The organism is Ruegeria sp. YKSF57 (assembly GCF_059612585.1).
The window spans coordinates 1-86,771 of sequence record NZ_JBXWQW010000019.1 but is presented as its reverse complement, the minus strand read 5'-3'; the positions used below and the strand labels follow the sequence as shown (position 1 = coordinate 86,771).

Genomic DNA, 86,771 nt, shown 5'->3' with positions numbered 1-86,771 from the left:
TGCTGGGGATTGAAGATATCGTCTATTGGGCGCGAGAGATCGGCGGCACAAAGACCTCAAAATTCACCCAGTACCCCCACGGCGACTGGCGAATGTGGTACTTCCTGTTCCTGCTGGTCTTCTATCTCGGTATGACCCGGGTCTCTGAGATCGGCCTCGAAAAGCTGATGCGCAAACTGTCCCACGGGCAGGCGACATCCGGCGGTGAGCTGCTGCGCAAGGAGACCACCGCATGAGTTGCCTGCAAACCATCCACGACTATGGCCTGCGGTCGATCGGTATCGGTGAACGGCTTTTGCCCAAAAGTGATTTTACGCTGTGTGAGCATTTCACTTTGATCGGCTCGGGCATGATCTGGAACATCTATTTCGGCCTTATGGCGTTGACCACCGGCTTTTTCCTCGCGACCGCTCTGGCAGTCGGAAAAAGCTCGGTCAACCGCTGGGTGCGCAAACCGTCGGAATGGTTCATATTCGTGTTCCGCGGCTCGCCGCTCTTTATCCAATTCTTCTTTGCCTATTTCTTCTTCCTGTCGCTGAAGAAAAGCTATCCGATGTTTGACGACTTCACTTCGGCTTGGTTGGGGGCGCTGATCGTTCTGTTTCTGAACACCGCAGCTTATTCGGGCGAAATCTTCTACGGCGCTTTGCGCTCGATTCCCAAAGGCGATCTGGAAGCCGCCGATGCCTATGGCATGTCCGGTTGGCCGCGCTTCCGCCGCATCGTGTGGCCGACTATGCTGCGGCTGGCTTGGCCCGCCTACACCAACGAGGCGATCTTTTTGTTCCACGCCACCACACTTGTTTTTTTCTCGGCCTTCCCAGCCTGGCAGCAGCGCGGCGACGCGCTTTACTACGCCAGCTATTTTGCCGACAAAACTTTCAACCCCTTCGTGGCCTACCCGATCCTGGCTTTCTATTTCATCTTGCTGACGCTGTTGATATCGTGGGCATTCAGTCTGGTGAACAAGCGCCTGAACCGGCACCTCCCGAACGGGCAACGCGCCAAGATGCGGTTCCGTCTGAACCTCGCGCGATAGGAGTGCTCTAAGGCCGTCAAATAGGGTAACGGTCTTCTGGGCGAACGGCTTCAGACATGCAGTGACGTCAAGAGGCGATCTTTTTCCCCTACGTCCTCAGGTGTCGAAATTGCGGTTGCGAGGTCTTCCAGCGACGCTATGGAATGCCCGGCCCGGAAACTGTCCACATGCGGCAGCATCGCTGCGACGCCGCGAGCTTTGGGCGCGAAACCGTCCCAGCGCAAAAGCGGGTTGAGCCAGATAAAGCGGCGCGAAGAGAGGTGGAGGCGCTCCATCTCGTGCGCCAGACGCTCCGGATCACCGCGGTCAAGGCCGTCGGTTATCAATAGAACAACCGCACCCTGTCCCATGACCCGGCGCGACCAGTCGCGATTGAATATGTGCAGGCATTCTCCGATCCGAGTTCCCCCTTCCCAATCCTGCGCCTCTGCGCCCGCTGCCATCAAAGCCGCGTCTACGTCGCGTTGATGCAGGTGACGAGTGATATTGGTCAGCCGCGTTCCGAATGTGAAGGCGTGTACGCGCGCCCAACCCGCGCCACGCGTGTTCGAAACAGCATGCAGAAAGTGCAGGATCATGCGGCTGTATTGGCTCATCGATCCGGAAATATCGCAGAGGGCGACGAGGTTGGGCCAACGCGGACGTGGTTTGAGGCGTGCAATATCACGCAACTCACCGCCCTGACGCATGGCTGTGCGCAGAGTGCGGGCACGGTCGATGCGATTGCCCGAATGGCTGGCCCGCCCCCGTCGTGACAAGATGGGTTTGACCGGAAGTGAAAGCCGCGCCAGCATGCGCTTGGCCAGAGCGATTTCCTCGGTGCTCATCTGTTCGAAATCCAATGTGCGAAGACGTTCCTCTCTGGAAGCCGTGCGCGAGGCGTCAACTTCTATCTCGGTCGCCTCTTCCTCTTGTTGAGATTCGGGCAGGTCGCGCTGCACACCTTCCAGCAAGGCCTCGGCAGCGCGTTTCGCGCCCGCATCCGCCTTGCGTTCCTCCTGCACGCCGCGTAGCGCTGGCAGCATCATTGCCATCATGTGTTCAAGGTATCGCGGATCGCGCCAATAAAGCCGGAACACCTGCGCAAACACGGCCCGGTGTTCCGGTCGGTTTACGAAGCAGGCGTGCAGCGTCCAGAAGAAATCTTCCTTTTCCGAAAATCCCGCCGCTTCGACCGCACGAATGGCATCAACCACTCGGCCTGGTCCTATGGGCAGCCCGGCCTTGCGCAGAGCACGGGCGAAATGCGTGATGTTCTGCGCCAGCTTCGGCTTGTCGGGAATATCCAGCGGAAGTTGTTCGGCCATCAGCGTTCAGCAATGCCTTGCGGGATATGTTTTGACCGGTCGGGCATCAGACCGGTTCCAGCGATGCCTTGGCCTGATCGAGAATGCGCTTGGCTTCGGATCCCTGCAGTTTCTGGATATCGTCCTGATATTTCAATATTGCCCCAACGGTGTCACCGATCACTTCGGGACTCAGATCAAGGACATCCAGCGCCAAAAGGCATTTGGCCCAGTCAATCGTTTCCGCAACGCCGGGTTTCTTGAACAGGTCTTCGGTGCGCAACTGCTGGACGTAGGCGACGATCTGACGACTCAGGTTTTCCGCAGCCTCCGGCGCGCGGGCATGCAAAATCTCGACTTCGCGTTCAAAACTCGGGTAGTCCACCCAGTGATATAGGCATCGGCGCTTCAGCGCGTCATGAACTTCGCGGGTGCGGTTCGATGTCAGGATAACGATAGGCGATTCAGGAGCCTTGACGGTTCCAAGTTCCGGAATCGTCACCTGGAAATCGCTCAGTGCTTCCAGCAGGAAAGCCTCGAACGGTTCGTCTGTGCGGTCCAATTCGTCGATTAGCAACACCGGAGAACCGAGTTCATCCGGACGCATGGCTTGCAGAAGGGGACGTTCGATCAGAAACTCGTCCGAAAACAACTCGGTTTGCAAGGCCGTTCGGTCGGCCCCTCCCGAAGCCTCGGCAGTTCGGATTGCGACCATTTGGGCGGGGAAGTTCCACTCATAGACTGCTGACGAAGCGTCCAACCCTTCGTAACATTGCAGCCGGATCAGGCGGCGGTTCAGCCCTGCGGCGAGCGCCTTGGCAATCTCGGTCTTGCCGACGCCAGCCTCGCCCTCCAAAAACAAGGGGCGGCCCAGCTTGAGCGCCAGGAAAACGACCGTAGCCAACGGCCGCCCACAGACATATCCTTGAGCAGCCAGCAATTCCTGCACCGCACCGATTGTTTCTGGCTTGTTCATCCACTCTCCCCCGATTGTGCCCAACAGGTCACGACAGGTCCGGCGCGTCAAGTCGCGCGTTTTTCAGGACATATGTCAACTTCGCTGATCGGCAATCGGGGCGCACTCATTTCGAACTCCTTACAAGCCGCATGCGAATGTGGTGCCTCCAGTGATGTGTCAAACACAACCAGAGCGTCACAATGGGGGCTGCCCATCCGCTTTCCACCTCGATAATGTCCACAAGCTCCGCGCCTTGGGCGCAGGGATGCACTTCGAGCCGGTGCACAAGATGCGTTCCCATCCCGGTTTCGTCCGATGTCATCTGATGCCCGGCATCCGTGCACTTGGTGACCACCATCCTATAGGGCCGAGCAGGCAGAAGGCCAAACAGCGACAGGTCGACATCGATCACCTGCCCTTCGTGCACTGGCCCCGATGGCAAATGATCGAAGCGCATCCACGGCCGGGTCACTGCCTCGAGCGTGTCGAGGTCGGTGACCAGTTCGAACAACCGATCCGGGTCGGTCGGATAGACATGTCTGAACGTCAACGTCTTTTTCATGATGACTCCCGATGCCTTAGCCTGCATGGGCTACAGCGGTCTGAGAAGCGCGCAAATTGCCTCGCCCCTCACCGCTGGGGCTTTCCCGACCGCCCCGCCTGTGCTAGCGGGTGCGCCATGACACAAAGCCTCACGATCCGCCGCCCCGACGATTGGCATCTCCACCTGCGCGATGGCGCGATGTTGCGGGCCGTACTGCCGGAAACCGCCCGCCATTTCGCCCGTGCGATCATCATGCCCAACCTTGTGCCACCGGTGGTAACTGGTAATCAGGCAGCCGCTTATCGCGACCGAATCCTGGCGGCCCTACCCGAGGGGATCTCGTTCGAGCCTCTGATGACGCTCTATCTGACCGAGGATACCAACCCAGAGGACGTGACCAGCGCTTATGCCAACGGATTGATCAAGGCCGTCAAACTGTATCCTGCCGGGGCGACAACGAACTCGGCTTCGGGCGTGCGCGACTTTGACAAGGTCCGCAATGTGCTGGAGAGGATGGCCGAGATCGGCTTGCCATTATGCGTCCATGGCGAAGTCACGGACACACAGATCGATATTTTCGACCGAGAGGCGGTGTTCATCGAAAACGTTCTTGACCCGATTCGTAGGGCAACGCCCGGACTACGCGTGGTGATGGAGCATATCACAACGTCAAATGGCGTGGACTACGTCAAGGCAAACGCAAAGGATCTGGGCGCAACAATCACGGCCCACCACTTGATCATCAACCGCAACCATATTCTCGTGGGTGGCATCAAGCCGCACTACTATTGCCTGCCGGTCGCAAAGCGCGAGGAGCACCGCGTTGCGCTGCTCGCCGCCGCCACATCTGGCGATGAGAGGTTTTTTCTGGGTACCGACAGCGCGCCGCATACCGATGCAAGCAAAGAAATGGCCTGCGGTTGCGCGGGATGCTTCACCGCCACCAACACGATGTCACTGGTGGCCGAGATGTTCGATCGCGAAGGCGCATTGGACAAGCTGGAGGCGTTCACCTCGTTGAATGGGCCTGCCTTCTATCGGTTGCCGGTGAACACAGGAACGATCACCCTGATCAAGGGGAAGCCGGTGGCCTATCCCACAAAGATCGAAACCGGTGAAGGGCCAGTGACGGTGTTTGATCCCGGGTTTCCTTTGCATTGGCACGTTCACTGACTGCATCTTTTCCCAAATGCTCCCGCCGGAGGCGGACAGCCTCTCTGACCAGATCCAAGGATTGAACAGTATGATCCCGTCTAGCTTTCCCGACGCCACCGAAATCGCCCGTCTGACCGCACGGATGCTTTTGGAGATCAAGGCCGTGCATTTCAATGCGCGCGAACCGTTCACGCTGGCCAGTGGCCTGCCAAGTCCGACCTACATCGATTGCCGCAAGCTGATCTCGTACCCGCGCATTCGATCTACGCTGATGGATTTTCTGACCGTTACCGTGATGCGCAACGCGGGATTCGAGGCCTTTGACAACATCGCGGGCGGTGAAACCGCAGGCATTCCCTTTTCAGCCATGGTGGCTGAGCGTATGGCGCTGCCGATGACCTATGTTCGCAAAAAACCCAAAGGATACGGTCGCAATGCCCGGATAGAAGGTGTGATGAGCGAGGGCCAGCGAGTGTTGCTGGTCGAAGATCTGACCACCGATGGCGGATCAAAACTCAGCTTTGTCGACGCGATCCGCGCAACCGGAGCCACCTGCGGCCACACGGCGGTTATTTTCTATTACGGCATCTTCCCCGAAACGGAGGAGACACTGGGCGAACATGGCGTTAAGTTGCATCACCTTTGCACTTGGTGGGATGTGCTGGCTGAAGCCAAGGTGCAAGGCGCGTTTGATTCCGAAACTCTGGACGGAGTTGAAGCGTTTCTGAATGACCCGCGCGGCTGGCAGGAGGCCAACAAACCGACGTAACTCGGTGGAACCGAATGTGGATAATTAAAGCCGAATCGTACTACCTCGGACAAAATATTGTGGTACTTTCTTTAATGCGCCACATGATGTACCATCCCAATAACAACCAAGCCCTGCTGTACGAAGTTATCCCACGGTCTCCCGGTGAGTTAACCACAGGGATTTCCAGATGGCGCAGTCCTCGCGCATACGTGTAGACAGGGCGGTAAGGCGACGGGGACAAGAATGAACGAGATCAGCAGTATCGGGCAGGCAACGGCACAGATTCAGAATGCCGAAACCATGCCGCATTCGATCGAAGCCGAGCAGCAGTTGCTGGGCGCGATCCTGACAAACAACGACCTATATGACCGCATCGCCTCGATCATCGGGGCCGAGCATTTCTTTGATCCGGTGCACACACGCATCTATGAAGTGGCCGCAGCACGTATAGCCAAGAACGCGCTCGCCTCTCCGGTGACACTGAAATCCTTTATGGCCGAGGATGAGGGCCTCAAGGAACTGGGCGGACCAGCCTATCTGGTCAAGCTGGCCGGTGCCTCGATCAGCGCCTTTGCTGTGCGCGACTATGCGCAGATGATCTATGATCTGGCTATCCGGCGTGAGTTGATCCGGCTGGGGCGGGACATCTCGGATAAGGCGGCGCGGGTCGACGTGGCGAGCGAGCCGAAAGAACAGATCGTCGAAGCCGAGCAGGCGCTTTACCAGCTTTCGGAACAGGGGCAGACGGAACAGGGGTTCCAGTCCTTTCTCAAGGCCGTGACCGAAGCAGTCAACGTCACCAACGAGGCCTATCAGCGCGGTGGCGGAATGGCAGGAATTTCGACCGGCCTGGTCGATCTGGACAAGCAGTTGGGCGGGTTGCATCCGTCGGACCTGATCATTCTTGCCGGACGCCCCTCGATGGGCAAGACCTCGTTGGCAACCAATATCGCGTTCAATGTGGCAAAGGCCTATCGGCGCGGAACCAGGTCGGACGGCTCCCAAGGCGCGGTCGATGGCGGCGTCGTCGGGTTCTTTTCGCTGGAAATGAGCGCCGAGCAATTGGCGGGCCGGGTTCTGGCCGAGGCCTCCGAGATCTCGTCGCACAAGATACGTCAGGGCGATATGACCGAGGCCGAATTCCGCCGGTTCGTGGATGCCGCCAAAGAGCTGGAAGCCTGCCCACTTTTCATCGATGACACACCTGCATTGCCAATTTCCCAGTTGGCGGCGCGCGCGCGTCGCCTCAAGCGGACACACGGACTGGACTTGCTGGTCATCGACTATCTGCAATTATGCCGGGGCATGTCGGACAACCGCGTGAACGAGATTGCAGAAATCTCAATGGGCATGAAAGCGATTGCCAAAGAGTTGAACATTCCCGTCATCGCGCTGTCCCAGCTTTCGCGTCAGGTGGAAAACCGGGACGACAAACGCCCGCAACTGTCCGACCTGCGGGAATCGGGCTCGATCGAGCAGGATGCCGATGTCGTGATGTTCGTTTTCCGCGAAGAGTACTACAAAGAACGCGAAAAGCCCGGCGATCACGAGTTGGACAAGATGGAAGAGTGGAAAAACGCCATGGAGCGGCTGCACGGAAAGGCCGAGTTGATCGTTGGCAAACAGCGCCATGGCCCAATTGGCACAGTCGAGCTGTCATTCGAAGCACAATTCACCCGCTTCGGCAATCTGGTCAAACCCTGGCAGCAGGGCGGAGAGATCGAAGGGTACTGAGTCAACCCACAATGTGGTAGTCGGTTCCAATGCAGTTTTCCGACGACGGAGCGCCTGTTCCAAGCTCAGGTGACGTCGCGATAATCTTGGGCGCAATATGGAACCAGAACTTCTTTGAGCGGTGCGAATAAACCGGTTTTCCTCAACGGATCATGGCCCAGATCGTTCAAGAGTTCATCATGGTAGTGGGCCATATGCAAAAGCAAGGTTGCCGAGCGTGCAGGCCCGTCGGGCATCCATGATTGCTTCCAGCGCCGCAGGCCGTCGATCGCGCCCTGCATCGCTTCGGACGAAGGAAGTTCGACATTGCCAACGGCGACCTCGGCCAGCCAACGGGCCTGCAGCGCAAATGTGGTTACACTCATGAACGACGAGGCGCGACCGACGAAGGCCAAGTTTGGAACTTCGGGATGCAGGATATGCCGGTACAGATAAATGCCATCCGTCCCTTCCCCAAGTCTCGTGCGAAGATCATCCGGCAATTGGTCCAGCCCTGTTCGCCACCCTGTACCGAACACCACGCAATCGACGTCAAGCGCCTCGCCATCTGCAAGCACGAGTTTATTGCTGTCAAACCGAGCTATCGCGCTGCGGTGAGCCGAAATCCCGCCACTGCGAATTTTTTTCAGAAGGCCGGGTCGCGGGACCATCGTGACTTCGCTGAACGCATCCAGTTCCACCGGGTGATCCGGCACCAGGTTTTTGCCGTTTGAAATCCGCATACCCAAACCCTGCTGTGTCCGCAGCAGAACCTCGACCACGCGCCAGAACAGCCAGGGCAGCGGGTAGCCCACATTATGCAAGGCCCGTACCATTGGCGTCGGTCGAACATAGGGTGGGATCAGGGCCGCAACCAGCCGCGTCAGCATTCCCCATTTGAATGGCAGCAACCCCAGCAGATTTCTGGGCACCGGCCAATGTGCTGTGCGAAAAACCAGATGCACCTTGTCAGCAACGTCGGTGGCCGATCCTGCGATATCGGTTGCGCTTTTGCCATATCCAACCACGGCCACGCGTTTGCCTTTGAGCACGTCGAGTGTCTTGACCTGGCTACTATGAAGAATTTCCCCACTGAACCCGTCCTGCCCTTCGATCACCGGCATGTGCGGTTGTTCGGAATAGAGGCCGGTGGCGATGACCAAAAGATCTGCCGTCCTGGTCTTTGACAGACCATTCTGGTCGGTGTCGACCTCCCACACCTCGCCAGACTGGCGTACAGACGTAACTCGCGTGCCCAGCCGCAGGCGGTCCGTGATGTCGTAATGCGCGCAATAGTCTCTCAGGTATTTCTGAAATTCCGGACCGGGCGTGAACGGAGAGGCGGACTCGGACAAGGGAAAATCCGGAAACTCATAGAGGTCCTTTTGGACCTGTACTCCGAAATCGTAGTACCCATCAGCCCACACACCGCCCAACTCCGGGTTTCGATCAAGGATCGTGCATTTAATACCCTTTTCCTGTAGGCATTTGGCCGTTGCCAGACCCGAAACTCCGGCCCCGATGATCAGCGCTTCTTTGATGTTGCCCGGGTTCATCGCTCGGCCCGCCCTATACCGAATATGCGTGATCCAAGAAGAAGGAGCGCACCCAACACCCAAAGCGCAAGAATATACGCGCCGAATATCGTCCACAGCGCCCAGACCCAAAGCCCCTGCCAGACAGATTTCAGCGGCTGAGGATCAGCCAACCTTGACCGGGCTGAGACGATGATGAACAGGTGAAAAAAACCGATGACGGCCCCCAAAAAGGTTCCCGCCCAAAAAAACGCAGACATGGTGCCCCCCATGATGTCCTACCAGCAATATAACATAAAACCTATTTCTGATGTGCAGACGAGTTGCGGACGACACGACGCTTGACCTCAGGGCCGAGAATGGTTCACAGATTGGCGCATGACCAAGGTATTCCTCAACCTGCCGCGCCGTGAGATCTTGGCGCGCCATTTCGGCCACCGCCGTAAACGCTTTGCCGGATAGATCGGGGGCACTGCTGCCCCTGTTTTCACCCAAACTCAAAGCGAGAACACCATGACAGAATTTACTGAAATCCCCGTCATTCGGCTGGGCGACCGACCCGATTCAGAGATCGCCGCCGATTTTCGTGCCGCCTATGGCGTCACCGGCTTCGGTTATGTCGAAGAGCACGGAGTCGACCCGGCTCTGGTTGAAGCAGTCTTTGAAGCATCGCGCCAATTTCACGCGCTGCCGATCGAAGCCAAGATGGCCATTGCGGTCGACCAGAGCCACCGCGGTTATATCCCGATCAATACGTCGACGGACGTCAATTCGACGCTGGCCGTCGTGACCAAGCCGAATCAATCCGCGAGTTTCATGATGATGCGCGAGGATATGGCTGCCGACCCCGATGTTTATTTATCCGGCCCGAACCGTTGGCCGGATTTGCCAGGATTCCGCGAAACCTTGAATTCTTATGCCAACACCATGTCCACCCTTGGGGGGCGACTGATGAAGATCGCACTACAAGCATCTGGTGTGACAGACACCTCAATACTTGACGCGTTTTCAACCCCGACCATCTGGTTGCGCCTGTTGCACTATCCACCGCAACCTAACGCCAGCCCTGATGACCTTTTCGGCTCGGCTCCACATACGGATTTTGGCTGTCTAACCCTTCTGGCGCAGGACAACGTGGGCGGCCTGCAAGTCATGACTCCCGCAGGAAACTGGGTGGATGTGCCAACACGGCCCGGCACGTTTGTGGTCAACGTCGGTGACATGCTGCACCGGATGAGTAATGGGCGACTGCTCTCGACACCGCACCGGGTGATCAACCGCTCGGGTCGCGAACGGTACAGCTGCCCGTTTTTCTTCGACCCGCATGTCAATACCGTGATCGAACCCCTGCCGGGGACCGGTACCCCCCGGTACAAACCGCTTCTTTTTGCGGATTTTCTGCGCGGGGAACTGGAAGCGGCCTATGACGCCCACAAACCAGCACAAAGTTAGATCTTTTCCCTCTTGACCTGCGGGCGTCCGATGTCATGAACGGAGCCCATGAGTACTGCACGTCTGACCATTGACCTGTCCGCGCTCGCCGATAATTGGCGGGCGCTTGACGCAAGAAACACCGTTGAGACCGCGGCTGTGGTCAAGGCGGATGCCTACGGCCTGGGTGTTCGGCGTGTTGCACCCGCGCTGGCCAAGGCGGGTGCTCGAAAGTTCTTTGTCGCCGTCGCAGGTGAAGGCGTGGCGGTGCGTGAGGCACTTGGACCGGGACCGCTGATTGCCGTGTTTTCGGGACATATGCTGGGCGATACTGATATCCTGCGCGACTATGATCTTGTGCCGATGCTCAACTCTGCCGAACAATTCCAGCGTCACATGGAAACGTTGTCGGGTCACCCCTTTGGCATCCAACTGGACAGCGGCATGAACCGGCTGGGTCTTGAGCCTGCCGATTGGGCTGAGTTGCGCGAAACGGCACTGTCCAGAAACCCCGTTCTGATCATGTCGCATCTGGCCTGTGCAGATGAGCCAGATCATCCGATGAACACGCAGCAATTACACGTTTTCAGAGAGATGACGGAAGGAATTAATGTTCCCAAGTCGCTTGCGGCGACGGGCGGATTGCTATTGGGGTCAGACTATCATTTCGATTTCTGCCGACCCGGCGTCGGTCTTTATGGTGGCCAGCCCTTTGCCGAGGCAAAACCAGTCGTCACCGTCGATCTTCCAATCGTGCAGGTTCGGCACGTACAGCCCGGTGAGACCGTGGGCTATGCCAACGCCTGGACAGCCACGCGTCCGTCGCGGATCGCAACTGTCGCTGCCGGGTATGCTGACGGCCTGCATCGGGCCACAGGCGGGGGGATCAAGGCCTATGCCTGCGGAACGCCTTGTCCGGTCGTCGGGCGCATCTCGATGGACCTGATTACAATCGACGTCACCGACGCAGGCCACGTCCCCGAGGCTCTGCAGATATTGAATGCGCAGCAGACCGTGGATGATCTGGCAAAAATCGCCGGAACAATCGGTTACGAAATCCTCACCTCGCTTGGCGCGCGATATGCACGGAAATACGTGGAATGAACCCTCTCGCTCTTCTGGCCGGACTTGGTCGAACAGTTTTGACCGTCCTTGCTGCATTCGGGCGGGTCGGCCTGTTCGCGTTTGATGCGATATCGCATATTTTCCGCCCGCCCTATTATCTGCGCGAATTTGGTGTGGCTCTGCTGAATATCGGCTGGCTGTCGCTGCCAGTCGTCGGCCTGACCGCGATTTTCACCGGTGGCGCGCTGGCGTTGCAGATCTATGCAGGCGGTGCACGTTTCAACGCCGAGGCCGTGGTACCCCAGATCGTCGCAATCGGCATGGTGCGAGAGCTTGGACCGGTTCTGGTCGGCCTGATGATCGCGGCTCGCGTGACGTCGTCGATTGCCGCCGAAATCGCCACGATGAAAGTGACCGAGCAGATCGATGCGCTGGTCACCCTGTCGACGCATCCGATGAAGTACCTGACCGCCCCACGCGTGTTGGCCGCGCTGATTACAGTGCCAGTTCTGGTCGGCGTCGGAGACATCATTGGAATCGCTGGTGGTTATGTTGTGGCGACGCAAAATCTGGGCTTCAATGCCGCCGCCTATTTGCAGAATACCGTGGATTTTCTTGAAACCCGCGACATTGTTTCGTCATTGGTCAAGGGGGCGGCCTTTGGCGTCATCGCGGCGCTGATGGGATGCTACTACGGCATGAACTCGGGCCGTGGGGCGCAGGGCGTGGGCCGCGCCACCAAGGGGTCGGTCGAGGCCGCTGCCGTGCTGATCCTTGCCGCCAACTTCGTTCTGACAGGGGTGTTTTTCTCGATATGATCCGGATGGAGAACGTTCATAAGGCCTTTGGCGACAATCGGGTTCTACAAGGAATGAACCTTGAGATTCCAAAGGGCACCTCAATGGTGATCATCGGCGGATCGGGCACCGGAAAATCCGTGGCGCTGAAATGCATTCTAGGGCTGATTGCGCCCGACAGCGGCAAGATCTTCGTCGATGGGCGCGATGCGACCGAAGGCGACCGTGATGCGTTTCTGGCAAGGTTTGGCATGCTGTTTCAGGGCGGCGCTTTGTTCGATTCTCTGCCCGTCTGGCAGAACGTGGCCTTTCGCCTGCTGCGCGGGTCGCTGAAACGCCCGGCGGACGAGGCGCGCGAAATCGCTATCGAAAAGCTGCGCCGAGTGGGCCTGAAATCCGACGTCGCCGACCGGCTTCCGGCGGAACTGTCAGGCGGCATGCAGAAACGCGTGGGGCTGGCCCGCGCCATCGCCGCCGAGCCCGAGATCATCTTTTTTGACGAACCCACCACCGGCCTCGACCCGATCATGTCCGGCGTCATCAACGACCTGATCCGCGAAATCGTGACCGAGATGGGCGCCACCGCGATGACCATCACCCACGACATGAGTTCCGTCCGCGCGATTGCCGACAACGTGGCGATGCTGCATGACGGGCTGATCCAGTGGACCGGGCCTGTGAGCGAGATGGACACGAGCGGCGATCCCTATCTGGATCAGTTCATTTACGGGCGGGCGGAAGGGCCGATTGAGGCGGTGCGTTGATAGGACCGTTGGAAGGTTCTATCGCGCTGTTTCTATTGGCTTCACCCTTTGTGGCTGCAGCCGTAACAGTGTGGCTGGGCATGAAATTGCAACTCGAGCCGGACAGTCGAAAAGCAGGAGTATTGTTGGCTACACTGCCATCCATGACATTCCTTTGGCTTGCTCTGCTGATCTTCGTAAATGCCAGCGGTTCCGATCTGCGACGGCACATGTCGTGGCATCTTCACTTGGTGACACTAGGCGCATTTATTGCTGTCGAGGTTCTAATTTTCCAAGCATTTATCCAAAGCTCGTTTCGCCTACACGCAGCTATTTCAGCGCTGCTTTGTGCTGTTGCGGGGTATGTCATGTTTGCAGTCATCTTTCTTTGATCAATCCGTATTGGGCGAGTCCAAAAGGGCCGCTAGCCCATTTCTTTTTGCCAATACTCCTACCGGGTGCAAAACACGATTCACCCTGCGACCGACTGATGCGCTCAAGTTACCTTTCCCTCTTTCAAATTTGATAGGAAACGCGCAAGTCTAGGCGAACCAACAAAAACAAGCCGCCATGCTCATCCGCCTCGCCACCCTTTCGCTCCTGCTCCTCTACCCCATCGCGTGGTTCGCTCCACTGATGCGCGCAGGGCTACTGCCGATCTTCGGCCTCAGCGAGATCAGCGTGATCACCGGGCTGCAATCGCTGTGGACATCCGACATTTTTCTGGCCCTCGTCGTTACCGTCTTCGCTCTCTTAGCCCCCTACATCAAAACCATCGGCACCGCGCTGATCCAGTGGAACCTGCTGGACCCTCGCCTACAGCCCGCGCTGAACATCCTCGGCAAGCTGGCGATGGCCGATATCTTCCTCATCGCGCTTTACATAACGCTGGCCAAGGGAATCTCCTACGCCACCATAGAAACGGCCTGGGGGCTTTACCTGTTCACTGGCTGCATCCTGGCGTCGATGGTGCTAGGCTTTCTGACCGAGCGCCGCGCAACCTGAGGGCTTGATGCGGCGCGCGTCCTCGGGCACCAAGGGCGGCATGGCAAAGACGAAAACCTTCACCTGTACAAGTTGCGGCGCGGCCCATTCGCGGTGGTCGGGCCGTTGTGACGCCTGCGGCGAGTGGAACACCATCGCGCAGGAGGTACCGCTGTCCGCCGGTCCCGCGTCGAAATCGTTGGGCGGCAAACGTGGGCGGGCCATCACGCTGAGCGATCTGGCGGCAGAGGAAACGCCGCCGCCCCGCACCATCTGTGGCGTCGATGAGCTGGACCGCGTTCTGGGTGGTGGATTGGTCCCCGCCTCGGCCATATTGGTGGGGGGTGATCCAGGAATAGGCAAATCCACCCTGCTTTTGCAGGCGGCGGCACGATTCGCCCGAACGGGTTTGAAAACCATCTATGTCTCGGGGGAGGAAGCCAGCGCACAGGTGCGCATGCGTGCACGCCGGCTTGGCCTTGCCGATGCGCCGGTGCAACTGGCCGCTGAGACCAATCTGCGCGACATCCTGACAACGCTCGAGGCGGAAAAACCCGGCCTTGCCATCATCGATTCGATCCAGACCATGTGGGCCGACAACGTCGACAGCGCCCCCGGTTCGGTCAGCCAGGTCCGCGCGGCAGCGCATGAGTTGACCTCTTTCGCCAAGCGGCACGGCGTATCGATCATCATGGTGGGTCACGTCACCAAGGAAGGCCAGATCGCCGGCCCCCGCGTGGTCGAACACATGGTCGATACGGTTTTGTATTTTGAAGGCGAGCGCGGGCATCAGTTCCGTATCCTGCGTGCGGTCAAGAACCGGTTTGGTCCAGCGGACGAGATTGGGGTTTTCGAGATGACAGGCAGGGGGCTGGCCGAGGTCAGAAACCCATCGGCCCTGTTTTTGTCCGAACGCGGCAAACCCAGCCCCGGCTCGGCAGTATTTGCCGGGATCGAAGGCACACGCCCCGTATTGGTCGAGTTGCAGGCGCTGGTCGCCCCTTCGCCCCATTCTCAGCCTCGTCGCACGGTTGTTGGATGGGACAGCGGGCGTTTGGCGATGATTCTGGCCGTGCTTGAGGCGCGTTGCGGCATCCCCTTTGCAGGGCTCGATGTCTATCTTAACGTCGCGGGCGGGCTGAAGATTTCCGAACCCGCCGCCGATCTGGCGGTTGCCGCAGCGCTGATGAGTGCGCGCGAAGACGCTGCCCTGCCAGCCGACACCGTCGTTTTTGGCGAAATTTCTTTGTCAGGTGCACTAAGACCGGCCCCGCAAACCGAAAACAGGTTGAAAGAAGCGCAAAAACTTGGTTTCACGTCAGCAATTGCTCCGGCAGGTGGCAAAACGGCCACTGTGGCAGGACTGACACTCACCCGACCATCTGATCTGGTGGGGTTTGTTGGCGAAACCTTCGGAGCAGGCTAGTATCGCGCCCGAGGCAGAAAAGAGCAGGCTAACACCATGGAAGGTTTCACCATCATCGACGGGGTCGTTGCCCTGATCATCGTGCTGTCAGCGCTGCTGGCCTATTCCCGGGGATTGGTGCGCGAAACGCTCGCCATCGTCGGCTGGGTCGCAGCTGCTGTTCTGGCTTTCCTGTTTGCGCCAAAGGCGATGCCGCTGATCAAAGAAGTGCCCGTTTTGGGCGAATTCCTGCGGGACAGTTGCGAGTTGTCCGTCATTACCGCTTTCGCAGCGGTTTTTGCCGTAGCCCTGATCGTGGTCAGCGTATTCACACCACTCTTTTCCTCGCTGGTTCAACGTTCGGCTCTGGGCGGGCTGGATCAGGCGTTGGGGTTCTTCTTTGGCGTGGCGCGGGGCATCGTCCTGGTGGCCATCGCGTTCTTTGTCTACGACACTGTAATGACCGGTCAGAACTTCACCATTGTCGATGAAAGCCGCTCGGCCGAGGTTTTTGCGCAGTTCAGCGCCAAGATCGAAGAACAAAACCCCGAACAGGCGCTCGGATGGGTCACCCAGCAATATGAAGACCTGGTCGGGGCCTGCAGCAACCCGCAGCAGTAATTCATCCGCCATTCCTGAAAATGCCCGGGCAAGTCCCGGGTTTTTTTGTTTTGGCCGCTCATTTCTTCACCTGCGGCAAATCGCGGACGTGATCCTTTGGTGACACAGGGCGTCTGAGGCATTATGTGAAGGCCAACTCGGAACAGGAATCGGAGCTGCCCGCCTTGCAAAGCCCGCAGATGCCCCCCGCCCACCCATTTGACGATGACAAGCTCCGCGAGGAATGCGGGATATTCGGCGTCGTCGGTGTTCAGGATGCTGCCAACTTCATAGCTCTCGGTCTGCACGCCCTGCAGCATCGCGGTCAGGAGGCGGGCGGCATTGTCACCCACGATCCTGAACAGGGCTTCAACTCGGTCCGCCGATTCGGGTATGTCCGCGACAACTTCACATCCGCCGACATCATGGAAGCCCTGCCCGGACCACTGGGGATCGGCCACGTGCGCTATTCGACGGCCGGGTCCAAGGGGCAGACCGCGATCCGCGACGTGCAGCCGTTTTTTGGTGAGTTTTCCATGGGCGGTGCTGCGATTGCCCATAATGGTAACATCACCAACGCCAACGCATTGCGCCGCGAACTGATTGAACGCGGTTCTATCTTTCAATCTTCGTCCGACAGTGAATGCATCATTCACCTGATGGCGCGTTCCCTGCAGCGCAACATTCCCGAGCGGATGGAAGACGCCCTGCGCCGGGTCGAAGGTGCATTTTCAGTGGTGGCAATGACACGGACCAAGCTGATCGGCGTGCGCGATCCGATGGGCGTTCGGCCGTTGGTGCTGGGCAAGATCGGTGACGGCTGGTGCCTGGCATCGGAAACCTGTGCACTGGACATCATCGGCGCGGAATTCATTCGTGAGATCGAACCGGGCGAGATGGTTGTGATCACCGCCGAAAAGGGTGTCCAAAGCAACTTTCCATTCCGGCGACAACCGCCAAAGTTCTGCATTTTCGAGCACGTCTATTTCTCGCGCCCTGATTCCATTCTTGGTGGCCGGTCGGTCTATGAAACCCGCGAAGCCATCGGTCGGGAATTGGCAAAGGAAAGTCCGGTCGAAGCCGATCTGGTTTGCCCGGTGCCCGACAGTGGCACGCCTGCCGCAATCGGCTTTTCGCTGGAATCGGGCATCCCCTATGCAATGGGAATCATTCGCAACCAATATATGGGTCGCACCTTTATTGAGCCGACCGAGCAGATCCGAAATATGGGCGTGCGGCTCAAGCTGAACGTCAATCGCGCGCTGATCGAGGGCAAACGGGTGATTCTGGTGGACGACTCGGTGGTTCGTGGCACGACCAGCCGCAAGATCAAGGAAATGATCCTGGATGCGGGCGCCAAGGAAGTGCATTTCCGGATCGCCAGCCCGCCAACAGCCTGGCCTTGTTTTTACGGTGTCGACACACCACAGCGTGAAAAGCTGCTGGCAGCGACCATGACCGAAGAGGAAATGACCAAGCATCTGGCGGTCGACAGCCTCAAGTTCATTTCACTGGACGGTCTTTACCGAGCCGTTGGGCAGTCGGGTGGACGCGACAAGGCATGCCCGCAGTATTGCGACGCCTGTTTCTCTGGCGAGTACCCTGTGAGCCCCGCGGACATGATCGAACAGGGGTTCAAGATGCAACCCGCAGCGGAATGATCTTGTCTGGGATAGAAACATAAAGGAGCGCTTGCGCTCCTTTCTTTTCATGCTCACGCGAGTAGCATTTTTTTGCTAGTCCGCACGCTTGGCTCTTTCGCTTTGGTGGCCAAATCACTACCCAGCCCCGGTCACTCACTGACCGGGCCGACTCCATGAGCAACAAGGTAGACAGCGCCGCAACGCAGAAAGGTGCGTTAACACGGAATGATATTTCCGTGCTGGGAGTATTCGGCCCCGCCAATAACCTGCACGCCCTGGTTCGCCTTTCGACAGGCCGCACCAAGGAAGTCAAACCCGGCAGCCGGATTGGAACCGGCACGGTCATCGCCATTGACAACTCTGGGCTGGTACTGCGGCAAAGCGGCCAGACCCGCAGGATCGACATCCCCGGAAGCTAATCCTGACTTGACGATACCCGCATGGAGGTTCAAACCGCCCACATGACCGATAAGACCAAAATCGCCCTTGTCACCGGGGCTTCGCGCGGACTGGGAGCCGCACTTGCCGAAGCGCTCAGCGAGGACTATCACATAGTCGCCGTAGCCCGCACCACAGGCGGGTTGGAAGAGCTGGACGATCGAATTCAAGCCAAAGGCGGTGCGGCGACACTTGCGCCGATGGATATCGCTGATCCGAATGCGATGGCGACCTTGTGCCGGGGGATATACGACCGTTGGGGCAAGCTGGATTTGTGGCTGCACACAGCGATCCATGCAGCGCCGCTGACGCCTGCCCCCTTCGTCGATCCCAAGGACTGGACCAAATCCGTTTCAATCAACGCCACGGCCACTTCGGTTCTGATCCCTTATATTGCGCCGCTATTGGGCGAGACAGGACAGGCAGTATTCTTTGACGATCGCCGTGCAGGCGAGAAGTTTTTTGGCAGCTATGGGGCAACCAAGGCGGCGCAAATTGCCCTGGCGCGCAGCTGGGCCGCAGAAACCGTCAATACCGGACCACAAGTGACGATCTTGGAACCGGCACCGATGGCCACTGCTTTACGGGCGCGTTTTTTTCCCGGAGAAGATCGTTCGGTCTTGGCATCGCCCTCCGACGAAGCCACTCGGTTGTTGGCTCTGCTCTAAGTGTGGCTCGTTCCGGGTCACATTCCCGGCTGTTGCCGGAGTAGACTTGTGAGGACCAAGACGACCTGTCATGCGATGTGGACGCCCTGACGTCCCGCCAGATCGACGAAGAACTGCCACGCAACTCGGCCCGAACGGGCACCGCGTGTGGCTTGCCACTCAATAGCTTCGGCCCGAAGTGTTTCCGCCCCGACACTGACACCATAGGCGCTGCAATAGCGGTCGATCATGGCAAGGTATTCGTCCTGACTGCATGGATGGAAGCCCAGCCAAAGGCCGAAACGATCCGAGAGCGACACCTTTTCCTCGACTGCCTCTGACGGGTTGATGGCGCTGGAGCGTTCGTTTTCGATCATGTCGCGCGGCATTAGGTGGCGGCGGTTCGATGTAGCATAGAACACGACATTCTCCGGGCGCCCCTCGATACCACCATCCAGCACGGCCTTGAGGGATTTATAGTGCTGGTCGTCATGACTGAATGACAAGTCATCGCAAAACAGAATGAACCGGTGCGGCGCGGCGCGCAGGTGGTTGAGCAGGCGTGCGACCGAACCCATGTCTTCCCTTTGGAGTTCGACCAGTTTCAAATCTGGATGATCGTCTTGCAAAGTGCCGTGTACGGCCTTGACCAGGCTCGATTTGCCCATACCGCGCGCGCCCCATAAAAGCGCGTTGTTCGCCTTGAAACCTTTTGCGAACCGCCGCGTGTTGTCGAGCAGCGTATCGCGTGAGCGGTTTATGCCAACAAGCAGGTCGAGATCCACTCTGTTGACATGCGGTACAGGTTCCAGCCGATCGGGATCAACATGCCAGACAAATGCCGATGCCGCATTGAAGTCCGGTGCGGCGAGCGGTGCGGGTGCCATCCGTTCCAGGGCTTCGGCAATGCGGTTCAGGGCTTGGCTGTCCATATGGTCCTCCGGTCTGATCAGGCGCTTCAAACATGTTCCGGCAAGTGCGACAAGCCATCTGAACCGAAAAAGGCGCGCGGGTTGCCCCGCACGCCATTCCAGTCGAGTGAGCGAGGCTTACTTGCCGTCCTCTTCAAACTCGGCCATCAGGGGATCGTCCTCTTCCTCGTCGTCGTAATAGCCGTCCGCACGCAGCTGCGCCTCGCGCTTCTTTTCGACACGCGCGACAAGGAAAATCGAGACTTCGTACAGGCCGTAAACCACCGTGAACAGGATCAGTTGGGTAATCACATCTGGAGGCGTGACCAAGGCCGCAAGGATCAGAATACCAATCATCGCGTATTTCCGGACGGCACCCAGTCCCTCGGCGCTGACAAGACCTGCTTTACCCATTAACGTCAAAAGGACCGGCAGTTGAAAGCAAAGCCCGAAGGCGAGGATAAACTTCAGCGTGATGTCGAGGGATTCATTGACCTTGCCAAAGAACGTGATTTTCACGCCGTCTGATGTCTCGGGTACCACGGCGACTTCGGTCGGCACTTCACCCGTCGCCGAAGACAGCAAGTTGGCAAAGATCGAACTGACATCGGCAAAGCCGAGGAAGAACTGCATCGCCAGTGGTGTCACCACGAATTGGGCAAAGGCTGCCCCGAGCAGGAACATGAAAGGTGACGCGACAAGGAAGGGAAGGAATGCGCCTTTTTCCGATCGGTACAACCCTGGCGCCACGAACCGCCACATCTGGTAGGAGATCACCGGGAATGCCAGGGCGAACCCGAATACCATGGATATTCTAAACAGGGTGAACAGGTATTCCTGTGGCGACGTGTACTGCAACGTCGGGGAAGGATCGCCAAGTTCGCGAAGGGTCGCCTCGATCGGCTGCAACAGAAACTGCAGGATCGGCTCGGCCACCGCAAAGGCGACGATAATGCCGACCACAAAGGCCAGAACGGAACGTATCAGCCGCGTGCGCAGTTCGGTCAGGTGTTCGATCAGCGGCGCGGAGGTGTCGTCGATCTCGTCGGATTTGCTCATGTCTTGTCTGTCTCGGTGTTGAGCGCCGCCTCGGCTTCTTCGGCCTTGGCCAGTGCATCGGCGGCCTCGCGCGCCTTGCGATCGGCTGCGGCACGGGCGGTCGCGGCCTGAATCTTCTTGGCCTGCTCGGCCCGCTCGGCGGCCAGCTTTCCGGTCTCGCTGTCAGGATCGAACTTGGTCGGATCAATGCCCGAGGTAATATCCGAGGCCATGTCCTGCGCCGCCTTCTTGACCCCGTCCATCGCCGTGTTCACGGGGTTGGTCGCAGCCTTGATCCCCTTGGATATCTCACTCACGCCAGCCTCGTCGGCCGCCTCGTTCATTGCACGGCTGAACTCACGCGCCATGCCTCGAGCCTTACCAACCCACTGCCCCACATTGCGGAACAGGACAGGCAGGTCTTTGGGCCCTACTACGATCAGCGCCACGATGCCGATAACCAGAAGCTCGGTCCAGCCCAGATCAAACATGGTTGCTTATGCCTTGTCTTTGTCGGTCTCGGGCGTGACATCCTTGGCAGCGGTGGCGGCGTCCTGTTCGATCTCTTCGGTACCGTCCTTGACCCCTTTCTTGAAGGCGGTGATCCCTTTACCGACTTCGCCCATCAGCGAGCTGATCTTGCCACGGCCAAACAGCACCAGCACCACAACCGCGATCAGCAGAAGGCCGGGAAGGCCGATATTGTTAAGCATAGTCTTACTCCTCTTTCACCGGTTTCCAGAGCACCGGTCGTCATGATTTCGATTGGTGTTTTACGCCTGTGTCCGACGCACAGAAAGCACAGACAGCCTTGGTGACACGCCTTTTCACGAAAAAAATGACTGTTTCGTTCAGGTCTGGAAATCTACTGACAGGTTTATGTCAGTTGCCTGATGCTAGGCCCACCTTACCGACAGTAACAAATAGGAGATTAACATGACCCATGTCGCTGAAATTGTCACCTTCACGCTGGCCAATGGGGTTAGCGAAGAGGCGTTCATAAACCTTAGCAAATCTTCAGAAGCCTTTGTCCGGGCGTCAGCCGGATTCAAGCATCGTCAATTGAGCCAGGGCGAGGATGGGCGCTGGACCGACTATGTGGTCTGGCAGGACATTCAATCGGCCCAAACTGCGGCCAGGAGATTCCCCCAGCAGGATTTCGCCGTCGCACTAATGGCCGCCATTCGTCCAGATACCATCGAGATGCGGCACGAAACGGTGCTTTGGGACATGAGCGCTTGACGATCTAGGTCATGGCGCGCCAAGGGTAAGTTCATGCGCCGCACTGATCGTCTTTTCGATATCATCCAAATCTTGCGCGACGGAAAACTGTACCGCGCCCAGGATATCGCGGACCGACTGGAAGTGTCGGTCCGCACGATCTATCGCGACATGGACACGCTGGCCGCCTCGGGTATCCCGGTCGAAGGCGAGCGCGGAGTCGGTTACATAGTGCGCGAACAGATTACCCTGCCACCGCTCAACCTGACCCCTGCAGAATTGGAAGCATTGAATCTGGGGATGGCAATCGTCGCCGAGGCCGCCGATGCCGACTTGAAAGCTGCGGCAGAATCACTGGCCGAGAAAATCGACGCGGTTTTGCCAACCCAGACCATTGCCGAGGCAGATGCCTGGAAATTTGCAGTCTATCCTTTTGCCGATGCGGCAAGGGGGCTGGCGCAAATGACTCCGATCCGGGCTGCCATCAAGGCGCGGCAAAAACTGCGTCTGTCTTATCGCCGTATCGACGACACCCTGACAGACCGGGTCATCCGGCCCCTGCACATGGAGTACTGGGGACGCGTCTGGACGCTGACCGCATGGTGCGAGATGCGCTCGGCTTTCCGTGTCTTTCGCGTCGACCTGATCGAAAGCGTCACCCCGTTGCCGGAGCTCTTCTCGGACGAACCGGGGAAACGGTTGAGCGATTTTCAACCGTAAGCAGCTCGGTTACTTAAAGTATGGGTCCGGATCGACCGAGTCGAAACCTTTGCGCACCTCGAAATGCACATAGGCATCGTCTCCGCCGCGCAGAGCGGCGATTTTCTGACCACGTTTTACCTGGTCACCCTTCTTGACGCTGATCCCTTCGACATTGGCGTAAACAGTCAGCAAATCCCCTTGGTGTCGGATCACGATAATTGGAACCTGATCAGCATCTGCGGTGATCGCAGCCACGGTGCCGGCCTCTGCGGCAGTCACTGCCGTGCCCGGCGTCGCAGCGATGTCGATGCCTTCGTTCTTGCCCTTGCTATAGGGGCGTATGATCTTCCCGGTCACCGGCAAAGCCAGCGCCGAGTTGCTTGCGGCACTTGGTGCCGGTGTCTGAACCGCAGGTTCGGCAGGTGTCTTTGGCGCCACGACTTCGTCCGGCAATGGCTTAGTCGCACTGGGCGGTGTCGGCGTTGGCGAGCCCTGCCCCGGTTGCGTCACTGCAGTCGTCGAGGTTTCTGCTGCCCGTTTCGGCACAGGTTGATCCTTGACCGGGATCAGAAGGAACTGTCCTTCACGCACCACAAAATCGGGGCCAAGCCCGTTCCATTCGGCCAAGGCCTCGACCGGCACCTGATAGAGCCGTGAGATGGTATAGGCTGTCTCGCCTCGCTTCACTTTGTGGCGCACGGGCTCAGGGCCTGATGCAACCGGTGCAGCGGGTGCGGGTTTGGCCGGGGCAAGCGTGGTGGTTTCGACCGTGTCACTGCCTGGCGCGGAGTCGATGGCACTGCCGGCGATGCTTTCGATATCAACACCGGCGCCCGGTGCAGCACCAACCGCTCGGGGCAGCGCGATCACTTCGCCCTCTCTCAGCGTATCACCAGGTTGAAGCCCGTTGAACCGGGCCAGTTCCTCAGCAGGCAAGCCTACCCGCGACGCGATTTCGCTGACACTGTCACCACGCTGAGCAACTGCAACCTGATAAGTCGGATAGGTGATGACCCCGCGCGCATCAGGCGCCGGCCGGTTGGCAGTGCCGACGGATTGGGCGGCCGGTGTGGTACTAAACCCGCCGACCTGGCCTCTCAGGTCATAGTCCAGCGGACCTTCACAACCCGCCAGTACTGCCATGGCCGCTGCTGCCGCCAAATGACGCCCGGTGACCGATCGAAATACTGCACTCATCTTGCCATCCTCAATGCCGCCCCCTGTTGGCCGGGGGTCTGGCGTTTTGTCAAATCTCTTTTTCACACCCCATCCCTGCCAAGCCCCTCAAGCAGAGGTACAAATCGGACGGGCCGCAATTCGTCATATTCCATACCGGTTTCGGTGCGGGTCACCTTGATCAGCGTTTGAACCGTATCCGACTGTCCCACCGGCACCACCATGATACCGCCGATCTTGAGCTGCGCCAAGAGCGGGCCGGGCGGGTCTTCCGCCGCAGCGGTTACTATAATGCGATCGAACGGTCCCTGTTCGGGCAAACCGAATGATCCATCCGACAGGATGGCGGTAATATTGGACAGGCCCATGTCCCGAAAAAGATCAACCGCCTCTGCCACAAGGCGTTTGTGACGCTCCACCGTGTACACCCGGCGCGCCAACCTGGCGAGAATAGCCGCCTGGTAGCCAGAGCCAGTGCCGACTTCGAGAACCGTGTCGCGTGGGCGCACCTGCAGGGCCTGCGTCATCAGGCCTACGACCGAGGGCTGGCTGATAGTCTGCCCACAGGTAATCGGCAGCGGTGTGTCGTCGTAAGCGCGTTCCGCGAACAGCCCTTTGACAAACAACCCTCGATCCACCGATTCCATGGCATTCAGAACGCGTGCATCCGTCACGCCCTTGGAACGCAGGGCGAAAAGAAACTGCATCTTTGTTTCTGGATCAGGGCCGCTCATTCGATTGCCTTCAGCGCCTCCAGAGCGTCGTGCGCAGTCAGATCCGCTCGCATGGGTGTGATCGAAACATAACCTTCCAGATTGACCGCCGCATCGGTATCGGGGGTTGTCGGGTTGTGCTGATACCCGCCCTTGATCCACAAAAACCGCCTGCCTGACGGGGAACTGTGGGGTTCAACGCTGAAGTTCGTTCCCTTGCGAAATCCTTGCCGAACTACGCGATACCCCAAAACCTCGCTCGCCGGCACCGGCGGGAAGTTTACGTTGTAGAAAAGTCGGTAGTCGTCATCCTCGTCCGGCGAGGCATCCAGAATACGGCGAACGATATCGGCACCAAAACGTTCGGCGACTTCAAAGGTGTTTTCCAACCCCAGATTGCGGGGGCCGAAGTATTGCGACAGGGCAATTGCGGGAAGTCCCTGCAAAGCCGCCTCCATCGCACCGCCCAAAGTCCCGGAATACAGCACGTTTTCAGCCGAATTATTTCCTCTGTTCACACCCGACAGAACCAGATCTGGCGGGCTATCCTTCATCACGTCATGCAGGCCTGCCAGCACGCAATCTGCCGGAGACCCCTCTGCCGCAAAGCGTCGTTCACCCATTTTGGCAATCATCATCGGATGGGTATAGCTGATGCAATGGGCTACACCGGATTGTTCGAACGCCGGTGCGACGACCCAAACCTCGCCCGAAGCCCCGGCCAAGTCCGCAGCGATCGCTTCGAGCACCCTCAGCCCCGGCGCGTTGATGCCGTCGTCGTTTGTAAGAAGAATACGCATCCTGCCATCTCTTAACCGATTTCGCCCTTGATAGACGCGGTGCCAGATTGCGGCAAGCAATCCCAGGTCGCAATCTGCGGCATTAGCGCACCACTTGGACGGAAACTAGTGGTTTCAAAACAGGCTATTGGGTTGGCCCGGCGTCAGGCGGGGAAAACAAAACAACGGTCACGCCGGATCGTTAGCCACATCACACGTCCGATTTGCGGTACAAACACGTTCGGAACCGTCGCCTTGAGGATAGACCCGCTATAATCCATCCGAAACTCGACAAGGCTTTCGTTGCCCAGAAACCGCGCACGTTCTACTACACCTCGCGCGGCCACACCGTCGCTGGGGGTCGGAACCGGCCCTTTACCCCCACGATCAAAGTCAAGCTTGACGTGCTGGGGCCTGAAAACGATCTCGACATTGGTGCCGTCCGGGATGCCGGGGGCAAGGAACTGACCGAAAGGCGTTTGCGCTAAAGCACCATTAACTTGCGCCCTCAGAACATTGATATCGCTGAAAAAAGATACAGCAGCTTTGTCAATCGGGCGAGTATAGACGTTGTACGGGGCGCCTTGCTGAACAATCTTTCCACCGCGCATAAGCGCAATTTCATCGGCCATGCGCATCGCCTCTTCCGGTTCGTGCGTGACCAGCAGCACTGCTGCGTCCTCGTCCTTCAGAATGGCGAGTGTTTCGTCTCGAATGCCATCGCGCAACCGGTTGTCGAGGCCGGAAAACGGCTCGTCCATCAACATGATCCGAGGCCGCGGCGCCAAAGCCCGTGCAAGCGCGACGCGTTGCTGTTCTCCTCCTGACAGTTGATGAGGAAAGCCATCGATAAACCGCAGCAGATCGACCTTCGCCAGCAATTCCTCAACCCGGGCGCGTTTTCTCTCTTTTGTCCCTTTTAGGCCAAAGGCAACATTTTCAGCGACACTCAAATGTGGGAACAGAGCAAAATCCTGAAACATCAGGCCAATCTCGCGCCGCTCGGGTGGAACACGGAACACGGTGTCACAGATTAGCTTGCCATCGACGTAGATCTCGCCCGAATCCTGCATCTCGACCCCGGCGATCATGCGCAATGTCGTGGACTTGCCGCATCCCGAAGGCCCGAGGAGACAGGTCACCTGCCCCGCATTGATACGTAACGAGACGTCATCCACCACCATACGCCCGCCGAAGGCACGCTTGATATTGCGGATTTCCAGACGTGGAGGAACTGCCTTGACCGTCACCGATGGACCCCATTGCCTTTCCCGATCAATTTCATCGGGCTCGGGCGGGGATAACAACCCCGCCCTTCAGGTGCAAGAGATCAGCAGCACCCGGTTGAGGCCGGTTGCCCTTCGGTCACGAACGGGCTGTCGCCGCCGCATCCTGCAAAGATGCCGTAGTGGGTCGAGAAATCTCCGATAAAGGTGAAGTGGCGGGCAAAACGGGTGTCTTGCAACATCTTCCAAGTGTTGCCGCACACGGGAAAGACCTTACCCGTTTCAATCAGGTGATGATCGTCGAGTGCAAACTCATGCGGCGCATCCGGGATCGTTCCCTTATAGATGACGGCCTGCCCATAATCCTCGCAGGCCGGTTCCAGATCCGGCAGTTTGAACAGGCGATAAGTGGCAGAGATGAATTTCAATGGAGCCACCCGAGCCTCGAGCGCTAAATTTTCAATCGCGAGCGGGCGATGAGTGACACGGCGCGGATCGTCAAAGCCCGCATCCTTTGCCATCGACAGAAAATCGTTCCAATAAAGCGCGCCTGACAGGCACTCGCCATAAAGGACTTCGTCTTCTACCATCGACTTTGGAACACGGCGGTCTGCATAGACATCCGAGAAATACATCTCGCCCCCGTTTTTCAACAACCGGTGCGCTCCGCGCAGAACCGCTGCCTTGTCGGTCGCAAGATTGATCACGCAATTTGAAACGATGATGTCAAAAGACCCGGGAGCCAGATCGAGATCGTCCAGTTTTTCGATATATCCGTGATGAAATTCGACATTGCTGGCTGAATAACCAAAGGCCTCGGCATGATAATCCTGATGTGCCCGGGCCACCTCCAACTGTGCGGGCGTCATATCCACACCAACCACGCGCCCGGTTTCACCAACCATTGCGGACAACGCATAGACATCGCGCCCCGCCCCGCATCCCAGATCCAGGATGCGCATGCCGTCAAGGTCCAGCGGCGCAATCAGGCCGCAGCCATAGTACCGCGCCAAAACTTCGTCATGGATCTTCGACAGTATTGGCTTGAGATGTGCAGGCACAATGTCAGGCGTACAACAGGCGTTTGTCTGAAGGTCAGCGCTTCCTTTCAGGACATCGCCGTAATAGTTCTGAACCGCCTCGTGCTTCATCGTTGCCTCCCAATGGTGATTTCAGCACTCAGCTAGTTCAGTGACGGTAAAGGTTCAATCCGACCAACGGCCCGCTGACGCAACCGTGAGAATGACTCTGGTGCATCATGCCATCAGGGCGAACTCGACCTCGTCGCATATCCTGCCATTGACCTGCACTTGCAGCACGTGCAGTCCAGGCATCAACTTGAAGGTCGTCGCATCCCGCTTGAGTTTATGCGACTTGCTCAAATGCAGAGTTCCGGAGCCAATTTCTGCCTGTTTCAACTTAAAAACCTTGGAGGAGCGTTTCCCTGAAGGCCTGAGAAAATGAATGACATAGTCGACCAGAACCGGCTGGTTTTCGGGGCCATCAATCAGCACCGAAAAATCAAGGCTTCCCCCGATCTTCGCTGCGGTCGGAGCCTTGATCGTGACATCGAGAGGTATTTCCGGATCAAAACCCAGTTGCATCATCGCGCCGCGATGCCCCGCTTTGATCAGACTGCGCAAGGCATGGGAGGTCATCCAACGCAGTTCTTCGGGTGTTTGCCGCTCTTCGGAGCTCCATTGTTCCAATCTCGCGATCGCCAGATCCGGGTGGGTGCGGGCGATGTCGTTGAGATGGTTGGCCACCGACCGAGTGACATAGCGCGTGCTGTCGAAGTGCAAGCGGTCAAGCAAGGGCAAGGTATCCCGTGGGTTCAGCGGTATACCCGCTCCCCACGGCAGTCGCGGACGCGTACCTTCGCTGGCCAGTCGGCGCACGTGATAGCTGTAATGATCACACCAATCTGACGCCCGATCCAGAACAAGGTCCGGCCAGCGATTCAGGAATGGTCGGATTGCCCACTCCATCGAAAACCGTTGTGTCACCTCTTCCAGAACATCGAGCGCCTGTTCCGGGTATTCCATCCCGATCATGGCCACCCACTCGCCCAAGGGCGCGAAAATGAAATCGCCGAAATCGTCGTCTACCAAGGCCGGATCAAGCGGCGCCGGCAAGGCGCGCAGAATTGTCGGTGCGACCGCCGGCAGTTTCCCGGGAATCGAATGCCGCAAGCAGTCTGCAATCCAGTGCATACGATCCTTGAGTTCGAGTTCGCGCAATCGCTCCATGACCCGCGCCTCGAACGCGTAGGCGTCAAAATCCGGATCCGCTTGGGCGAAAAGGCCCGCCAGATAGCGGGTCTTTTCCAGATTGAAAAGCTGATCCTTGAGCGAAAATCCCTGCGCCATCTTCACATTGTCAGATTGGTGGCGCCACCATCCAGCAGGATATTCTGCCCCACGATAAACCCGGCATGCTGCGAACACAAAAACGCGCAGGCCGCGCCGAACTCTGACCGCGTACCATAACGGCGGGCAGGGATGGTCGCAGCGCGTTCGGCTCGGGCTTCTTCGACGCTGATCCCTTTCTGGCTCGCGACGCCGCCATCTAAAGAGTCCGCACGATCTGTCGCGTGAATGCCGGGCAACAGATTGTTGATGGTTACTCCATGTGGCGCAACTTGCCGGGATGTACCGGCCACGTAACCAGTCAGGCCGGTCCGGGCCGCGTTCGACAGTCCGAGAACCGCGATGGGTGCGCGCACAGATTGCGATGTGATGTTGACCACTCTACCCCATCCGTTTTCGATCATCCCCGGCAAAAGCGCCTTCATGAAGGCAACCGGAGCCAGCATGTTGGCATCCAACGCCTTGATAAAATCGTCGCGATCCCAATCCGACCAAAGGCCAGGCGGCGGGCCACCCGCATTGGTGACAAGAATATCAACACCGCGCGCCAATTCGATGACCTGTTTCTGACCTTCTGGTCTGGTCACGTCGCAGGCAATGGTCCGCACTTGCACTCCAAACTCGGCACGGACGCGCGCAGCAGAAGCCTCTAGCGCCTCGGCGCCGCGCGCGTTCATGACCAGTTCGACGCCTGCTGCGGCAAGCGCCTCGGCGCAACCCAGACCCAAGCCTTTGCTACTGGCGCAGACCAGCGCCCGTTTACCGCGAATTCCCAGATCCATGAGGTTCTCCCTATCAGCCATTTCCGCATGTCTAGCACCGGCCAGCAAGAGAAGACCAGAAACGGTTCAATGATCAGTAAAAGAACTCTTCGCGAACGATCTTCCCGTTGGCGACGTGATAGATACCAACCTCTTTCATATCAAAGCTCTCGCCAGTTTCTTTCACTTTGCCTTGCACCTCGAAGATCACGGCAAAGCGGTCGTCGCCGTGCACAAACGGGTCGCTGACCGAAGCGCCCGAAACTTCATGCGCGCCTTCCCACCATTCATGCTTGCCTCGGATCGCGTCACGCCCCTTTATTTCGCGCCCCATGCCTGAGTAATCGACCGCTTCAACAGAAACTGCGTCCGGCGTATACAATTTCTCAAGATTTTCCTTGGCGCGGTTCTCACGGCAGCCGGCCACCAATTCATTGGCAATCTCTTTCAAATCCATCGAAATACTCCGTCATTTGTTCACTATATGTTCTTATAGCCACAAGCCAGTGATTCGAACCAGCCCCTTTGTCTTGCTTCGGCAGGATTCCCCGCCTATACGCGCGGTCATGCTTGATACCTCGAACCAACCTGCCCTGCCGCCCGAGATTGCCCGTCGCCGGACATTCGCCATCATCTCGCACCCGGATGCGGGCAAGACGACGCTGACTGAAAAGTTCCTGCTTTACGGGGGTGCCATTCAGATGGCCGGTCAGGTGCGCGCCAAGGGCGAGGCACGGCGGACACGCTCGGACTTCATGCAGATGGAGAAGGATCGCGGAATCTCGGTTTCCGCGTCTGCAATGTCGTTCGACTATGGCAATTTCCGGTTCAATCTTGTTGACACGCCCGGCCACAGCGATTTTTCGGAAGATACCTACCGCACGCTGACGGCTGTGGACGCGGCCGTGATGGTGATCGACGGCGCGAAGGGGGTCGAAAGCCAGACGCAAAAGCTGTTCGAGGTCTGCCGCCTGCGCGATCTGCCGATTCTGACCTTCTGTAACAAGATGGACCGCGAAAGCCGCGATACGTTCGAGATCATCGACGAAATTCAAGAGATGCTGGCCATCGACGTCACCCCCGCCGCGTGGCCGATTGGCGTGGGTCGTGATTTCATCGGCTGTTACGACATGCTGCGTGACCGGCTGGAGTTGATGGACCGCGCCGACCGCAACAAGGTGGCCGAGAGCATTGAAATTAACGGGCTTGATGACCCGAAACTGTCGGAACATGTTCCTGCACATCTGCTGGAAAAGCTGCTGGAAGAGGTTGAGATGGCGCGCGAGTTGCTGCCCGCGCTGAACCCGCAGGCGGTGCTTGAAGGGCATATGACCCCGATTTGGTTCGGCTCGGCCATCAATTCTTTCGGCGTCAAGGAACTGATGGAAGGCATCGGCGCTTATGGCCCACAGCCGCAGGTTCAGTCTGCCGAACCCCGCCAGATTTCGCCGGATGAAAAGAAGGTCGCGGGCTTTGTTTTCAAGGTGCAGGCGAATATGGACCCCAAGCACCGCGACCGGGTCGCATTTGTGCGCATGGCTTCGGGCCATTTCAAGCGCGGCATGAAGCTGACCCATGTGCGCACAAAGAAGCCGATGGCGGTGTCAAATCCCGTTCTGTTCCTGGCCTCAGACCGGGAGCTCGCCGAGGAGGCCTGGGCAGGCGACATCATCGGAATCCCGAACCACGGCCAGCTGCGTATTGGAGACACGCTGACCGAGGGCGAGGCGATCCGGGTGACAGGCATCCCCTCTTTCGCGCCGGAACTGCTGCAAGGCGTGCGGGCGGGTGACCCTATGAAGGCCAAGCATTTGGAAAAGGCGCTGATGCAATTTGCCGAAGAAGGTGCCGCCAAGGTGTTCAAGCCCTCCATCGGGTCCGGGTTCATCGTTGGCGTCGTCGGTGCGCTGCAGTTCGAGGTCCTGGCCAGCCGGATTGAGTTGGAATACGGCCTGCCGGTCCGTTTCGAAGTATCGCAGTTCACCTCGGCGCGCTGGGTGTCGGGTGAAAAGGCTGCCGTCGAAAAGCTGGTCGCCGCGAACAAGCAGCACATCGCGCATGACCATGACGGCGACATTGTTTATCTTACGCGTCTGCAATGGGACATCGACCGGGTTGTGCGCGACTATCCAGGGGTCAAACTGACGGCCACCAAAGAAATGATGACCTGAGTCCGCCCCTGTCCTAACCTGCCATTGATGAGCAGCATCATCAGATTCTTTAGGAGCCGGTATGCCTCGGGATGAAATCACTTGGGGCATTGTTTCCACGATCAAAGCCGATGAGGAAGACATCCTGCGCTTTGCTGCGCACCATCTGGAGTTGGGCGCTCATCGGCTGTTCATCTATCTGGATTCACCCGAATCCGCAGTCTTTTCTCGCCTCAAAGCACATCCAAAGGTGCGCGTTACCTCTTGCGGCGACAAGCACTGGTCCAAGTTCAAACACCGCCGACCGAAGAAGCATCAGGTGCGCCAGACGGTGAACGCTACTCACGCTTATCGTCGCGCTGATGTGGATTGGCTGGCACATATCGACGTGGATGAGTTTCTTTGGGCCGAAAACAGGATCAACGATCTGTTGGACGCGCTGCCTTCGGGAACACAATGCGCGCGCGTGCGTCCGGTTGAGGCACTGGCAGGTGGCGGAGATTTGTACAAGGCCTTCATTCCGCCGGGACCGGATCGTGAGAGGCTCGTCGACGAGATCTATCCCGAATTCGGTGCCTTTGTGAAAGGCGGGTTCATGAGCCATGTTGCAGGAAAGATTTTTGCCCGCACCGGTCTGGAGGACATCGAATTCAGAATTCACAACCTTCTGCAAAACGGCGAGCGTGTGGTATGCCCGGCAGAACTGGGCGGTATAGACCTCTGCCACCAACACGCCTGGTCTTGGGAAAAATGGATTGCTCGGTATCCGTACCGGCTCGCTAGCGGTGCTTACAGGCCGGAACTGTCCCCAAATGTTCCCAGATCACAAGGTGGTATGAGCATGCATGATCTTCTGTCTTCCGTCGAAAACACAAGTGGAGAGCCAGGCTTGCGCGCGTTTTTCGATGAATTGAGCGGTGCTGATCCAACCGTCCGTGAGCGGCTGAAAGCCCGCGGACTTTTGAAGTACCGCCCATTGGATTTGGAAAAAAAGGTCACGAAACACTTTTCTTCCAACTGCTAAATTGTTGAATGAAAAACGCGTTCCATACGACAAAACCCAATTAACTTCGTCTTCATTTGACCCTGCCCCACGTTTTTGTTATGTCCCCGCGCATGCCGAAACGCGCATGGGGCGCATGGCCATCCGGGCCCGGCTGTATTCAGACGCGCGGGCCAGGTCAGTGTCCGCATGAACCGGACATATATGACAAAATTCAACGAACTAAACCTGAACCCGAAGGTCCTCAAAGCTGTTGAGGAAGCCGGATACGAAACTCCCACCCCGATTCAAGCCGGTGCAATTCCGGCGGCCCTCGAAGGGCGCGACGTGTTGGGGATTGCGCAGACGGGAACCGGCAAGACCGCCGGGTTCGTGTTGCCAATGATAACGCTTTTGGCGCGGGGGCGCGCACGGGCGCGAATGCCGCGCTCGCTGGTACTTTGCCCGACGCGTGAATTGGCGGCACAGGTGGCCGAAAACTTCGACACCTACGCCAAGCACCTGAAGTTGACCAAGGCGCTGCTGATCGGCGGCGTCAGCTTCAAGGAACAGGATGCGCTCATCGACCGTGGTGTCGATGTGCTGATCGCCACGCCAGGCCGACTGCTCGATCATTTCGAGCGCGGCAAACTGCTTTTGACCGGCGTCCAGATCATGGTGGTGGACGAGGCCGACCGGATGCTCGACATGGGCTTCATCCCGGACATCGAGCGTATCTTTTCGCTAACCCCTTTTACCCGCCAGACATTGTTCTTCTCTGCCACCATGGCGCCCGAGATTGAGCGGATCACCGATACCTTCCTGTCGGCCCCGACCCGAGTTGAGGTTGCCCGGCAGGCTACGGCGTCGGAGACTATCGAACAGAGCGTGGTGATGTTCAAAGGCAGTCGCCGTGACCGCGAAGCAAGTGAAAAACGCAAGGTTCTGCGCAAATTGATCGATGCCGAGGGCGACAAGTGCACCAACGCCATCATCTTCTGCAACCGCAAGACTGATGTCGACATCTGCGCGAAATCGCTCAAGAAATACGGTTATGACGCCGCTGCAATCCACGGCGACCTGGATCAATCCCAGCGTACCAAAACACTGGATGGGTTCAGGGATGGTTCGCTACGATTGCTCGTCGCATCGGATGTGGCAGCACGCGGGCTTGATATTCCGTCTGTCAGTCATGTGTTCAATTTCGACGTGCCGGGACATGCCGAAGATTACGTCCATCGTATCGGCCGCACCGGCCGCGCGGGCCGCGCGGGCAAGGCGGTAACGATTTGTGGGCCACGGGACGCGAAAGCTTTGGATGCGGTCGAAAGGTTAATCCAGAAGGAAATTCCGCGCCTGGAGAACCCGCTGAAGGACGAACCCAAGCCGGAACCCGCCAAATCCGAACCGAAAAAGGCGAAAGCTGACAAACCCACCGAGCCCAAGAAGGGAAAAGAACCCAAGGGACGTGGCCGGGATCGCGGCGAAGGCGGCGATCGGGCGGTCGTCGGGATGGGCGATCACCTGCCCAGCTTTATCGCACTGAGCTTTGAGGAACGCCGCGCAGGGTGAGATCATTTGTAACAAGGCGTTTTGTGAACGCCTTGCAATTGATTGAACCGCTTGCAAGCTGCTTTTCCCTGGCAATCAGATAACCAGCACAAGCACCAGGATCGACAGGCAAAGCAATACGATGCCTGCGATCTCTCTGAACGTGATTGATTCCCGAAAGAAAAGACTTGAGGCCAAGAGGCTGAATATCAACTCCACCTGCCCCAGCGCCTTAACATAGGCGGCATTCTGCAAGGTGAAGGCCAGAAACCAGCAAAACGACCCGCCCAGACTCGTCAAGCCTACAAAAACCGCGGTCCGGCGGGTTTGCCAGACGGCCAACAAGTCCCCCCGATTGCGCCAAAACAACCAAGCCCCCATCGACACCATCTGAAACGACGTCACGGCTGCCAAGGTCACCAGTGCGCGAAACCACGGATCAATATCGCCCAACTGCAAAGAAGCCCCACGATAGCTGACTGCGGAGAAGGCAAACAGCACCCCGGAGCCTAGCCCAAGTTGCGAGGCCCGATTGGTCAGATGACGCCACCACGCACCATCGCCGCCAGGCGTCTTGGACAGCAGCAGAACAGCTGCCAATCCAAGCGCAATCGCACCAAGCGCACCGACCGAGACACCTTCTCCTAGAATGATGAAGCCGACAATTGCCGTCTGGATCACCTCGGTCTTTTTGAAGGTGATTCCGACCGCGAAATTGCGCTGCTTGAACAGGGCCACGACACAGATCGTAGCCAGAATTTGCGCCGTCCCTCCAATCGCAACGAACATCCAGAACCGCACCGCGAGGGGTGGCAGTTCCGCCGGAGTGTTGAGAAGAACCAATATCAAAGCCAGCACCGCCAAAGGCGCCGAATAGGCGAACCGGGCAAAGGTTGCGCCTGCCACCGAGAGCCGGACTGTACTTAACGATTTTTGCAGCATGAACCGCACTGTTTGGAACAGCGCGGCTGCGATCGTGACGGGAACCCACAAACTCATGGCTTCCCTTGTGGAACGAAATCAGTGCTTTGGCCAGAGAGGATGTGGCACCGGGTCTTTTGCGTGCCAGAAATAACGCCGAAATACCTCGCCGTACGACCGATAGACATAGCTGTCGTTGCACGCGAGATAACGTTCTTTTCCCTCGTGATACAGGGCAGGTAACCGATACCAGGCCGCGTTCGGGTTCATGTGATGTACGACGTGCAGGTTGTTGTTCAGGAACAGAAATGACAGCGGCCCACGATCTTCGATGACGACTGTACGGCCACGAACCTTTTCATAGGCCCTGTGTTCCAGAAATGTCCGTATCTTCAGCAAGCCAAGCCCGATATAGGCCGATATCAGATAGGCCCACACCGGCATGGGCGACAGGAGCGCGATCCAAAGCACTGCAACGGCTCCGGGAAGATGTAGCCCCCAGGCAATCCAGATCGCCCGGTTGCCTCCTATGGCCCCACGCCATTCCTCCGCAAAAAACGCGGCCTGGCCGATGGCCGGCCCCAGAACCATTCTGCCCAAAAGAGTGTTGTTTGCCGAATAAAGAGTCCGCTTCCAAGTCGGCAGCGTGTTCCAGACTTTTGGGTCAAGATAGTTGGATTCCGGATCGTCGTAGGGATCGGTCAGGTTTGAATCACGGTGATGCGCCAAGTGCAAGTCACGAAACCGGTTGTAGGGAATACAAAGCGTCAGTGGCAAAGCCATCAATGCCTCGTTCAACCACTTAGAACGGAAAGGATGTCCGTGAAGGACTTCATGGGTCAGCGACGAATGCAGCGCCGCGACCAACCCCATAACCGGAATCGCAATCCCAAGACTGATATTCGCCAGCCAAAAGACTGCAGCCAACCATGCCGCATAGCAGGCAACGATCAACAAGAACGTTCCCCATTCTGGTGCGTCGTTCGAGGATCGCAAATCAGACATTGCGCCCCCACCCGATGCCTGCCCAGACACGCTCGTACAGGATATACATAGTCAGGCCGATTGCGGTATTCACCACTGCCAAAGTGCCGCCGACCGCTGCCGAACCCGTTGCGGCCAATCCGACCAATGTCATGGTCGCCAAGCCCATCACATTCCAGATCACGGCCTTTACGACCGATCTCTTTCGCGTCTCCATTTCATACCCCAATTTTTTCTTCACAGAATTGTTACTTACAGATGGGCATGATGAGAATTCGGAATATGATTAACAAAATTCAGCAACTATGATATTTCTCAACACATGTATGACAAAATGGACAAACGGGACCGCGCCTCGCAATTTCGGGTGAGGCTGGCCAAGGCCATGGAAGAAAGACAGGTCACGCAAAGCGGATTGGCCCGACGCATCGGCGTAGATCGATCAACAGTCTCTCAGCTTTTGACGGATGACGGCGCACGCCTGCCGAATGCGCATGTCATCGGCAGTTGCGCAGAAACACTGGGCGTTTCAGCAGACTGGCTGCTCAGCTTGTCGGACCGTCCTGAAAGCGCTGCCGAGTTGCTGGCTAGCTCACTATCAATGACCGAAGCGCCACGCGCGCTGGTCGACGAACGGATATTCGAATGGCATCAACAGGCGGCGGGTTACAAAATTCGGTATGTCCCCGCCACATTGCCCGACATGCTGAAAACGCGTGCCGTGCTGGAATGGGAATATGCCCCGCATTTGGGGCGAACGGCCGATCAGGCGATCGGAGCTTCTGCTGACCGTCTTACCTGGATGCGCAGCGCGCAGTCGGACTATGAAATCGCGATGCCGCTGTTTGAAATTGACAGTTTTGCCCGGGCCACCGGGTACTATCGCGGATTGCCGGCGGATGTCAGACTGGAACAGATTGACCACCTTTTGGATTTGTGCGAGCAGCTTTACCCGCGACTGCGCATCTATCTCTTTGACGCCAAACGCCTATATTCGGCACCAGTCACGATTTTCGGGCCGTTATTATGCGTTTTTTATGCAGGAAGTCACTATATGGCGTTTCGTGACCGAGATCGGATCGAGCTTTTTACCCGGCATTTCGACACATTAGTGCGTGAGGCAGATCTCACCGCCCGTGACCTTCCGGCACATTTACTGCGGTTGCGACAGGCCGCCTCGGCCTCCCAATAACGCCTCAGATCTCCTGCTGGGTGCAAAATGCTCTGGTCTCGCTTATACTTGCTTGGCGCGAACCTGATGGAAATCCCACCGGTCGATAAAAAAGCGGAGGATTCGACGAATGGACGCAATACAAACTGCCGAATACGCACGGGCGCTGTACGCGGCGCATGGCGACAAGGCCGAAGCCGAAGCGGCACAAAAGATGCGCGCCTGTGAGCAAGCAGGAAAAACGGGCGAGGCCAAGGATTGGGAGGCCGTCCGACAGGCCATCCGGCAGATCCGGGGACCAAATCAGAGCTGACCACCCAAGTTGTCAAGCAAGGACCGTCCCGCTCCGCGGGCCGGTCGAGCATGTCGCCCTACAATTTGGGATCGGGGTTAACGGTGTGCCCGTCAACCGCGATCACCTGCCCAGACACCAGACGAGCCGCGTCCGAAGCCAGGAATACAGCCATATTGGCGACATCAAGCCCTTCGACGAAACGGCCCATTGAGGTACCCGAGGCGTAGCCACGATAAACCTGATCACGTGTCATTCCCTTGGCCATCGCCTCGCGCTCCAGAACGCTTTCCATGCGCGGCCCCTCAACAGCGCCCGGGCAGATCACGTTACATCTTGCCCCATATGGCCCCAGTTCCATTGCAAGTGTCTTGCCAAGCCCTATGACGCCCCATTTTGCCGCCGCATACGGCGCGCGATTGGGGTAACCGTATTGTCCGGCTGTCGAAGAGGTGATCAGAATGACACCGTTGCCTTGCCGCTTCAGGATGGGAGCCGCATATTTGGCGCAAAGGAACGCGCCCTCTAGATTGACGGCCATGCAGTCCCGCCACTCCTCCAGCCGCACATCTTCAATCAAGGCCGTTGGTCCGGCGATGCCCGCATTGGCGCAGAGCACGTCCAGCCCACCCCATTTTGTGTCGATTGCTCGAAACAAGGCGGCTACTTCCGCCTCGTCCGAAACATCGACCCGTGTACGCCGCCAGGTTTCGGGACATTTCGCAAGCGCCGATTCATCCACGTCCGCCACCCAAACTTCTGCGCCCGAGCCAGCAAAGGCGTCCGCCATCGCGCGCCCAACTCCCGATGCGCCGGCAGTGATCAGGACACGTTGGTTCATACAGGTTTTCGGATTGCGGCCCCCGCCCCTTCCGGAAAGGGCAGCCCGGCTTGCGCCTGCGCGATGCGCGCCATTGCCGCCTCGATCTCGGTCGAAGGCGCACAGGGCCTCCGGGTTTCGAGACTAACATGCAGCAGGAAGGTTTCACCCGTGGCCAGCAACATGTCGCCCTCATACATGCTGTGGAACAGGTGCAGCTTCTTGCCCGCTCCCAGCAGCATTTGCGTGCGCACCTTGATTTTTGAACCGGCATGGGCCTCGCCCAGATAACGGACGTGGCTCTCAGCTGTGAAATAGCTACCACCTGAAGAGATGTAGTCGGCATCGCACCCGATGATCTCCATGAACCGGTCCGAGGCCGCGCTGAACGCATCCAGGTATCGTGCTTCGTTCATGTGCCCGTTGTAGTCGGTCCAGTCCAGCGGCACCGCGCGCGCCAATGTCAGGATCGGCTGGCTGATATCTGCCTGATCCAGTGTCGGCAATGCGCCCGGCTTTAGTGCCGCGTCATGTTGGTTCAGCACCGCGCCCGCGCCCCAGTTCTGCGCCTTGAGCGCACGCATCATGCCGACAAGGTTGTTGTCGCGGATACGCTCAAGTTCGCGAATGGAGTGCATGCCCGATTGTGCGTCGGATTGACCCGCGATTAGATCGACCAGTTCGTCGGTGAATTCGGGTACATCCATCAGCTTGGTCCAAGGCCAGCTGAGGCAAGGGCCGAACTGGGCCATGAAATGCTTCATCCCCGCCTCGCCGCCCGCCACACGATAGGTCTCGAACAGCCCCATCTGCGCCCAGCGGATACCGAACCCCATGCGGATCGCCTCGTCGATCTCCTCGGTGGTGGCGATGCCATCCTTGACCAGCCACAACGCCTCGCGCCAGACAGCTTCAAGGAAACGGTCAGCGATATGCGCGTCTATTTCCTTTTTGACATGAAGCGGAAAGAACCCGACGGAACGCAAAGTGTCCTGCGCCTTCGCAATCAGCCCCGGTGCGTTTTTCGGACTGGGAACCAACTCGATCAGTGGCAGCAGGTAGACCGGGTTGAACGGATGCGTCACCACGATCTGCTCGGGGCGCATTGCATCTTCCTGCAACTCCGAAGGCTTGAACCCGCTGGTCGAGGACCCGATGATCGCATCCGGGTCGCAGGATTCCTGCAAGCCCTTGTAAACCTTCAGCTTCAGATCCAATCGCTCCGGCACGCTTTCCTGAATCCAGCTGGCTCCCTGCACGGCCTCGACCATGTCCGAGTGGAAGCTCAGCTTGCCCTCAGGCGGAAGCGGTACATCACTCAGCCCCGGCAGCGAGCGGCGGGCATTATCCAGGACCTCACCAATCTTGCGTTCCGCCTCGGGATCCGGATCGAACACCCGCACATTCCAGCCATTGAGCAGAAACCGCGCGGCCCATCCGCCGCCAATTACACCGCCACCGATGATTGCTGCTGTTTTCACTTTAAACCCCAATTCGCAGAAAGAGAGCGGCTAGCACCGCAGACCCGACACTACCGAACATCCATGTTTCGAAAATCAGCCCGAACACCTTTTCGTTACGGCGTCCGGACAAAAACATAACAAGCCAGATTGCAGAAGAAACCAGAGATACCAGCGTCAATAGAAGCCCAAACACTTTACTTCGCCACCGGTGCCCGCTTGGTCAGCCCCAGTTTCTCGCGCACTTCCTGCGGCCCGATCACCCGCGCGCCCATATTTTCGATGATCGAGCCAGCGCGCTCGACCAACTGCCAGTTCTCGGCCAATACGCCCTTATCCAGCCACAGGTTGTCCTCAAGCCCCACCCGCACATTGCCGCCTGCCAGAACGGCTGCTGCAACATATGCCATCTCGTTGCGCCCCAGCGAGAATGCCGAGAATGTCCAGTCATCCGGCACATTGTTGACCATCGCCATGAACGTGTTCAGATCATCCGGCGCCCCCCACGGTACGCCCATGCATAGTTGGACCAGAGCGTTGGGTTCCAGAACCCCCTCTTTGACCAGTTGCTTGGCAAACCAAAGATGGCCGGTGTCAAAAGCCTCGATCTCGGGCTTCACGCCCAGGTCGGTCATCATCTTGCCCATGGCACGCAGCGCGCCGGGCGTGTTGGTCATGACATAATCTGCCTCGGCAAAGTTCATGGTACCGCAATCCAGCGTACAAATCTCGGGCAGGCATTCGGCAACATGGGCGACGCGGGCGCTGGCACCGATCAGATCGGTTCCGGAATCGTTCACGGGAAACGGGTTTTCGACATCGCCAAAGACGATATCGCCCCCCATGCCGGCGGTCAGGTTCAGCACCACATCAACCTCGGCGTCGCGGACGCGGTCGGTGACCTCGCGGTAAAACTCAAGCTTGCGGCTCGGCGCGCCGGTTTCCGGGTCGCGCACGTGGCAATGAACCACTGCCGCCCCGGCCTTGGCAGCGGCAATCGCGCTGTCGGCAATCTGCTTGGGTGAACGTGGCACATGCGGGCTGCGATCCTGTGTTCCGCCCGAGCCCGTGATGGCACACGTGATGAAGACTTCGCGGTTCATTTCCAGCGGCATTGCGTTTTCCCCAAGTTTTACCGGCTTGTGCCACGGGTTGTCCCCAGGCTTGTCCCCGGATTCCGATTTGCTTTCGAAGGCGACTCTGGCGCAGCCTTGTGCAAACAACTTGCCAAGATGCGAATCGAACTTGATGAAATCCGCAAAAAACATACTGCAGCCCGAACATCGCGCTTTGAAGACGGCGGTGCTTGTCCTGGATGACTGCAACACGCTCAGCTTTGCCGCCGCCGTCGATCCGATGCGGGCGGCCAATCGCCTTGCCGACCGCCCAGCGTTTGACTGGGACTATGTCACCGCCACACCAGCCCCCGCACAATTGACCAGCGCGCTATCGGTGCCTGGCATTCCATTGGCGCGCCTTGAGGGGTGTGACCTGTTGGTCGTCGTGGCCGGGTTCCAGCTTGCCCGCCACGCCACGCCCAGCCTTTTGGCGGGTCTACGCAGGATCGCCTCGACCGGTGCGGCGATGGCAGGGATCGATGGCGGGCCGTGGCTGTTGGCCGAGGCCGGCCTGCTGAACGGCCACACCGCTACGACCCACTGGGAAGACCTCGAGAACTTCGCATCGCGGTTTCCCGAAATCGATGTCCTGCCGGATCGTTTTGCGATTTCCGGCAACCGGATGACCTCGGGCGGGGCCATTCCGGCGATCGAGATGATGCTGCACATCATTGCCGCACGCCATGGCGCGCGATTTGCCTCCCGCGTCGCTGGCCTGTTCCTTTATGACGGCACCTCGGGCCCCTCGCGCCCGCAAAGTCGAATCGGAACACCGCACCGTCACAACGCACTGACGGCCAAGGCTAATGCGTTGATGGAGGCGGCGTTGGACGAACCTATGGCGCTGGCCGAGATTGCCACGACGCTTGGTACAAGTCCGCGCACGTTGCAACAGCAGTTCCGCCTGCGTCTCGACACCACGCCGCAGGATCACTATCTGCATTTGCGGCTGGCCGAGGCGCGCCGCCTTGTAACGGATACCGATATGTCTCTGCTGGACGTGGCCCTGGCGACCGGGTTCACTTCGCAATCCAGCTTTGCCCGCGCCTTTCGCACTGCGCACGGGCTGTCGGCGCGGGACCTTCGGCAGGAACGCGCGCAGCCGACACATCACTGAATGCAGGTTGGCCGAGGCTAATAAGGCATCGGATTCGCCCGGTGAGCCCTTGAAATCTCGGCCAAAATGTCGTCAGGCAATATCAGATCAGCGCCGCTCAGAATGTGTTCGAGTTGCACCAGCGTCGTGGCGCCGAAAATCGCCGACATCATGAAAGGCCTTGTCCGGCACCACGCCAACGCCATGTGAACCGGATCGAGGCCGTGCCGGTTCGCGATGTTCAGATAGGCCGCCACGGCTTCGAGTACGCGTGGAGATTTTCTGCCGCCCATCTCAGGAACGAGCGACATGCGCGATCCGGATGGTACAACTCCGTCCTGGTACTTGCCGGTCAGGAAGCCGGCGCCGAGCGGAGAGAACGCCATCAGGCCCACGTCTTCGTTCACGCTCAGCTCCGACATGTCCGTATCGTACAACCTGCAGAGCAGTGAGTATTCATTTTGTACAGATGCGACGCGGGGCAATCCGCGCTCTGCAGCGATCCTGAGCCACTGCGCGGTGCCCCACGCGCTTTCGTTCGACAGGCCAAAGGCGCGGATGTTGCCCTTGTCCACCTGCCGCTGCAGCGCCTCCAGGCAATCCTCCATGTTGGCGACCGTGGATGCGCGATCCTGTTGCGAGGGGTCGTAGTTCCAGTTCTGCCGGAACATGTAGCTGCCCCGGTTCGGCCAGTGAAACTGATAGAGGTCGATATAGTCGGTTCTGAGCCGTCGCAACGAGCCTTCGACCGCCTCGGGAATGGTCTGTCCCGAGATCGGTGCGCCGCCGCGCGCATGCATGAAACCGGCCCCCGAATGCTTGGTGGCCAGGATATAGTCTCCTCGGCGTCCGGGGTTTGCGGCATTCCAGTTTCCGATGATCGCCTCGCTGCCGCCAACGGTTTCCTTGGTGACAGGATTGACTGGATACATCTCGGCGGTGTCCATGAAATTCACACCTGCGGCCAGGGCCATGTCGATTTGCGCATGTGCTTCGGCCTCGGGGGTCTGGGTTCCAAAGGTCATGGTGCCGAGGCACAGGTCGCTGACCTTTATCCCAGAACGGCCCAACGGGTTCATTTTCATCCGGATACCTCTCTGCTCGCACCGGGCAAACCTAACCGACCGATCACGAGGGGCAAGCCCCTTGAGGTTGATCCGGATTTCCGCCAGCTTTTGCCGGTGTGCAGGAGGATGAGATGACGCAGAATATCACCAAGGGGATCAAGACCCTGCTGGCCGAAGCCAATGCGGTCGTGGAAACGATGCCGGTGGCGCAAGCCAAGGAGCTGTACGACGATCCGGCCTATGTCTTTGTCGATCTGCGCGATATCCGCGAGTTGCAGCGGCTGGGTCAGATCCCCGGCGCGTTTTCATGCCCGCGCGGGATGCTGGAATTCTGGATCGACCCGGAAAGCCCCTATCACAAGGAGGTTTTCAATCAGGACAAGACCTATGTCTTTTATTGCGCCAGCGCGTGGCGATCTGCGCTCAGCGCCAAGGTTGCACAGGAAATGGGGCTGAACCCCGTGATGCATCTGGAAGGCGGATTCAGCGAATGGGTGAAACAGGGCGGCGCAATCGAAAACAGAGAGTGAGGCCTCACGGGAAATGATTGCAGGGTTCTCACTCCCAACGCCAATTATTGGTACTGGGCCGACTATCCGCAAGAGAAGGAGGCGAATTCGGGAAAGGCTGAGTCATGGCTTTTCGACGTGCGGATTTTGATATCCAAGGGCGCGAAAGCCGAAGATTTTCGAAAGCGGCTGAACCGCTTGCCCAAGGTGTTTCTGAAGTCTCGTTGTGTGGCGAATTTCGGCATCTGCCCTGTCGGTTTGCACTGAGCCAGCAAGAACGCGGCGCTTTCGAATATATGTCTGCAGAGCAATTGAATGCCTGAGGTTTTGCGTGTGGCCGCGAGGTCGAAGGCTCATTCCATAGGTCGATTTAAGGTCCATATCGTCAAAATGCATTGTCCGGTCCTTTCAGTTCCACCCAATTCATACAGCTTGTTGCGGCACGATATTTCGGTTATGACCGAAATATGAATGGTGTTAACCGGATTGCCGAAATCTGCTCGCTGTTGGGTGAACCTGCCCGCGCGAATTTTATGTATGCCCTGAAGGCGGACGAAGCGATTTCCGCCGGAGAATTGGCCTTGATCGCCGGCGTCGCGAACAGCACGGCCAGTGAGCATCTTTCCAAACTGGTGGAGGCGGGTCTTGTCACTGTCACCAAGAAAGGCAGAACCCGCCTTTTTCGGTTGGCCAGCGAAACCGTTGCCGAAATGCTGGAGAGCGTCGAAGGGCTGGTTCGTGCCGCCGAGACAAACCGACCGAGCGTGCCCGACTGGCGTGAAGTTCATGTCCATGCCCGGCCTTGCATGGATCACATAGCGGGGCGTTTGGGATGTGGCATCGCGGCAAATCTGATGCAGCGTGGTTTTGTGGCGCTGTCCGGGTCGGGCCCTGTGGTGGAAGACGCCGGGATCAAATGGATGGTGGAATTTGGGCTGAATGCACAAGCCGTACTTGGGGGGCCACGCAGAAGTGTCAGTTTTTGCCCCGATTGGGTTGAAAACCTACCTCATCTCGGCGGCGCACTTGGTGCTGAACTCATGCGGAGTTTCATCGCGCGTGACTGGATACGCCGCGATGTTGCGCAAGGGAAAACCAGCATCACCCCAAAAGGCAGTAACGGGTTCAGAGTAGAATTCGGCCTGAGCCTGCGGGCAACGGCTTGGCCTGCGGGCGAGATCCGGGGTTCTGCTGCCAAGGTTGCCGGTCAGGGAATGCCGCCGCCTTTGTAAAGCCAGTTGACGGCGGCGACGTCGGGGCAGATGCGGTTTCCCACGGCGCGCAGGTGGGCGGAAATTTCATCGGTCATGCCATCGGACCGGGCTTTGCCCACCTCGCCCTTTCGCATCATGGCACCTGATTTGAGAATGGGAATCCTGCCGGCGGTGTGCGCCTCGAACTTGTCTTCGTGCTTTTTCATCCAGGCGAAGGATGTGTATTCCATGATGCCTGACCATTGATCTTCGTTCGGATGGATGCCCAGAAAGTCCGAAATTTTTCGGATCGAGCCTTCGTGATCCCGTTTCATGTCGGAAAAGTGGATGAGCAGGACATTGCGCTCGTTTCTGAGTGGCCACCAGGCTGCGAGTGTTCCAAAGAAGGCCCCTTGTGTTCCGCGCGGGTCGATGATCTGGGAATAGAATGACGGAAAGTCCGGGCGGGATACCGCGCCCCTTGGGTGCTGCCAGAGGTCGAGCCAGTCGTCCGAGAATTTTTCGAGGAACGGTCGGAAGGATACCAGCGCCTCTTCAGGGTTGCGAAAGACCACGATGTATTTCACGTCGCGTCCCGCCGCCTGAGCGATGAAGGGGATATTGGGCGGCGCGGAATGCGTTTTGAATGCACGGCGGCGCGTGGTTGGCATTGCGTCGATACGCTCCAGAACCTCCTGATGTGGCTGGCCGGGATATCCCAGCAGTTCGATCCACGGAACTTCTTCGTAGATGTCCCGGAACTCCGCCGTGCCTCCGGTGAACAGCTGATAGACAATGTTCATTGTCCAGGTGGTTCCGCTTTTCGGCGGCACCGAAATCACGACGTCCCCGTCGCGCCAGCCGATCCTTTTCTGGATTTCACGGTCTATCCACGGGTTTCCGCGCGGGGAGGTGGCATTGTCGCTGGGATCATTCATTCTTTGACCTCTCTGTCGGCGGGCCATCCGATTGTGCTGGCATCATCTTGCCGCTCCTGACGCTTTGGGATGCGAAAATCCGGCCGGGAACAGGGCCAGATTACATGCGCTTGGCTGCCCGGCAAACAAAAGGTCGCTTTGGGACGATCATCCCGATTGAGAACAAACAAGGAACACTGTAAACTGTTCCCATGCCGACTCACCTTCTCAGCCGCAGGCCTGCGCGCGATGTGCCGGGGCTTTGCCTGCATCCCCAGATCACCCTGCCGCTGGCGCGCGTGCACGAGGCCTGCGGCCCGGCCCGGCGCAGCTTTGCCCTGTGGCTGGCGGGGCGGATGCAGGGGCCGGTTTTATGGATCTCGCCCGCGTGGGAGAGCGATCAGCTGAACCCCGACGGGATGATGCCCTTCGCCGATCCGGCACGGTTCCTGTTCGTGCGGCCCGGGCGCGCCGATGACCTGCTATGGTGCATGGAAGAGGCGCTGCGCAGTGGCGCGGTGCCGCTGGTCATCGGCGATCTGCCTGAAGCGCCGGGGCTGACGCCGGTGCGGCGGATGCATCTGGCCGCCGAACAGGGCGGCGCCATGGGGCGGGCGCCTTTGGGGCTGTTGCTGACCCCCGGCGAGGGCGGTGCGCAGGGGATCGAGACGCGCTGGCACATGGCCCCCGCACATCAGGGCACAACCCGGCGCTGGACCCTGACCCGCCGCCGCGCCCGCGCCCTGCCCCCGGTCTCATGGCTGGCCACGCAGACCGGACCGCGTGCGGAGCTGAAGCTTGAGCGCATCGGAGCCGAGCCCCCGACAGGCTGAGCGTTCGGTAACAAAACTTGTGACTGGTCAAACGATCACGTGCTCCTTAGCGTGCGCGCATGACACACCCGATCCACGACAGCCGGTATTCCTGGCTCCGACTGCTGATCACGCTGGCCATCGCCACGGTGGCCAATGTCGGCATGTGGGCCGTCATCGTGGTGATGCCGGATATCGAGGCGCAGTTCGGCGCCGGGCGGGCCGAAGCCTCGCTGCCTTACACGCTGACCATGATCGGATTTGCGCTGGGCAATATGTGGCTGGGGCAACTGGTCGACAGGCTGGGCGTCACCCGCGCGTTGATCGGAGCCGCCATCCTCAGCGCGATCAGCTATGGTCTGGCCACCCTGGCGTCTTCGATGACGATTCTGGCCCTGGTGCATGTGCTGTTGGGGTTGGGCACAGCCATCGGGTTTGGCCCCCTGATCGCCGATATATCGCACTGGTTCATCCGGCGGCGCGGGATTGCGGTGGCGCTGGTGGCAAGCGGCAACTATCTGTCGGGTGCAATCTGGCCCACCCTGCTGGCCGGCACCCTGGCCGAGCACGGCTGGCAGCAGGTTTATCTGAACCTCGCGGGGATCACGTTGGTGGTGGTGATCCCGCTGTCGCTTTTGCTGCGCAAACCGCTGCCGCTGGATGCCCATGACACGGCGGCCAGTGCCGCAAGCCTCAACGCCAAGAGCGCGGGGCTGTCGCCACGGGCGCTGCAATATGTGCTGGGGTTGGCCGGGATCGGCTGCTGCGTTGCCATGTCGATGCCGCAGGTTCACATCGTCGCCTATTGCGTCGGGCTGGGCTATGGCCCGGCCGTGGGTGCCGAGATGCTGTCGCTGATGCTGTTGGGCGGCGTCGTCAGCCGCGTCATCTCGGGGCTTGTCGCCGACAAGCTGGGCGGCGTCCGAACGTTATTGATTGGATCGGTCCTGCAATGCACCGCCCTGTTCCTGTTCCTGCCCTACGACGGGCTGGTTTCGCTTTATCTGGTCAGCGCGTTGTTCGGCCTGTCGCAGGGCGGCATCGTTCCCAGCTACGCCCTCATCGTGCGCGAATACATGCCGCCGCGCGAAGCGGGCGCGCGCGTGGGTTTCGTGATGATGGTCACGATCCTGGGCATGGCGTTGGGCGGCTGGATGTCCGGCTGGATCTACGATCTGACCGGCAGCTATCAGTTGGCCTTTGTCAACGGAATCGCGTGGAACGGGCTGAACATCGTGATCATGATCATGCTGCTGATGCGCTCGCGCCCACGGCGGCAAGAGGTTCTGGCATGAAACCGCGTCTTTCGCGACGCAGTTTTCTGCTCACAGTATCTGCCCTGATGATACCCACCGCCGCCTTTGCAGCCCAGACACGATACGATCTGGAACCAAGCCAATCGGAGGTCGGGTTCTATTTCACCATGGCCGGGACCAACCAGTTCGGAACCATGCCGGTTCGGTCCGCCGACATCCGGATCGACCTGCAGAATCTCGCACGCAGCCAGGTTGACGTGACGGTCGATGTCACCGGCGCAAAGACGATGTTCGGATTTGCCCGCAATGCCATGCTGAGCACACAGGTTCTGAATGCGGCCGAACATCCAGACATTCGTTTCGTTTCGACAAGGATCGAACTGGGCAAAGGCGGCAGACTGTCGGACGGGGCGCGGGTCACGGGCAACCTGACCCTGCGCGGCGTCACACGCCCGGTGACCTTGCAGGCAAACCTTTATCGTCAGGCGGGAAGTTCACCCGACGATCTGGACGAATTGAGCATCCAGTTGCTTGGGCAACTCAGCCGCAGCGCATTCGGGGCGGACGGATTTCCTGAACTGGTGACGGATATTGTGAGTCTGGACATAAAAGCGACAATCAAGCGCGCGAACTAGTCTTCCCATCGTTCAAAACCGACACCATAAAGTCGAGAAACTTCGTGCAATGCAAAACCGAGTGGTCATGTTGGGGGGGCCATGCGTACGATCATTTCTTTTGCCGCCCTTTTTCTGTCCGTCATCCTGTTGCAGCTCTCTACCGGAGGTGTCGGCCCGCTTGATGCGATTTCCGGGCTGACGCTTGACTTCACGACCGAGCAGATCGGTCTCTTGGGTTCGGCCCATTTCTTTGGGTTCTTCATTGGCTGCTGGTGGGCGCCGCGCCTGATGGGGAGCGTCGGCCATTCCCGCGCCTTCGCTGCCTTTACCGCAATGGGCGCAATGGGGTTACTGGGGCATACCCTGACGCAAAACCCGAATGTCTGGGCCATGCTCCGGATCGCCTCGGGCATGTGTGTTGCAGGCAGCTATACGGTGATCGAGGCCTGGCTGAATGCAAAGGTCACCAACGAAACGCGTGGACGCGCGACCGGCATCTATCGCATTGTCGATATGAGCGCGTCGCTCAGCGCCCAGTTGATCATCGCGGTGTTGCCGCCGGCGTCCTATGTTTCGTACAACCTGTTGGCGATCCTGTGCTGCGCGGCATTGTTGCCACTGACATTGACCAAGGCCACCCAACCCGAAACGCCGGACGCGCCGCGTTTGCGGCCCAAGCTGGCCTGGCACTGTTCGCCATTGGCGGTGGCAGGGGTGATCGTGGCGGCGCTGAGCTCGGCTTCGTTCCGGATGGTCGGCCCGGTTTACGGTCAGGGCGTTGGCCTGGTTGTCGACCAGATCGCCTTTTTCCTGGCCTCGTTCGTCCTTGGTGGAGCGCTGGCGCAATACCCAATGGGCTGGCTTGCCGACAAATACGATCGCCGTTGGGTTCTGATCTGGCTTTCGGTCGCCGCCGTTTTCAGTTGCGGTATCACGATGGCGGCCAGCGATACAGGCACCGTGGGTGTCATGCTTGCCGCCGGTCTGTTTGGCTTTACGACGTTTCCGATATTCTCCGTTTCGGCCGCGCACGCGAATGACTTTGCGACATCCGAGCAACGTGTCGAGTTGTCGGCTGCGCTTATGTTCTTTTATGCCCTGGGCGCAATCGCCGCACCCTATGTGGCGTCGTCATTGATCGAGGCCTATGGCCCCAGCGCCTTGTTTGCATTTGTCGCCCTGGGTCATGCGTTCCTGATTGCATTTGGCCTGACCCGGATGCGGGCCCGCCCGACACCCGAGGACCGCACGCACTATGTCTATTCTCCGCGCACGTCGTTTACGGTCGGTCGCCTGCTGAAACGGTCACGCGAAGACGGATGACCGCAGGCCGGTTGCCGTAGCGGGGGCAGGAAACGCGCCCATTGCGCCATGCGGGCTTTTGCTGGGCGGCGACATGGGTTAGACGGTCGCGCAGACAGATACGCGGGTACGACTTATGGCACGGATTCTCATCACCTCGGCGATCCCTTACATCAACGGGATCAAGCACCTCGGCAATCTGATCGGCTCGCAACTGCCTGCCGATCTTTACGCGCGCTATCAGCGCGGCCGGGGCAATGAGGTCATGTTCCTGTGCGCCACGGATGAACACGGCACCCCGGCCGAACTTGCCGCTGCAAAGGCCGGACAGCCGGTTGCGGAGTATTGCGCCGAGATGCATGGTGTTCAATCCGACATCGCCCAGCGCTTTGGCCTGAGCTTTGATCATTTCGGCCGCTCTTCCAGCCCGCAGAACCACAAGCTGACCCAGCATTTCGCCGGCAAGCTGGCGGAGGCGGGGCTGATCCGCGAGGTGACCGAAAAACAGGTCTATTCCAATGCCGATGGCCGGTTCCTGCCTGATCGCTATATCGAGGGCACCTGCCCCAATTGCGGATATGAGCGCGCACGCGGCGACCAGTGCGAGAACTGCACCAAGCAGCTGGACCCGACCGATCTGATCGAACCGCGCAGTGCGATTTCCGGCTCGACCGATCTGGAGGTGCGGGAGACCAAGCACCTGTATCTGCGCCAGTCGGCGATGAAGGATCAGCTGGACGCGTGGATCGACGGCAAAACCGACTGGCCGGTGCTGACCACCTCGATCGCCAAGAAATGGCTGCATGATGGCGACGGGCTGCAGGATCGCGGCATCACCCGCGATCTGGACTGGGGTATTCCGGTCAGGAAGGGCGATGCGGACTGGCCGGGCATGGAGGGCAAGGTCTTTTACGTCTGGTTCGACGCGCCCATCGAATATATCGCCTGTGCGGGTGAATGGGCCGAGGCCAATGGCAGGGCGGATGCCGACTGGGAGCGCTGGTGGCGCACCGACAAGGGCGCCGACGACGTGCGCTATGTTCAGTTCATGGGCAAGGACAACGTGCCCTTCCACACACTCAGCTTTCCGGCAACCATTCTCGGGAGTGGCGAGCCGTGGAAACTGGTCGATCACCTGAAATCGTTCAACTATCTGAACTATGACGGTGGTCAGTTCTCGACCAGCCAGGGGCGCGGTGTATTCATGGATCAGGCGCTGGAGATCCTGCCGGCCGACTACTGGCGCTGGTGGCTGTTGAGTCACGCGCCCGAAAGCAGCGACAGCGAGTTCACCTGGGAAAACTTTCAGGCGTCGGTGAACAAGGATCTGGCGGATGTTCTGGGCAATTTCGTCAGCCGCATCACCAAGTTCTGCCGCTCGAAATTTGGCGAAGTGGTACCATCAGGTGGCACGTATGGCGAGCGCGAACAGGCGTTGATTGCGGACCTGACCGCGCGCGTGCGGGCCTATGAGGGCCATATGGAAGCGATGGAGGTCCGCAAGTCGGCGCAGGAATTGCGCGCAATCTGGGTGGCAGGCAACGAATACCTGCAAGCCGCCGCCCCCTGGTCGACCTTCAAGGAGGACCCAGAACAGGCGGCCGCGCAGGTGCGTATGGGGCTGAACCTGATCCGCCTCTACGCGGTTCTGAGCGCGCCGTTCATTCCGCACAGCGCCGCCAAGATGCTGTCGGCCATGAACACGCTGGATACCACATGGCCCGAAGACGTGGCGCAGGCATTGACCGCGTTACCTGCAGGCCACGAGTTCGCTGTCCCTGACGTTCTGTTCGCCAAGATCACCGACGAGCAACGCGAAGATTGGCAGACCCGTTTTTCGGGCCAGCGCGACTGACGGGCCTAGCAGAAGGTCTCATTCGACATATCTGGACGAGATAAGAGCCCCGGCGTTGTGCCGGGGCCTTTTTTTGTGCCGTTAACCTCAAGATTCCGGTTTTCCCTGACGTTTCAATGATCAGTCGGGCAAGGTTGACTTGAGAAATCGCGAGAATGCCGTCATCCTGACATGGATTCTATTCGGCTTGGCCTCGTGCCAGGCAATCCTATCACTTTTACCGAACAGACAACGAGGCCCCGGAATGCCATTTGCTTCGCCACTTTCTTTCACCAACGGCGGCCCTGCGTCACGAGGCCTTTGGATTGGTGCCTTGATGACTTGTGCGCTAGCCGGGTCGGCCCTGTCGCAACAGGACGAACAGGCACAAGCACCAAAAGTTTCCATCGCGGCGGCTTACAGCGAGGAGATCGTCGATGAGGCGGAGTTCATTGGCCGGGGCGAAGCCATCGACAAGGTCGACATCGTTGCCCGGGTTAACGGCTTTTTGCAAAAGCAGTTGGTGGAGGACGGTTCGGCGGTCGAGAAAGGCGAGTTGCTGTTCGAAATCGAACCGGATCTTTACGAGGCGACATTGCAGTCGCGAAAGGCCGATCTGGACAAGGCCGATGCCAATCTGGAACTGGCAAGGGTCGATCTGGCACGGAAATCGGAGTTGTTGAAGCGCGAGGCTGTTCCGGAATCCGAGGTCGACATCGCCAAAGCGAACGAGCTGGTCGCAGAGGCGGCCGTCAAGGCGGCCAAGGCAGCGATCCAGCAAGCCGAACTTGATCTGAGTTATACCAAGATCAGCGCCCCATTTCCCGGCCGACTGGGCCGCGTAACAACAAGCGTGGGTGATGTCGTGGGCCCAAACAACCCTCCATTGGTCACCTTGGTCCGCGAAGCCCCGATTTACGTCAGCTTCTCTTTGAATGAAAAGCAACTGGTCGATGTCCTTGAAAAGTTCGACGAATCCAGTGGCACGTTGAGCGAAAACCCCAAAAGCCCCGAAGTCCATGTCGATCTTCCAAACGGGTCCGAACTGGATGAGACCGGGCGGATCGTTTTCATCGACAACAGGATCGATCCCCTGACAGGCGCGGTGCTGGTTCGCGCGGAATTCGAAAATTCGTCTCGCCTGATCGTGGATGGCGCTTACCTGAATGTGCGTATTCAGGCGCTGGAACCTACATTGCGCACTCTCATTCCACAGGCGGCCCTGCAACGGGACCAGCGTGGCGATTTCGTTCTGGTGGTCAACGACAAGCAGATGGTCGAACAGCGCTATATCACCACCGGTGACACCGTGGGCAGCGCGATCATCGTTCTGGATGGCCTGCGCGAAGGCGAAAGCGTGATTGTCGAAGGCCTGCAGCGGGTTCGCCCGGGCGTTGCGGTCGATGCCGTGGTGGCATCCGAGTCGGGCGGGGAATAAGCGATGTTCTCAGCCTTGTTCATAAGCCGGCCCAAGCTGGCGCTTGTCATTTCGCTGGTGCTGACGATCATGGGGGGCATCGGGTACATGGTTCTGCCGGTTGCGCAGTTTCCCGACATCACCCCCCCGGTCGTGAGTGTATCCGCCAACTATACAGGCGCAAACGCGGAAACCGTCGAAAACGCCGTTGCGGCGCCGATCGAGGCGCAGGTCAACGGGGTGGACGACATGATCTATATGACGTCGACCTCGGCGGACAACGGATCATATTCCCTGAACGTCACTTTCGAAGTTGGCACCGACCCCGACATCGCCTCGGTCAACGTGCAAAACCGGGTGGCACAGGCCATCGCCTCGTTGCCGGCCGAAGTGACATCGTCGGGCGTTGTCACGCAAAAGGCCTCGACCAACATGCTGATGGCGGTCACGCTGACATCGCCCAACGAAACCTATGACAGCGTGTTTCTGTCAAACTATGCCTCGATCAACCTCAAGGACGCGCTGGCGCGGATTCAGGGCGTGGGCAAGGCCGATGTTCTGACCAATCTTGAATACGCCATGCGCATGTGGATGAACCCGGACAAGATGGCGGCGCTTTCGATCACGCCCGGAGACCTTATTGCCGCAATCCGGGAACAGAACATCGAAGTCTCGGCCGGTTCCATCGGCTCGCCCCCCGTCCCGGAGGGGCAGACCTTTCAATACACGATCAAGTCGAAGGGGCGGCTGAGCACCCCCGAAGAGTTCGGCAACATCGTTGTCAGAACTGGTGAAGCCGGCGCCATCGTGCGCGTCAGGGACATCGCCCGCGTTGAGCTGGGGGCACAATTCTACAGCGCGTCGGGATACTATCAGGGGCTTCCCGCGACCGTTCTGGGCATCTATCAGGCCCCCGGTGCAAATGCCCTGGCCGTCGCGGAACGGGTGGAGACGGAACTGGAACGCCTGTCCCGCGCCTTTCCGGCTGATCTGGAATACGAGATTCCGTTCAAGACGACGGATTTCGTCGAGCAATCTCTGAACGACGTTGTGTCAACCCTGATCCTGACCTTCATTCTGGTGATTTCAGTCGTTTTCATCTTTCTCGGCTCATTCAGGGCAACGATCATACCGGCGGTGGCCATCCCGGTTTCACTGATCGGAACGTTCGCGTTTCTGCTGGCGTTTGGCATGTCGCTCAACACGATCTCGCTTTTTGCGCTGGTTCTGGCCATCGGGATCGTCGTGGATGATGCCATCGTCGTGGTCGAAAATGTCGAGCGCATCATCGCCGAAGAAGGACTGAGCCCGCCCGAGGCCACCCGCAAGGCGATGGGCCAGATCACCGGACCGGTGATCGCCACCACACTGGTTTTGTTGGCGGTATTCGTTCCGGTGACGTTCATGCCTGGCATATCGGGGCGGCTTTATTCGCAGTTTGCCGTGACGATTTCGACCGCTGTTGTGATTTCGTCGATCAACGCTTTGACCCTGTCCCCTGCCCTCTGCGGGTTGGTTCTGAAAGCGCGCTCGGGCCCGCCGACGGGATTGCTGGCGGTGTTCGAAAGGTTCATTGGCGGCATGCGGGGCGGCTATACCGCCATCGTTCGGCGCCTGCTGCGCATTCCCGTGATTTCGCTGGGCATCATTGCCGCCATTGCGCTGGGTGCGGGTGCAATCATGGGGAACACCTCGAAAGGGTTCATTCCGCTTGAGGACAACGGCTATCTGTTTGTCGATATCCAACTGCCCGACGCGGCGACGCTGGAGCGGACGGAAACGGTCACTGCGCGTGTGAACGACCAGTTCCGCCAGCTTGACGGGGTGGCCAACACTGTTCTGGTCAACGGGTTTTCGTTGCTCAACGGGCTCACCGCCAATGGCGCGATGATCATCGTGAACCTCGACAACTGGAACGACCGGCAGGAGGAGGATCTGAGCGCCAACGCGATCCTGCGGAAAATCCTGGGCATCGCGAACCAGGAATCCGCTGCCTCGATCGTGGCTTTCAACCCGCCGCCGATCCAGGGCCTTGGCATGTCTGCCGGGGTCGAGATGGAGGTGCAGCAGACCGGCGGCGGCAGCGCGCAGGATCTGGCCTCGGCGGTCGGGTCGTTCGTTTATTCAGTGAACCAGCGGCCCGAAATCGCGCAATCCTACACCACGTTCCGAGCCAACGTGCCCCAGCTTTTCGTCGATCTGGATCGGGAAAAGGCCAAGACATTGCAGGTCTCGGTCGCCGAGATATTTCAGACCATGCAGGCGCAGCTGGGTTCCTATTATGTCAACGATTTCAACCTTTATGGCCGCGTCTATCGGGTGATGATCCAGGCCGAAGGAAGCTATCGCGACAAGGTCGAGGATATCTCGAACCTTTATGTGCGGTCGACCAAAGGAGAGATGGTTCCGCTGGGAACGCTGGTTGATGTCGAAAACGTCCTGGGGCCTGTCCTGTTGAAACGGCACAACCTGTTCCGTTCGGCAACAGTGACCGCTGTGCCGGCGCCGGGATTGTCTTCGGGCGACGCTATCCGGGTCATGACCGAGGAGTCGGCGACCGCCCTGCCCTCGGGCTATGCATTCGAATGGACGGGAACGGCGCAACAGCAATTGGCGTCTGGCAATCTGGTGGTGATCATTCTGGGGCTTGCGGTACTGTTCGGCTATCTGTTTCTGGTGGGACAATACGAGAGCTGGACGATGCCCGTCTCAATCCTGTTATCCGTTATCGTGGCATTGTTCGGGGCGGTGGCGGCGGTCGCCATCGTGGGCAGCGACATCAATCTTTATACGCAGATCGGGATGATCATGCTGGTGGGGCTGGCCTCGAAAAACGGCATTCTGATCGTGGAGTTCGCGATGGAGCAGCGGGCCAAGGGCCTGTTGATCCGTGAAGCCGCGGCAGAGGCCGCTCATCAGCGTTTCCGCGCGGTTATGATGACGGCGCTGTCGTTCCTGCTGGGGGTCGTTCCGTTGCTGGCCGCAAATGGCGCCGGAGCCGCCAGTCAGAAGGCCATCGGCGTTGCGGTTTTCGGCGGGATGCTGGCCGCCACAATCGTCGGTGTGATTTTGGTGCCGGTGCTTTATGCGGTGATGCAGGGCCTGCGTGAATGGGTCAAAGGCACGAAAGACACCAATCCCGGAGACGAGGCGACGCCTCCGACGGCCTGATCATTGAGGCGACGGCAGGGGTTGCACCCTTGCCGCCGCTCGCCTTCAACCGGCTGAAGGAACGTGGTTGGCTGGCGCTGCTCCGGTTACGCCCCGCCGCTGCAGCATCCATGCGTCCAACACGGCAATCTGTTCCGCGTTCAGTCGCAGGCCCAGCTTGTTGCGGCGCCACACGATATCTTCGGCCCTGCGCGCGAATTCGCGGTCTATCAACCAGACGGCTTCGCGTTCGGTCAGTGTCGCACCAAAGTCCTGCCCCAGTTCGTCACGCGATGTTGCGCCTGCCAGTACGTCCCATGCCTCGGTGCCGTAGGCCCTGACCAACCTGCGTGCCCAGAATGCATCCAGAAAGTTGAACTCGGAGGACAGGCGCGCGACGAGGTCATCGAAGCCGCCCACGGCGAAATCCCCTCCCGGCAGGGCGATCCCGGCTGTCCAGGGACCGGGCAGGTCAGGGAAGTAGCGGCCGATCTTTTCCAGGGCGCTTTCTGCCAGACGTCGATAGGTGGTGATCTTGCCCCCGAACACGTTCAGAAGGGGCGCGCCGCCGTCGTCATCCACCTTGAGAGTATAGTCGCGGGTCGCCGCCGTAGCGCTGTTGGCCCCGTCGTCATGCAGCGGGCGAACACCGGAATAGGTCCAGACGACATCCTTACGAGACAGCGGCGTTTTGAAGTATTTCGAGGCAAAAGCGCAAAGGTAGTCCTGCTCTTCTTCGGTGCAGACGGGTTTTTCCGAAAGGACCGCATGGTCTTGATCGGTGGTTCCGATCAGCGTGAAGTCAGTCTCATACGGGATCGCAAAGATAATGCGCCCGTCTTCGCCCTGAAAGAAATAACATTTGTCGTGGTCGTAAAGCCTGTGGGTCACGATATGGCTGCCGCGCACCAGACGCACGCCATCACGCGATTGCGTGTGGACGCGATTCTGAATGATATCGCCAACCCACGGTCCGCCCGCGTTGACCAGCATACGTGCCTGAAATGATCGTGTGCCTCCCGTATTGCTGTCCCTGACCGAGATTGTCCAAAAATCGCCGTCACGCCTTGCCGCGACCACCTCGTTTCGGACAAGAATTTGCGCGCCACGCGCCGCGGCGTCGCGGGCGTTCAGGACGACGAGGCGGGCATCTTCGACCCAACAATCAGAGTATTCAAAGGCGTGCCGGAACTTGTCCTGCAATGGCAGGCCTTCAGGGGTATTCCGCAGATCCAGCCGCCGTGTGCCGGGCAGTACCTTGCGACCGCCCAGATGATCGTAAAGAAAAAGACCCAGCCGGATCAGCCAGGCTGGCCGCCGGCCGCGCATCCACGGCATGACCGTATTCAGAATGCGCGAAGTCGGAGTTTCCGCGTCAAAGCGCATATCGGGATGGTACGGCAGGACAAAGCGCATTGGCCAACTGATATGAGGCATGGCCGACAGCAAGGTCTCGCGCTCGATCAGGGCCTCGCGCACAAGGCGCACTTCGAAATACTCCAGATAGCGCAAACCGCCATGAAACAGCTTGGTCGATGCTGACGATGTTGCGGAGGCCAGATCGTTCATTTCCGCAAGCACGACCGATAGGCCCCGACCAGCGGCGTCGCGCGCAATGCCGCATCCGTTGATACCGCCACCGATGATGAAAAGATCGCAAATCTCGGGTTTTTGACCGGGCATTTTGGAGTGGCTCCACGCTCTGGGTTTTGCGCGCATCTATGCGCCAGTTATTCGTTTCGTCAATATCTGTTTTCGATTTCTTTCGTTTTCGTTTGCTTGACTTTCGCATGCGTTCACGCAAAAACACCAAGAATAGTCCAGCCGCCTTCAACGGTGCGTTCGGAAACAGCCGAGAATCCCAGCATGTCCCTTTCGTTCAGACAATCGGATATTCTTGAAATTGCCCGGACCGAAGGCCGGGTTACGGTCGAGGATCTGGCGGAACGCTTTGGGGTTACGGTCCAGACCATTCGTCGCGACCTTGGCGAGTTGTCGGAGGCCGGAAAGATTGACCGCGTGCACGGCGGGGCGGTTCTGCACTCGGGCGTGTCAAATATCGGATACGAAGACCGGCGCGGTTTGAACGAGGACGCGAAAATCAGAATTGCCGAAAGATGCGCACGGGATATTCCGGACGGCGCGTCGATCTTTCTGAATATCGGCACGTCGACCGAGGCGGTCGCGCGGGCGCTGCTGGCCCACAAGAACCTGATGGTGGTTACGAACAATATGAACGTGGCCAATATTCTGGTTGCCAATACAGACTGTCAGATCGTCGTCGCTGGCGGAGTTCTGCGCCGGGCGGACGGAGGATTGATCGGCAACCTGACGGTGGCCGTGATCGAACAATTCAAGTTCGACTATGCGGTTATTGGCTGCTCGGCGCTGGATATGGACGGGGACCTGCTGGATTTCGACTTTCAGGAGGTCAACGTCAGCCAGACCATCCTTACGCAGGCGCGAAAGAGCTTTCTGGTTGCGGACCATTCCAAGTTCCAACGCTCCGCCCCTGCGCGCATCGCCTCGATGGAGCGTATCGACAGGTTTTACACCGATCAGGCCTTGCCCCCCGCCCTGGCCGAGAAATGCCAGAACTGGGAGACTGAGGTCGAGATTTGCGGGTAGAACGGCAAGACCGGGGCGGCAGCCCCGGGCAGGTCAGGCGCTTTGCAACGCCGCACCGTCGACATCATCCGACAGCCGCCTAAAGAGGATCCGACGCCGGAAGGAAGCAGCCACCCCTGAGCTATGACCGCTTACGATGTCGAAGTCATGGGCATCCAGCCGAACATCCGCCATTTTGTTTGTGTCAAGCTTGAACTTCATTCGGGTCCGGTTGCTCGTTGGGAGTTGTAGCCCTATGGGCCGACCATCCACGGACAGAATGAACTGCAGCCCTCCGTAGCGCTCTCCCACATCCACGTCGAGTTCCACCTGAACCTGGTCGGTAACGACCGGTACATCCAGAATGATTGAATCAAGCGCGATGGGCCGACCATCCACCCGCAAACCCACATCGAAATCCTGCTTTGGCAGCCCGCTCAACAGCTTGGCGGCATGGCGGATCAGATCGACGTCACCGCCCAGCAGGTCGTCGCGAGTCAGGTTGTGGAAATGATCGCGACGAACGCCATCCTCTTCAATGGGAAGGCCCTGGTTTTTGCCCACCCTCGTGCAGCGTCGCACCGCGTAATGTGGTTTGGGTTCGACTGGCGCCTTTCTGGGCGGCAGGTAGTCGAGCGTTTCGCCGGGGGTAACCAGATCGACGCAATGGCGATGCGGCCACATATTGGCCCCGCCCCCTCCTGTGCTGGGGTCGACGCCGATGACGGGGCCGATTTCGTGATCCTGAAAACTGGCCGCGAATATGTCGCCCGAACTGTAGGTAATCGCGTTGGTTACCAGCGCAATCGGCCCGTAATAGACCTGCCCGATATCGTTAGCAGATTGCGGGTCTGTCAGCGTTTCCTGGCCCGAAAACATATTGCCGACGTCCACGGCCGGAGACACCCTGTTGCGCCAATCCCGGAGAGGTTTTGCCTTGCTTTTGCTGGACCATACGATCTGTTCCACCAGCGTTGTTGCCAGAAACTGAAAAGGCAACGGCGTGATGACACGTGGTGTCAGGAATTGCAGGACCCGTTCGGCGGCGACCACCTGTCCGCCCGGATTTGATCGAACGTCAATCAATAGCCCGGTCTGTGGAATGCTGAACAGAATCTTGAGAAAGCCTTCGACGAATTTCTTTGGGCTGCAATCAAAGTGCACGATCCTGACAAGGCCGAACTTGAACCCGTCAGGCCCATGGTCGACCTTGATATTGTGCACTTCGAACACGCCGGGCGGCAGGCCTTCGATTTCAGCGGGCATCTTGATGATGCGTTCCTTGCGGTCGATCTCGCTGGGCCGTTGGAACAGGGTATTCCGCACGGTAGATTCATACATCGAGCGGTGTTCCATCGAGGGGTCCGACGTGGAGTTGTTCTGAAAGTTCTTCTTCAATTCCCACATGGCCTGAACCGAGGCCACCCTGCCCTTGTCTTCGTTGTCCAGAATGACACGCCAGGGAAAACGAATTTCGCGAATGACCTCTTTGTCTTCTTCATCCCAGTAGCGGTACGCGATCGTGACATAGTACTCGCTGGGCGGAAGCGAGCCACCGAACCACCTGACCGTCATCAGACGCAGACCCAGAGCGAATTGTGCATAGATGTTCGAGCCCTGCTCTTCCTCGCCGATGCGTCGGATCGCCTCGTGGATCGGCATTCCGTTCCAACTCAGGATTTCGACGCCGGGCTTGAAATAAGGATGTTTGAAATCCGCGAGCAGCCCTGAAACGATGACCGTACGCTCGGCATCCGGGTCGAAACTGTCTTCGCTGAGGTCTTCGACTTCACACACCTTGCCATGCACAGGTGCGTCGCTGTCGATGACGTGAGCATCCAGCAGGAATGGCAGGAACGCCACCATGTTTGAAAAGGGCGGAGGCATCACATAGGCCGTGTGAATATCCCGCAACCCCTTGAATATCTTCATGATATGAAGGTGAAATTCGTAACCGTCCAGCTTGTCGCAGCGTCGTTTGAGCTGACGCAGAGCCGTCACCGGATCGACCGCATGCCTGGTTCGCTTAAGTTCCCGATGAACATAGAGTTCGCTGAGAACAAGAATTGACTGATCGATGATCTTGCGCCGATCACGGGTGGAAAGGGGCTCGGTTTCCGGCATCGCCAACGCTTCGCCCACTGCGTAGGTTTTGCCAACGCTTTTCAAAGCTTGCGCCAACGCCGGAACTTCGATTTGTGCGACGCGGTCCGTTGCGTCGTCGGCGTAGGGACTGCCGCGCAAAACCATCGGGTTTCGAAGCGGCGCACTGCTGCGCTTGGTCACTGTGATCTCCTGTATTTTGCGGATCGCGATCCCCCGAAATCGCGATGCCGTCTCAGATCCGTCGATCAGGGGCGTCGGAGGGAGAAATTCGGCCTGCGATCGACGCAAGCGTGTTCGCAGTATGCGTCGCGCTGATGCCTATCAGACCTAGATGGCGGCGGCTGAGCGGCATCTGATCCAGCGCTTCATCCAGGTCGTCGCGATGATGCGGATCGACACGGCCGTGGAAATGATAGGTTCGAAAGGCTTCTTTCGGCAAACCGCTTTCGCGTTCAAGCTTGTCAATCAACTGGTCACTGGGGGGTGCGGATTCCAAAAGCGCGATGCAACCCAACAGCATGACCGGATGATAATGGTGGATCCAATAGTATTGCGCACCCATCATCGAGGCGACATCGCCAAGCGGCAGAACGTCAAGAACGTCTGCCCGCGCAAACCCCGCCGCTTCGAGATCGTCGAGCGCCCATAAATCATGGTCACGTTCTTCGCCTACATGCTTGGCAAAATAGTCGCGCAAATGGCGGCACAAGGCGTCACGCTCGGCCATTTCCGCCGCACGATCCCGCGCGGCCTCCATCAATGGGACGGTGGCACGCATGATTTGTTGAAGCGTGACAAGAAAACCCGGAATTAGCTCTGGCAGGTCCGGCCGCGCCCAGAATCTGGCGAATGCCTCATTCGCGGCAGAGCAGGTCAGCTTCATCTTTGTGCGAACGATCTGGCTGTTGGAAAGTTTGCCTACGACAGAAGCATTCTCATTCATTGCTCGCCTCAAAATTTCTAAACATTTGGTTAAGTTTCGGCTGGAAAGGGCAGAAATTCAACAATATTCGTTGACACGCCGGCATAATTTGTCGTGCATAGAGTTTGTTAATAATTTTCGGCATTCCGCCGGAAACCTACAGAGGGGGAATGAAGTCATGGCCGAATCTTCGAATTTGGATCGCTTGGTCAACGCAGGAGCCGTTCAGGACGCAAGCCACATTTCAGATGACCACAAGCGCATTTTGAACGAGGAATTCTCGAAAGAAGAAATCGACGCGATTATCAAACTCAAGGACAAGATCACCGGTATGCCGTTTTCGTCCGACGGTGATGAAGATGGCGGCATGGCCGCGCTTTAAGGTTACTTGAGTGCCGTCTATCGCCAAGACCGTACGGCACCTTTTTGGCCACGAAAACTCGGTCAAGGTCTCGCTTGATTTCCCAAGGACCTTGACCGCCGAACAGACACTCGAGAAATGTGACAGGATCAGGTCCGCGCTGCCGATAACAAGGGTGGCCGATCTGACGCCTTTGGATCGCCTTGGGTTACCGGTCTATTGTGCTGTCACCCCTCTCGCCCGCGATTTGACCACGCATATGGGAAAAGGGCGCAGCAAGGCGGCGGCAAAAGCAAGCGCCATCATGGAAGCATGCGAAAGGGTCACTGCGGAAACGATTCCCCAAGGAGCCATTCGGGCCAGCTTTTCCAAGCTGTCGGATTGCAATTCCAACGCGTTGGACCCTCGGCTTCTTACTCTTCCACCTGGCACCCGATTTGAGCCAGATCGTGAAATTACCTGGCTCGCGGCAACCGATCTGAAAACGGCACGCGATGTCCTGGTTCCTGTGGACATGATGGTCTGCCCACCGGTTGACGGCCTTTTGCACCTGCCGGACACGAACGGGCTCGCCTCGGGCAACACCCTCCTCGAAGCGGTCGTGCACGGGCTGTGCGAGTTGGTCGAGCGCGATGCAATCAGTCAACTGCTGTTTTTTGAACTCTATGGCGAAGCAGAAGACACGGCGCCGACGTGCCGGAGAATTGCCGCCGAGGCTGACCTGCCGCAAACCTGTCGGAATCTGATCGGCGAAATCGAGGAAGAAGGGCTGTCGGTTGAGCTTGAGGAAATTACTCAGGACATCCGCATCCCCGTTTTTCGCGCCACCATTATCGATGGGTCGTATCCGACGCCTTCGGGACCGCAAAAAAAGAAGTTTCCCGGCCTTGGCTGTGCGCCGAACGCCGGTGTGGCCCTGTCCCGGGCCTTGACCGAGGCCGTTCAGTCGCGTCTGGCCCGCATTCAAGGCGCGCGAGACAGTTTCAACAGAATGCCGCAAAGCAAACGCCCCTTTCCGTTTCACCCTGAGGCTATGGAATTCAGCACATGGAGCAGCGTTCCCAATTTTGAAAGCCACGATCTGGTTGATGATCTGGCTCACATTCTCGGCGCATTGCAGGTTGCCGGGTTTTCGCAAGCTTTGTTTGCAGACCTGACCCGCAGTGATTTGCAGGCGGCGGTTGTTCGGGTCTGCGTTCCGGGGCTGAGCGTTTTTCTGGTGGACCAAAGCCGCGTCTCGCGACGGGATCTGAGATGGCTGGTATAGATACACCTGACTTCACGACCCCCGCGGCCCCTCCGCTGGTCTTTGTCGGCCCGTCGATCCCCGCTGAGGAAGTCCGGCGCATCCTGCCGAATGCCGAGCTGCGACCGCCTGTGCGTCGCGGTGATCTGCACTTGGCCCGCATGTTACGCTACTCTGTTATGGTCATCCTTGATGGCGTGTTTTCGCAAAACGACGCAGTGTCGCCGCGCGAAGTTGCCGATGTTTTGCGGGACGGAGCAGTTGTCGTTGGTGCAGCAAGCATGGGAGCGCTGCGCGCGGTGGATTGCGCCCCTTTGGGGGCCATCGGCACGGGGCGGATTTTCCGCATGTTCCGACGCGGGTTGATCGACAGTGAGGACGAGGTCGCCGTGTCCTTCAATCCCGAGCGTCCTTATCCATCCCTGACCTTGCCACTGGCCGGCGTGCGGGTCGCCCTGCGCCGGGCCGTTCGCCGGAACCTCATTTCGCTGCAAGAGGCCAACGCACTTTGCCAAGCCGCACAAAACCTGCACTATTCCGAACGCACGTGGCGCGCCATTTTTGCCGCCAGCCAGAACCAAGAACCGTCTACCGGGATGTCCGACTGGCTCAGGGATCAAGATCCGAAGCGCGAGGATGCATGCAGCGCGTTGAAGCTGGTGGCGCGACTGATGAAACGGGACCCCGGTTGGGCTACGCGCCCACGTGCGACACGCGTTCCGTTCAGGGATCTGGACGATCTGCGAACCAGCCTGCCGGGGTCTGCGCTTGGACCAGATGTTGGCGAACATGACGCAGGATTCGTTTTGTGGTTGCTGATGACCGGTCGCGCAAACCGGTGGCTTGGAAAAAACCGGAATGCGCTTGAAGAATTGCACAGTATTGACCCAATCCTGCCAGACAAATGGACCAAGTACCTTGAGCAACTCGATTGGCGTCACGTCAAATGCAAACATATTGATCAAGCAATGGCTTTTTCCGGTTTCCTGATTGACCAGGTGTCCCGTTCCGGCGACATTGACGCAGAGCGTTTCCGTTTCAAGGCGGTCTCAGAATTTCTGAGAGCGGTTGAGGATGGTGCGCTGGGTGACGAGGAACACAGGTTGTTGCAATACCGGATCGCCGCCGAACACAGGGCGGAGGATTGGAATTGTCTGATGGCCCGTGCATCCCCAACGGTTGGCGATTTGGTATCGGACTTGGCAAGGCAATGGGCACAGGCCAAGGCCGCGGTTGAAAGAAAAATCAAGACGAACGGAACCGACGATGAATCAAGCGGCGATTGAACAAAAAGCTGAGCACAGAACTGATGCCGTCAGCAGAACGATGATGTTCACAGACATCGAAGCATCAACGGCTTTGCTGCAGGCGCTTGGCGATGAATACCCTGCCGTTCTCAGGCGCCACCAGGATATCGTTCGGGAATGCTATGCCCCGTTTGGCGGCGATGAGGATGGTACGCAGGGTGACTCGTTTCTGGTCTTGTTCGACACCCCGCGCCAGGCCTTGGGCGCGGCTATTGAAATTCAGCGCAGACTAAAAACGGAACAGTGGCCACGCGGCATCGACCTGCGTGTCAGAATCGGACTGCACGAAGGACCGATACAGCAGCTGGGAAAACAACTTGTCGGCTATGACCTGCATCTGGCCGCGCGCATCGGAGATACCGGACACGGTGGACAGATCGTATTGTCGCGAAACGTCTATCAATTGCTGGAACAAGATGATTTCGCGGCCTGGGACGTAAAAGTTCGACCGCTGGGTGTTCATCGGTTGAAAGCGATCCGATATCCCGAAACACTTTTTGACATTGTCGATCCGCGGATTTGCATCGACTTTCCACCGCTCCGCACTCTGGACGTACGTCGTACCAACATCACTCAACCCTGCGGCCCGATCGTTGGCCGCGATCGGGAAACTTCCGAGATCATGGGCTTGCTGAACGACTCCTCGGATCGTCTTGTTACGGTTACGGGCATGGGGGGCACGGGTAAGACGACTTTGGCGCAACGCGTTGCCGCGCTTTGGCTGCGCGACACCGAAGACGGCGCGTATTTTGTCGATTTCAGCGGTCTCGATACCCCGGGACTGGTGTTGCCCAGTATCGCTCAGGCACTGGGCGTGCGTGACTATCCCGGCCGCCCAATCAGCCTCGATATCGCATCCTTCATCGGCACCAGCCGCATGCTTTTGGTGCTCGACACCTTCGAGCACGTCATTGACGCGGCCGTCGCCGTGTCCGATCTGTTGGACGATTGCCCCAATCTGCGCCTTCTCGTCACCAGCCGGGCTGAGTTGCGAGTGAGAATGGAAAAGATCTATGCCATTGATCCGCTCAGCCTGCCCAAGGCCAGCGATCCCACCCCCGAAACAAGCGGTGCCATGCGGCTGTTTGTAGAGGCGGTGCAAGCGGAAACGTCGGACTTTCAGATTACCGCCGACAACCGGGCGACGGTGGCAAAGATCGTCACCCGTCTTGAAGGAATACCGCTTGCGCTCAATCTGGCAGCCGCACGCATGTCTTTGTTGTCGCCGCAACAGCTTCTGGAGCGGCTGGACAAGAAACTGAAGCTTTTGCGCAGTTCGCAACAGGATTCCGGGCGTCATCGGACGCTTCGCAATGCCATCGAATGGAGTGAAAGCCTGTTGAACGAGGAGGAACGGCAGACCTTTTTGGCCCTATCCGTTTTTTCGGGTGGCTTCCGCATCGACGATGCAGAGGACACTTTGTTGGAAATATCAGATTTTGATGCGGACGTCCTTGAGGCCGTGGCATCGCTGACATCCAAGAACCTGCTCTATCGACGTGTCGCCAACGGCGCCCCTCGATTCGGAATGTTTGATATGGTGCGCGAGTTCGCCACGGAGTTGTTGGAGAAAAACGGTGACTTGGAACAGGCGCAAACTGCGTTCATCGATCAGTTCGCACGGCTTTGCAAAACCTGCGGCGCGTATGTTCTGACCCACGAACAAAAACGCCATGTCACACGGCTGAGTGACGAGGCTGACAATATTCGTGCCGCTTTGCGCATTGCCCTCGGGCGTCAGGACATCGAGACCTGCGCGCGATTCATAGACGCGCTTTACTGGTACTGGATATCTCAGGGTCAGTTTACGGAAAGCCTTGACTGGATCAAAAAAACGGATGAACTCGCCTGCAAGCTGGGTGACAGCGCTGCCGCTGCGAAAATCAATTTGGCCGCTGCCTATACCAAGGCCATGGCGGGCGATTACGAAGGGGCTTACCTTCACGGTCAGAAGGCCGAGCGTATCTTTACTGAATTGAACGACGAAGATGCCACGAAGAAAGCCGCCATGATCCACGCGATCTGCGGGGCTGCGACCGGCAACATCGAAGATCCGAGTGAAACGATCATGGGCTGCATCCAGCACATGCAGGCCAAAGGCGACAATTATTTCACTGCGCTCGGTTTGCTTATCATGGGCGAAGGCGCGCGCATGGAAGGCATGAAAGATGCTGCCGAAGAATGCTATGGTCAGGCGCTGGAGCTTTTGACGTTGGAACGGAACACATTCTGGCCCGGGCTATTGAAACAGAACGTCGCGCATTTCCGGATCGCCGAAGGCAAAACCGACGAGGCGCTGGCACTTTTGGGCGAGGCGTTCGATCTGGGGCGGGATTTCGATTATCCGCCCGTAATCAACCTTTGCGTCGCCGCATATGGAGGCGTTGCAATGAAACATGGAAACGCCGAGAAGGCGGCGCGTCTGCTTGGAGCCGTCGAGGCAAACATGGCCAAGATCGGCGCAAAGTTTGAACCGACGGACAAGGCCGACATTGATGGCTATATTGCGCAAGCTGTCGAAGCGCTGGGGCGCGAGAAATATGACGAGTATGCCAAAGCCGGTGCTGCCACTCCCTGGGTGAACATTCGCGAAGAAGCGCGCTCTTCCGGCAACGACGGTTGATGGACCGCTGACGATTCTCCCGGCAAATTGCTATTGCCGGGAGATGATCACGTAACGGTTCTGTCGAACCTCTGGGTCAATCCTCGATAACCGCGAATTCAAATTTCCGGGGTAAAGAATTGATTTATTATCTGTTTTCATCATTTTACTTTAAGTTCAAAATTTTTATTGTTGAAATAAATACCGGTTGCTAAAGTACCCTGTAACTGGGGTTCGCAATGCATATCTCTGGCTCTCATGTTGTCGTAACCGGTGGAGGAACCGGAGTTGGTGCAGAATGCGCCCGTCAGTTCGCTGATGCCGGAGCGAAAGTGACGATCCTCGGACGCAACGAGGACAGGCTGAAAGCACAGAACCTTTTCTATCAGATCTGCGACGTGACGCGGCCCGGGGATGTCGAGGCGGCGTTCGCAGTGGCTCGGCAGGAACAAGGCAAGGTCACGATCGTCGTAGCCAATGCGGGTGCGGCGCCTAGCAAGCCATTTTCGAAGATGTCCAGTAGCGATTTTCAGCAGGTGCTGGATGTGAACCTGTCTGGAGTTTTCCACTGCTATCAGGCTGCCCTACCGGACATGCAGGAGGCCGGGTATGGGCGCTTGATCGCCATAGCTTCGACCGCTGGCCTGAAAGGATATCCCTATGTCTCGGCGTATTGCGCGGCCAAGCATGGTGTCGTGGGGTTGACCCGTGCTCTGGCTCTGGAACTTGCACCATCGGGGATTACCGCGAACGCTATCTGCCCCGGGTTTGTCGCAACTCCTTTGCTGGAGCGTTCAATAGCCACCATCATGGAAAAAACCGGTGCGGATCGGGTACAGGCCGAAGCCGCCCTGAAACGTTCCAATCCGCAAAACCGTTTCATCAACACTGACGAGGTCGCCGCCGCCGCCTTGTGGCTGTGTTCAGAGGCGGCGCGCGGCGTCAACGGTCACACGATGACCATATCCGGAGGTGAAATATGACCCGCCCCGCCTCAAGAACCATCGAAGCGCCAAGCAAGGAACGCCTGCGACTTTGGTTGCGCTTGCTCAAGATGTCACGTGGGGTCGAGGCACATCTGCGCGCAAAACTGCGCAGTGAGTTCAACTCAACCCTGCCTCGGTTTGATGTGATGGCTGCTCTGTCAAGACACAAGAACGGCCTCAAGATGAGCGAGCTTTCAGGCGTGTTGCGGGTGTCGAACGGCAACGTCACCGGCATCGTGGATCGCCTGGTCGACGAGGGACTGGTCATGCGGGTGGCGGTCGAGGGCGACCGGCGCGCCTCGCTGGTGCGGCTGACACGCAAGGGCGAGGCCGAGTTTGCGACGCAGGCGGCGGCCCACGAAGGATGGATCGACGAGCTGCTTGGGACGCTCGATGCCGAAGAAGCCATGGTATTCAGCACCAAGCTGGAGACGTTGGTGAAATCGTTGGACGAGGGCAAATGACAAACATGCGAAGTGACACCAGACATTTCCTTTGTGATATCTCCGATGGCATCGCGACGGTTGCCCTGAACAGGCCTGACCGGAAGAACCCGCTGACCTTTGACAGCTATGCCGAATTGCGCGACTGGTTTCGCGATCTGGCCTACTCCGATGACGTCAACGCGGTGGTCTTTGCGTCGAACGGCGGTAATTTCAGTTCTGGCGGCGATGTCCATGACATCATTGGGCCGCTGACCCGGATGAACATGAAGGAATTGCTGGCATTCACCCGGATGACCGGGGATCTGGTCAAGGCGATGGTGAATTGCGGCAAGCCGGTAATTGCCGCCGTCGACGGGATTTGTGTCGGTGCCGGTGCCATCATTGCCATGGCAAGCGATCTGCGCATTGGAACACCCGACGCAAAAACTGCTTTTCTGTTTACCCGTGTGGGCCTAGCCGGATGCGACATGGGTGCCTGCGCCATCCTGCCCCGGATCATTGGCCAAGGGCGCGCCGCCGAGTTGCTGTATACCGGCCGTTCCATGAGCGCCGAAGAAGGCGAGCGCTGGGGGTTTTTCAATCGTCTTGTGCCTGCAGGAAATTTGGAGGCAGAGGCACAGGACCTGGCGGCCCGTTTGGCCGCAGGTCCGAATTTTGCGCATATGATGACCAAGACAATGCTCGCGCAGGAGTGGTCGATGTCCGTTGAACAGGCCATCGAAGCCGAGGCGCAAGCACAAGCAATCTGCATGCAAACCGGCGATTTTGAACGCGCCTATACCGCGTTCGTCGCCAAGGAAAAACCGGTGTTCGAGGGGGATTGAGTCATGGTGGATCGATCCTTTCTGAACTGGCCTTTTTTTGACCAGAGGCATCGGAAGCTTGCCGATGCGCTGGAAATGTGGGCCGGTCAGGAACTTGCGAGGATCGACCATTTCGACACTGATGCAGCCTGCCGTAGCCTTGTTGCCACACTTGGTCAGGATGGCTGGTTAAAACACACCGCGTCAGATCAAGGGGGCGATGCGCTTGACGTCAGAACCCTGTGCTTGATCCGGGAAACGCTGGCCCGGCACGATGGTCTGGCGGATTTTGCCTTTGCCATGCAAGGGCTGGGAACAGGTGCAATTTCACTTTTCGGCACTGCCGCACAAAAAGCCGAATGGCTGTCACTGACAACAGCGGGCAAGGCGATATCGGCCTTTGCCCTGACCGAGCCGCAATCGGGGTCAGATGTTGCCAATTCCACGATGACGGCGACTCGTGACGGTAATGACTTTGTTCTGAACGGAGAAAAAACCTGGATTTCAAATGGCGGCATCGCCGATGTCTACACGGTGTTCGCCCGTACCGGAGAGACCCCCGGTGCCAAAGGACTGTCGGCCTTTGTCGTGCCCGCCGGTCTGCCCGGTTTTGAAGTGACCGAGCGGCTGCACACGATTGCACCGCATCCCCTTGCTACTCTGCGCTTTTCGGAATGCCGCATTCCCGCCGCTGCCATGATCGGTGCGCCCGGAGACGGATTCCGGATCGCCATGTCGGTTTTGGATGTGTTTCGCTCCACCGTGGCGGCAGCCGCGCTAGGGTTTTCCCGCCGCGCACTCGACGAAGCCCTGACCCGAGTGCAGGCGCGCAGAATCGGCGGCGCGCCCTTGTCGGATTTACAGATGGTGCAAGGCCACATTGCCGATATGGCCGTGGATGTGGACGCCGCAGCCCTGCTTGTTTACCGCGCCGCGTGGACCAAGGATTCCGGAGCGCCGCGCATCACGCGCGAGGCAGCCATGGCCAAGCTGTTTGCAACCGACCACGCCCAGCAGGTCATCGACCGGGCCGTGCAGCTTTTTGGCGGCGACGGGGTGAAATCGGGGGAAACCGTCGAAAAGCTGTACCGCGAAATCCGGGCGCTGCGCATCTATGAGGGCGCATCGGATGTGCAGCGCGTAGTAATCGCGCGGCAAACCCTTGGCGCGCATCAGGGAGGATGACATGCTGAGACCATCTGCCCATATTGACACCTTCGCGCGGGACAACTTGCCGCCGGCAGATCAATGGCCGGACCTGCTGCTTGACGCGTTCGACTATCCGGATCGACTGAATGCCGCGGTCGAGTTGACGGACCAGATGGTGGAAAAGGGGTTTGGCGACCACACTGCACTGATCGGGAACGGGCGGCGCCGCACGTACAAGGAGTTGACGGACTGGAGCAATCGCATCGCGCATGTTCTGGTCGAGAATCTGGGTGTTGTGCCGGGCAACCGCATCCTGATCCGTTCCGCAAACAACCCGGCAATGGTGGCCTGCTGGCTGGCCGCGACCAAGGCCGGTGCGGTCGTCGTTAACACGATGCCAATGTTGCGCACAGGTGAGTTGACAAAAATCGTGGACAAGGCGGAAATCACGCATGCGTTGTGCGATACGCGCCTCAAGGACGAATTGGTCGCTTGCGCCAAGGCATCGAAGTATCTGAAAGCCGTTGTCGGCTTTGACGGCACTGCCAATCACGACGCCGAACTGGACCGGCTGGCGTTGGAAAAGCCTGTGCACTTTGACGCCGTCAAGACCAGCCAGGACGATGTCGCGCTTTTGGGGTTCACTTCTGGAACCACCGGCTCGCCCAAGGCCACGATGCATTTCCATCGCGATTTACTGATTATCGCGGACGGCTATGCCAAGGAGGTTTTGAAGGTCACGCCAGAAGACGTGTTTGTCGGCTCTCCTCCATTGGCATTTACTTTTGGTCTCGGAGGGCTGGCGATCTTTCCGCTTCGGTTCGGTGCGGCGGCGGCCTTGCTGGAAAACGCCTCGCCCCCGAATCTCATCGAAATCATTCAAACCTATAAGGCAACAGTCTGTTTCACGGCGCCGACGGCCTATCGAACGATGTTGGCGGCGATGGAAGAAGGGGCCGACTTGTCCTGCCTGCGAGCGGCGGTGTCGGCGGGGGAAACCCTGCCCGCCCCAATTTACGACGACTGGATGGCAAAGACCGGCAAGCCGATGCTGGACGGCATCGGCGCGACCGAGATGTTGCATATCTTTGTCACCAATCGGTTTTCCGACCACCGCCCCGCCTGCACGGGCAAACCGGTCACGGGATACGAAGCGAAAGTCATTGACGATGACGGGGCCGAACTTCCACCCGGAACAGTCGGTCGCCTTGCCGTGCGCGGCCCGACCGGTTGCCGTTATCTCGATGACGAGCGACAGAGTGACTATGTGCTGGATGGCTGGAACATTACCGGCGACAGCTTTACCATGGATGCGGAAGGGTATCTGCATTTTGCCGCCCGAAACGACGACATGATTCAAAGCTCGGGCTACAACATTTCAGGTCCCGAGGTCGAGGCCGCGTTGTTATCACATCCCGCGGTATCCGAATGCGCGGTGGTGGCAAAACCGGACGAGGCGCGCGGCAACATCGTTCAGGCGCATGTGGTTCTGAACGAAGGCCATGCCCCCGATGAGGCAACGATCAAGGCGTTGCAGGATCACGTCAAGACGACGATTGCACCGTACAAGTATCCGCGCAGCATCGTATTCACGGGTGCGCTACCCAAGACGGCGACCGGGAAAATTCAGCGATTCCAGTTGCGTGAGGGCGGAAAATGATCTGCGTGCTTGCACCTTGGGAGAAACCGGATAGCCTTCGGCCCAGACGCTGAAGATCACGCAAACGAACAACCCGCGGCATTTGGAAGGGGGCGGCGGGAACTCGGGGGAGCCCGAACAGGAAGCGTCCAACAACACCTTCAAGAGACGTTGTTTTACAGGGAGAAGACAATGAAAACCAAATCTTTGCTTTTGGCGGCGGCAACTGCCGCTCTGACAGTTGGCATGGCCTTTGCCGAACCCGTAAAGGTCGGAATGATCACCACTTTGTCCGGCGGCGGTGCCGGATTGGGTATCGACGTGCGCGACGGTTTCATGCTGGCAGTCAAGCAATCCGGCAATTCCGACATTGAAGTCGTTATCGAGGATGACCAGAGAAAGCCGGATATCGCCGTGCAACTGGCCGACCGGATGATCCAATCCGACAAGGTGGATATCCTGACCGGAATCATCTGGTCGAACCTGGCGATGGCGGTTGTGCCGTCGGCGACCGCGCAGGGCAAGTTCTATTTGTCGCCAAATGCCGGACCTTCGGCCTTGGCGGGAAAAGGCTGTCACCAGAACTATTTCAACGTCGCATGGCAAAACGACAACCTGCATGAAGCAGCCGGTGCTTATGCAAAATCAACAGGTTACAAGAACAGCTTTATCCTTGCGCCCAACTATCCGGCGGGTCAGGATGCGCTGGCGGGCTACAAGCGCAAGTATGGTGGCGATCTGGCCGGCGAGGTTTACACCCAGCTAGGTCAAACCGACTATGCCGCAGAAATCGCCCAAATCCGGGCATCAGGCGCGGATAGCGTGTTCTTCTTTCTGCCGGGGGGTATGGGAATATCCTTCCTCAAGCAATACGCTGACAGTGGCGTCGACCTGCCTGTCGTCGGACCTGCCTTCAGCTTTGATCAGGGCATCCTTCAGGCGGTGGGAGCTGCGGCGCTTGGCGTGAAGAACACCAGCCAGTGGAACAAGGATATCGACAATGCCGCCAACAAAGCCTTTGTCGAAAGCTTCCAGGCTGAATATAGTCGCCTGCCTTCGCTCTATGCGTCGCAGGGGTTCGACACCGCAAACCTGATCCTTTCGGCCATGGCCAAAGCGGACGTGAACGATCAGGACGCGTTCCGTGCGGCGCTGGAAGACGCCGAGTTCGACTCGGTGCGCGGCGATTTCAAGTTCGGGCCGAACCACCACCCGATTCAGGACATCTATGTTCGCGAAGTCGTGCAGGAAGGTGATGTCTTCACCAACAAGATCCTGGGTGTCGCGCTGGAAGATCACGCCGACGTTTATGCGGCCGAATGCGAAATGTAAGATCCCGGCGGCGCAAGGCATTGTGCTTGCGCCGCCCTCTAGGATAGCGAAATGTCCTTCATTCTGCTGATTGAACAAATCCTGAATGGTTTGCAGTTCGGGGTGATGCTCTTTCTGACCGCCGCCGGTCTGACGCTGGTGTTCGGGGTGATGGGGCTTATCAACCTCGCCCATGGCTCGCTGTTCATGATTGGCGCTTTTGCCGCCGCAGCAACGGCTGCCGCAACAGGGAGTTTTGCGCTCGCACTGGCGGCCAGCCTTGCTGCGGCCGCAGCTGCCGGTGCATTGGTGGAGGTGCTGGTGATCCGGCGGCTGTACAATCGCGATCACCTCGATCAGGTTCTGGCGACTTTTGCCCTGATCCTGATTTTCTCTGAAGGAACCCGGTGGGTGTTCGGTTCGTTTCCCCTTTTCCTCAACATCCCGGATACCTTGTCCGGCCCGATCACCCTGCCCGGAGGCATTCAGTATCCGCTTTACCGGCTGACGATCATCGCCGTCGGCCTGATCGTTGCGGCCGGCCTGTTCCTGTTGATCTCGCGCACGCGGCTTGGCGTTCAGATCCGTGCCGGTGAGAGCGACCGCGAGATGATCGCGGCACTTGGCATCGATATCACCCGGCTTTACACCATCGTTTTTGCCCTTGGTGCGGCGCTGGCCGGATTGGCCGGCGCATTGGTCGGAGCAATCCAGTCTGTTCAGGTCGGCATGGGCGAGCCGGTGTTGATCCTTGCCTTTGTCGTGATCGTCATCGGCGGTATCGGGTCGATCAAGGGGGCGCTGGTCGGTTCGATCCTCGTCGGCGTAACCGACACGCTTGGGGGAGTACTGCTGCCGGCAACGTTCAAGCTTTTCATGGACCCGGCCTCGGCCACCTCGGTGGGGTCGGCACTGGCATCGATGTTGATCTACATCCTGATGGCGGTCGTGTTGATCGCGAAACCTACCGGACTGTACGGAGCACGCGCATGAGCCGCGAAAGTATCTTCAACGCAGTTCTGGCACTCGGTCTGTTGCTGTTTCCGCTGTGGGCATATGTGTCGGATGAACCTTTCATGATCACGCTGTCCACGCGGGTGGCCATTCTTGCGTTGGCGGGTGTTGGCCTCAACATCGCGTTGGGGCTGGGGGGCTTGGTCAGCCTTGGGCACGCGGCGTTCTTTGGAATCGGCGGGTATGCAATGGGCATCCTTGCCAGTCATGCCCAAAGCTATTCGCCCCTGATGCAGACACCGTTTTTGATAGAGGGAACCAAGTCGATGCCAGTTATCTGGTTGACGGCGCTGTTTGCCTCGGCGCTGGCCGCGCTGGTTATCGGCGCTCTCAGCCTGCGTACCACAGGTGTCTATTTCATCATGATCACCCTCGCCTTTGGCCAGATGCTGTTCTATTTCGCGATAAGCTGGCCCGCTTATGGCGGCGAAGACGGGTTGTCGATCTATGTCCGCAACGATTTCCCCGGTCTCAATACGTTGGATCCGATCCAGTTCTTTTTGATCGCATATGTGATCCTGGCGGCGGCACTCTTTCTGTCTGCAAGGCTTGCGAAATCGCCGTTTGGTCTGGCATTGAATGCGGCGCGTCAAACGGCGGAAAGAGTCGAAACCATCGGGATAACGCCCTATCGTTTGCGTCTGACCGCTTTTGTGATCTCAGGCATGATTACCGGACTTGCGGGTGCCCTATTTGCCGATCTCAATCGCTTTGTCAGCCCCACCATGTTCAGTTGGCAGACCTCAGGCGAGATCATGATCTTTATCATACTTGGCGGCACGGCCCGGCTGTTCGGCCCGGTGGCAGGCGCTGCTTTGTTCATTGCGCTGGAACACGTTCTTGGCGGATTGTCCGAATTCTGGCACGTCTATCTGGGCCTGCTTTTGCTGGCTGTCGTTCTTTTCGCGCGCGGCGGCATCATCGGCACTTTGACCGGACAGGAGGCGCAGCATGGCTGAACCAGTCCTGTCCGTTCGCAGCATCACCAAAAGATTTGGGGCGCTCAAGGCATCGGACGACGTGAGCCTTGATCTGCGTCCCGGTGAAATCCACGCCCTGATTGGCCCGAACGGCGCCGGTAAATCCACCCTGATCAAACAGATAGCCGGCGGACTGAAACCGGATAGCGGAGAGGTTCATTTTCTCGGGCAGAATGTGACGGCGTTGAGCACGGTTCAGCGCGCGCGAATGGGTTTGGGACGCACATTTCAGATATCCGCGCTGGCGATGCAGGACACGGTTCTGCAAAACGCCCTGCTGGGGGCGCTCGGGGCCAGCGGCAGGCCCTATCGGTTCTTTCGCCCGGCCCTCAGGGACAAGTCCCTTCGTGGCATCGCCGAGCATGCATTGGATCGTGTCGGCCTGTCCGATCATGCGGCCATTCGCACTTCGGACCTGTCGCATGGGCAGCGCCGGCAGTTGGAGGTTGCCGTGGCTCTAACCCTCAATCCGCGCGCCTTCATCATGGATGAACCCATGGCCGGGCTTGGCGCCAGTGGATCGAAACATCTGACCGGATTTCTAAACGAGTTGCGGCATGAAGCGCCCATTTTGCTGGTCGAACATGATATGGACGCCGTTTTTGCCCTGGCCGACCGGATCAGCGTGCTGGTCTATGGCGAAGTGATCGCCACCGGAACGGTCGACGAAATCCGCGCTCATCCCGAGGTGCGCCGCGCGTATCTGGGAGAGGATGCATGAGCCTGCTGAGCCTTACCAATGTCTCGGCTTTTTATGGTGCGTCGCAAGCGCTGTTCAAGGTCAACCTACGGGTGAATGAAGGTGCAGTCATATCACTGATGGGCCGCAACGGGATGGGCAAAACGACCACGGTCAAAACGATCCTGCGGATGCTGCCGGTTGCTGGCGGCGAGTTGATGTTCGACGGCCACGACCTGCGCCGTTTGCCCAGCCACAAGGCCGCAAGACTCGGCCTGGGCCTCGTACCCGAAGGTCGGCGGTGCTTTCCGAACCTGAGCGTCGAAGAAAACCTGACGGCCGCCGCCCGCCCGGGTCATTGGGACATGAAACGAATATCCGCCCTGTTTCCACGATTGCAGGAGCGGCGGTCGCAATCCGCGGCTTCGCTTTCAGGCGGCGAGCAGCAAATGCTTGCAATTGGCCGCGCCCTGATGACCAACCCGCGCCTGCTGATCCTCGACGAAGCGACCGAAGGTCTGGCCCCGATCGTGCGACAGGAAATCTGGGCCGCCATCGCGACTTTGAAGCGGGAAACGGGGCTGGCAATCTTGGTCATCGACAAATCGCTGAAGGAACTAACGGAAGTGGCCGACGAAGCTGTTATCCTGCAACGTGGTGAAACTGTCTGGCATGGCGCGATGGGCGCGCTGACCCCGGATGTCACCGACAAATACCTGGGAGTGTGACCATGGCGTATCAGTGGAAACAAAAGGTTCTGTTCAAACACTGCGACCCGGCGGGGATCGTGTTCTATCCCCGCTACGTCGAAATGATCAACGATTGTGTCGAGGCGTTCTTTTACGACGCGTTGGATTATCCGTTCGAGGGGTTTCACAAACTCGACGCCGGTGTGCCAACTGTCCAGATCGAATCGACGTTTCACGCGCCCAGTTATCACGGCGACATGCTGGATTTTTCATTGCAGCCCGTGTCGGTCGGGCGCAGCAGTTTCGGCTTTGCAATGACCGCAACCTGCAATGGAGAAGCGCGGATGAGCGTAAAAGCAACGTTGGTCCATGTGCAAGGTCACAAGTCGGCCCCATGGCCCCAAGCGGTACGTGACAGGCTTTCCCAGATGATTGGAGGCACAGCATGAGCAATCAGGTGATACATCCCGAGGGCTGGTTGCCCGCCAAGGGCTATGCGAACGGTACGTTGGCCGACGACGGCACACTCTATGTCGGAGGCCAGGTCGGATGGACGGCCGAACAGGTCTTTGAAACCAACGACTTCATCGGCCAGATGGAACAGACTTTGCGAAACATCGCGGACGTGGTGCACGCCGCTGGTGGAGAGGTCAGCGACATTACCCGGCTCACCTGGTATGTGACGGACAAAAGGGAGTACCTTGCCCGGCAACGCGAAGTAGGTGAAGCCTATCGCAAGATAATGGGTCGGCATTTCCCGGCTATGACAATGGTTGTCGTCGCCGGGCTGGTTGAGGATGGTGCGCTGCTCGAAATCGAAGCGACAGCAAAACTAGCGCCAAAAAAACACTAGATATTCAAGAAACGCGCATCCTTATTCAGGAGAGCCTGCGATGGCACAAGAGGATAACAAGGACCGCCTGCTCAAACGCGGGATCGAAGATACGTTGGTCACCGACTTTGCCAATACCCACCGCAAGAGTTATGGCGACTTTCTTCAACTCAAGACGCTGCTGAGTATCCAGAAGACCTTTCAGGACCCCGCGCAACCTGACGAGATGCTGTTCATCATCATCCACCAGGTCAGCGAGCTGTGGCTCAAACTCATGCATCATCAGCTGGTCGAGGTGCGCAGGTTCCTGCAACAGGACGACTTTGGCCCGGCAATGAAGAACCTCGACAGGATCAAGGCCATCCAGCGACAACTGATCTCGGCATGGGATACCCTGCTGACCATGACGCCAGCCGATTACATGACCTTCCGGAACGCGTTGGGGAATTCTTCGGGGTTTCAGAGCTATGGATACCGCCAGATCGAGTTCATTCTTGGCAACAAGGATGTCTCGACACTGAAGGTTCACGAACATGACCCGGACGTCATGGAGATGCTGAACGCAGCACTGACGAAACCCTCGCTATATGACGAAGTTCTTCACATGCTGGCGAGACAGGGGTTCGACGTTCCGCAAGAGCTGTTGGATCGGGACTATTCTCAGCCCTATTCCGGTGATCCTCGCATCGTGAAGATTTGGGTCGAAGTATTCCGAAATACCGAGAAATACTGGGATCTTTATGCCTTGGCCGAAAAGCTGATGGATGTGGAGTCGCTGTTTCAGAGGTGGCGGTTCGATCATGCGACTGCGGTTGAGAGGGTGATCGGAATGCAGCCGGGTACAGGCGGATCAAGTGGCGTGGCATTCCTGAGAAAGGCTCTTGAGCTCAAGTTCTTCCATGACCTCTATGACATGCGGACAGAACTGATGTACCGGCAGGGAGCCTGAATGTGCTGTATCGTGGCTTCTCTCGCGAGGAACTGGCGCTTGAATATTCACCCAGCGCCATGGTCGGCGGGGATATCACACCCTATCTGGCCAGTTATGCAGCCCTGAGTGCCGAGGCCCGTGCTGATCTGACAGTTCGGGATAACCTGAGCTATGGGAAAGAGCCAAGCCATGTCCTAGACTATTTTCCCGGACGAGAAGCCAACTCTCCTTTGCATATATTCATTCACGGAGGCTATTGGCAGGCGCTCAGCCAACACGAATCTTCGATGATGGCCCCTGCCCTGATCGAAACGGGTCACGCCTTTGCCACGCTGAACTATACGCTCGCGCCGGTCGCCCGACTGGGTGATATGATTTTGGAATGCCGTACGGCGTTGATGTGGCTGGCACAGAATTCCGAACCATTGGGGTTTGACCCTGCGCGCGTCACGCTATCGGGCCACAGCGCCGGCGGGCATCTGGCGGCGATGGTTATGGCATCCGCAGCCGCGGACTTGGCCAATGCGGGTATGATGATTCAAAACGTAATCTTGGTTAGTGGCGTTTTCGACCTGGAGCCCATTGCGCTGACCCCCGTCAATGACCCGCTGCAACTGACCGATAAAGAAATTCAGGCGTTGTCACCAATGCAAAACCTGCCCCTTATCGGGCCGCATTACCGGGTGACGGTTGCTGAACGTGACACACCCGAGTTCATCCGTCAAAGCCGCGACTATGCCGAGGCTTTGCGCAAAGCCGGACACTCTGTCAGTTTTGACCTGCAAAAGGGGATGCACCATTTCGATATCATTTTGCATTCGGGAACCTTTTTGGCGCGGTAGTGCACAATCTCTCAACTCCGAAAGACGCGGTATATCGCGGGGATCACGAGGACCGTCAAAAGCGTCGAGGACAGTAAGCCAAAGAGCAACGACAAGGCGAGGCCCTGAAAGATCGGATCGGCCAAGATCACGACTGCGCCAATCATCGCGGCCAGGGCTGTCAGAAGGATAGGTTTAAAGCGTATCGACCCGGCTTCGATAAGAATATCGATCTTCGATTTGCCCTCGGGGTCCGCATGTCGGATGAAATCCACCAACAGGATCGAGTTGCGTACAATGATCCCGGCCAGTGCAATGAAACCGATCATTGACGGGGCAGAGAACGGTGCATTCCACCACCAATGCCCCAGCATGATCCCGACAAAGGTCAGCGGGATCGGTGTCAGGATCACCAGCGGCAACTTGAACGACCCGAACTGCCCGACCACGAGGATGTAAATACCCAGCAAGGCCACGGCAAATGCCGCGCCCATGTCGCGGAAGGTGACATAGGTGACCTCCCATTCGCCGTCCCACAACAGGGTTGGATGTGTGTCATCTTCGGGTTGGCCGTTGAAACGGATTTCCGGCTTTGTCCCTTCGTCCCACTCCATCCCCTCGATCAGATCGGCAACCGCCAACATACCATAAATCGGAGCCTCGAACGCACCGGCCAATTCGGCCTGCACCATTTCTGCCGCGCGTCCGTTGCGCCGAAATATCGGGAACGAGGCCTGTTCGTCGACAATGTCCACCACGTCACCCAATTCGATCACCCCGCGTGATCCCGGCAATGTGTTGGCAGGCACTGGCGTGGACAGGAAACGTTCATCCATGACCCGGTGGGCCTTGTCACGCTCGATCACGATGGGCAAAGGCGGTCGACCTTCGCCACGATGCGAATAGCCCACTGTATTGCTGGAGCCGAGTATGGCAAGCGTGTCAAAGACGTCCTGCTCCTGCACACCGAAATATTCCAGTTGATCGGTCGACAAAACGGCACGCAGGCGGCGCGGTTGGGTTCCGAAACTGTCATCGACATCGACGACAAACGGAACCTCTTCGAAAGCATCTCGCACTTTCTGAGCAACCGCACGGCGCGTCTGGCCGTCAGGGCCATAGATTTCGGCAAGCATCGTCGACAACACCGGCGGCCCCGGAGGCGGTTCGACCGTTTTCAGACTGGTTCCGACGGGTACATCCAGTTGCGCAATCCGTTCACGGATATCCAGCGCGATCTCATGGCTGGTTCGCGTACGGTCGTGTTTCGGCAACAGGTTGATCTGAACATCGCCAAGATGCGCAGACTTGCGCAGATAATAGTGCCGAACCAACCCGTTGAAATTGAACGGCGCGGCATCGGCCGCATGGGTCTGGACCGCGACGACCTCAGGTACTTCGAGAACTGCGCGGGCCACATCCTGCGCCACTGCATCCGTGGCTTCAACCGATGTGCCTTCCGGCAAGTCGATGACAACCGAAAGCTCCGACTTGTTGTCGAATGGCAAAAGCTTGACTGTCACGTCCTTGGTGTAGATCAATCCAAGCGATCCGAAAGACAAGATGGCGGTCGCCAGCAGAAACAAACCCGCACGAGTTTTGGTTTTCAGCAGCGGGCGCGCGACGGATTCGTAAAGACGCCCCAACCGATCGCCGCGTTCCTCACCTGCATGCGCCGGGGCGTGGCCGGCGATCTTGACCATCAACCACGGGGTTATGATCACCGCGACGAAAAAGGAAAAGATCATTGCAGCCGAGGCATTGGCGGGGATCGGGCTCATATACGGGCCCATCAGACCCGAAACGAACAGCATCGGCAGCAAGGCGGCTACAACGGTCAACGTTGCGATGATCGTGGGGTTGCCAACCTCGGCCACCGCACGGATGGCCTTGGAAACTCGCGTTTCCTTATCCGGCATAGCCCAGTGGCGCGCGATGTTTTCGATCACGACAATGGCGTCATCGACCAGGATCCCGATCGAAAAGATGAGCGCGAAAAGAGACACCCGGTTGAGCGTGTAGCCCATGATCCAAGCCGAAAACAGCGTCAACAGAATGGTCACGGGGATCACGATGGCCACAACCATGCTTTCCCGCCAGCCAATCGCGATCAGCACAAGGCCGACGATGGATACCGTTGCAAGACCAAGGTGAAACAATAACTCGTTGGCCTTTTCGTTGGCGGTATCGCCATAGTCGCGCGTGACCTCGACATGCACACTGTTTGGGATCAGATCACCTTCAAGCTGGTGCACCCGGTGCAGGATCGCCTCGCCCACAACCACCGCATTTGCCCCGGCGCGTTTGGCAAGTGCGAGCGTCACGGCAGGCGTGCGGGTTATTTCCCCGTTTGCACCGCGAGAAACGTTGGCCACGATCCGGTCTGTTGTATCGGGAACATAGCTGACGTCGGCGACATCGCGAACATAAACAGGGCGATTGTCGCGTGTGGTCAGCAGAAGGTCCGAGATGTCCTTGGGGGCTTGCAGGGTTTGACCAGCCACAAATCCTATCTGCTGTCCCCGATCCCGCAGATTGCCTGTTGGGAAAGACCGGTTAGCGGCCTGCACTTTTTGGGACAATTGCTGGAGAGTGACCCCATAGAGGGCAAGCCTGTCAGGGTCAGGCGCGATCCGGATCGCATCCGTAGCTTCGCCGACGACATAGGTCAGGCCCACGTCTTCGATCTTGGCAAGTTCCACCTTCAATTCACGAGCAACACGTGTCAGATCACTTGCCGTGACACCCTGCCCGCTTTCCGAGGGCGTCAGTGTCAGCGTCATGATCGCAACATCGTCGATCCCGCGCCCTACAATCAACGGGTCGGAAATACCGTAGGGAATGCGGTCCAGATTGGCGCGTACCTTTTCATGAACACGCAGAATGGCCGCATCTGCTGGGGTTCCGACGAGAAATCTGGCGGAGACAATCGCGAGATCATCATAGGTGGTCGAATATACATGTTCGACGTCATTGATGCCTTTGACAATCGTTTCCAACGGTTCGGTAATCAGCTTGACGGCATCATCAGCCTTGAGGCCCGGGGCCTGTACGTGAATGTCCACAAGCGGAACCGAGATTTGCGGCTCTTCCTCGCGCGGCAAAGCCCCAAGCGCCACAAACCCCATCACGAGTGCTACGATGATCATCAGCGGCGTCAGGGCCGACTGAATGAAGGCCCTTGTCAATCCGCCCGCAACCCCGAGCGGCACCTTGCCGAACTCACTCATGTCCGACCACCACTATGTCGCCTTCTGACAGGCCAGTCAGAACCTCGGCCATGTGCCTGCCATCAATCGATATCTTGCGGCCGATCACAACCGTTCTGTCAATCTCTTCTTCAACGTCCAGCCGGATCCGAACGAAATCCAATCCACGGCGGTTATTGACAGCTTCTTCAGGGATCAGGAGTCCCATTCTCTCGCCTACGGGAAGACGAACGAGAACTCGCGCATTGACGTAGCGGCTTTCGAGGCCCTCCACGTCCACGTCAGCGGTCACCCTTCCGTTTTCGATTTCGGGATAGAGTTTGACGATCGTACCGCCGACACTGTTGCCCCTTTCTTCGATGCGAATTTTGTCACCTTCAGTCAGCGCAGTCGCGTGGCGTTCTGGGACGGACAGTCGCAGATAAAGCCCGCCGCCTCCGATCCTGGCTACCTCTTCCCCAGGCAGAACGACCGACCCTTCGGTCACAGGTACGGCAAGAACTACGCCATTGAGCGGAACAAGCACCGCGCCTTCTTGTGTCTGCTGTTCCAGCACCTGCTTTTCGGCACGCGTCGCCGAGATTTCGTTTTCCATAACGCTGACTCTGGTCCGTAACAGATCAACCTGTTGGCTTGACATAACGCCGCGTTCAAACAGTTCCTCTCCGCGTTTCAACTCGGCATTTGCGTTTGCCAGCTGCGCGGTCAACGCTTCGATGCGCCCGCTGACCGTCTGTATCCGGAAAGCGAGCTTCTCATCTTCAATCAGACCGATCTGTTGTCCGCTGGTGACGCTATCCCCTTCGCTGACTGAAAGCTGTGTGATCGTGCCGCCCAGGCGGGACCGCGCAGATATCTGGTCGCGGGCTTCGATCTGGCCGAATACGGCCTTCCATTCAACAATCGGCAAAGCCTTAACCGGAAAGGAATCATCGGCAAAGGCCGCAGCAGGAATTGCCGTCAGACACAACGAAGCGAGGATTTTGAAGTTCATTACGCACCTCATTTGGTTGCAATTGGCCGGTCGCAACTAAGTGGATTTCAACTAAAACGCCGAACCAGCCTTTACGCCCAGCTTCTTAAACAGCATGGCTGCGGGGCAGAATCCGGTAAACGAGGACTGGATCATGTTTACTCCGATAAATACGGTAAACCACATCCACAAGGGCGATACGAAAACCGTGAGCACGACGCTCAGCAGAACCATCAGTCCGGCGAACAACATTACAGTGCGATCGAGTGTCATGACGTGAATTCCTTTGAAATTGACATTGGCATCATGCCTGTCCATCACTTTCACATAATTGAATGCATCATCACATTCAATAAGGAGAATGTTTATTTTGGCACGTCTCAATAAATTACCAGGATGGCGGAGAAGCAAATTGACATGGTAGACTGAACTGGCAACCCATTTTCTTGTCGCTAAGCGGGGAAGGCCGTGCAGCGTTTTCAAAACAGAGCGGAAGCTGGAAAAGTCCTTGCCGCGGCAATTGCCGCAAAAGGCTATGCAGATCCGGTGATCTTGGCACTGCCCCGGGGCGGAGTACCGGTGGCCATCGAAGTCACGCGAGAATTGCACGCACCGCTGGACCTGCTGATGGTGCGCAAGATCGGCGCACCCAATCAACCCGAACTGGCGGTTGGAGCAGTGGTCAACGGAGATCACCCCGAATTCGAAACGAATATCGAAGTCGCGCGCGCACTAGGACTTTCGCCGGAAGACGTTGAACAAATGGCCAATGCACAGCTTGAGGAGATAAGGCGACGCCGCGCCAAGTATCTCGATGGCAGGCAACAAGTTCCAATCGACGGACGGACAGCTATCATTGTGGACGACGGTATCGCGACCGGCGCAACTGTCAGGGTCGCGATCAAGGCATTGCGACACCGTTCCCCTAAAGCGATCATCCTTGCAGTCCCGGTTGCGCCCGCCGAAGTGATCAGCACCCTGCGTTCGGAGGTGGACGATATTATCTGTCTTGCCACTCCTGTCCCGTTCTGGGCCGTGGGCGCGCACTATTCCGATTTTCAGCAAACAACAGATGAAGAAGTGACACGCCTGCTGATTGAGGCGAGCCTGATCTCGGACCAAGCCAGAAAACGACCGCCCGGACGACCGTAAAAAAACACTACAATCGGGATGCTTCTGGTTCTTGAAGAGGCCGCGGGGCCATGTTACCTGACGCCTGTTCGGAAGCGTGAGTGAGTGGTTGAAACTACCGGTCTTGAAAACCGGCGTACGTGAGAGCGTACCGTGGGTTCGAATCCCACCGCTTCCGCCACAGTTTTTCAAAGTGCCAACCACTCCAAGACTTTGAAGCCCATGTCTCTATGCACTATCGACGCCGCCTGCTATCATTCGGTTACAGCCCGAATGGCGCGACATACGGTATTGAGCGCCTGATCCAACTCAATCCGACTGATGACTAATGGCGGCGACAGCGTCAGCACACACCCCTGACTTATCTTGAAACTGACACCGTTTTCCAGACAGGAATAGTAAATCTGTTCCGCCTTGGCATTGCCGGGTTGTTTGCTGGTCCTGCCCTCAACGATTTCAATCCCGAACATCAGGCCACGCCCCCTGACATCACCGACGATCGGATTACCGGCCAGTTCTTCGTTGAGCCGGTTGATGGCATAGTCTCCCAACTCTTCCGATCGCTCGACCAGCCCCTCGTCCTCGATAATCTCGATGGTGGTCAGGGCGGCGCGGGCGGTAACCGGGTTCTTCTCATGCGTGTAGTGACCAATCGCGAAATCACCACAAACATCCAGATCCTGGCGCGCGATACAGGCCGCGATGGGGAGAATCCCCCCACCCAGGGCTTTCCCCAAAGTGACGATATCCGGAATGATCTCGTCATGTTCGAAAGCAAACATTTTGCCGGTTTTCCCAAGACCGGTTGGGATCTCGTCCATGATCAAGAGCGCGCCGTGGCGGTTGCAAGAATCACGAACAGCCTTCCAAAACCCGACAGGCGGCACATAGGGAACAGCGCGCATGGGTTCAGCGATAACCGCAGCGATATCGCCTTCGCGTTCCAGCACGAATTCCACCATTCGCGCGCAAGCCAACCCGCAAGTGTCCGGACCGCTGTGATTGTAAGGACAGCGATAGCAAGCGAATGGCGCGACGTGTTCGGCGCCCGACAGCAACGGCCCGGCGATATGACTACGAAACGTGGCTTCGCCACCAACCGATGCCGCACCAAAACCCGCTCCGTGAAAAGCATCCCAAAACGAGATGGTCTTGAATCGGCCCGTCGCGGCCCGCGCTATCTTCAGCGCTACCTCGTTTGCGTCCGACCCGCCTGTTGTAAACAGAACCTTTCCCAAATCTCCGGGGCTGATTTCTGCCAGCTTTTCGGCCAGTTGCACGGCCGGCTCATTGGTAAACCGTCGCGGTGCGAACGGCAGTTCGTCCAGTTGAGCCTTAATTGCCTCGACCAAGCGGGGGTGACCGTACCCGATATGGTGAACCGAGTTACCGTGGAAATCCATATAGCGTCGGGCTTCGAGATCTTCAATCCAGATCCCTTCGGCCTTGACAATGGTACTGACGCAGGGGCTGGACAAGCTTTGGTGCAGGAAAACCTCGGCATCTCTACGCAACAGCGATTCAGAGGCCGGGCCATTGGATTTCTCCAACCAGGTCCTTCGCGCGTCGGATCGATTCGATTCGCCTTCGGTGTGAACGATCATGTCGGGTCTCGCCTGGTTGGATGCTGCAGTGTTCCCTGTCCGGGAAATATGGAAATCTAAACCTCCCAGTTTATCATGTTGGCCATGGCAGGGAGTATGTTTTGACGTTTGTGAAGAACTTCATGGCTTCGATGACGCCTTCTTTTACGCCGTTTCCGCTGTCCTTGATGCCGC

Annotated in this window: 84 protein-coding genes, 1 tRNA gene and 1 pseudogene; 54 read left to right on the top strand and 32 right to left on the bottom strand. The window is 58.2% G+C overall.

What is annotated here, in order from left to right:
- Positions 1–236: pseudogene (locus AC2FLX_RS10015) on the top strand (ABC transporter permease); the annotation flags it as partial.
- Positions 233–1,039 carry an ABC transporter permease gene (locus tag AC2FLX_RS10010; RefSeq protein ID WP_496744858.1) on the top strand — a complete coding sequence of 269 codons (807 nt, stop codon included), beginning with the start codon at positions 233–235 and terminating at the stop codon, positions 1,037–1,039. The pseudogene AC2FLX_RS10015 and the gene AC2FLX_RS10010, both read left to right, overlap by 4 nt.
- A gap of 50 nt (positions 1,040–1,089) precedes the next feature.
- On the opposite strand, the gene AC2FLX_RS10005 is transcribed toward AC2FLX_RS10010, so the two are convergent.
- From AC2FLX_RS10005 to AC2FLX_RS09995, 3 genes are all read right to left on the bottom strand, one after another.
- A complete protein-coding gene (locus AC2FLX_RS10005; RefSeq protein WP_480748167.1) occupies positions 1,090–2,346 on the bottom strand; it encodes a vWA domain-containing protein in 1,257 nt (418 codons plus the stop codon).
- Positions 2,347–2,392: 46 nt separating this feature from the next.
- Entirely contained in the window at positions 2,393–3,301 is a 909-nt protein-coding gene (locus AC2FLX_RS10000; protein WP_480748166.1) for an AAA family ATPase, read from the bottom strand.
- Positions 3,302–3,407: 106 nt separating this feature from the next.
- Complete coding sequence (locus AC2FLX_RS09995) at positions 3,408–3,845, bottom strand: hypothetical protein (RefSeq protein ID WP_480748165.1); 438 nt, start codon at positions 3,843–3,845, stop codon at positions 3,408–3,410.
- 117 nt (positions 3,846–3,962) lie between these two features.
- On the opposite strand from AC2FLX_RS09995, the gene pyrC reads away from it, so the two are divergent.
- The 3 genes from pyrC (at position 3,963) to AC2FLX_RS09980 (ending at position 7,467) form a co-directional block, all read left to right on the top strand.
- Positions 3,963–5,000: a dihydroorotase gene (gene pyrC / locus AC2FLX_RS09990; protein ID WP_496809762.1), complete on the top strand. Its 1,038-nt coding sequence runs from the start codon at positions 3,963–3,965 to the stop codon at positions 4,998–5,000.
- Between the two features lie 70 nt (positions 5,001–5,070).
- Entirely contained in the window at positions 5,071–5,751 is a 681-nt protein-coding gene (locus AC2FLX_RS09985) for an orotate phosphoribosyltransferase (protein WP_496809763.1), read from the top strand.
- 225 nt (positions 5,752–5,976) lie between these two features.
- Positions 5,977–7,467, top strand: coding sequence for a replicative DNA helicase (locus AC2FLX_RS09980; protein ID WP_480748162.1), 1,491 nt, complete (start codon positions 5,977–5,979; stop codon positions 7,465–7,467).
- A 65-nt stretch (positions 7,468–7,532) separates the two neighbouring features.
- Here AC2FLX_RS09980 and AC2FLX_RS09975 read toward each other — a convergent pair whose 3' ends face one another.
- A complete protein-coding gene (locus AC2FLX_RS09975) occupies positions 7,533–9,002 on the bottom strand; it encodes a flavin-containing monooxygenase (RefSeq protein ID WP_496809764.1) in 1,470 nt (489 codons plus the stop codon).
- Positions 8,999–9,241, bottom strand: a complete 243-nt coding sequence (locus tag AC2FLX_RS09970; protein ID WP_480748160.1) for a hypothetical protein — start codon at positions 9,239–9,241, stop codon at positions 8,999–9,001. The genes AC2FLX_RS09975 and AC2FLX_RS09970 overlap by 4 nt, the downstream gene beginning before the upstream one ends.
- A gap of 253 nt (positions 9,242–9,494) precedes the next feature.
- On the opposite strand from AC2FLX_RS09970, the gene AC2FLX_RS09965 reads away from it, so the two are divergent.
- The 11 genes from AC2FLX_RS09965 to AC2FLX_RS09915 all read left to right on the top strand — a co-directional run bounded on the left by AC2FLX_RS09965 (position 9,495) and on the right by AC2FLX_RS09915 (position 18,755).
- A complete protein-coding gene (locus AC2FLX_RS09965) occupies positions 9,495–10,433 on the top strand; it encodes an isopenicillin N synthase family dioxygenase (protein ID WP_496809765.1) in 939 nt (312 codons plus the stop codon).
- Between the two features lie 48 nt (positions 10,434–10,481).
- Positions 10,482–11,516: an alanine racemase gene (gene alr / locus AC2FLX_RS09960; protein WP_496809766.1), complete on the top strand. Its 1,035-nt coding sequence runs from the start codon at positions 10,482–10,484 to the stop codon at positions 11,514–11,516.
- Entirely contained in the window at positions 11,513–12,295 is a 783-nt protein-coding gene (locus AC2FLX_RS09955; protein ID WP_496809767.1) for an MlaE family ABC transporter permease, read from the top strand. Before alr ends, AC2FLX_RS09955 begins: the two co-directional genes overlap by 4 nt.
- Positions 12,292–13,038, top strand: coding sequence for an ABC transporter ATP-binding protein (locus AC2FLX_RS09950; protein ID WP_480748156.1), 747 nt, complete (start codon positions 12,292–12,294; stop codon positions 13,036–13,038). The genes AC2FLX_RS09955 and AC2FLX_RS09950 overlap by 4 nt, the downstream gene beginning before the upstream one ends.
- A gap of 8 nt (positions 13,039–13,046) precedes the next feature.
- A complete protein-coding gene (locus AC2FLX_RS09945; RefSeq protein ID WP_480748155.1) occupies positions 13,047–13,409 on the top strand; it encodes a hypothetical protein in 363 nt (120 codons plus the stop codon).
- 178 nt (positions 13,410–13,587) lie between these two features.
- On the top strand, positions 13,588–14,022 hold the full coding sequence (locus AC2FLX_RS09940) for a paraquat-inducible protein A (RefSeq protein WP_480748154.1): 435 nt from the start codon (positions 13,588–13,590) through the stop codon (positions 14,020–14,022).
- A 40-nt stretch (positions 14,023–14,062) separates the two neighbouring features.
- A complete protein-coding gene (gene radA, locus AC2FLX_RS09935; RefSeq protein ID WP_480748434.1) occupies positions 14,063–15,427 on the top strand; it encodes a DNA repair protein RadA in 1,365 nt (454 codons plus the stop codon).
- Between the two features lie 36 nt (positions 15,428–15,463).
- Positions 15,464–16,027 carry a CvpA family protein gene (locus tag AC2FLX_RS09930; protein WP_480748153.1) on the top strand — a complete coding sequence of 188 codons (564 nt, stop codon included), beginning with the start codon at positions 15,464–15,466 and terminating at the stop codon, positions 16,025–16,027.
- 179 nt (positions 16,028–16,206) lie between these two features.
- Complete coding sequence (purF, locus tag AC2FLX_RS09925; RefSeq protein ID WP_480748433.1) at positions 16,207–17,667, top strand: amidophosphoribosyltransferase; 1,461 nt, start codon at positions 16,207–16,209, stop codon at positions 17,665–17,667.
- A 155-nt stretch (positions 17,668–17,822) separates the two neighbouring features.
- A complete protein-coding gene (locus tag AC2FLX_RS09920) occupies positions 17,823–18,068 on the top strand; it encodes a hypothetical protein (protein WP_480748152.1) in 246 nt (81 codons plus the stop codon).
- Positions 18,069–18,110: 42 nt separating this feature from the next.
- A complete protein-coding gene (locus tag AC2FLX_RS09915; protein ID WP_480748151.1) occupies positions 18,111–18,755 on the top strand; it encodes an SDR family NAD(P)-dependent oxidoreductase in 645 nt (214 codons plus the stop codon).
- Positions 18,756–18,823: 68 nt separating this feature from the next.
- On the opposite strand, the gene AC2FLX_RS09910 is transcribed toward AC2FLX_RS09915, so the two are convergent.
- From AC2FLX_RS09910 to AC2FLX_RS09895, 4 genes are all read right to left on the bottom strand, one after another.
- Positions 18,824–19,666, bottom strand: a complete 843-nt coding sequence (locus AC2FLX_RS09910) for an ATP-binding protein (RefSeq protein ID WP_480748150.1) — start codon at positions 19,664–19,666, stop codon at positions 18,824–18,826.
- Between the two features lie 117 nt (positions 19,667–19,783).
- Complete coding sequence (gene tatC, locus AC2FLX_RS09905; protein ID WP_480748149.1) at positions 19,784–20,704, bottom strand: twin-arginine translocase subunit TatC; 921 nt, start codon at positions 20,702–20,704, stop codon at positions 19,784–19,786.
- Positions 20,701–21,174 carry a Sec-independent protein translocase protein TatB gene (gene tatB, locus AC2FLX_RS09900; RefSeq protein WP_480748148.1) on the bottom strand — a complete coding sequence of 158 codons (474 nt, stop codon included), beginning with the start codon at positions 21,172–21,174 and terminating at the stop codon, positions 20,701–20,703. The genes tatC and tatB overlap by 4 nt, the downstream gene beginning before the upstream one ends.
- A 6-nt stretch (positions 21,175–21,180) precedes the next feature.
- Positions 21,181–21,396, bottom strand: a complete 216-nt coding sequence (locus AC2FLX_RS09895; protein ID WP_480748147.1) for a twin-arginine translocase TatA/TatE family subunit — start codon at positions 21,394–21,396, stop codon at positions 21,181–21,183.
- A gap of 223 nt (positions 21,397–21,619) precedes the next feature.
- Between AC2FLX_RS09895 and AC2FLX_RS09890 the strand changes: the two genes are divergently transcribed.
- Together AC2FLX_RS09890 and AC2FLX_RS09885 are read left to right on the top strand one after the other, a co-directional pair.
- A complete protein-coding gene (locus tag AC2FLX_RS09890) occupies positions 21,620–21,925 on the top strand; it encodes a hypothetical protein (RefSeq protein WP_480748146.1) in 306 nt (101 codons plus the stop codon).
- A gap of 33 nt (positions 21,926–21,958) precedes the next feature.
- Positions 21,959–22,624, top strand: coding sequence for a helix-turn-helix transcriptional regulator (locus tag AC2FLX_RS09885; protein ID WP_480748145.1), 666 nt, complete (start codon positions 21,959–21,961; stop codon positions 22,622–22,624).
- Positions 22,625–22,633: 9 nt separating this feature from the next.
- On the opposite strand, the gene AC2FLX_RS09880 is transcribed toward AC2FLX_RS09885, so the two are convergent.
- The 8 genes from AC2FLX_RS09880 to AC2FLX_RS09845 form a co-directional block, all read right to left on the bottom strand.
- Positions 22,634–23,803, bottom strand: a complete 1,170-nt coding sequence (locus AC2FLX_RS09880; protein ID WP_496809768.1) for a peptidoglycan DD-metalloendopeptidase family protein — start codon at positions 23,801–23,803, stop codon at positions 22,634–22,636.
- A gap of 62 nt (positions 23,804–23,865) precedes the next feature.
- Positions 23,866–24,516 (bottom strand): protein-L-isoaspartate(D-aspartate) O-methyltransferase, encoded by a 651-nt coding sequence (locus tag AC2FLX_RS09875; protein ID WP_480748143.1) that lies wholly within the window; start codon positions 24,514–24,516, stop codon positions 23,866–23,868.
- Positions 24,513–25,295: a 5'/3'-nucleotidase SurE gene (gene surE, locus AC2FLX_RS09870; protein ID WP_480748142.1), complete on the bottom strand. Its 783-nt coding sequence runs from the start codon at positions 25,293–25,295 to the stop codon at positions 24,513–24,515. The genes AC2FLX_RS09875 and surE overlap by 4 nt, the downstream gene beginning before the upstream one ends.
- 143 nt (positions 25,296–25,438) lie before the next feature.
- A complete protein-coding gene (locus AC2FLX_RS09865) occupies positions 25,439–26,458 on the bottom strand; it encodes an ABC transporter ATP-binding protein (RefSeq protein WP_480748432.1) in 1,020 nt (339 codons plus the stop codon).
- A gap of 146 nt (positions 26,459–26,604) precedes the next feature.
- Positions 26,605–27,651 (bottom strand): methyltransferase domain-containing protein, encoded by a 1,047-nt coding sequence (locus AC2FLX_RS09860; RefSeq protein WP_496809769.1) that lies wholly within the window; start codon positions 27,649–27,651, stop codon positions 26,605–26,607.
- A 105-nt stretch (positions 27,652–27,756) separates the two neighbouring features.
- A complete protein-coding gene (locus AC2FLX_RS09855) occupies positions 27,757–28,869 on the bottom strand; it encodes a YhaZ family DNA alkylation repair protein (RefSeq protein ID WP_496809770.1) in 1,113 nt (370 codons plus the stop codon).
- Between the two features lie 2 nt (positions 28,870–28,871).
- Complete coding sequence (locus AC2FLX_RS09850) at positions 28,872–29,651, bottom strand: SDR family oxidoreductase (RefSeq protein WP_496809771.1); 780 nt, start codon at positions 29,649–29,651, stop codon at positions 28,872–28,874.
- A 73-nt stretch (positions 29,652–29,724) separates the two neighbouring features.
- The gene (locus AC2FLX_RS09845; RefSeq protein ID WP_496809772.1) at positions 29,725–30,087 is read right to left on the bottom strand and encodes a nuclear transport factor 2 family protein; all 363 of its coding nucleotides are present in this window, start codon (positions 30,085–30,087) and stop codon (positions 29,725–29,727) included.
- A 109-nt stretch (positions 30,088–30,196) separates the two neighbouring features.
- On the opposite strand from AC2FLX_RS09845, the gene AC2FLX_RS09840 reads away from it, so the two are divergent.
- From AC2FLX_RS09840 to AC2FLX_RS09830, 3 genes are all read left to right on the top strand, one after another.
- Complete coding sequence (locus tag AC2FLX_RS09840; RefSeq protein ID WP_496875419.1) at positions 30,197–31,801, top strand: peptide chain release factor 3; 1,605 nt, start codon at positions 30,197–30,199, stop codon at positions 31,799–31,801.
- A 61-nt stretch (positions 31,802–31,862) separates the two neighbouring features.
- On the top strand, positions 31,863–32,804 hold the full coding sequence (locus AC2FLX_RS09835) for a glycosyltransferase family 2 protein (protein ID WP_480748136.1): 942 nt from the start codon (positions 31,863–31,865) through the stop codon (positions 32,802–32,804).
- 183 nt (positions 32,805–32,987) lie between these two features.
- A complete protein-coding gene (locus AC2FLX_RS09830; RefSeq protein ID WP_480748135.1) occupies positions 32,988–34,334 on the top strand; it encodes a DEAD/DEAH box helicase in 1,347 nt (448 codons plus the stop codon).
- A gap of 75 nt (positions 34,335–34,409) precedes the next feature.
- Here the strand turns inward: AC2FLX_RS09830 and AC2FLX_RS09825 are convergent, their stop codons facing one another.
- Genes AC2FLX_RS09825 through AC2FLX_RS09815 form a run of 3 tightly spaced genes read right to left on the bottom strand, consistent with a single transcriptional unit; the run spans position 34,410 to position 36,435 of the window.
- Positions 34,410–35,312 (bottom strand): EamA family transporter, encoded by a 903-nt coding sequence (locus tag AC2FLX_RS09825; RefSeq protein WP_480748134.1) that lies wholly within the window; start codon positions 35,310–35,312, stop codon positions 34,410–34,412.
- A 21-nt stretch (positions 35,313–35,333) separates the two neighbouring features.
- A complete protein-coding gene (locus tag AC2FLX_RS09820) occupies positions 35,334–36,239 on the bottom strand; it encodes a fatty acid desaturase (RefSeq protein ID WP_496744888.1) in 906 nt (301 codons plus the stop codon).
- Positions 36,232–36,435 carry a DUF2061 domain-containing protein gene (locus tag AC2FLX_RS09815; RefSeq protein ID WP_480748132.1) on the bottom strand — a complete coding sequence of 68 codons (204 nt, stop codon included), beginning with the start codon at positions 36,433–36,435 and terminating at the stop codon, positions 36,232–36,234. Before AC2FLX_RS09815 ends, AC2FLX_RS09820 begins: the two co-directional genes overlap by 8 nt.
- 105 nt (positions 36,436–36,540) lie before the next feature.
- On the opposite strand from AC2FLX_RS09815, the gene AC2FLX_RS09810 reads away from it, so the two are divergent.
- Positions 36,541–37,410: a helix-turn-helix domain-containing protein gene (locus AC2FLX_RS09810; protein WP_496811359.1), complete on the top strand. Its 870-nt coding sequence runs from the start codon at positions 36,541–36,543 to the stop codon at positions 37,408–37,410.
- A gap of 109 nt (positions 37,411–37,519) precedes the next feature.
- Complete coding sequence (locus AC2FLX_RS09805; RefSeq protein ID WP_480748130.1) at positions 37,520–37,702, top strand: hypothetical protein; 183 nt, start codon at positions 37,520–37,522, stop codon at positions 37,700–37,702.
- A gap of 58 nt (positions 37,703–37,760) precedes the next feature.
- Here AC2FLX_RS09805 and AC2FLX_RS09800 read toward each other — a convergent pair whose 3' ends face one another.
- From AC2FLX_RS09800 to bcoG, 3 genes are all read right to left on the bottom strand, one after another.
- Positions 37,761–38,522, bottom strand: a complete 762-nt coding sequence (locus tag AC2FLX_RS09800) for an SDR family oxidoreductase (protein ID WP_496811360.1) — start codon at positions 38,520–38,522, stop codon at positions 37,761–37,763.
- On the bottom strand, positions 38,519–39,982 hold the full coding sequence (locus AC2FLX_RS09795; RefSeq protein ID WP_496811361.1) for a carnitine 3-dehydrogenase: 1,464 nt from the start codon (positions 39,980–39,982) through the stop codon (positions 38,519–38,521). Before AC2FLX_RS09795 ends, AC2FLX_RS09800 begins: the two co-directional genes overlap by 4 nt.
- A 176-nt stretch (positions 39,983–40,158) precedes the next feature.
- Positions 40,159–41,076, bottom strand: coding sequence for a 3-dehydrocarnitine:acetyl-CoA trimethylamine transferase BcoG (gene bcoG / locus AC2FLX_RS09790; RefSeq protein WP_480748430.1), 918 nt, complete (start codon positions 41,074–41,076; stop codon positions 40,159–40,161).
- A gap of 133 nt (positions 41,077–41,209) precedes the next feature.
- On the opposite strand from bcoG, the gene AC2FLX_RS09785 reads away from it, so the two are divergent.
- On the top strand, positions 41,210–42,196 hold the full coding sequence (locus tag AC2FLX_RS09785) for a GlxA family transcriptional regulator (protein WP_480748128.1): 987 nt from the start codon (positions 41,210–41,212) through the stop codon (positions 42,194–42,196).
- A gap of 17 nt (positions 42,197–42,213) precedes the next feature.
- Here the strand turns inward: AC2FLX_RS09785 and AC2FLX_RS09780 are convergent, their stop codons facing one another.
- A complete protein-coding gene (locus AC2FLX_RS09780; protein ID WP_496744894.1) occupies positions 42,214–43,260 on the bottom strand; it encodes an aldo/keto reductase in 1,047 nt (348 codons plus the stop codon).
- Positions 43,261–43,373: 113 nt separating this feature from the next.
- Here AC2FLX_RS09780 and AC2FLX_RS09775 point away from each other — a divergent pair, with 113 nt between their 5' ends.
- Together AC2FLX_RS09775 and AC2FLX_RS09770 are read left to right on the top strand one after the other, a co-directional pair.
- The gene (locus AC2FLX_RS09775; protein ID WP_480748126.1) at positions 43,374–43,772 is read left to right on the top strand and encodes a rhodanese-like domain-containing protein; all 399 of its coding nucleotides are present in this window, start codon (positions 43,374–43,376) and stop codon (positions 43,770–43,772) included.
- A 446-nt stretch (positions 43,773–44,218) separates the two neighbouring features.
- The gene (locus AC2FLX_RS09770; RefSeq protein WP_480748125.1) at positions 44,219–44,983 is read left to right on the top strand and encodes an ArsR/SmtB family transcription factor; all 765 of its coding nucleotides are present in this window, start codon (positions 44,219–44,221) and stop codon (positions 44,981–44,983) included.
- Here AC2FLX_RS09770 and AC2FLX_RS09765 read toward each other — a convergent pair.
- On the bottom strand, positions 44,959–45,882 hold the full coding sequence (locus AC2FLX_RS09765; RefSeq protein ID WP_496811362.1) for a sulfotransferase domain-containing protein: 924 nt from the start codon (positions 45,880–45,882) through the stop codon (positions 44,959–44,961). The genes AC2FLX_RS09770 and AC2FLX_RS09765 overlap by 25 nt on opposite strands.
- 191 nt (positions 45,883–46,073) lie before the next feature.
- On the opposite strand from AC2FLX_RS09765, the gene AC2FLX_RS09760 reads away from it, so the two are divergent.
- From AC2FLX_RS09760 to AC2FLX_RS09730, 7 genes are all read left to right on the top strand, one after another.
- The gene (locus AC2FLX_RS09760) at positions 46,074–46,694 is read left to right on the top strand and encodes an ImuA family protein (RefSeq protein WP_496744902.1); all 621 of its coding nucleotides are present in this window, start codon (positions 46,074–46,076) and stop codon (positions 46,692–46,694) included.
- Positions 46,695–46,753: 59 nt separating this feature from the next.
- Complete coding sequence (locus AC2FLX_RS09755) at positions 46,754–47,968, top strand: MFS transporter (protein ID WP_480748122.1); 1,215 nt, start codon at positions 46,754–46,756, stop codon at positions 47,966–47,968.
- Positions 47,965–48,564, top strand: a complete 600-nt coding sequence (locus AC2FLX_RS09750; protein WP_480748121.1) for a YceI family protein — start codon at positions 47,965–47,967, stop codon at positions 48,562–48,564. Before AC2FLX_RS09755 ends, AC2FLX_RS09750 begins: the two co-directional genes overlap by 4 nt.
- 81 nt (positions 48,565–48,645) lie before the next feature.
- Positions 48,646–49,869: an MFS transporter gene (locus tag AC2FLX_RS09745; protein WP_496811345.1), complete on the top strand. Its 1,224-nt coding sequence runs from the start codon at positions 48,646–48,648 to the stop codon at positions 49,867–49,869.
- Positions 49,870–49,984: 115 nt separating this feature from the next.
- Complete coding sequence (gene metG / locus AC2FLX_RS09740) at positions 49,985–51,703, top strand: methionine--tRNA ligase (RefSeq protein WP_496811346.1); 1,719 nt, start codon at positions 49,985–49,987, stop codon at positions 51,701–51,703.
- Positions 51,704–52,019: 316 nt separating this feature from the next.
- Positions 52,020–53,120: an efflux RND transporter periplasmic adaptor subunit gene (locus AC2FLX_RS09735; protein ID WP_496744908.1), complete on the top strand. Its 1,101-nt coding sequence runs from the start codon at positions 52,020–52,022 to the stop codon at positions 53,118–53,120.
- Between the two features lie 3 nt (positions 53,121–53,123).
- Positions 53,124–56,270 carry an efflux RND transporter permease subunit gene (locus AC2FLX_RS09730; protein WP_496811347.1) on the top strand — a complete coding sequence of 1,049 codons (3,147 nt, stop codon included), beginning with the start codon at positions 53,124–53,126 and terminating at the stop codon, positions 56,268–56,270.
- Between the two features lie 45 nt (positions 56,271–56,315).
- Here AC2FLX_RS09730 and glpD read toward each other — a convergent pair whose 3' ends face one another.
- The gene (gene glpD, locus AC2FLX_RS09725) at positions 56,316–57,932 is read right to left on the bottom strand and encodes a glycerol-3-phosphate dehydrogenase (protein ID WP_496811348.1); all 1,617 of its coding nucleotides are present in this window, start codon (positions 57,930–57,932) and stop codon (positions 56,316–56,318) included.
- A 183-nt stretch (positions 57,933–58,115) separates the two neighbouring features.
- Between glpD and AC2FLX_RS09720 the strand changes: the two genes are divergently transcribed.
- Positions 58,116–58,877 (top strand): DeoR/GlpR family DNA-binding transcription regulator, encoded by a 762-nt coding sequence (locus AC2FLX_RS09720; protein ID WP_496811349.1) that lies wholly within the window; start codon positions 58,116–58,118, stop codon positions 58,875–58,877.
- A 33-nt stretch (positions 58,878–58,910) separates the two neighbouring features.
- Here AC2FLX_RS09720 and AC2FLX_RS09715 read toward each other — a convergent pair whose 3' ends face one another.
- Positions 58,911–61,142: a S41 family peptidase gene (locus AC2FLX_RS09715; protein ID WP_496811350.1), complete on the bottom strand. Its 2,232-nt coding sequence runs from the start codon at positions 61,140–61,142 to the stop codon at positions 58,911–58,913.
- Positions 61,143–61,194: 52 nt separating this feature from the next.
- Positions 61,195–61,905: an iron-containing redox enzyme family protein gene (locus AC2FLX_RS09710; RefSeq protein WP_496811351.1), complete on the bottom strand. Its 711-nt coding sequence runs from the start codon at positions 61,903–61,905 to the stop codon at positions 61,195–61,197.
- A 157-nt stretch (positions 61,906–62,062) separates the two neighbouring features.
- Here AC2FLX_RS09710 and AC2FLX_RS09705 point away from each other — a divergent pair, with 157 nt between their 5' ends.
- From AC2FLX_RS09705 to AC2FLX_RS09620, 18 genes are all read left to right on the top strand, one after another.
- Positions 62,063–62,266, top strand: coding sequence for a hypothetical protein (locus AC2FLX_RS09705; RefSeq protein ID WP_480748112.1), 204 nt, complete (start codon positions 62,063–62,065; stop codon positions 62,264–62,266).
- A 10-nt stretch (positions 62,267–62,276) separates the two neighbouring features.
- The gene (locus tag AC2FLX_RS09700; RefSeq protein ID WP_496811352.1) at positions 62,277–63,512 is read left to right on the top strand and encodes a YcaO-like family protein; all 1,236 of its coding nucleotides are present in this window, start codon (positions 62,277–62,279) and stop codon (positions 63,510–63,512) included.
- Entirely contained in the window at positions 63,500–64,777 is a 1,278-nt protein-coding gene (locus AC2FLX_RS09695; protein ID WP_496811353.1) for a TfuA-like protein, read from the top strand. The genes AC2FLX_RS09700 and AC2FLX_RS09695 overlap by 13 nt, the downstream gene beginning before the upstream one ends.
- Before the next feature lie 40 nt (positions 64,778–64,817).
- Positions 64,818–67,421, top strand: a complete 2,604-nt coding sequence (locus AC2FLX_RS09690) for an adenylate/guanylate cyclase domain-containing protein (RefSeq protein WP_496875418.1) — start codon at positions 64,818–64,820, stop codon at positions 67,419–67,421.
- A gap of 218 nt (positions 67,422–67,639) precedes the next feature.
- The gene (locus tag AC2FLX_RS09685) at positions 67,640–68,383 is read left to right on the top strand and encodes an SDR family NAD(P)-dependent oxidoreductase (protein ID WP_480748108.1); all 744 of its coding nucleotides are present in this window, start codon (positions 67,640–67,642) and stop codon (positions 68,381–68,383) included.
- Positions 68,380–68,850, top strand: a complete 471-nt coding sequence (locus tag AC2FLX_RS09680) for a MarR family winged helix-turn-helix transcriptional regulator (RefSeq protein WP_480748107.1) — start codon at positions 68,380–68,382, stop codon at positions 68,848–68,850. Before AC2FLX_RS09685 ends, AC2FLX_RS09680 begins: the two co-directional genes overlap by 4 nt.
- A 5-nt stretch (positions 68,851–68,855) precedes the next feature.
- Positions 68,856–69,656: an enoyl-CoA hydratase family protein gene (locus AC2FLX_RS09675; protein WP_496806957.1), complete on the top strand. Its 801-nt coding sequence runs from the start codon at positions 68,856–68,858 to the stop codon at positions 69,654–69,656.
- A 3-nt stretch (positions 69,657–69,659) separates the two neighbouring features.
- A complete protein-coding gene (locus tag AC2FLX_RS09670) occupies positions 69,660–70,820 on the top strand; it encodes an acyl-CoA dehydrogenase family protein (protein ID WP_496811257.1) in 1,161 nt (386 codons plus the stop codon).
- 1 nt (position 70,821) lies between these two features.
- Positions 70,822–72,444: an AMP-binding protein gene (locus AC2FLX_RS09665; protein WP_496811256.1), complete on the top strand. Its 1,623-nt coding sequence runs from the start codon at positions 70,822–70,824 to the stop codon at positions 72,442–72,444.
- 171 nt (positions 72,445–72,615) lie between these two features.
- Complete coding sequence (locus AC2FLX_RS09660; RefSeq protein ID WP_480748104.1) at positions 72,616–73,755, top strand: ABC transporter substrate-binding protein; 1,140 nt, start codon at positions 72,616–72,618, stop codon at positions 73,753–73,755.
- 51 nt (positions 73,756–73,806) lie between these two features.
- A complete protein-coding gene (locus tag AC2FLX_RS09655) occupies positions 73,807–74,727 on the top strand; it encodes a branched-chain amino acid ABC transporter permease (protein ID WP_496748201.1) in 921 nt (306 codons plus the stop codon).
- A complete protein-coding gene (locus AC2FLX_RS09650; protein ID WP_496748203.1) occupies positions 74,724–75,707 on the top strand; it encodes a branched-chain amino acid ABC transporter permease in 984 nt (327 codons plus the stop codon). The genes AC2FLX_RS09655 and AC2FLX_RS09650 overlap by 4 nt, the downstream gene beginning before the upstream one ends.
- A complete protein-coding gene (locus AC2FLX_RS09645) occupies positions 75,700–76,449 on the top strand; it encodes an ABC transporter ATP-binding protein (protein WP_496811255.1) in 750 nt (249 codons plus the stop codon). The genes AC2FLX_RS09650 and AC2FLX_RS09645 overlap by 8 nt, the downstream gene beginning before the upstream one ends.
- Positions 76,446–77,135 (top strand): ABC transporter ATP-binding protein, encoded by a 690-nt coding sequence (locus AC2FLX_RS09640; protein ID WP_480748100.1) that lies wholly within the window; start codon positions 76,446–76,448, stop codon positions 77,133–77,135. The genes AC2FLX_RS09645 and AC2FLX_RS09640 overlap by 4 nt, the downstream gene beginning before the upstream one ends.
- Positions 77,136–77,137: 2 nt before the next feature.
- Complete coding sequence (locus tag AC2FLX_RS09635) at positions 77,138–77,545, top strand: acyl-CoA thioesterase (protein ID WP_480748099.1); 408 nt, start codon at positions 77,138–77,140, stop codon at positions 77,543–77,545.
- A complete protein-coding gene (locus AC2FLX_RS09630) occupies positions 77,542–77,949 on the top strand; it encodes a RidA family protein (RefSeq protein WP_496748206.1) in 408 nt (135 codons plus the stop codon). The genes AC2FLX_RS09635 and AC2FLX_RS09630 overlap by 4 nt, the downstream gene beginning before the upstream one ends.
- Positions 77,950–77,989: 40 nt before the next feature.
- Positions 77,990–78,877, top strand: a complete 888-nt coding sequence (locus AC2FLX_RS09625; protein ID WP_496748208.1) for a tryptophan 2,3-dioxygenase — start codon at positions 77,990–77,992, stop codon at positions 78,875–78,877.
- Between the two features lie 2 nt (positions 78,878–78,879).
- Positions 78,880–79,701 (top strand): alpha/beta hydrolase, encoded by an 822-nt coding sequence (locus AC2FLX_RS09620; RefSeq protein ID WP_496811254.1) that lies wholly within the window; start codon positions 78,880–78,882, stop codon positions 79,699–79,701.
- An 11-nt stretch (positions 79,702–79,712) separates the two neighbouring features.
- On the opposite strand, the gene AC2FLX_RS09615 is transcribed toward AC2FLX_RS09620, so the two are convergent.
- From AC2FLX_RS09615 to AC2FLX_RS09605, 3 genes are read right to left on the bottom strand one after another with little or no spacing between them, the layout of a single operon-like run.
- A complete protein-coding gene (locus AC2FLX_RS09615) occupies positions 79,713–82,910 on the bottom strand; it encodes an efflux RND transporter permease subunit (protein ID WP_496811253.1) in 3,198 nt (1,065 codons plus the stop codon).
- Positions 82,903–83,883, bottom strand: coding sequence for an efflux RND transporter periplasmic adaptor subunit (locus tag AC2FLX_RS09610; RefSeq protein WP_496811252.1), 981 nt, complete (start codon positions 83,881–83,883; stop codon positions 82,903–82,905). The genes AC2FLX_RS09615 and AC2FLX_RS09610 overlap by 8 nt, the downstream gene beginning before the upstream one ends.
- Before the next feature lie 51 nt (positions 83,884–83,934).
- Positions 83,935–84,135, bottom strand: a complete 201-nt coding sequence (locus tag AC2FLX_RS09605; protein WP_496811251.1) for a YgaP family membrane protein — start codon at positions 84,133–84,135, stop codon at positions 83,935–83,937.
- A 195-nt stretch (positions 84,136–84,330) separates the two neighbouring features.
- Here AC2FLX_RS09605 and AC2FLX_RS09600 point away from each other — a divergent pair, with 195 nt between their 5' ends.
- Both AC2FLX_RS09600 and AC2FLX_RS09595 read left to right on the top strand, forming a co-directional pair.
- Positions 84,331–85,014, top strand: a complete 684-nt coding sequence (locus tag AC2FLX_RS09600) for a phosphoribosyltransferase (protein ID WP_496811250.1) — start codon at positions 84,331–84,333, stop codon at positions 85,012–85,014.
- A 70-nt stretch (positions 85,015–85,084) separates the two neighbouring features.
- Positions 85,085–85,174 (top strand) — tRNA-Ser (locus tag AC2FLX_RS09595).
- Positions 85,175–85,247: 73 nt separating this feature from the next.
- Here AC2FLX_RS09595 and pbfA read toward each other — a convergent pair.
- Positions 85,248–86,597, bottom strand: coding sequence for a (R)-1-hydroxy-2-aminoethylphosphonate ammonia-lyase (gene pbfA / locus AC2FLX_RS09590; RefSeq protein WP_496811249.1), 1,350 nt, complete (start codon positions 86,595–86,597; stop codon positions 85,248–85,250).
- Between the last annotated feature and the right edge of the window lie 174 nt (positions 86,598–86,771).

What these genes read in the sequence shown, in the direction of transcription:
- AC2FLX_RS09745 (WP_496811345.1), top strand. Translation starts at nt 48,646, where the DNA reads ATGCGTACGATCATTTCTTTTGCCGCCCTTTTTCTGTCCGTCATCCTG.
- AC2FLX_RS09655 (WP_496748201.1), top strand. Translation starts at nt 73,807, where the DNA reads ATGTCCTTCATTCTGCTGATTGAACAAATCCTGAATGGTTTGCAGTTC.
- AC2FLX_RS09975 (WP_496809764.1), bottom strand. Translation starts at nt 9,002, where the DNA reads ATGAACCCGGGCAACATCAAAGAAGCGCTGATCATCGGGGCCGGAGTT.
- AC2FLX_RS09705 (WP_480748112.1), top strand. Translation starts at nt 62,063, where the DNA reads ATGGCCGAATCTTCGAATTTGGATCGCTTGGTCAACGCAGGAGCCGTT.
- AC2FLX_RS09760 (WP_496744902.1), top strand. Translation starts at nt 46,074, where the DNA reads ATGCCGACTCACCTTCTCAGCCGCAGGCCTGCGCGCGATGTGCCGGGG.
- AC2FLX_RS09625 (WP_496748208.1), top strand. Translation starts at nt 77,990, where the DNA reads ATGGCACAAGAGGATAACAAGGACCGCCTGCTCAAACGCGGGATCGAA.
- AC2FLX_RS09950 (WP_480748156.1), top strand. Translation starts at nt 12,292, where the DNA reads ATGATCCGGATGGAGAACGTTCATAAGGCCTTTGGCGACAATCGGGTT.
- AC2FLX_RS09635 (WP_480748099.1), top strand. Translation starts at nt 77,138, where the DNA reads ATGGCGTATCAGTGGAAACAAAAGGTTCTGTTCAAACACTGCGACCCG.
- AC2FLX_RS09755 (WP_480748122.1), top strand. Translation starts at nt 46,754, where the DNA reads ATGACACACCCGATCCACGACAGCCGGTATTCCTGGCTCCGACTGCTG.
- bcoG (WP_480748430.1), bottom strand. Translation starts at nt 41,076, where the DNA reads ATGCCGCTGGAAATGAACCGCGAAGTCTTCATCACGTGTGCCATCACG.
- AC2FLX_RS09605 (WP_496811251.1), bottom strand. Translation starts at nt 84,135, where the DNA reads ATGACACTCGATCGCACTGTAATGTTGTTCGCCGGACTGATGGTTCTG.
- AC2FLX_RS09640 (WP_480748100.1), top strand. Translation starts at nt 76,446, where the DNA reads ATGAGCCTGCTGAGCCTTACCAATGTCTCGGCTTTTTATGGTGCGTCG.
- AC2FLX_RS09805 (WP_480748130.1), top strand. Translation starts at nt 37,520, where the DNA reads ATGGACGCAATACAAACTGCCGAATACGCACGGGCGCTGTACGCGGCG.
- AC2FLX_RS09785 (WP_480748128.1), top strand. Translation starts at nt 41,210, where the DNA reads ATGAAATCCGCAAAAAACATACTGCAGCCCGAACATCGCGCTTTGAAG.
- AC2FLX_RS09810 (WP_496811359.1), top strand. Translation starts at nt 36,541, where the DNA reads ATGTATGACAAAATGGACAAACGGGACCGCGCCTCGCAATTTCGGGTG.
- AC2FLX_RS09890 (WP_480748146.1), top strand. Translation starts at nt 21,620, where the DNA reads ATGACCCATGTCGCTGAAATTGTCACCTTCACGCTGGCCAATGGGGTT.
- AC2FLX_RS09800 (WP_496811360.1), bottom strand. Translation starts at nt 38,522, where the DNA reads ATGAACCAACGTGTCCTGATCACTGCCGGCGCATCGGGAGTTGGGCGC.
- AC2FLX_RS09985 (WP_496809763.1), top strand. Translation starts at nt 5,071, where the DNA reads ATGATCCCGTCTAGCTTTCCCGACGCCACCGAAATCGCCCGTCTGACC.
- AC2FLX_RS09685 (WP_480748108.1), top strand. Translation starts at nt 67,640, where the DNA reads ATGCATATCTCTGGCTCTCATGTTGTCGTAACCGGTGGAGGAACCGGA.
- alr (WP_496809766.1), top strand. Translation starts at nt 10,482, where the DNA reads ATGAGTACTGCACGTCTGACCATTGACCTGTCCGCGCTCGCCGATAAT.
- AC2FLX_RS09920 (WP_480748152.1), top strand. Translation starts at nt 17,823, where the DNA reads ATGAGCAACAAGGTAGACAGCGCCGCAACGCAGAAAGGTGCGTTAACA.
- AC2FLX_RS09980 (WP_480748162.1), top strand. Translation starts at nt 5,977, where the DNA reads ATGAACGAGATCAGCAGTATCGGGCAGGCAACGGCACAGATTCAGAAT.
- glpD (WP_496811348.1), bottom strand. Translation starts at nt 57,932, where the DNA reads ATGCCCGGTCAAAAACCCGAGATTTGCGATCTTTTCATCATCGGTGGC.
- AC2FLX_RS09855 (WP_496809770.1), bottom strand. Translation starts at nt 28,869, where the DNA reads ATGGCGCAGGGATTTTCGCTCAAGGATCAGCTTTTCAATCTGGAAAAG.
- tatB (WP_480748148.1), bottom strand. Translation starts at nt 21,174, where the DNA reads ATGTTTGATCTGGGCTGGACCGAGCTTCTGGTTATCGGCATCGTGGCG.
- AC2FLX_RS09815 (WP_480748132.1), bottom strand. Translation starts at nt 36,435, where the DNA reads ATGGAGACGCGAAAGAGATCGGTCGTAAAGGCCGTGATCTGGAATGTG.
- AC2FLX_RS09965 (WP_496809765.1), top strand. Translation starts at nt 9,495, where the DNA reads ATGACAGAATTTACTGAAATCCCCGTCATTCGGCTGGGCGACCGACCC.
- AC2FLX_RS09885 (WP_480748145.1), top strand. Translation starts at nt 21,959, where the DNA reads ATGCGCCGCACTGATCGTCTTTTCGATATCATCCAAATCTTGCGCGAC.
- AC2FLX_RS09675 (WP_496806957.1), top strand. Translation starts at nt 68,856, where the DNA reads ATGCGAAGTGACACCAGACATTTCCTTTGTGATATCTCCGATGGCATC.
- AC2FLX_RS09955 (WP_496809767.1), top strand. Translation starts at nt 11,513, where the DNA reads ATGAACCCTCTCGCTCTTCTGGCCGGACTTGGTCGAACAGTTTTGACC.
- AC2FLX_RS09930 (WP_480748153.1), top strand. Translation starts at nt 15,464, where the DNA reads ATGGAAGGTTTCACCATCATCGACGGGGTCGTTGCCCTGATCATCGTG.
- AC2FLX_RS09995 (WP_480748165.1), bottom strand. Translation starts at nt 3,845, where the DNA reads ATGAAAAAGACGTTGACGTTCAGACATGTCTATCCGACCGACCCGGAT.
- AC2FLX_RS09915 (WP_480748151.1), top strand. Translation starts at nt 18,111, where the DNA reads ATGACCGATAAGACCAAAATCGCCCTTGTCACCGGGGCTTCGCGCGGA.
- AC2FLX_RS09830 (WP_480748135.1), top strand. Translation starts at nt 32,988, where the DNA reads ATGACAAAATTCAACGAACTAAACCTGAACCCGAAGGTCCTCAAAGCT.
- AC2FLX_RS09825 (WP_480748134.1), bottom strand. Translation starts at nt 35,312, where the DNA reads ATGAGTTTGTGGGTTCCCGTCACGATCGCAGCCGCGCTGTTCCAAACA.
- AC2FLX_RS09610 (WP_496811252.1), bottom strand. Translation starts at nt 83,883, where the DNA reads ATGAACTTCAAAATCCTCGCTTCGTTGTGTCTGACGGCAATTCCTGCT.
- radA (WP_480748434.1), top strand. Translation starts at nt 14,063, where the DNA reads ATGGCAAAGACGAAAACCTTCACCTGTACAAGTTGCGGCGCGGCCCAT.
- AC2FLX_RS09780 (WP_496744894.1), bottom strand. Translation starts at nt 43,260, where the DNA reads ATGAAAATGAACCCGTTGGGCCGTTCTGGGATAAAGGTCAGCGACCTG.
- AC2FLX_RS09645 (WP_496811255.1), top strand. Translation starts at nt 75,700, where the DNA reads ATGGCTGAACCAGTCCTGTCCGTTCGCAGCATCACCAAAAGATTTGGG.
- pbfA (WP_496811249.1), bottom strand. Translation starts at nt 86,597, where the DNA reads ATGATCGTTCACACCGAAGGCGAATCGAATCGATCCGACGCGCGAAGG.
- AC2FLX_RS09850 (WP_496809771.1), bottom strand. Translation starts at nt 29,651, where the DNA reads ATGGATCTGGGAATTCGCGGTAAACGGGCGCTGGTCTGCGCCAGTAGC.
- AC2FLX_RS09875 (WP_480748143.1), bottom strand. Translation starts at nt 24,516, where the DNA reads ATGAGCGGCCCTGATCCAGAAACAAAGATGCAGTTTCTTTTCGCCCTG.
- surE (WP_480748142.1), bottom strand. Translation starts at nt 25,295, where the DNA reads ATGCGTATTCTTCTTACAAACGACGACGGCATCAACGCGCCGGGGCTG.
- AC2FLX_RS09730 (WP_496811347.1), top strand. Translation starts at nt 53,124, where the DNA reads ATGTTCTCAGCCTTGTTCATAAGCCGGCCCAAGCTGGCGCTTGTCATT.
- AC2FLX_RS10000 (WP_480748166.1), bottom strand. Translation starts at nt 3,301, where the DNA reads ATGAACAAGCCAGAAACAATCGGTGCGGTGCAGGAATTGCTGGCTGCT.
- AC2FLX_RS09690 (WP_496875418.1), top strand. Translation starts at nt 64,818, where the DNA reads ATGATGTTCACAGACATCGAAGCATCAACGGCTTTGCTGCAGGCGCTT.
- AC2FLX_RS09630 (WP_496748206.1), top strand. Translation starts at nt 77,542, where the DNA reads ATGAGCAATCAGGTGATACATCCCGAGGGCTGGTTGCCCGCCAAGGGC.
- tatC (WP_480748149.1), bottom strand. Translation starts at nt 20,704, where the DNA reads ATGAGCAAATCCGACGAGATCGACGACACCTCCGCGCCGCTGATCGAA.
- AC2FLX_RS09835 (WP_480748136.1), top strand. Translation starts at nt 31,863, where the DNA reads ATGCCTCGGGATGAAATCACTTGGGGCATTGTTTCCACGATCAAAGCC.
- AC2FLX_RS09710 (WP_496811351.1), bottom strand. Translation starts at nt 61,905, where the DNA reads ATGAATGAGAATGCTTCTGTCGTAGGCAAACTTTCCAACAGCCAGATC.
- AC2FLX_RS09670 (WP_496811257.1), top strand. Translation starts at nt 69,660, where the DNA reads ATGGTGGATCGATCCTTTCTGAACTGGCCTTTTTTTGACCAGAGGCAT.
- AC2FLX_RS09680 (WP_480748107.1), top strand. Translation starts at nt 68,380, where the DNA reads ATGACCCGCCCCGCCTCAAGAACCATCGAAGCGCCAAGCAAGGAACGC.
- AC2FLX_RS09720 (WP_496811349.1), top strand. Translation starts at nt 58,116, where the DNA reads ATGTCCCTTTCGTTCAGACAATCGGATATTCTTGAAATTGCCCGGACC.
- metG (WP_496811346.1), top strand. Translation starts at nt 49,985, where the DNA reads ATGGCACGGATTCTCATCACCTCGGCGATCCCTTACATCAACGGGATC.
- AC2FLX_RS09860 (WP_496809769.1), bottom strand. Translation starts at nt 27,651, where the DNA reads ATGAAGCACGAGGCGGTTCAGAACTATTACGGCGATGTCCTGAAAGGA.
- AC2FLX_RS09940 (WP_480748154.1), top strand. Translation starts at nt 13,588, where the DNA reads ATGCTCATCCGCCTCGCCACCCTTTCGCTCCTGCTCCTCTACCCCATC.
- AC2FLX_RS10010 (WP_496744858.1), top strand. Translation starts at nt 233, where the DNA reads ATGAGTTGCCTGCAAACCATCCACGACTATGGCCTGCGGTCGATCGGT.
- AC2FLX_RS09765 (WP_496811362.1), bottom strand. Translation starts at nt 45,882, where the DNA reads ATGAATGATCCCAGCGACAATGCCACCTCCCCGCGCGGAAACCCGTGG.
- purF (WP_480748433.1), top strand. Translation starts at nt 16,207, where the DNA reads ATGCCCCCCGCCCACCCATTTGACGATGACAAGCTCCGCGAGGAATGC.
- AC2FLX_RS09845 (WP_496809772.1), bottom strand. Translation starts at nt 30,087, where the DNA reads ATGGATTTGAAAGAGATTGCCAATGAATTGGTGGCCGGCTGCCGTGAG.
- AC2FLX_RS09615 (WP_496811253.1), bottom strand. Translation starts at nt 82,910, where the DNA reads ATGAGTGAGTTCGGCAAGGTGCCGCTCGGGGTTGCGGGCGGATTGACA.
- AC2FLX_RS09775 (WP_480748126.1), top strand. Translation starts at nt 43,374, where the DNA reads ATGACGCAGAATATCACCAAGGGGATCAAGACCCTGCTGGCCGAAGCC.
- AC2FLX_RS09770 (WP_480748125.1), top strand. Translation starts at nt 44,219, where the DNA reads ATGAATGGTGTTAACCGGATTGCCGAAATCTGCTCGCTGTTGGGTGAA.
- AC2FLX_RS10005 (WP_480748167.1), bottom strand. Translation starts at nt 2,346, where the DNA reads ATGGCCGAACAACTTCCGCTGGATATTCCCGACAAGCCGAAGCTGGCG.
- AC2FLX_RS09970 (WP_480748160.1), bottom strand. Translation starts at nt 9,241, where the DNA reads ATGTCTGCGTTTTTTTGGGCGGGAACCTTTTTGGGGGCCGTCATCGGT.
- AC2FLX_RS09840 (WP_496875419.1), top strand. Translation starts at nt 30,197, where the DNA reads ATGCTTGATACCTCGAACCAACCTGCCCTGCCGCCCGAGATTGCCCGT.
- AC2FLX_RS09650 (WP_496748203.1), top strand. Translation starts at nt 74,724, where the DNA reads ATGAGCCGCGAAAGTATCTTCAACGCAGTTCTGGCACTCGGTCTGTTG.
- AC2FLX_RS09820 (WP_496744888.1), bottom strand. Translation starts at nt 36,239, where the DNA reads ATGTCTGATTTGCGATCCTCGAACGACGCACCAGAATGGGGAACGTTC.
- AC2FLX_RS09665 (WP_496811256.1), top strand. Translation starts at nt 70,822, where the DNA reads ATGCTGAGACCATCTGCCCATATTGACACCTTCGCGCGGGACAACTTG.
- AC2FLX_RS09910 (WP_480748150.1), bottom strand. Translation starts at nt 19,666, where the DNA reads ATGGACAGCCAAGCCCTGAACCGCATTGCCGAAGCCCTGGAACGGATG.
- AC2FLX_RS09750 (WP_480748121.1), top strand. Translation starts at nt 47,965, where the DNA reads ATGAAACCGCGTCTTTCGCGACGCAGTTTTCTGCTCACAGTATCTGCC.
- AC2FLX_RS09880 (WP_496809768.1), bottom strand. Translation starts at nt 23,803, where the DNA reads ATGAGTGCAGTATTTCGATCGGTCACCGGGCGTCATTTGGCGGCAGCA.
- pyrC (WP_496809762.1), top strand. Translation starts at nt 3,963, where the DNA reads ATGACACAAAGCCTCACGATCCGCCGCCCCGACGATTGGCATCTCCAC.
- AC2FLX_RS09865 (WP_480748432.1), bottom strand. Translation starts at nt 26,458, where the DNA reads ATGGTGGTGGATGACGTCTCGTTACGTATCAATGCGGGGCAGGTGACC.
- AC2FLX_RS09695 (WP_496811353.1), top strand. Translation starts at nt 63,500, where the DNA reads ATGGCTGGTATAGATACACCTGACTTCACGACCCCCGCGGCCCCTCCG.
- AC2FLX_RS09660 (WP_480748104.1), top strand. Translation starts at nt 72,616, where the DNA reads ATGAAAACCAAATCTTTGCTTTTGGCGGCGGCAACTGCCGCTCTGACA.
- AC2FLX_RS09895 (WP_480748147.1), bottom strand. Translation starts at nt 21,396, where the DNA reads ATGCTTAACAATATCGGCCTTCCCGGCCTTCTGCTGATCGCGGTTGTG.
- AC2FLX_RS09735 (WP_496744908.1), top strand. Translation starts at nt 52,020, where the DNA reads ATGACTTGTGCGCTAGCCGGGTCGGCCCTGTCGCAACAGGACGAACAG.